The sequence below is a fragment of the Nonomuraea sp. NPDC050680 genome (genome assembly GCF_040654555.1).
Classification (GTDB): Bacteria; Actinomycetota; Actinomycetes; order Streptosporangiales; family Streptosporangiaceae; genus Nonomuraea.
The window spans coordinates 365,952-476,848 of sequence record NZ_JBFAIF010000001.1 but is presented as its reverse complement, the minus strand read 5'-3'; the positions used below and the strand labels follow the sequence as shown (position 1 = coordinate 476,848).

The 110,897-nt window shown below is 69.5% G+C and carries 110 protein-coding genes, 2 pseudogenes and 2 riboswitches (2 of these 114 cut by a window edge); of the genes and pseudogenes, 62 read left to right on the top strand and 50 right to left on the bottom strand.

The window, feature by feature from the left end:
* The 3 genes from AB0H88_RS02315 to AB0H88_RS02305 form a co-directional block, all read left to right on the top strand.
* On the top strand, window positions 1-2,364 hold the 3' portion of the coding sequence (locus AB0H88_RS02315) for a bifunctional [glutamine synthetase] adenylyltransferase/[glutamine synthetase]-adenylyl-L-tyrosine phosphorylase (RefSeq protein WP_357640166.1). 576 nt of this gene lie to the left of the window's left edge; only the last 2,364 of its 2,940 coding nucleotides appear in the window; the start codon falls outside the window, past its left edge; it ends in the stop codon at window positions 2,362-2,364.
* A gap of 107 nt (window positions 2,365-2,471) precedes the next feature.
* Window positions 2,472-3,470: a hypothetical protein gene (locus AB0H88_RS02310; protein ID WP_357640163.1), complete on the top strand. Its 999-nt coding sequence runs from the start codon at window positions 2,472-2,474 to the stop codon at window positions 3,468-3,470.
* 21 nt (window positions 3,471-3,491) lie between these two features.
* Window positions 3,492-4,034 carry a GNAT family N-acetyltransferase gene (locus AB0H88_RS02305; RefSeq protein WP_357640160.1) on the top strand — a complete coding sequence of 181 codons (543 nt, stop codon included), beginning with the start codon at window positions 3,492-3,494 and terminating at the stop codon, window positions 4,032-4,034.
* 70 nt (window positions 4,035-4,104) lie between these two features.
* Here the strand turns inward: AB0H88_RS02305 and AB0H88_RS02300 are convergent, their stop codons facing one another.
* The gene (locus AB0H88_RS02300) at window positions 4,105-4,932 is read right to left on the bottom strand and encodes a LysR family transcriptional regulator (protein ID WP_357640157.1); all 828 of its coding nucleotides are present in this window, start codon (window positions 4,930-4,932) and stop codon (window positions 4,105-4,107) included.
* A gap of 84 nt (window positions 4,933-5,016) precedes the next feature.
* Between AB0H88_RS02300 and AB0H88_RS02295 the strand changes: the two genes are divergently transcribed.
* Entirely contained in the window at window positions 5,017-6,369 is a 1,353-nt protein-coding gene (locus tag AB0H88_RS02295) for an MFS transporter (protein ID WP_357640154.1), read from the top strand.
* A 125-nt stretch (window positions 6,370-6,494) separates the two neighbouring features.
* Here AB0H88_RS02295 and AB0H88_RS02290 read toward each other — a convergent pair whose 3' ends face one another.
* Both AB0H88_RS02290 and AB0H88_RS02285 read right to left on the bottom strand, forming a co-directional pair.
* Window positions 6,495-6,896: a PIN domain-containing protein gene (locus AB0H88_RS02290; RefSeq protein ID WP_357640151.1), complete on the bottom strand. Its 402-nt coding sequence runs from the start codon at window positions 6,894-6,896 to the stop codon at window positions 6,495-6,497.
* Complete coding sequence (locus AB0H88_RS02285; RefSeq protein WP_357640149.1) at window positions 6,893-7,153, bottom strand: type II toxin-antitoxin system prevent-host-death family antitoxin; 261 nt, start codon at window positions 7,151-7,153, stop codon at window positions 6,893-6,895. The genes AB0H88_RS02290 and AB0H88_RS02285 overlap by 4 nt, the downstream gene beginning before the upstream one ends.
* A gap of 106 nt (window positions 7,154-7,259) precedes the next feature.
* On the opposite strand from AB0H88_RS02285, the gene AB0H88_RS02280 reads away from it, so the two are divergent.
* Window positions 7,260-7,406: a hypothetical protein gene (locus AB0H88_RS02280; protein ID WP_357640147.1), complete on the top strand. Its 147-nt coding sequence runs from the start codon at window positions 7,260-7,262 to the stop codon at window positions 7,404-7,406.
* Between the two features lie 275 nt (window positions 7,407-7,681).
* Here AB0H88_RS02280 and AB0H88_RS02275 read toward each other — a convergent pair whose 3' ends face one another.
* Window positions 7,682-8,482, bottom strand: coding sequence for a DUF2306 domain-containing protein (locus tag AB0H88_RS02275; RefSeq protein WP_357641981.1), 801 nt, complete (start codon window positions 8,480-8,482; stop codon window positions 7,682-7,684).
* Window positions 8,483-8,635: 153 nt separating this feature from the next.
* Here AB0H88_RS02275 and AB0H88_RS02270 point away from each other — a divergent pair, with 153 nt between their 5' ends.
* From AB0H88_RS02270 to AB0H88_RS02255, 4 genes are all read left to right on the top strand, one after another.
* Window positions 8,636-11,365 carry an AAA family ATPase gene (locus AB0H88_RS02270; RefSeq protein ID WP_357641979.1) on the top strand — a complete coding sequence of 910 codons (2,730 nt, stop codon included), beginning with the start codon at window positions 8,636-8,638 and terminating at the stop codon, window positions 11,363-11,365.
* A 986-nt stretch (window positions 11,366-12,351) separates the two neighbouring features.
* Window positions 12,352-12,561, top strand: coding sequence for a hypothetical protein (locus tag AB0H88_RS02265; RefSeq protein WP_357640145.1), 210 nt, complete (start codon window positions 12,352-12,354; stop codon window positions 12,559-12,561).
* Between the two features lie 83 nt (window positions 12,562-12,644).
* On the top strand, window positions 12,645-13,115 hold the full coding sequence (locus tag AB0H88_RS02260) for a ribonuclease III domain-containing protein (protein ID WP_357640142.1): 471 nt from the start codon (window positions 12,645-12,647) through the stop codon (window positions 13,113-13,115).
* The gene (locus tag AB0H88_RS02255) at window positions 13,037-13,228 is read left to right on the top strand and encodes a putative dsRNA-binding protein (protein ID WP_357641977.1); all 192 of its coding nucleotides are present in this window, start codon (window positions 13,037-13,039) and stop codon (window positions 13,226-13,228) included. Before AB0H88_RS02260 ends, AB0H88_RS02255 begins: the two co-directional genes overlap by 79 nt.
* A 472-nt stretch (window positions 13,229-13,700) precedes the next feature.
* Here the strand turns inward: AB0H88_RS02255 and AB0H88_RS02250 are convergent, their stop codons facing one another.
* The 7 genes from AB0H88_RS02250 to AB0H88_RS02220 all read right to left on the bottom strand — a co-directional run bounded on the left by AB0H88_RS02250 (window position 13,701) and on the right by AB0H88_RS02220 (window position 20,265).
* Window positions 13,701-14,069 carry a hypothetical protein gene (locus AB0H88_RS02250; RefSeq protein WP_357640140.1) on the bottom strand — a complete coding sequence of 123 codons (369 nt, stop codon included), beginning with the start codon at window positions 14,067-14,069 and terminating at the stop codon, window positions 13,701-13,703.
* A 351-nt stretch (window positions 14,070-14,420) separates the two neighbouring features.
* Window positions 14,421-15,416, bottom strand: a complete 996-nt coding sequence (locus tag AB0H88_RS02245; RefSeq protein ID WP_357640138.1) for a hypothetical protein — start codon at window positions 15,414-15,416, stop codon at window positions 14,421-14,423.
* Window positions 15,417-15,447: 31 nt separating this feature from the next.
* Entirely contained in the window at window positions 15,448-15,867 is a 420-nt protein-coding gene (locus tag AB0H88_RS02240; RefSeq protein ID WP_357640135.1) for a hypothetical protein, read from the bottom strand.
* Window positions 15,864-16,631, bottom strand: coding sequence for an NAD(P)H-binding protein (locus AB0H88_RS02235; RefSeq protein ID WP_357640132.1), 768 nt, complete (start codon window positions 16,629-16,631; stop codon window positions 15,864-15,866). The genes AB0H88_RS02240 and AB0H88_RS02235 overlap by 4 nt, the downstream gene beginning before the upstream one ends.
* Before the next feature lie 70 nt (window positions 16,632-16,701).
* Window positions 16,702-17,592, bottom strand: a complete 891-nt coding sequence (sigJ, locus tag AB0H88_RS02230; RefSeq protein WP_357640129.1) for an RNA polymerase sigma factor SigJ — start codon at window positions 17,590-17,592, stop codon at window positions 16,702-16,704.
* Between the two features lie 98 nt (window positions 17,593-17,690).
* The gene (gene glnA, locus AB0H88_RS02225) at window positions 17,691-19,115 is read right to left on the bottom strand and encodes a type I glutamate--ammonia ligase (RefSeq protein ID WP_225298326.1); all 1,425 of its coding nucleotides are present in this window, start codon (window positions 19,113-19,115) and stop codon (window positions 17,691-17,693) included.
* 94 nt (window positions 19,116-19,209) lie between these two features.
* Entirely contained in the window at window positions 19,210-20,265 is a 1,056-nt protein-coding gene (locus AB0H88_RS02220) for a hypothetical protein (RefSeq protein ID WP_357640126.1), read from the bottom strand.
* A gap of 88 nt (window positions 20,266-20,353) precedes the next feature.
* Between AB0H88_RS02220 and AB0H88_RS02215 the strand changes: the two genes are divergently transcribed.
* The 4 genes and pseudogenes from AB0H88_RS02215 (at window position 20,354) to AB0H88_RS02200 (ending at window position 24,160) form a co-directional block, all read left to right on the top strand.
* Window positions 20,354-20,815, top strand: coding sequence for an RDD family protein (locus AB0H88_RS02215; protein ID WP_357640123.1), 462 nt, complete (start codon window positions 20,354-20,356; stop codon window positions 20,813-20,815).
* 63 nt (window positions 20,816-20,878) lie between these two features.
* A pseudogene (locus tag AB0H88_RS02210) lies at window positions 20,879-22,531 on the top strand (glycoside hydrolase domain-containing protein).
* 58 nt (window positions 22,532-22,589) lie between these two features.
* Window positions 22,590-23,210 (top strand): TetR/AcrR family transcriptional regulator, encoded by a 621-nt coding sequence (locus AB0H88_RS02205; protein WP_357640120.1) that lies wholly within the window; start codon window positions 22,590-22,592, stop codon window positions 23,208-23,210.
* A gap of 11 nt (window positions 23,211-23,221) precedes the next feature.
* Window positions 23,222-24,160, top strand: a complete 939-nt coding sequence (locus tag AB0H88_RS02200) for a hypothetical protein (RefSeq protein WP_357640118.1) — start codon at window positions 23,222-23,224, stop codon at window positions 24,158-24,160.
* A 213-nt stretch (window positions 24,161-24,373) separates the two neighbouring features.
* On the opposite strand, the gene AB0H88_RS02195 is transcribed toward AB0H88_RS02200, so the two are convergent.
* The 8 genes from AB0H88_RS02195 to AB0H88_RS02160 all read right to left on the bottom strand — a co-directional run bounded on the left by AB0H88_RS02195 (window position 24,374) and on the right by AB0H88_RS02160 (window position 31,577).
* Window positions 24,374-25,138 (bottom strand): class I SAM-dependent methyltransferase, encoded by a 765-nt coding sequence (locus AB0H88_RS02195; protein WP_357640115.1) that lies wholly within the window; start codon window positions 25,136-25,138, stop codon window positions 24,374-24,376.
* 26 nt (window positions 25,139-25,164) lie between these two features.
* Window positions 25,165-25,845, bottom strand: coding sequence for a DUF4191 domain-containing protein (locus tag AB0H88_RS02190; RefSeq protein ID WP_357640112.1), 681 nt, complete (start codon window positions 25,843-25,845; stop codon window positions 25,165-25,167).
* A gap of 286 nt (window positions 25,846-26,131) precedes the next feature.
* A complete protein-coding gene (lipA, locus tag AB0H88_RS02185; RefSeq protein WP_357640110.1) occupies window positions 26,132-27,061 on the bottom strand; it encodes a lipoyl synthase in 930 nt (309 codons plus the stop codon).
* A gap of 78 nt (window positions 27,062-27,139) precedes the next feature.
* Complete coding sequence (locus AB0H88_RS02180; protein ID WP_357640107.1) at window positions 27,140-28,252, bottom strand: hypothetical protein; 1,113 nt, start codon at window positions 28,250-28,252, stop codon at window positions 27,140-27,142.
* Between the two features lie 81 nt (window positions 28,253-28,333).
* The gene (lipB, locus tag AB0H88_RS02175) at window positions 28,334-29,026 is read right to left on the bottom strand and encodes a lipoyl(octanoyl) transferase LipB (RefSeq protein ID WP_357640105.1); all 693 of its coding nucleotides are present in this window, start codon (window positions 29,024-29,026) and stop codon (window positions 28,334-28,336) included.
* A gap of 38 nt (window positions 29,027-29,064) precedes the next feature.
* Window positions 29,065-29,802: a peptidase E gene (locus AB0H88_RS02170; protein WP_357640102.1), complete on the bottom strand. Its 738-nt coding sequence runs from the start codon at window positions 29,800-29,802 to the stop codon at window positions 29,065-29,067.
* Window positions 29,803-29,852: 50 nt separating this feature from the next.
* Complete coding sequence (locus AB0H88_RS02165) at window positions 29,853-30,746, bottom strand: TIGR01777 family oxidoreductase (protein ID WP_357640099.1); 894 nt, start codon at window positions 30,744-30,746, stop codon at window positions 29,853-29,855.
* 468 nt (window positions 30,747-31,214) lie between these two features.
* Entirely contained in the window at window positions 31,215-31,577 is a 363-nt protein-coding gene (locus AB0H88_RS02160; RefSeq protein ID WP_357640097.1) for a helix-turn-helix domain-containing protein, read from the bottom strand.
* Window positions 31,578-31,667: 90 nt separating this feature from the next.
* Here AB0H88_RS02160 and AB0H88_RS02155 point away from each other — a divergent pair, with 90 nt between their 5' ends.
* Together AB0H88_RS02155 and AB0H88_RS02150 are read left to right on the top strand one after the other, a co-directional pair.
* A complete protein-coding gene (locus AB0H88_RS02155) occupies window positions 31,668-32,333 on the top strand; it encodes an NAD(P)-binding domain-containing protein (RefSeq protein ID WP_357640094.1) in 666 nt (221 codons plus the stop codon).
* 146 nt (window positions 32,334-32,479) lie between these two features.
* Entirely contained in the window at window positions 32,480-33,256 is a 777-nt protein-coding gene (locus AB0H88_RS02150; protein WP_357640091.1) for a RidA family protein, read from the top strand.
* 27 nt (window positions 33,257-33,283) lie between these two features.
* On the opposite strand, the pseudogene AB0H88_RS02145 reads toward AB0H88_RS02150, so the two are convergent.
* The 4 genes and pseudogenes from AB0H88_RS02145 to AB0H88_RS02130 form a co-directional block, all read right to left on the bottom strand.
* Window positions 33,284-33,547 (bottom strand): annotated as a pseudogene (locus tag AB0H88_RS02145) (transposase); the annotation flags it as partial.
* A gap of 25 nt (window positions 33,548-33,572) precedes the next feature.
* The gene (locus AB0H88_RS02140) at window positions 33,573-34,100 is read right to left on the bottom strand and encodes an AAA family ATPase (protein WP_357640088.1); all 528 of its coding nucleotides are present in this window, start codon (window positions 34,098-34,100) and stop codon (window positions 33,573-33,575) included.
* Between the two features lie 86 nt (window positions 34,101-34,186).
* Complete coding sequence (locus tag AB0H88_RS02135; protein WP_357640085.1) at window positions 34,187-34,816, bottom strand: LysE family translocator; 630 nt, start codon at window positions 34,814-34,816, stop codon at window positions 34,187-34,189.
* A 105-nt stretch (window positions 34,817-34,921) separates the two neighbouring features.
* Window positions 34,922-35,419: a CHAP domain-containing protein gene (locus AB0H88_RS02130; protein ID WP_357640083.1), complete on the bottom strand. Its 498-nt coding sequence runs from the start codon at window positions 35,417-35,419 to the stop codon at window positions 34,922-34,924.
* Window positions 35,420-35,680: 261 nt separating this feature from the next.
* A riboswitch (cyclic di-AMP (ydaO/yuaA leader) is annotated at window positions 35,681-35,822 on the bottom strand.
* A gap of 307 nt (window positions 35,823-36,129) precedes the next feature.
* Here AB0H88_RS02130 and AB0H88_RS02125 point away from each other — a divergent pair.
* The gene (locus AB0H88_RS02125; RefSeq protein ID WP_357640080.1) at window positions 36,130-36,477 is read left to right on the top strand and encodes a YciI family protein; all 348 of its coding nucleotides are present in this window, start codon (window positions 36,130-36,132) and stop codon (window positions 36,475-36,477) included.
* Complete coding sequence (locus AB0H88_RS02120; protein WP_357640077.1) at window positions 36,474-37,793, top strand: DUF6596 domain-containing protein; 1,320 nt, start codon at window positions 36,474-36,476, stop codon at window positions 37,791-37,793. Before AB0H88_RS02125 ends, AB0H88_RS02120 begins: the two co-directional genes overlap by 4 nt.
* Before the next feature lie 53 nt (window positions 37,794-37,846).
* On the opposite strand, the gene sucB is transcribed toward AB0H88_RS02120, so the two are convergent.
* From sucB to AB0H88_RS02105, 3 genes are read right to left on the bottom strand one after another with little or no spacing between them, the layout of a single operon-like run.
* Window positions 37,847-39,319: a 2-oxoglutarate dehydrogenase, E2 component, dihydrolipoamide succinyltransferase gene (sucB, locus tag AB0H88_RS02115; protein WP_357640075.1), complete on the bottom strand. Its 1,473-nt coding sequence runs from the start codon at window positions 39,317-39,319 to the stop codon at window positions 37,847-37,849.
* A gap of 38 nt (window positions 39,320-39,357) precedes the next feature.
* Window positions 39,358-40,722, bottom strand: coding sequence for a dihydrolipoyl dehydrogenase (lpdA, locus tag AB0H88_RS02110; RefSeq protein ID WP_357640073.1), 1,365 nt, complete (start codon window positions 40,720-40,722; stop codon window positions 39,358-39,360).
* Window positions 40,723-40,773: 51 nt separating this feature from the next.
* Entirely contained in the window at window positions 40,774-42,273 is a 1,500-nt protein-coding gene (locus AB0H88_RS02105; RefSeq protein ID WP_357640071.1) for a leucyl aminopeptidase, read from the bottom strand.
* Window positions 42,274-42,378: 105 nt separating this feature from the next.
* Between AB0H88_RS02105 and AB0H88_RS02100 the strand changes: the two genes are divergently transcribed.
* Complete coding sequence (locus AB0H88_RS02100) at window positions 42,379-42,726, top strand: GntR family transcriptional regulator (protein ID WP_357640069.1); 348 nt, start codon at window positions 42,379-42,381, stop codon at window positions 42,724-42,726.
* The gene (locus AB0H88_RS02095) at window positions 42,723-42,935 is read left to right on the top strand and encodes a hypothetical protein (protein ID WP_357640067.1); all 213 of its coding nucleotides are present in this window, start codon (window positions 42,723-42,725) and stop codon (window positions 42,933-42,935) included. Before AB0H88_RS02100 ends, AB0H88_RS02095 begins: the two co-directional genes overlap by 4 nt.
* On the opposite strand, the gene AB0H88_RS02090 is transcribed toward AB0H88_RS02095, so the two are convergent.
* On the bottom strand, window positions 42,910-43,752 hold the full coding sequence (locus AB0H88_RS02090; RefSeq protein ID WP_357640064.1) for an adenosylcobinamide-GDP ribazoletransferase: 843 nt from the start codon (window positions 43,750-43,752) through the stop codon (window positions 42,910-42,912). The two genes, AB0H88_RS02095 and AB0H88_RS02090, sit on opposite strands and share 26 nt — an antisense overlap.
* A gap of 314 nt (window positions 43,753-44,066) precedes the next feature.
* Here AB0H88_RS02090 and AB0H88_RS02085 point away from each other — a divergent pair, with 314 nt between their 5' ends.
* A complete protein-coding gene (locus AB0H88_RS02085) occupies window positions 44,067-44,867 on the top strand; it encodes an ATP-binding cassette domain-containing protein (protein ID WP_357640062.1) in 801 nt (266 codons plus the stop codon).
* Window positions 44,868-44,900: 33 nt separating this feature from the next.
* On the opposite strand, the gene AB0H88_RS02080 is transcribed toward AB0H88_RS02085, so the two are convergent.
* A complete protein-coding gene (locus tag AB0H88_RS02080; protein WP_357640059.1) occupies window positions 44,901-45,962 on the bottom strand; it encodes a bifunctional adenosylcobinamide kinase/adenosylcobinamide-phosphate guanylyltransferase in 1,062 nt (353 codons plus the stop codon).
* Between the two features lie 569 nt (window positions 45,963-46,531).
* Here AB0H88_RS02080 and AB0H88_RS02075 point away from each other — a divergent pair.
* Window positions 46,532-46,738, top strand: coding sequence for a hypothetical protein (locus AB0H88_RS02075; protein ID WP_214637851.1), 207 nt, complete (start codon window positions 46,532-46,534; stop codon window positions 46,736-46,738).
* A gap of 66 nt (window positions 46,739-46,804) precedes the next feature.
* Here the strand turns inward: AB0H88_RS02075 and AB0H88_RS02070 are convergent, their stop codons facing one another.
* Complete coding sequence (locus AB0H88_RS02070; protein WP_357640056.1) at window positions 46,805-47,806, bottom strand: aldo/keto reductase family protein; 1,002 nt, start codon at window positions 47,804-47,806, stop codon at window positions 46,805-46,807.
* A gap of 57 nt (window positions 47,807-47,863) precedes the next feature.
* Here AB0H88_RS02070 and AB0H88_RS02065 point away from each other — a divergent pair, with 57 nt between their 5' ends.
* The gene (locus AB0H88_RS02065) at window positions 47,864-48,928 is read left to right on the top strand and encodes an SMI1/KNR4 family protein (protein ID WP_357640054.1); all 1,065 of its coding nucleotides are present in this window, start codon (window positions 47,864-47,866) and stop codon (window positions 48,926-48,928) included.
* A 28-nt stretch (window positions 48,929-48,956) separates the two neighbouring features.
* Here AB0H88_RS02065 and AB0H88_RS02060 read toward each other — a convergent pair whose 3' ends face one another.
* Window positions 48,957-49,568: a DUF3043 domain-containing protein gene (locus AB0H88_RS02060; protein WP_357640052.1), complete on the bottom strand. Its 612-nt coding sequence runs from the start codon at window positions 49,566-49,568 to the stop codon at window positions 48,957-48,959.
* A 126-nt stretch (window positions 49,569-49,694) separates the two neighbouring features.
* On the opposite strand from AB0H88_RS02060, the gene AB0H88_RS02055 reads away from it, so the two are divergent.
* From AB0H88_RS02055 to AB0H88_RS02025, 7 genes are all read left to right on the top strand, one after another.
* Window positions 49,695-50,507 (top strand): PspA/IM30 family protein, encoded by an 813-nt coding sequence (locus AB0H88_RS02055; RefSeq protein WP_357640049.1) that lies wholly within the window; start codon window positions 49,695-49,697, stop codon window positions 50,505-50,507.
* Window positions 50,504-50,782, top strand: coding sequence for a hypothetical protein (locus AB0H88_RS02050; RefSeq protein WP_357640046.1), 279 nt, complete (start codon window positions 50,504-50,506; stop codon window positions 50,780-50,782). The genes AB0H88_RS02055 and AB0H88_RS02050 overlap by 4 nt, the downstream gene beginning before the upstream one ends.
* A 2-nt stretch (window positions 50,783-50,784) precedes the next feature.
* The gene (htpX, locus tag AB0H88_RS02045) at window positions 50,785-51,681 is read left to right on the top strand and encodes a zinc metalloprotease HtpX (protein ID WP_357640043.1); all 897 of its coding nucleotides are present in this window, start codon (window positions 50,785-50,787) and stop codon (window positions 51,679-51,681) included.
* A gap of 4 nt (window positions 51,682-51,685) precedes the next feature.
* Window positions 51,686-52,243, top strand: coding sequence for a hypothetical protein (locus tag AB0H88_RS02040; RefSeq protein ID WP_357640042.1), 558 nt, complete (start codon window positions 51,686-51,688; stop codon window positions 52,241-52,243).
* 25 nt (window positions 52,244-52,268) lie between these two features.
* A complete protein-coding gene (locus AB0H88_RS02035; protein WP_357640040.1) occupies window positions 52,269-53,651 on the top strand; it encodes an alpha/beta fold hydrolase in 1,383 nt (460 codons plus the stop codon).
* Between the two features lie 192 nt (window positions 53,652-53,843).
* Complete coding sequence (locus tag AB0H88_RS02030) at window positions 53,844-56,102, top strand: serine/threonine-protein kinase (RefSeq protein WP_357640037.1); 2,259 nt, start codon at window positions 53,844-53,846, stop codon at window positions 56,100-56,102.
* Window positions 56,103-56,138: 36 nt separating this feature from the next.
* A complete protein-coding gene (locus AB0H88_RS02025) occupies window positions 56,139-56,756 on the top strand; it encodes an SIMPL domain-containing protein (RefSeq protein WP_357640034.1) in 618 nt (205 codons plus the stop codon).
* Between the two features lie 244 nt (window positions 56,757-57,000).
* Here AB0H88_RS02025 and nadA read toward each other — a convergent pair whose 3' ends face one another.
* Complete coding sequence (gene nadA, locus AB0H88_RS02020; RefSeq protein ID WP_357640031.1) at window positions 57,001-58,173, bottom strand: quinolinate synthase NadA; 1,173 nt, start codon at window positions 58,171-58,173, stop codon at window positions 57,001-57,003.
* A 157-nt stretch (window positions 58,174-58,330) separates the two neighbouring features.
* Here nadA and erpA point away from each other — a divergent pair, with 157 nt between their 5' ends.
* Window positions 58,331-58,684 (top strand): iron-sulfur cluster insertion protein ErpA, encoded by a 354-nt coding sequence (erpA, locus tag AB0H88_RS02015; RefSeq protein ID WP_214637841.1) that lies wholly within the window; start codon window positions 58,331-58,333, stop codon window positions 58,682-58,684.
* Window positions 58,685-58,797: 113 nt separating this feature from the next.
* On the top strand, window positions 58,798-59,784 hold the full coding sequence (locus AB0H88_RS02010) for a carbohydrate kinase family protein (protein WP_357640028.1): 987 nt from the start codon (window positions 58,798-58,800) through the stop codon (window positions 59,782-59,784).
* Between the two features lie 129 nt (window positions 59,785-59,913).
* Here AB0H88_RS02010 and AB0H88_RS02005 read toward each other — a convergent pair whose 3' ends face one another.
* The 3 genes from AB0H88_RS02005 to AB0H88_RS01995 form a co-directional block, all read right to left on the bottom strand.
* Window positions 59,914-60,345: a CBS domain-containing protein gene (locus AB0H88_RS02005; protein WP_357640026.1), complete on the bottom strand. Its 432-nt coding sequence runs from the start codon at window positions 60,343-60,345 to the stop codon at window positions 59,914-59,916.
* Window positions 60,346-60,426: 81 nt separating this feature from the next.
* Window positions 60,427-60,672, bottom strand: coding sequence for a sulfurtransferase TusA family protein (locus AB0H88_RS02000; RefSeq protein ID WP_225298426.1), 246 nt, complete (start codon window positions 60,670-60,672; stop codon window positions 60,427-60,429).
* Window positions 60,669-61,811, bottom strand: coding sequence for a cysteine desulfurase family protein (locus AB0H88_RS01995; protein WP_357640023.1), 1,143 nt, complete (start codon window positions 61,809-61,811; stop codon window positions 60,669-60,671). The genes AB0H88_RS02000 and AB0H88_RS01995 overlap by 4 nt, the downstream gene beginning before the upstream one ends.
* Window positions 61,812-61,986: 175 nt before the next feature.
* On the opposite strand from AB0H88_RS01995, the gene AB0H88_RS01990 reads away from it, so the two are divergent.
* The 4 genes from AB0H88_RS01990 to AB0H88_RS01975 all read left to right on the top strand — a co-directional run bounded on the left by AB0H88_RS01990 (window position 61,987) and on the right by AB0H88_RS01975 (window position 66,259).
* Window positions 61,987-62,781, top strand: a complete 795-nt coding sequence (locus AB0H88_RS01990) for a cytochrome c oxidase subunit II (protein WP_357640021.1) — start codon at window positions 61,987-61,989, stop codon at window positions 62,779-62,781.
* On the top strand, window positions 62,778-64,439 hold the full coding sequence (ctaD, locus tag AB0H88_RS01985) for a cytochrome c oxidase subunit I (RefSeq protein ID WP_357640018.1): 1,662 nt from the start codon (window positions 62,778-62,780) through the stop codon (window positions 64,437-64,439). The genes AB0H88_RS01990 and ctaD overlap by 4 nt, the downstream gene beginning before the upstream one ends.
* The gene (locus AB0H88_RS01980; RefSeq protein WP_357640015.1) at window positions 64,439-64,852 is read left to right on the top strand and encodes a cytochrome c oxidase subunit 4; all 414 of its coding nucleotides are present in this window, start codon (window positions 64,439-64,441) and stop codon (window positions 64,850-64,852) included. The genes ctaD and AB0H88_RS01980 overlap by 1 nt, the downstream gene beginning before the upstream one ends.
* A gap of 141 nt (window positions 64,853-64,993) precedes the next feature.
* A complete protein-coding gene (locus AB0H88_RS01975; protein WP_357640013.1) occupies window positions 64,994-66,259 on the top strand; it encodes an Ig-like domain-containing protein in 1,266 nt (421 codons plus the stop codon).
* Between the two features lie 144 nt (window positions 66,260-66,403).
* Here the strand turns inward: AB0H88_RS01975 and trpD are convergent, their stop codons facing one another.
* The gene (trpD, locus tag AB0H88_RS01970; RefSeq protein ID WP_357640010.1) at window positions 66,404-67,450 is read right to left on the bottom strand and encodes an anthranilate phosphoribosyltransferase; all 1,047 of its coding nucleotides are present in this window, start codon (window positions 67,448-67,450) and stop codon (window positions 66,404-66,406) included.
* Window positions 67,451-67,459: 9 nt separating this feature from the next.
* The gene (locus AB0H88_RS01965) at window positions 67,460-67,858 is read right to left on the bottom strand and encodes a hypothetical protein (RefSeq protein WP_357641975.1); all 399 of its coding nucleotides are present in this window, start codon (window positions 67,856-67,858) and stop codon (window positions 67,460-67,462) included.
* Window positions 67,859-68,055: 197 nt separating this feature from the next.
* Here AB0H88_RS01965 and AB0H88_RS01960 point away from each other — a divergent pair, with 197 nt between their 5' ends.
* Genes AB0H88_RS01960 through AB0H88_RS01945 form a run of 4 tightly spaced genes read left to right on the top strand, consistent with a single transcriptional unit; the run spans window position 68,056 to window position 72,300 of the window.
* On the top strand, window positions 68,056-68,706 hold the full coding sequence (locus AB0H88_RS01960) for a heme-copper oxidase subunit III (protein WP_225298440.1): 651 nt from the start codon (window positions 68,056-68,058) through the stop codon (window positions 68,704-68,706).
* A gap of 14 nt (window positions 68,707-68,720) precedes the next feature.
* Window positions 68,721-69,533 (top strand): c-type cytochrome, encoded by an 813-nt coding sequence (locus AB0H88_RS01955; protein WP_357640007.1) that lies wholly within the window; start codon window positions 68,721-68,723, stop codon window positions 69,531-69,533.
* Window positions 69,530-70,642 (top strand): Rieske 2Fe-2S domain-containing protein, encoded by a 1,113-nt coding sequence (locus tag AB0H88_RS01950; RefSeq protein WP_357640004.1) that lies wholly within the window; start codon window positions 69,530-69,532, stop codon window positions 70,640-70,642. Before AB0H88_RS01955 ends, AB0H88_RS01950 begins: the two co-directional genes overlap by 4 nt.
* Complete coding sequence (locus AB0H88_RS01945; protein WP_357640002.1) at window positions 70,639-72,300, top strand: ubiquinol-cytochrome c reductase cytochrome b subunit; 1,662 nt, start codon at window positions 70,639-70,641, stop codon at window positions 72,298-72,300. Before AB0H88_RS01950 ends, AB0H88_RS01945 begins: the two co-directional genes overlap by 4 nt.
* 224 nt (window positions 72,301-72,524) lie before the next feature.
* On the opposite strand, the gene AB0H88_RS01940 is transcribed toward AB0H88_RS01945, so the two are convergent.
* The gene (locus tag AB0H88_RS01940) at window positions 72,525-72,812 is read right to left on the bottom strand and encodes an Lrp/AsnC ligand binding domain-containing protein (protein ID WP_225298448.1); all 288 of its coding nucleotides are present in this window, start codon (window positions 72,810-72,812) and stop codon (window positions 72,525-72,527) included.
* A gap of 9 nt (window positions 72,813-72,821) precedes the next feature.
* Window positions 72,822-74,522: a DEDD exonuclease domain-containing protein gene (locus AB0H88_RS01935; RefSeq protein ID WP_357639999.1), complete on the bottom strand. Its 1,701-nt coding sequence runs from the start codon at window positions 74,520-74,522 to the stop codon at window positions 72,822-72,824.
* 86 nt (window positions 74,523-74,608) lie between these two features.
* Between AB0H88_RS01935 and AB0H88_RS01930 the strand changes: the two genes are divergently transcribed.
* The 3 genes from AB0H88_RS01930 (at window position 74,609) to AB0H88_RS01920 (ending at window position 79,196) form a co-directional block, all read left to right on the top strand.
* A complete protein-coding gene (locus AB0H88_RS01930; protein WP_357639997.1) occupies window positions 74,609-76,105 on the top strand; it encodes a serine/threonine-protein kinase in 1,497 nt (498 codons plus the stop codon).
* Window positions 76,095-77,573, top strand: a complete 1,479-nt coding sequence (locus AB0H88_RS01925) for a serine/threonine-protein kinase (protein ID WP_357639994.1) — start codon at window positions 76,095-76,097, stop codon at window positions 77,571-77,573. The genes AB0H88_RS01930 and AB0H88_RS01925 overlap by 11 nt, the downstream gene beginning before the upstream one ends.
* 75 nt (window positions 77,574-77,648) lie before the next feature.
* On the top strand, window positions 77,649-79,196 hold the full coding sequence (locus AB0H88_RS01920) for a hypothetical protein (RefSeq protein WP_357639991.1): 1,548 nt from the start codon (window positions 77,649-77,651) through the stop codon (window positions 79,194-79,196).
* A gap of 377 nt (window positions 79,197-79,573) precedes the next feature.
* On the opposite strand, the gene AB0H88_RS01915 is transcribed toward AB0H88_RS01920, so the two are convergent.
* The 3 genes from AB0H88_RS01915 to AB0H88_RS01905 are packed head-to-tail and all read right to left on the bottom strand — an operon-like array spanning window position 79,574 to window position 81,962.
* Window positions 79,574-81,169, bottom strand: a complete 1,596-nt coding sequence (locus AB0H88_RS01915) for a PH domain-containing protein (RefSeq protein WP_357639989.1) — start codon at window positions 81,167-81,169, stop codon at window positions 79,574-79,576.
* Window positions 81,166-81,738, bottom strand: coding sequence for a PH domain-containing protein (locus AB0H88_RS01910; protein WP_357639986.1), 573 nt, complete (start codon window positions 81,736-81,738; stop codon window positions 81,166-81,168). Before AB0H88_RS01910 ends, AB0H88_RS01915 begins: the two co-directional genes overlap by 4 nt.
* The gene (locus tag AB0H88_RS01905) at window positions 81,735-81,962 is read right to left on the bottom strand and encodes a hypothetical protein (protein ID WP_357639984.1); all 228 of its coding nucleotides are present in this window, start codon (window positions 81,960-81,962) and stop codon (window positions 81,735-81,737) included. Before AB0H88_RS01905 ends, AB0H88_RS01910 begins: the two co-directional genes overlap by 4 nt.
* A 110-nt stretch (window positions 81,963-82,072) precedes the next feature.
* Here AB0H88_RS01905 and AB0H88_RS01900 point away from each other — a divergent pair, with 110 nt between their 5' ends.
* Entirely contained in the window at window positions 82,073-83,269 is a 1,197-nt protein-coding gene (locus AB0H88_RS01900; RefSeq protein WP_357639981.1) for a histidine kinase, read from the top strand.
* Window positions 83,266-83,928 (top strand): response regulator transcription factor, encoded by a 663-nt coding sequence (locus AB0H88_RS01895; RefSeq protein ID WP_357639978.1) that lies wholly within the window; start codon window positions 83,266-83,268, stop codon window positions 83,926-83,928. The genes AB0H88_RS01900 and AB0H88_RS01895 overlap by 4 nt, the downstream gene beginning before the upstream one ends.
* Here AB0H88_RS01895 and AB0H88_RS01890 read toward each other — a convergent pair.
* Window positions 83,903-84,979, bottom strand: coding sequence for a phosphotransferase family protein (locus tag AB0H88_RS01890; RefSeq protein WP_357639976.1), 1,077 nt, complete (start codon window positions 84,977-84,979; stop codon window positions 83,903-83,905). The genes AB0H88_RS01895 and AB0H88_RS01890 overlap by 26 nt on opposite strands.
* Window positions 84,980-85,132: 153 nt before the next feature.
* Here AB0H88_RS01890 and AB0H88_RS01885 point away from each other — a divergent pair, with 153 nt between their 5' ends.
* From AB0H88_RS01885 to AB0H88_RS01860, 6 genes are all read left to right on the top strand, one after another.
* Window positions 85,133-86,455, top strand: coding sequence for an NYN domain-containing protein (locus AB0H88_RS01885; RefSeq protein WP_357639973.1), 1,323 nt, complete (start codon window positions 85,133-85,135; stop codon window positions 86,453-86,455).
* A gap of 84 nt (window positions 86,456-86,539) precedes the next feature.
* Window positions 86,540-87,514, top strand: a complete 975-nt coding sequence (locus AB0H88_RS01880) for an NlpC/P60 family protein (protein ID WP_357639972.1) — start codon at window positions 86,540-86,542, stop codon at window positions 87,512-87,514.
* Window positions 87,515-88,397: 883 nt separating this feature from the next.
* Window positions 88,398-88,556, top strand: a riboswitch (cyclic di-AMP (ydaO/yuaA leader).
* Window positions 88,557-88,743: 187 nt separating this feature from the next.
* Complete coding sequence (locus AB0H88_RS01875; protein WP_357639970.1) at window positions 88,744-89,145, top strand: C40 family peptidase; 402 nt, start codon at window positions 88,744-88,746, stop codon at window positions 89,143-89,145.
* A gap of 257 nt (window positions 89,146-89,402) precedes the next feature.
* A complete protein-coding gene (locus tag AB0H88_RS01870; RefSeq protein WP_357639968.1) occupies window positions 89,403-90,398 on the top strand; it encodes a hypothetical protein in 996 nt (331 codons plus the stop codon).
* Window positions 90,399-90,409: 11 nt separating this feature from the next.
* Window positions 90,410-91,999 (top strand): M48 family metallopeptidase, encoded by a 1,590-nt coding sequence (locus tag AB0H88_RS01865; protein WP_357639965.1) that lies wholly within the window; start codon window positions 90,410-90,412, stop codon window positions 91,997-91,999.
* Window positions 91,996-93,081 (top strand): glycosyltransferase family 4 protein, encoded by a 1,086-nt coding sequence (locus AB0H88_RS01860; protein WP_357639962.1) that lies wholly within the window; start codon window positions 91,996-91,998, stop codon window positions 93,079-93,081. The genes AB0H88_RS01865 and AB0H88_RS01860 overlap by 4 nt, the downstream gene beginning before the upstream one ends.
* Here AB0H88_RS01860 and AB0H88_RS01855 read toward each other — a convergent pair.
* Genes AB0H88_RS01855 through AB0H88_RS01845 form a run of 3 tightly spaced genes read right to left on the bottom strand, consistent with a single transcriptional unit; the run spans window position 93,078 to window position 96,153 of the window.
* Window positions 93,078-93,995: a carbohydrate ABC transporter permease gene (locus AB0H88_RS01855; RefSeq protein WP_357639960.1), complete on the bottom strand. Its 918-nt coding sequence runs from the start codon at window positions 93,993-93,995 to the stop codon at window positions 93,078-93,080. The two genes, AB0H88_RS01860 and AB0H88_RS01855, sit on opposite strands and share 4 nt — an antisense overlap.
* Window positions 93,992-94,864 (bottom strand): sugar ABC transporter permease, encoded by an 873-nt coding sequence (locus AB0H88_RS01850; RefSeq protein WP_357639957.1) that lies wholly within the window; start codon window positions 94,862-94,864, stop codon window positions 93,992-93,994. The genes AB0H88_RS01855 and AB0H88_RS01850 overlap by 4 nt, the downstream gene beginning before the upstream one ends.
* Window positions 94,864-96,153, bottom strand: coding sequence for an ABC transporter substrate-binding protein (locus tag AB0H88_RS01845; protein ID WP_357639954.1), 1,290 nt, complete (start codon window positions 96,151-96,153; stop codon window positions 94,864-94,866). The genes AB0H88_RS01850 and AB0H88_RS01845 overlap by 1 nt, the downstream gene beginning before the upstream one ends.
* A gap of 265 nt (window positions 96,154-96,418) precedes the next feature.
* Here AB0H88_RS01845 and AB0H88_RS01840 point away from each other — a divergent pair, with 265 nt between their 5' ends.
* From AB0H88_RS01840 to AB0H88_RS01825, 4 genes are all read left to right on the top strand, one after another.
* Window positions 96,419-97,186, top strand: a complete 768-nt coding sequence (locus tag AB0H88_RS01840) for a DeoR/GlpR family DNA-binding transcription regulator (protein WP_357639952.1) — start codon at window positions 96,419-96,421, stop codon at window positions 97,184-97,186.
* Between the two features lie 202 nt (window positions 97,187-97,388).
* Window positions 97,389-98,681 carry an extracellular solute-binding protein gene (locus tag AB0H88_RS01835; protein ID WP_357639949.1) on the top strand — a complete coding sequence of 431 codons (1,293 nt, stop codon included), beginning with the start codon at window positions 97,389-97,391 and terminating at the stop codon, window positions 98,679-98,681.
* Window positions 98,682-98,758: 77 nt separating this feature from the next.
* Window positions 98,759-99,709, top strand: coding sequence for a sugar ABC transporter permease (locus AB0H88_RS01830; RefSeq protein WP_357639946.1), 951 nt, complete (start codon window positions 98,759-98,761; stop codon window positions 99,707-99,709).
* Window positions 99,709-100,536 carry a carbohydrate ABC transporter permease gene (locus tag AB0H88_RS01825; RefSeq protein ID WP_357639944.1) on the top strand — a complete coding sequence of 276 codons (828 nt, stop codon included), beginning with the start codon at window positions 99,709-99,711 and terminating at the stop codon, window positions 100,534-100,536. The genes AB0H88_RS01830 and AB0H88_RS01825 overlap by 1 nt, the downstream gene beginning before the upstream one ends.
* Window positions 100,537-100,592: 56 nt before the next feature.
* On the opposite strand, the gene AB0H88_RS01820 is transcribed toward AB0H88_RS01825, so the two are convergent.
* Entirely contained in the window at window positions 100,593-100,922 is a 330-nt protein-coding gene (locus AB0H88_RS01820) for a hypothetical protein (protein ID WP_357639941.1), read from the bottom strand.
* 142 nt (window positions 100,923-101,064) lie between these two features.
* Window positions 101,065-102,831 carry an AMP-dependent synthetase/ligase gene (locus AB0H88_RS01815; RefSeq protein WP_357639940.1) on the bottom strand — a complete coding sequence of 589 codons (1,767 nt, stop codon included), beginning with the start codon at window positions 102,829-102,831 and terminating at the stop codon, window positions 101,065-101,067.
* 103 nt (window positions 102,832-102,934) lie between these two features.
* On the opposite strand from AB0H88_RS01815, the gene AB0H88_RS01810 reads away from it, so the two are divergent.
* The 7 genes from AB0H88_RS01810 to AB0H88_RS01780 are packed head-to-tail and all read left to right on the top strand — an operon-like array spanning window position 102,935 to window position 108,535.
* Window positions 102,935-103,702, top strand: a complete 768-nt coding sequence (locus AB0H88_RS01810) for a metallophosphoesterase (protein ID WP_357639937.1) — start codon at window positions 102,935-102,937, stop codon at window positions 103,700-103,702.
* Between the two features lie 21 nt (window positions 103,703-103,723).
* Entirely contained in the window at window positions 103,724-104,161 is a 438-nt protein-coding gene (locus tag AB0H88_RS01805; RefSeq protein WP_357639935.1) for an SRPBCC family protein, read from the top strand.
* A 1-nt stretch (window position 104,162) separates the two neighbouring features.
* The gene (locus AB0H88_RS01800) at window positions 104,163-105,320 is read left to right on the top strand and encodes an ArsA family ATPase (protein ID WP_357639932.1); all 1,158 of its coding nucleotides are present in this window, start codon (window positions 104,163-104,165) and stop codon (window positions 105,318-105,320) included.
* The gene (locus AB0H88_RS01795; RefSeq protein WP_357639929.1) at window positions 105,313-105,714 is read left to right on the top strand and encodes a DUF5304 family protein; all 402 of its coding nucleotides are present in this window, start codon (window positions 105,313-105,315) and stop codon (window positions 105,712-105,714) included. Before AB0H88_RS01800 ends, AB0H88_RS01795 begins: the two co-directional genes overlap by 8 nt.
* A 30-nt stretch (window positions 105,715-105,744) precedes the next feature.
* A complete protein-coding gene (locus tag AB0H88_RS01790; protein ID WP_357639926.1) occupies window positions 105,745-106,677 on the top strand; it encodes an ROK family glucokinase in 933 nt (310 codons plus the stop codon).
* A gap of 15 nt (window positions 106,678-106,692) precedes the next feature.
* The gene (locus tag AB0H88_RS01785; protein WP_357639924.1) at window positions 106,693-107,385 is read left to right on the top strand and encodes an endonuclease/exonuclease/phosphatase family protein; all 693 of its coding nucleotides are present in this window, start codon (window positions 106,693-106,695) and stop codon (window positions 107,383-107,385) included.
* Between the two features lie 37 nt (window positions 107,386-107,422).
* Entirely contained in the window at window positions 107,423-108,535 is a 1,113-nt protein-coding gene (locus AB0H88_RS01780; RefSeq protein ID WP_357639922.1) for a hypothetical protein, read from the top strand.
* A gap of 27 nt (window positions 108,536-108,562) precedes the next feature.
* Here AB0H88_RS01780 and AB0H88_RS01775 read toward each other — a convergent pair whose 3' ends face one another.
* Complete coding sequence (locus AB0H88_RS01775; RefSeq protein ID WP_357639921.1) at window positions 108,563-109,021, bottom strand: hypothetical protein; 459 nt, start codon at window positions 109,019-109,021, stop codon at window positions 108,563-108,565.
* Between the two features lie 46 nt (window positions 109,022-109,067).
* A complete protein-coding gene (locus AB0H88_RS01770; RefSeq protein WP_357639918.1) occupies window positions 109,068-109,826 on the bottom strand; it encodes an alpha/beta fold hydrolase in 759 nt (252 codons plus the stop codon).
* Window positions 109,827-109,973: 147 nt separating this feature from the next.
* On the opposite strand from AB0H88_RS01770, the gene AB0H88_RS01765 reads away from it, so the two are divergent.
* Window positions 109,974-110,675, top strand: coding sequence for a lysophospholipid acyltransferase family protein (locus AB0H88_RS01765; protein WP_225298509.1), 702 nt, complete (start codon window positions 109,974-109,976; stop codon window positions 110,673-110,675).
* Between the two features lie 86 nt (window positions 110,676-110,761).
* Here the strand turns inward: AB0H88_RS01765 and AB0H88_RS01760 are convergent, their stop codons facing one another.
* Window positions 110,762-110,897: the end of a MarR family transcriptional regulator gene (locus tag AB0H88_RS01760; protein ID WP_357639915.1), read on the bottom strand. It continues 320 nt past the right edge of the window; the window shows 136 of its 456 coding nt (coding positions 321-456); its start codon lies off the right edge, out of view — the gene reads right to left on this strand; its stop codon occupies window positions 110,762-110,764.

The window sequence follows — 110,897 nt, the reverse complement described above, 5'->3', positions numbered from 1 at the left end:
GCGGTGGTCGGCATGGGCAAGCAGGGCGCCAGGGAGCTCAACTACATCAGCGACGTAGACGTGATCTTCGTGGCCGAGCCGCGCGAGGGCGCCGACGAGACGGCGGCCCTGCGCGGCGCCACCCGCCTGGCCCAGGCCATGATGCGGGCCTGCACCGCGACCACCCCGGAGGGCGCGCTGTGGGAGGTCGACGCCGGGCTGCGGCCCGAGGGCCGCGCGGGGCCGCTGGTCCGCACGCTGGCCAGCCATCTGGCCTACTACCGGCGCTGGGCCAAGACCTGGGAGTTCCAGGCGCTGCTCAAGGCGCGGCCGGTGGCGGGCGACCTGGCGCTGGGCTCGGCCTATGTCGAGGCGGTCAACGAGTTCGTCTGGTCCGCCGCGACCCGGGAGCACTTCGTCGAGGACGTGCAGGCCATGCGCCGCCGCGTCGAGTCCCACGTACGGGCCGAGGGCGAGCGGCAGATCAAGCTGGGCCCCGGCGGGCTGCGGGACATCGAGTTCGCGGTGCAGCTGCTGCAGCTGGTGCACGGGCGGCAGGATCCGCTGCTGCGGCGCAAGGCCACCCTGCCGGCCCTGGCCGCGCTCTCCCGCGGCGGCTACGTGGGCCGCGACGACTCGCGCGGGCTGGCCGAGGCGTACACCTTCCTGCGCCAGGTGGAGCACTTGCTGCAGCTGCACCGGCTGCGCCGTACGCACGTCCTGCCGTCGGACCCCGACGACCTGCGGCGGCTGGGCCGCGCGCTCGGCATGCACGCCGACCCGGTGGGGGAGTTCACCGCCAGGTGGCGGCGCCACGCGAGGGAGGCGCGGCGGCTGCACGAGAAGCTGTTCTACCGGCCGCTGCTGCAGGCCGTGGCCCGGCTGCCCGAGTCGGAGGCCCGGCTGTCCACCGCCGCGGCGGCCGCCCGGCTGGCGGCGCTCGGCTACGTCGATCCCAACGGCGCCCTGCGCCACATCGCCGCCCTGACCACGGGCGTCTCCCGCCGGGCGGCGATCCAGCGGACGCTGCTGCCGGTCATGCTCGGCTGGTTCGCCGACACGCCCGACCCGGACGCGGGGCTGCTCGGCTTCCGCCAGGTGAGCGACAAGCTCGGCACCACGCCGTGGTACCTGCGGCTGCTGCGTGACGAGACGGCCGTGGCGGCGCGGATGGCGCGGGTGCTCGGCAGCAGCCGCTACGCGACCGGGCTGCTCCTGAACGCGCCGGACGCCGTCGGGCTGCTGGGCACCGACGAGGACCTGGCCGCGCGCTCGCCGGAGGCGCTGCTGAAGGAGGCGTCGGCGGCCGTGTCGAGGCACGGGTCCGACATGGAGTCGGCGGTGGCTGCGGTACGTGCGCTGCGGCGCAGGGAGCTGTTCCGTACGGCCGTGGCCGACATTTCCGGACTTATGAGCATTGAGCGGGTCGGGGTGGCGCTGTCGTCGCTGAACGACGTGACCATCCAGGCCGCGCTGGACGTGGCGATCGGCAAGGTCGAGGTGGAACGGCGGGGAGCGCTGCCGACCAGGTTCGCGGTGATCGCCATGGGACGGCTCGGCGGCATGGAGTCCTCCTACGCCAGCGACGCCGACGTGATGTTCGTCCACTCGCCCGTGCCCGGCGCCTCAGAACGCGACGCCACCGACGCCGCGTACGCGGTCGCCAACGAGCTGCGCCGCCTGCTCGCCCTCCCCGCTCCCGACCCGCCGCTGCTCATCGACCCCGACCTTCGCCCCGAGGGCAGGCAGGGCCCGCTGGTCCGTACGCTGGCCTCCTACCAGGCCTATTACGCGCGCTGGTCGTCCCCCTGGGAGGCGCAGGCGCTGCTGCGGGCCCGCTTCTCGGCCGGTGACGCCGCGCTGGGCGCCGAGTTCGTCGCCGTGATCGACGACCTGCGTTACCCGCCCGACGGCCTGCCCGACGACGTCGTACGCGAGATCAGGCGGCTCAAGGCCCGCATGGAGGCGGAGCGGCTGCCACGCGGCGCCGATCCCGCCCTGCACACCAAGCTGGGCCCCGGCGGCCTGTCGGACGTCGAGTGGGTGGCGCAGCTGCTGCAGTTGCGCTTCGCGGCCGGGCACCCCGCGCTGCGGACCACCCGTACCTTGGAGGCGCTGCTCGCGGCGGAGGGGGAGGGCCTGCTCGCGGCTCCCGACGCGGCCGTGCTGGCGGCGGCCTGGCGCTTCGCCTCGCGCGTCAGGGACGCGCTCATGCTGGTCAAGGGCCGTCCCGGTGACAGCGTGCCGGCCGATGTCAGGGAGCGCAGGCTCATCGCGCGCATCCTCGGTTACCCGCCCGAGGGCTCGGAGGACTTCCTCGACGACTACCGCCGGGTGACCCGGCGGGCCCGCCAGGTGGTCGATCGGGTCTTCTACGGTTCCTGACCCGTAACAGGTTGGTTGCGGGCCGTGCGGGCCGGCCCTGGCGGGTGTATCAAGGCGCGGGGTGATCCATTTTGCTTTCCATTTACGTTGATCTCGCGTTAGGTCTCGTGCTGGCGTTCCTCCTGCTGTCGCTGCTGGTGAGCGGGCTGAACGAGGCTTTTGTACGGCTGCTGGGCATTCGCAGCAAGTTCCTGTGGGCTTATCTCCGCGACACCATGGACGGCAGCGACGCGCAGGGGAAGTCGTGGTTGCCGGCCAAGGTGGCCGACGTGTTCGCGCGGCTGCCGTTCATCCGCGATCCACGGCCCGTCCACAGCGACCAGCCGGCCCCGGTCGAGGCGGCCCAGGCGCCCGAGCAGGAGACCAAGGCCGACGACGCCGTGACGAAGCTGCTCTACCAGCGGGTCCAGGAGATCGACCACCCGAAGAGGGGCCGCACCAGCATCGCCAACATCCCGCCCGAACGCTTCGCGGTGGCCCTGATGGAGATGGCCGCCGGCGAGAAGGACGGCGTCGAGGGGCTGCTGGCCAAGCTCAAGACGATGGGCAGCCCGATCTACGGCCATCTCAAGGGCGTGTGGGACACCGCGCAGCGTGACATGGACCGCTTCCGGCAGGGCGTGGAGACGTGGTTCGACGGCGAGATGCAGCGGCTGTCGATGCTCTACAAGCGCTACGTCAAGTGGGTGGTCGCCCTGCTCGGCGTGGTGGTGGTGCTGCTGTTCACGATGGACGGGTTCGAGTACGGCAAGACCCTGCTGCGCGACAACGCCTTCCGCGCCTCGGTGACGGCGGTGGCCGAGGCGGGGCCCGACGCCTACAGCGAGCTCAAGGAGCGGTGCGCGCAGTCCAACCCGATGCCGTGCATCACTGAGACGCTGAGCCAGCCCGCGCTGGTCATGGTGTTCGACCACGCGATCGTCAACATCGCGATCCCGGCCGAGGGCGACCCGAGCATCCACTGGAACGGCGCCGCCTGGTGGGACCGCCTCACCACGCTCAGCCACTGGCCCGGTTATGTGCTGACGTTCGTGGCGCTGCTGTTCGGGGCGTCGTTCTGGTGGGACCTGCTCCGCCGCCTCACCGGCCTCCGCGGCCGTAGTTAGATCTGGGCTAGTGTTGAGCCGATGGAGACAGAACGGCTCATCATGCGCAGATGGCGCGACGACGACAGAGAACCGTTCGCGGCGATGAACGCCGACGCCGAGGTGATGGAGCACTTCCCGGCCCCGCTGACCAGATCGCAGAGCGACGGCTTCGTCGACAAGATCGAGGCGGGCTTCGAGGCCCACGGTTACGGGCTCTGGGCGCTGGAGGTGCGCGAGAGCGGCGAGTTCATCGGGTTCACCGGGCTGGTCCTGCAGACGTTCGAGGCGCCGTTCACCCCGGCGGTCGAGGTGGGCTGGCGGCTGGCCAAGGTGGCGTGGGGGCACGGGTACGCGATCGAGGCGGCCCGGGAGGCCGTACGGTATGGGTTCGACGTGGCGGGGCTGGACGAGATCGTCTCCATGACGACCGTGGGGAACACCCGCTCGCGCAAGGTCATGGAACGGCTGGGCATGACCCGTGACATAGCTGACGATTTCTATCACCCGCGGGTCCCGGCGGACAGCTCGCAACGGCCGCACGTCCTGTACCGGCTCAGGCGCGGTCAGGCGCTCATGGCGTAGTACGTACCGGCTTGAGGGTGGTCCGGCCAGGCGCTCATGGCGTAGTACGTACCGCTTGAGGGTGGTCAGGTCAGGCGCTCATCGCGTAGAGCACGTCGCGCAGGGCGGCCTCGCGGCTGTGCAGCCAGACCAGCCGCAGGGCCAGCGTCGGCGCGTCGGAGTCGAGCGGGACCAGCGCGCCGGAGGCCAGGTCGGCTTCCAGTACGAAGTCGGGAAGAAGCGCCCGCCCGAAGCCCTGTCTGGTCCATTCGCGAGCCGTAGCGATGCTGGTCAGCTCCCTGCGCGGCACCCGGGCGCCGAACATCTGGTCGGCCGCCAGCCGGATCGAGCAGCCCGGCGGGCTCACCAGCAGCGGCTCCCGGTCGCCGTCGGGCGCGGCGACCAGGTACAGCCTGACCTCACCCACGTCCAGGAAGTCCATGTCGGGCGGCGGGGTGAACCCCAGGCCGCCGATCCGCGTACCGGAGTCGAGCAGCAGCGCCGCGTCCAGCTCGCCGCCGGCCACCTCTGACAGCAGCTCCTGCCTGGTGAGCGAGCGTACGTCCACCTCCAGATCGGGACGGCGCTCCGCCAGGCGGCGGACCACAGCGGCCAACTTGGCCGCGGCCAGCATCTCCAGCGCCCCGATCCGGATCTGGCGGCGCCCGCCGGTCACCGCCCGCCGTACCTCGTCCGCATGGTCGAGCAGGCCCTGAGCGCGCGCGAGGAGGGTGGCGCCCGGGCCGGTCAGGCGCATGCCCTGGGGAGTGCGCTCGAAGAGCGCGACGCCGAGGCTGTCCTCCAGCCGGCGCACCTGTTCGGACACCGAGGCCGGGGCGAGACCGAGGGTGTTCGCGGCGCCAGTGACGGTGCCCGCCCCCGCCACCGCGACGAATCCCCGCAACTGACGCAGCTCCATGCGGCCAAGCATACGGTTTTCCCGAATGCCCCCTGCGGTCGCGCCTGTTGAGGGGATATGCCATGAATTAGCAGGCTTCGGGGCATGAAGATGTTCGGTTTCTCCCTGGCCTACTTCTTGGTGATCCTCGACACGACCGTGCTCACGATCGCCCTGCCCGACCTGCGTGCCTCCCTCGGTGGCTCACTGGCCGGACAACAGTGGGCGGTGAACGCCTACACCGTCGCCTTCGCCGCGTCACTGCTCACCGGGGGAGCGGTCGCCGACCGGTATGGCGCCGCCCGGATGTTCAAGATCGGTGTGGCGGCCTTCGGCGTGATCTCGCTGCTGAGCGCCGCGGCACCGAACCTCGGCGCGCTGGTCGCGCTGCGGGCCCTGCTCGGCGTGGCGGCCGCGCTCTGCACGGGCGGCTCGCTCGGCCTGCTGCCCGAACTCTTCCCCGACCCCGCAACGCGCGCCCGCGCCACCGGTCTATGGGCCGCCATCACCGGCACCGCCCTGGCCGCGGGTCCGCTGCTTGGCGGGCTCCTGGTCGATCTGTACGGCTGGCGGGCCGTCTTCCTGCTCAACCCGCCCATCGCCCTGATCAGCCTGCTGGCCATGCGAAGGGTGCGCTCGCCCCGGGGGCACCGGCTCATCGACTGGTGGGTGCAGGCGCTGGCCTGCGTACTCCTTGGCCTGCTTGCCGAAGCCCTGATCGACTCGTCGCCTGTCGCCGGGGTGTCGGCACTGGTCGCCCTCGTCGTGCTGGTGTTCGTGGAGCGACGAAAGGTGCTCGCGGCTCGCCGCCCGGCATTCGTGGGGCGCCGCAGTCCAGCCACCGTTCTGCCCGGCGGCTTGCCCCCCGTTCTGCCCGGCGGCTTGCTCGCTGTGACCTGGCCGGAACTGCTCGCGGGCATGGTGGCGAACTTCGCCTTCTCCGGCGCCCTGTTCGTCCTGACCCTCCTCCTGCAGGACACTCGCCACCTGACCCCGCTGGCCACGGGCCTGGCCTTCCTGCCGCTCACGCTCCCGATGACGGTGAACCCGCTGCTCACCGGCCGCCTGGTGGCCCGCTACGGCCCCCGCCCCCCGATCCTCGGCGGCCTCGTCCTACTCGCGACCGGCCTGGCCGGGGTCTCGCTCACCGATTACCTGGCCCCATGGCTGGTGGTGATGGGCTTCGGGCTGTCGTTCGTGCTGCCCGCGCTGATGGCCGGCATCCTCACCAGCGCACCGACGGGTACGGCGGGCACGGCGGGCGGCGTCCTCAACGCCTCGCGCCAGGTCGGAGCCACGCTCGGCGTGGCCGTACTCGGCGGCCTGGCCCACCCCCTGCCGGTGGCCGCCATCCTGACCGCACTGACCTGCGCCTGCTACGGCGTCGCGACCCGCGCCCGGCGGACGATGCCCACCGTTGGCTCGCCAGGGACGGCTGGACTTCCAGCCGGGAAGTAATCGCGGCACCGTCTCTGGCAAATCTGTTTGAGCTGGTGCGCTTCCGTCGTGTTTCCCGGCGTGGGCCGCATGCCCTATCTGCAGCAACCCGAGATGTTCTGCACCGAGATCATCCGTATGCTGGATCAACGCATTGGACGACGTGCTTTGAGGCCGCTGATTACGGAGAATCCTTCGTCGGCTGTCACGAGGGTTCTCCCGGTGGCGATCGCTGTTGCTGCGATCATGAGGTCCGGGCGTGAGCTGGTAAGTCCCTTCCCGGACATCGTGGCTGCGATCTTCGCGTGAACCAGCGCGACCTGCAGGGTGTAGTCGATCGACGGCAGATGTTGCATCATTCGCTGCACGAAGGCACTGCGCTGTCGTCGGTGCGCGTCGTCAGACCGTTCCACGCCAAGCTGGAGTTCTCCGATGGTCACGACCGAAACGGCGACGTCGTCGTCCGGATCGATCACCTTCGCCAGCGACAATCCCTTTTCCAGGGAGATGAGGACATTCGTGTCCAAAAGGACCTTTGCGGCCTTCATCGGCCACCCCACATGAGTTCCCGGCTCTCCTCGATCAACTCGGCCCATTGGGGGTCTGGCCCATATTCTTCGAACAATGCTATGAGAGCGGCTCCATTGGGCTTGAAATGAGGAGCGATCACAGCTACGGGCGAGCCGTCGCGGGTAATGATGATCTCTTCTCCCGCTTCGGCTCGCCGAATCAGGGCTGCGACATTGCGGGCCAGTTCGGACACGGTGACCGAGGTTTCCTCGGACTCCAGGCGATCAGCTATCATGTACGTACAATAACATGCACATATGTATGTCTGCCGAGGACATGTTCGCCCACCTTGACTCGGGCGACGACGAACCGGGCAACGACGAACCGGGCGACGACGCCTGATGCCCACCTTCGAAACGGCCAGCCGCTTCGAGCGCGACTGGCGAAAGCTGACTGCCGAGCAACAGGCTCGATTCCGTAAGGTGATCACCGAGGCGTTCACCCCGACATCATCGCTGACGGGCCTTTCCGCGGGGGGCTCCGCGTGAAGGGAGTGACGGCATATCCGGGCGTGTTCGAGAAGACGTGGGCCCCGGACGGTCGAGCCACCTTCGGTTACGGTGACGAGCGAATCCCCGGTGAAGTCCACATCGTCTGGCGCAGGATAGGCACTCACGACATTTTCCCTCCGCCACCCGGCCCGTAGAGGCGGAACCTACCCTCAGCGTGGCCGTGCTCGGCGGTGCGAGAATCGGTTCCAGCCTGATCGAATCAGCGCGCCAGCGTGGTGTATCCCCACAGGTGGAGGCAGCGGTCATCCGGCTCAGCCCGCGGAACGTCCTGCCTCGGACACGGGTACGGATGCGGACGCGATGCCTCCCCGCGGGCGCCTGCGGGACTTGGGCTTGCCGGCATGGTTCGTGTATTCCAGCCACCATTCCGCGATCACCAGGTTGACGACCCAGCTCAGCCAGACACCGGCGGCTCCGATCGCCTCGATCATCGCCTGTTCGTCGCCGCCGTAGGCGGTGTCGAGGCGCGGAAGCTGGATGAGGAGCAATACCCCGGCCCACAGACGACTCGCGACGATGGATGTGGTCAGCGCGAAGCTGCGGATCATCCACCTGCGGTGCTCGGGGAACCGCCGCTGCCGCGCCATCCGCCATCCGGCGATACTGGTGATCAGCCACACCACGCCCAGCATGGTGTTCCCAGTGTTCCCCCCGAACCCCGTGTGGCCGAACGGAGCGACCCCGAGCACGGTGATGCCGGCCGGGAAGACTCCGAGGAAGAAGTACGCTCGCCCCATCCACCGGTGCACCCGGGGGAATGAGTTACGGAACCACGGCCATACCTGGAAGCACCCCGTCAGCAGCGCCACTGTGCCGAACATGATGTGCGCCACGAGCAGGGGATAGAAGAATGGCGGGGAATCGGACACCTTCACTCGCGATTGCGCCGGATCGAAGGTGAGGTACGGCGGCAGGGAGTACACCACGAAAGCGAGCATCGCGATGAACAGCGGAATGATCCAGCGAAGCTGGTGCCGTCGCGGTGGTCGCGCCGCCGGCCGCGGGGGTGGCGCCCCGTGCTCGTCGGGCACCGAGCCCGGTCCTCCCAGCATGGTGGCCACGAAAGGTCTCCTCATCGTCGTCGGGGCAGGCGGGCGTACCCCGTCCATTGGCGCTAGCCTCGCGGGGACGCGGATCCGGTGCCAGAGTCGAACCGACTGCAGTCACCCGGGAGATCGCCGGCGGAGACCTGGGGCTCACCCGTGATGCACGGTCGGCGCGGGGAACAAGAAGCCGTCGCCCGGCTGCTCGCCGACGCGCGGAGCGGACGCGGCGGGGTGCTGGTCCTGCGGGGCGAAGCGGGGATAGGCAAGAGTTCGCTGCTCCGCCACGCCGCCGAGACCGCAGCTGTCCCCGAGACCGCAGCCGGTCCCGAGCCCATGCGGGTGCTCGCGTGCGCCGGGGTGGAATCCGAGGTCGAGCACGCGTTCAGCGGGCTGTTCGGGCTGTTGCGGCCGGTGCTCGATCACCTCGACGCGCTGCCGGGCGTCCAGGCCGAGTCGCTGCGCGGCGCGCTCGGCATGACCGACAGTCCGACCTCGGACTTCCTGGTCTCGGCGGCGGTGCTCACCTTGCTCGCGGCGGTGGCGGCGGACCGCCCGCTGCTGGTCACGGTCGACGACGTGCAGTGGCTGGACCGTGCCTCGGCCGCCGCCCTGCTGTTCGCCGCCCGCCGGCTGGCCGACGAGCCCGTCGCGATGCTGCTCGCCGTACGCGAACCCGAACCGCTGCCGGTCAATACGGCGGGGCTGACCGAACTGATGCTGCACGGACTGCCTCCCGAGGACGCCGCGCGACTGCTCGACGCGTACGGCTGGACGCTGCCCGCCCGTCAACGAGATGTCCTCGTCGCGGCGACCGGTGGTAACCCGCTGGCGCTGATCGAGTTGGCCCGGCTCGACGAGCCTGAGCGGGCCCTGCCCGATCTCGCCATGACCGGAACCCTGCCGGTGAGCGCCCGCGTCCGCGCGGCGTTTCTGCGCCAGGTCGAAGTCCTGTCCGCGGACGGCCGCGCGGCGCTGCTGGTGGCGGCCGCGGAGGAGAGCGGGAACGTCGGCACCGTCCTCGGAGCCCTCGCCCGGCTGGGCCTGCCTGCCGACGCTCTGGCCCCGGCCGAGCGGTCGGGGCTGGTGCAGCTCACCGGGGTCGAGATCCGGTTCCGGCACCCGCTGATCCGCTCCGCCGTCTACGCCGACGCCTCTTTCGACCGGCGCCGCGCCGCGCATCAGGCCATCGCCGCGTACCTGAGCGCCGCCGGAGAGGACGAGCAGGCGACCTGGCATCTCGCGGTGGCCACGACCGAACCGGATGAGAAGATCGCCGCCGCGCTGGAGCGAGGCGCCGACGCCGTCCGACGGCGCGGTGGCGCGGCCGCGGCGATCTCCGTCCTGCAGCAGGCCGCGCGGCTCAGCGAGTCGCCCGCCGACCGTTGCCGCCGGACGGTGACCGCCGCCTTCGTGGCGCTGGACGCGGGCCGGCCCGGCCTGGCCCGTACGCTGGCCGACCAGGTCCTGGCCGAGCCCGTGCCGCCCGCGATACTCGCCCAGCTCAACGGGACCATCGAGCTGTACAGCGGGGACCCCGCGATCGCCTACTCACACCTGATGCGGTGCGCCGAGCTCATGGCGTTCGCCGAGCCCGAGGAGGCGGCCTGGATCCTCACCCTTGCGGCGGGATCGGCGTTGCACGCCGGAGACATGGCGGCGACGATACAGGCGACCAGGCGCATCACCGACCTGGACTGCTCCCCGGCGACCCTTCGCGCCGCCGAAGGCCTCCTCAAGGGCTATGAGGGTGTCATCACCGGGACAGAGCTGTGGGAACTGCCGGGCGCCATGGCCCGGGCCGGGGGCGGGGGAGGTGAGCGGGAGTGGATGTGGGCGACCGTGATCGGCTGGATGGGGCCCGACGACCACCAGGCCCGCCGGCTCGCCGAAGCCACCGGCCGCCGGGTCCGCGCCGCAGGCTCTCCCGCGCTCCTGACCGAGGTGCTGTACTACCACGCTGACATCGAGTTCCGGCTCGGGCACTGGACCGAGGGGGCCACGCATGCCGAGGAGGGCCTGCGGTTGAGCTACGAGACCGGCCAGCGGGGATGGACAGCCAACTTCCTCGCCCAGTCGGCCCGCTTCGCCGCTGTGCGCGGCGAGGCCGCGGAATGCCGCACGCTCGCCCGGCAGGCGCTGGAGATCGCGCTTCCGCTGCGCGAGCGCATCGCCGCGGCGGCCGCGACCGGCGCCCTGGGGCTGCTGGCGCTGGGGGAGGACGCGTCGAAGGAGGCGTTCACGGAGTTGACGCGCCTGGTCGAGCGAGGTTCACCTCGATCCAACGACTTCGTCGCCTTCGTGATGCTCCCGGACTTCGTCGAGGCCGCCGTACGCGCTGGACATCCGGAGCCGGCCCGGCGGGTAGCCGCGGCCATGGAACCTCAGACCGGCGGCATCGGCGGGCCCGCCGCCCTTGCCCGCAAGCACCGCTACCTCGCGATCCTGGCAGACGACGCGCACGCCGAATCGCACTACCGGAGCGCGCTCGCGGGCGGCGGCCTCGACCAGCACCCCTTCGACCGGGCGCGGACCCAGCTTCTCTATGGGGAATGGCTGCGCCGCAACCACCGCAGGACCGAGGCCCAGCCGATCCTGCGGGAATCCGGCGAGACGTTCGAGGCGCTGGGCGCGGCACCATGGGCACGGCGCGCGGCCGTTCAGGTCCGCGCGGCAGGCGGCGCCGTACCTCACCAGAGCCGAGCGGTCGCGGCCCTGCTCAGCCCGCAGGAACTGGAGGTGTCCAGGCTCGCGTCCAAGGGGCTGAGCAACCGCGAGATCGGCGACCGGATGCACCTGAGCCCGCGGACGGTGGGCTCGCATCTGTATCGGGCGTTTCCCAAGCTCGGGATTTCCGCCCGCGCCGAACTCCGCGACCTCGACTTCGGCTGACCTTTCACCACGTCCCACACCGAGCCGGAGAGACCCGGGTCAGAAGGCGATGGGCGGCGGTGCCGGTGCGCATGCTGGGCAGGGGCTTTCTGTGAGGCGGCTGGTCTCCTTGTTGACGTGGGCGACCAGGCCGGAGCCGACACAGTAGCCGCACAACCCGGTTCCCTCCAGCGCCGGATGCAGCCACGCGGGGAGTGGTGTGGTCAGCGCGGCTCGAGGGTTCGCTGCTGGATCGTCAGGATCGCCTACGACGCCTCTCCCGTAGCAGCACATGCATTTGAGAACATACTTGGGAATGCTCCGATCTTCGCCGGTGCCTTGGCATTCGGGGCAGGTGAGAGGGTTGGTCATTGCCAACTACTCCCCCCGAAAGCGCGGCATTTGGTCCGCTTGAACCCTTTGTCGCTTTTCCCGTTCAGCTCTTCCCACTTACCGCCCTCGCCGAAACAGGCGCCGCAGCGCCTGTGTTCTTTCTGCTCGTCATCGTCGTCCGTCGTGCCCATGTCTTGACAGTACGGTGTGCGAGGGAAACGGCGCCGGGAAAGTCAGGCGGACGGGACCATAAGTCCCGTTTCCAGCGGTTTTACGAGGTGCGTTGGAGGTGAAACAATCACTGCGGTTGGCCGCGCCCGTCCGCCGCGAGGGTCACGACCGTGCTGTCGGCGACAAGTTGGAGGAGTTCTTGCCGGGTTCTGCGAGGCCATAGTGACCAGGATCACTGACGCGAACCCCCAGCTAAAACAGCAGGCCCGTAAAGTCGGGCATTTGTGAGAGCTTCCCGTTGGTTCGCTGTCGCGTTCCTCTCCACTGTCGGCGCGCTCATCGGGCGATCATCGCGCGGCACGGACAGGAACTCGACCGGCTGAAGGCCCTGCTCGGAACCCGGGTGCCGGCCAGGATCGAACGCATGCGAAAGGCCATCGACCGTGCCCTGTACGGGGCAGTCGATGGCCTTTCCCGGGATGTGAGTGTGGTCAGGACCAGAGGTGCGCAGATTGGCCACCTTCGCCGCCCTCGCTCTCACCGCCGGCCTTCTCACCGTGGCCAGCCCCGCCAGCGACGACGCCGTCACGCCCAAGGCCACGATGCAGGTGCTGAACCCGATAATCGCCCTGTTTCAGGACCTGCCCATGAAGGACCGGAGAGCGCTCGTTGAGCTGATCAACCAGTGCGCCCACGAGAAAATCGACCCCTGAGCGGCACCTGACAGCCTGCGAGACCCCCGAAACCCTGGACCTCTTGGCCTGAGGGCTCCCTGCCAAGTTGGTAGCTTTGCCGCATGGCCTTACCTATCGCTGATCTTGCCAGCAAACTCGGCGTTTCGGTATCGCCAGATCGGCTCATCGAGGCGCTCACTCACGGCTCCTACGCCTACGAGCGAGGCGGGCGCAGCAACCGCCGCTTGGCGTTCCTGGGCAAAGGTTTCATCGAGCTGGTCGTCACGGAAGAGCTCGGCCGTCGGCATCCCAGGGCGGCTGCGAACGACCGGCAACGGATGAAGAGCTTTGTCGTCAATGAACGGGCAGTTGCCAGCGTCGCCCGCTCACTTGGGCTCGACGCCTACTTGCGGTTGGGACGCGGCGAGGACCGCATGGGAGGGCGCCGCAAACCGTTGATCCTCGCCAACGCGCTGGAGGCGGTAGTCGGCGCGGTGCATGCGGATGCACTGCCCTGCAGGAACTCGCAGCTCGGCAAGGGCTCGGCGCGCCGGAGTATGAGGTTTCCGCTCGTGAGCCGGAAGGGTTCCTAGCCTGGGTGGCCTTGGGCGGAAAGATCCACGGCCGCGGGCTGGGCCTCAGCAAGAAAGAGGCCCAGCAGCACGCGGCGAAGGCAGCCTTTGCTCAGCTTTCAGGCGAAGGCTGACCCGCGTCCTCGCTGGGCGGTTGCGTTTCGCCGGGTTCGAGAGCGGTTGCCGTTGCGCCGTTTCCCTTTTCCAGGAGCCGCAGCATGGCCATGGCTCGCGTTCCTCGTTGCCTGTCCCGGGAGAACAGGGCAACCAACCCACCTAGCAGAAGCAGTATTGCCCGGGGTCCAACCCGCAGGCCGATGAGAACGAATACAACGAAAACCGGGATGTCTGCAAGCGCAGCCACGTCACGTTTCTCCTGCATGAGAAATCGAACGCGGCTGCACAGGAGAGAGATCATCGTTCTCTGACCTGCTGGAAGGGTCCTCCAACCCTAGATAACGACCGGTCTGGGCATCGACGTGGAGGTGGGGCGGCGAGCCCCGCATACCCTCGGGTTAGCGCCGCTGCCCAAGCGGTGGATGGCCGAGCAGGTCTACGGCACGCTTGTGCTGGCGTGGCCGTACAGCTTGGCGATCTCGTCGATGGTCAGGTGTCCAGCAAGTAGGAGTAGGTCGCCGAGGCAATGTATGGCAGCGCGGCAGGGCACTGCCTCGTGGACGTCTCTCCGGAATCCTTCCACGGGCCGTTGATCTTTGTCGACGTCGTTGCACTCCCCTTGGTCTTGCAACGGATCACGACCCGGAAGGTGTGCACGTTCTTGCACGCTGCTCTGCCGATGTCGATCTTTGGGGTCCGGTCGGCACTTGCACTGCATGTCACTGAATAGGTGGGCTTGGCCGCCGCAACGCTGCCCGCTGATGCGGAGCTGGGTGTGGAGCTGATCAGGGCGATTGAGCCCATCGTTGCAAGGCCGAGCGTGGTGGCCAAAGCAAGTGTCGGTGCCAGCTTTCGCATGCGATCTCCGTTCGTAGAATCTTGGACTCGATCCACACGGTGAGCAAAGCAGAAGCCGGTATAAGCGCGGTATGTTCCTGCTGCTCGGCCTGGATCCACGGCGGTGAAACTCGAGGCGAGAGCCGCGAAAAGAAGTGAGGTGCCCTCCGAGCTGGGAGGACATAGATGCAATAGGGAGTCGTTCATCTGGTTCGTGAGGTCGGCGAGGAGTGCGGGGATGAGGCGTTCGTCCATGACCGCGCGGCCGGCGGCGCCCATCGCGTCCCCTGCTGCGGATCTCTACCGCCTCATTAGGCGTGGGACGGCCCGGAACCGCCGTGGCGCGTTCGAGGGGTCGTCGCAACGCGGCGATCACTTACCGGCGGCGGCCCCGGCGGGCTCGGCGCCGGTCATCTGGGATTTCCCGCGCCGGGTCAGCAGCGGGAAGGCGGCGAGTTGGACGAGGGCGGCGGCGAGGAGGATGCCGGTGGTGACCTCCTCCCGCCAGCCGGGGAGGTGCTCGGAGAAGCCTGACTGCTCGTCCACGTACATCAGCAGATTGCCCCAAGCCACGAGTGGCAGCGTCAACAGGTAGACGACCGTGAAGACGCCGACGATCAGCAGGGAGCGCGGGCGAACGCCGTGCCTGCGCAGGAGGATCCCGTGCAGGGCCAGACCGGCGGCGGGCACGACGGCGAAGGCCCACATCTGCAACATGAGGCTTAGCGCGAAGTCGGCCTCCCAGAAGGACCCGGGAGGAGCTGTGGCGCGGGCGATCCGGTCGGACACGAGGTTGGCCGCGGCGAAGACCAGGAGGAACGCCAACGGGAGCAGGAGGAGCCACGCGCTCCAGGGGGAAGAAGGTGGAAGGACAGTGTCGCGGCGCACGACGCCGCGCACCGCCAGGAGTTGGGCGATCGCGGCGGTGGTGAGGATCAAGCCGAGCAGCGGCAGGTACCACGGCGGCGACAGCGCGTCCATGTCGAAGGGCATCGTGGCGTATCCGCCCGGCGGGTCGAGAAACTCCTTGTCGTAACCGGTGACCGGGTTGAGGACGTAGACGACTGGCATGGCGGCCATGTAGGCGGCGCTCAGGAAGCCCGTCCCGAGCATGAGGCCTGCGGGCCGACGGCTTAATCCGAACTCGACGAGACCGAACAGTAGGGTGGCGGCGATGAAGAAGGCCCCGAGCAGGGCGATCCGCCCCTGGGCGAAGGGGATGAAGGCGTCGACCGCTTGGGGCACCAGGTGCTCGTTCGCCTCGACGGGCCCGGCGGGAAGGCGCCCCTTCACATCGCGGACGGCGAAGAAGTTGACGACGACCACGACGAGCCCGAACGGCAGTGGAAACCATGTCAGTTTGCCCATGAGTGTTCGATGATCGCATTTGGTGATCGGTTCAAGTCGAGCGCGGCGCTGCGCTCACCGGTTGGAGCTTGTTGGTGAGCGGCCACAGGACCAGCGGGATCGCGGCCGCCGCCGAAAGCGCGAGCAGCAACGGCACGCGCTCTCCGGGCGTCAGATGGTGCAGCAGTCGCACGTGGATCACCAGGTGCGGCACGGCGAACACCACGTACACGGCAAGCGCCGTGCGGACCATGTCGCGCCGTACGACGAAGAAGCTCACCCCCAGCGCCACCGCCGTCGCCAGGCTCATCGCGCCGTAATCCATCATCAGATGCGCGTTGTACGGCATGCGCATCCCCACGAACGGGATGTCGAAGAACGAGCGGGGGAAGAACAGCGCCCAGCAACCCACGGCGAACTGTGTCGCGGTCAGGAACGCCAAGCCCGCGCGGAGCCGGCTACGCGCGCTCATGCGGTGAGGAACTGCTCGAAGGTGATCTGCCCGACGGCATGGTCAGGAGCCAGGTGGCTTCCTTCCCGAAAGCCGCGCATTCCCCCGATTCCCGGCAGTGGCACCGACACCACCGGCCGGCGGTTGGACCGCGCGCGAGCATAGGCGCGGGCCAGATCGGCCGCGGCACGCACCTCAGGCCCACCCATGTCCGGCGCCCGGCCCGCCGGTGATGCCTTGGCCAGGTCGGCCAAGCGGGCAGCCACTTCGCCGGCGTCGACGGGCTGAAAGCTGACCCCGGCGGGCATCATGATCACCGGTAGCCGTCGCTGGATCGTGCACATCCAGACGATGAGCTCGTGGAACTGGGTGGTGCGCTGGATCGTCAACGGCAGCCCGGAGCCCTCTAGGAGCCGCTCACACGCCAGCTTCGCCCGATAGTAGGAGATATCAACGCGATCGACGCCGACGATGGACACGTAGATCAGGTGCGGGCGACCGGTTCGGCTGGCCGCCCGGACGAGAGCGCGGGCGGCGTCCTGGTCCGCGTGGCCGTTGCCGGTCGCGCAGTGGATGATCGTGCCGGTGTCGGCGACCGCCGCCTCCAGCCCCTCGCCGGTGATCAGGTCACCGCGGCACATCATCAGGTCACGGTGGTACATCCTCTCGTCGCGCGGCGGCTTGCGGCTCAGCACGCGTACGGCGTGACCTGCGGCCACAAGCCGTGGAACCAACCTACGGCCGAGCCGGCCGGTACCGCCCGTCACCAGGATCGGATCTGTCATGGGTGGCAACTCCCGTGAAGAGCGCGAGGCCGAAGGCGCTCCGGCCGCGCGCGGCTGTCAGGTGCACCCGTTAAGAACCGGACAGAGCTCCCCAATGTGACAACCGAAGTTTGGCGGGATCGGCGATGATGCGAATCTCGCTGATCAGGCCGCCCGCCATCTCCGGCACCAGCACGCCGATCAGCTCCTCACCGGCCAGAGCCAGCAGGCCAGGAGCGCCGTTCAGCTCCGCGATCGACAGCCGGATCCGCTGTCCGGTGGTGCGCGATGCGCCGATCAGATAGCGCGCCACCCGGTTGGCGCCGGAGACAGGTCGCCTGGCAGTGCCGATCCTGCCGCCGCCGTCCACCCACACGGTCACATCGTGGGCCAGCAGCTTTTCCAGCCCTGGAAGATCCCCTTCTTCCGCGGCCGCCAGGAAACCTTTCACCAGGTCACGGTGGTGAGACCGGTCCACCAGGTGCTCGGCCCTCCCAGGAGCGTCGGTGAGTCGCAGGCGAGCACGCCGGTACAGCTGCCGGGAGTTCGCCTCGGAGGAATCGATGACCTCGGCCACCTGGCGATGGCTGTAGTCGAAGGCTTCACGGAGCACGAACACCGCGCGCTCCACGGGGTTGAGCCGTTCCAGCAACGTCAGGAAGGCCAGCGAGACGAAGTCTCGCTGTTCGGCGCTGTCCAGCGGTCCCAACGCGCCGTCCGCGGTCAGCACCGGCTCAGGCAGCCACGGGCCGACATGGCTCTCCCGGCGAGCACGCGCCGACGTCAACCGGTTCACGCACAGGTTGGTCGCCACCTTGGCCAGCCACGCCCACGGCGATTCGACAGCCGACCGGTGGTGCCAGCGAAGGAAGGTGTCCTGCACCACATCCTCGGCCTCCTCGGCCGAACCCAGCATCCGATAGGCCAGCCCGAACAGCCTCGAGCGGTGCCGCTCGAACTCCTCAACCGCGTCACCTGTCACGCCCGTCAGCCTTCCAGGCCACCGATCCGGGCCGATATCCGACCTCTGTACGCGCAACAGCCCGGAACCGTGGTCGGTTCCGGGCTGTTCCGGTCGGACTAGATGTCGTAATAGAGCTCGAACTCGTGCGGGTGCGGACGCAGCCGGATCGGGTCGACCTCGTTCTCGCGCTTGTACGCCACCCACGTCTCGATCAGGTCAGGCGTGAAGACGCCGCCCTCGAGCAGGTAGTCGTGGTCGGCCTCCAGGGCGGCGAGGACCTCGGGGAGCGAGCCGGGCACCTGCGGCACCTGGCGGGCCTCCTCCGGAGGCAGTTCGTAGAGGTCCTTGTCGACGGGCTCCGGCGGCTCGATCTTGTTGCGGATGCCGTCGAGGCCGGCCATCAGCATGGCCGAGAAGGCGAAGTACGGGTTGCACGATGGGTCCGGCACGCGGAACTCGATGCGCTTGGCCTTCGGGTTGGACCCCGTGATCGGGATGCGGACGCAGGCCGAGCGGTTGCGCTGTGAGTAGACCAGGTTGACCGGGGCCTCGTAGCCGGGCACCAGACGGTGGTAGGAGTTGACCGTCGGGTTGGTGAACGCCAGCAGCGACGGCGCGTGCCTGAGCAGGCCGCCGATGTAGTAGCGGGCCGTGTCGGACAGGCCCGCGTAACCGACCTCGTCGTAGAAGAGCGGCGAGCCGTCCTTCCACAGCGACTGGTGGCAGTGCATGCCGGAGCCGTTGTCGCCGAAGATCGGCTTGGGCATGAACGTGACCGTGTGGCCGTATTCGAGGGCGGTGCTCTTGATGACGTACTTGTAGAGCATCAGGTTGTCGGCCGTCTTGAGCAGCGTGCCGAACCTGAAGTCGATCTCCGCCTGACCGGCCGTGCCGACCTCGTGATGCTGCATCTCGACGTCGATGCCGGCCTCGATGAGGTTGCGCACCATCTCCGAGCGCAGGTCCGTGAAGTGGTCCATCGGCGGGACCGGGAAGTATCCGCCCTTGTAGCGGGGCTTGTAGCCGAGGTTGCCGCCTTCGGTGGCCTTGCCGGTGTTCCAGGCGCCCTCGATGGAGTCGATGTAGTAATAGCCGGCGTTCTGCCGCGTCTCGAAGCGGACGTCGTCGAAGATGTAGAACTCCGCCTCGGGCCCGAAGTAGACGGTGTCGGCGATGCCCGTGCCCTTGAGGTATTCCTCCGCCTTGCGGGCGACGTTGCGCGGGTCGCGGCTGTAGGCCTCGCCGGTCAGCGGGTCGTGCACGAAGAAGTTTATGTTGAGCGTCTTGTGCTGACGGAACGGGTCGAGCACGGCGCTGGAGGGGTCGGGCAGCAGCAGCATGTCCGACTCGTGGATGGCCTGGAAGCCGCGGATCGACGAGCCGTCGAACATGAGCCCATCGGTGAAGACGCTGGCGCCGAAGTTCTCTACCGGGAAGGTGAAGTGGTGCGTCGTCCCCGGCAGGTCGGTGAACCTGACATCGACGAACTGCACCCCTTCGTCACTGATGAACTTCAGGACGTCGTCGGCGGAGTTGAACACTCTCGAACCTCCCTGGGGACATGACTATCAGGCCGAGGTTAGGTCGCGGCCGTTTCCGATCGGTGTCCCGATTGTTTCGCACATGTTAAGCGGCTCAGGTCCGTCTCGACCGGTGACATTTCTTGTCTCGCGGAAGATCGCGGTCGAGATCGTAGGGATCGGTGGGCGGGTCGGTGGCTCGCGCCGACGTTTTGTCCGGCGCCGAGTCCCGGTAGGCCGGGTGGAGGAAGGCATCCTTCACGTCGCATCGCCCGGGCGTCCCGGTCCGCCTGCCCCAGTTCCTGACCCACGTGACCAGCCGCCCCGACTCGCGGTAGACCAGCACCTGGCCCTCGACGCGGGAGACGAAGCGCAAGACCGTTGCGGGCTGGCCTGGCCGCTGCACGGCGTAGACGACGAGGTACTTGACCTTTACCTCGGCGCCTTCGCGACCGTACTTCGCCAGCTTCTTGACGGTGCTCTCGCCGCGCACTTTGATGACGCCGGTGGCCAGCTCGGCCGTCTTCGGGGCGAAGCTGTTGACCCAGTAGCGGCCGTCGAAGCGCGGCTTCTTCGTCTGTTTGATGTCGAGCTGGTCCCGGTACCAGTCGCGCTGACGCGCGTCGAGGCGCTCGATGAACGCCTTCGGCTTGCCGCCCACGAGCGTCTTATGGTCGAGATAGGCTGCGGCCAGGAGATCGCGAGTACGGTCCAGTGCCTTCGCGACCTCCTTCTTCGACAGCCCGCCCAGCGCCTTCGCCTTCGGCATCACGAAGCCCGCCGTTCCCTCGGCGTACTTCTCGGCAGGGGAGCCCTCGAACGGGTCCGCCGCGGTCTTCTCTCCCAGGGCCGCCGCCTCCGTGCCGGTCGGCTCCGGCGCCGGGGCCGCCATGACCGGTTGGGTCTCCTCCGGGACCGGTCCCGGGCTCCCCGCCTGTGGCGTCAGCAGGTCGGGCCGGGCGGCGACGATCACGGTCGCCCCGCCGATCACCGCGGCCACCAGACCGGCCGCGAGCAGGCCCCGCCCCGCTCGCCGTGGCCGGGTGGCCTTGTCCGAGCGCGGCGCCCTGGCTCCCCTGGTGGCCGCCGTACGCATCCTGCGCCGCTCGTCCTCATCGATCTGCGCGACGAGCTCGTTGAAGCGCGCGTCTAAGTCATCCCCGTTCGGCATGGCGTACATGATGAGGGACAAAGGTGATCTTTGTGGCGCAGTTGGGTCACGATCCCGACCGAGCCCCCCGCCGGATACCGTTGGGCGTATGAGCGGGAACGAGCCTCGGTGGACGCAGACCTGGCTGGGCGGTGTGAGGGCGGCGGGGGTCGATCTCGGCTACCCGGGTGAGCGCCTGGGGCTGCCGGAGCAGGGGAGCGGCGCCATCGCCGGGTGGGGGCGGCGCATCGCCGGGCTGGTCATCGACTGGATGATCTGCACCTGGGTCGTGGTCCAGCTCGTGTTGCGGATGAACCCGGCGGAGTCGCCGTGGGCGCCCGTGGTGGTGTTCGCGATCCAGTACGTCCTGCTCGTCGGATTCATGGGGCAGACGTTCGGGCATCGGCTCGCGGGGATCAGGGTGGCCGCGATGGACGGTGGCAACCCCCGGCTGCTGCCCGTGCTGGTGCGCACGGTGCTGCTCTGCCTGGCCGTGCCCGCGCTCATCTGGGATCGCGACCACAGGGGGCTGCACGACCGCGGCTCCAACACGGTCGTCGTGCGTATGTGAAACGTCCATTGACAACGTTGTCTGCGCGGAGTCTGCTGTTGACAACGTTGTCGGGAGGGCGACATGCGGAGAGCACGTCTTGCGGCCGCGGCCTTCGCCGACGCCTACAGCAAGGGCGCGCTCCGACGGCAGCGGCAAATGTTCCCTAACAGGGCCCTGAACTACGTCAACATGTTCGATCCGGAGGTGGGCTTCTTCCAGGGCCGCGACTCCACGGGCAAGTGGCGCCGTACCAAGGCCGACTACGACCCCCGCGTATGGGGCTACGACTACACCGAGACCGACGGCTGGAACATGGCCTTCCACGCGCCCCAGGACGGCACCGGACTCGCCGCCCTCTACGGCGGGCGCGCGGGCCTGGCCAAGAAGCTCGACGCGTTCTTCGCCGACCAGGAGACGGCCACGTTCCCCGGTTCGTACAACGGCGTGATCCACGAGATGCGCGAGGCCAGGGACGTCCGCATGGGCCAGTACGGCCACAGCAACCAGCCCTCGCACCACATCATTTACATGTACGACCACGCCGGGCAGCCGTGGTAGGCGCAGGCCAAGGTCAGAGAGGCGCTGTCACAGCTCTACCTGGGCAGCGAGATCGGCCAGGGCTATCCGGGCGACGAGGACAACGGCGAGATGTCCGCCTGGTACGTCTTCAGTGCCCTCGGCTTCTACCCGCTCCAGGCCGGCAGCCAGGACTACGCGATCGGCTCGCCGCTGTTCACCAAGGCCACCGTGCACCTGCCGAGCGGCAAGGACCTGGTGATCAAGGCCCCGGCCAACAGCGCCGAGAACGTCTACGTCCAGGGGCTCAAGGTGAACGGCAAGGCGTGGACGTCCACCGCGCTGCCGCACGACGTGCTGGCCGGTGGGGCCGTACTGGACTTCGCGATGGGGTCCCAGCCGTCCACGTGGGGCGAGCCGCCGGAGTCGATCACGCCTGACGGTGAGACGCCGCGCCCGAAGCGCGACATCCCGGTCACCGGGGGCCCGGCGGCGCTGTCGGACGACACCTCGACGACAGCAGCCACCGTTTCCGGAAATATCACTCTCCAGGCTGGAACGCGGGACCTGGTGAGCTTCTACACCCTCACCTCGGCGGCCACCGGTCCCACGTCATGGAAGCTCGAGGGCTCCTACGACGGTACGGCCTGGACGGTCATCGACCAGCGGGACGGCCAGAGGTTCGACCAGGCGCGGCAGACCCGGCCGTTCAAGGTCGCCCGCCCCGGACGGTACGCCCAGTACCGCCTCACCGTCTCCGGCACGCTGGCCGAGCTGGAGCTGCTGGCAGTACCGGATCCGGCCTGCACGCGAACCGTCAGCGGTACCCACAGCGGCCCGCTCACGGTCGGCTCCGGCGTGACCTGCCTGGCGGCGGGCGCGAATGTGACCGGCCCCGTCGTCGTCCGGCAGGGCGCCTCGCTGATCACGCGGGCCGCCACGGTCGGCGGACCGGTCAGCGCGGTGGGCGCCGGGCGGCTGGTCCTGGTGGACACCTCCGTGGGCGGGCCGCTCACGGCGACCTCGGTGAAGGAGCTGTCCGTGGAGAAAACGGTGGTGGGCGGACCGGTCAAGCTGGCCGGAGACAGCGGTCCGCTGATCGCCGCCAGCACGGTCAAGGGGCCGCTGACCTGCACGGGCAACTCCCCGGCGCCGACAGCGAACGGCCTGTCCAACACGGTCTTGGGGCCGTCGGCAGGCCCGTGCAAGGGTCTCTAGCAACGATAAAAACCTTACCGGGTTCGATATTGAACCCGGTAAGGTTTATGCTGTCCCCATGATGATGGCCGGACTCAGGGAGAAGAAGAAGGAGCAGACCCGGCGGCGGATCGCCGAGGTGGCGCTGCGGATGTTCGCCAAGCGAGGCTACGAGGCCGTGACGGTCAACGAGGTCGCCGAGGCGGCCGGGGTCGCGAAGGTCACGCTGTTCACCTACTTCCCGACCAAGGAGAGCCTTGTCCTCGACGTGGTCAAGGAGGACACGGCGAAGATCGTCAACGAGCGGCGGCCGGGACAGGCGCCGCTCGAGGCGCTGCGTGAGCACTACCGGGCGTTCGCCGCCGAGGACACGGAGGGGGTCGACGTCGAGGGTCTGCTCACCAGGGCCTGGGTGATCTCGGCCAGCCCGGCGCTGATGGCGGGGCTGCACCAGACCCAGGCGGGGCAGCGGTACGAGCTGGCCGCCGCTCTGGCCAGTGCGCGGGGGGTGCCGGACGGGTCGTGCGAGCTGCGGGACCAGCTCATGGCCGCGCAGATCACCGCCGTGCTCACCACGCTGCAGGAGGGGTTCTTCCAGCGGCTCGTCGAGGGGACGCCCATCGCTGAGGCGGGCGGCCGGCTGGCGGACGACGTCGAGCTCGCCTTCGACCTGCTGGCACACGGCTTTACCGAAAACTAAGGGGATATTTCGTGAAAAAAGGCATCAACTATGACACCGGGTTTCTGCCGGGCGAGAGCCTGTCCCGGAAGGCGTTCGACGCCGAGACGGTCGGGCGTGAGATGCGGGTGATCGCCGACGAGCTGCACTGCGCGGCCGTACGCGTGTCCGGCGGCGACCCGGAACGGCTGAGCGTGGCGGCCGAGCAGGCCGCCGCGGCCGGGCTGGAGGTCTGGTTCGCGCCGTTCCCCGTCGACCTCACGCCGGAACAGGTGATCCCCCTCTACGCCGACTGCGCCGAACGAGCCGAGGCCATCCGGCGCGGCGGTGCCGAGGTGGTGCTGGTCGCCGGCTGCGAGACCAGCGCCTTCTGCGACGGGTTCATGCCCGGTGCCGACTACATGGAGCGCATGCGGGCGATGATGTCGGCCGACATGGAATGGTGGCAGTCGCTGGGCGCGATCATGGGCCGTTTCAACGGCTTTCTCGGGGAGGCGGCCGAGACGGTGCGGCCGCTGTTCGGGGGCCGGATCACCTACGCCTCGGGGCCGTGGGAGTTCGTCGACTGGACGCCGTTCGACCTGGTCGGCGTGGACGCCTACCGGGCCGCGTACAACGCCGACAGCTTCGTGGAGGAGCTGCGCGGCCACTTCAAGCACGGCAAGCCCGTCGTGGTGACCGAGTTCGGCACCTGCGCCTACACGGGGGCGGGGGAGCGCGGGGGCATGGCCTGGGACGTGCCCGACGGCTCCGAACGTGACGAGGGCGAGCAGGTCCGCTACCTGAACGAGCTGCTCGACGTCTTCGAGCAGGAGGGCGTCGACACGGCCCTGTGGTTCACCTTCGCCTCCTACAACCGGACCGGCGACGCCGACCTGGGCGCGTACGGGGTGGTCCGGATGCTCGACGAGACCCGCTGGGAGCCCAAGGCGGCCTTCCACGCGATGGCCGCTCGGTACGGGCGCGCCTGAGCCCCGCGCGGCCGGCCGGTCGCGCGAAGCCCGTGCGCCTGGCCGGGCGGTCAGGGAGTCGCGTGAAGTCCGCGCGCCTGGCTGGTCGGTCAGGGAGTCGCGTGAAGTCCGTGCGCCTGGCTGGTCGGTCAGGGAGTCGCGTGAAGTCCGTGCGCCTGGCTGGTCGGTCAGGGAGTCGCGTGAAGTCCGTGTGCCCGGCCGGGGTGCGGTGGGTCAGTGGCGTGTGCAGGTGAAGATGGCGGTGCCCGGTATGTGTTTGCCGCGCAGCGGGCTCCAGCCGCCCCACACCCGGTCGTGGCCTTCCGGCCATTCGGGCTCCTGCAGGCCCGTCACGCTCAGCCCCGAGGCGACGATCAGGCCGATCCAGTCGCCCGTCGTCCGATGGTGCTCGACGTAGGTGGGCGTGCCGTGCTCGTCCGTCTCGACATAGGGCGAACGGTCGAAGTAGGACCGGTCGGACGTCAGCCCGCGCGGCCCTGGATCGTCGGGGAACGCCCACCGGATCGGATGGCTGACCGAGAACACGAACCGCCCGCCCGGCCTGAGCACCCTGCCCACCTCGCGGAACACCGCCAGCGGATCGGCCACGAACGGCAGCGCCCCGAACGCCGAGCACGCCAGATCGAACGACCCACCGGCGAACGGGAGCACCTCGGCGTCGGCCTGCACCACAGGGACGTGCAGGCCGGTGTCGAGGTCGATCCGCTGCGAGTGGCGCAACTGCCGGTGCGACAGGTCGAACGCGGCGACCTCGGCCCCCTGCCCGACCAGCCACCGTGCGCACTGAGCCGCGCCACAACCCATCTCCAGCACCCGCCGGCCGCCTACGTCGCCCAGCAGGTGCGCCTCGGCCTCGTCGACGCCCTCCGGGCACCAGACGAAGCCGGTGTCGCGCAGGAACTCGCCGTGTTCGACCTGGTAGTCGTCGGCGTTGCCGTCCCACCAGCCGCGGTTGGCCCGCGAGGAGCCCGACATCATCGGCGCGCTCCCCGACTGCGATAGCACTAGCGCATCTTGGGGCCGCGCGGAACGCGAGCGCCCTTGGGCATCGGGCCCTTGGGCATCGGCATGTTCTTGGGGAGCGAGCGCAGGCGGTCCTTGACCTCGTTGACCGCGGGCTTCTTGAGGTTGCGCGGCAGCTTCATGATGTGGCGCTGGAGCTTGCCCAGCGGCACCTGCCCCTCGCCGTCACCGCACTGGATGTCGTAGATCTCGACGCCCAGCACCACCCGGGCGACCCGCTTCTTCTCGGCCGCGAGCATCTTGGCCACCCGGTTGCCGGGCCCCTCGGACACCAGCACGACCCCCGGGAAGCCGATCACGAGGTGGATCAGGTCCTGGTCACGGTTGACCGCGATGGCCGGGGTGACCTGCCAGTTGCCCCGCATGCCCTGCAGCACCGCGGCGGCGGCGCCGGTCTGGCCGTGCAGGATCGAATACTGGGCGCGCTGGGCCAGTTGCCCGAACACCACGAGGCCGACGGTGAGCGCGGCGAGCACGCCGAGGAACACCGAATACCACAGATAGTCCGTGACCAGCCCGATCACGACGATCACAGCCAGCGTGCCGACCGCCGAAAGGAAGACGATCGGCAACCCCTTGGGGTTGGCCTGCTTGATGATCTGCGCGATCATGCGGAACTGCTTGATGCGTCCCGGCTTCTCTGGGTCCTCGGACTTTGCCATGCTCCGAAGAATACAAACCAACCGAGCGGGATACGAAAACGCCTCTGGTCGTTCTGGGGTTTTTCTTTTACGGCAGAGCACGGTGAGCCCCACCCGCCGTACAGGGCCGGGCCCTGTCCAGGGGCACGCTCCTCCGGTGATGCGGGGCCGGGCGCCGTGACGTGACGGTGAGACCCCGGCCTACGTGCGTTACCAAACCGGTATTACCCGTCCATTCGACCCCACTGACGTCGCGCGGCCAGGACGAAGACAGGCCGCCTCCATGGCGGAGGCGGCCCAGGAGACGTCAGGCGCTCTGGCGAGCCTCGATGGCCTGCTTGTAGAGCTTGCCGGCGCGGTAGGAGGAGCGGACGAGCGGGCCCGACAGGACGCCCGCGAAGCCGATCGCCTCGGCCTCCGCCTGGAGCTCGACGAACTCCTCCGGCTTGACCCAGCGCTCGACCGGGTGGTGGCGGGGCGTCGGGCGCAGGTATTGGGTGATCGTCAGCAGGTCGGTGCCGGCGGCGTGCAGGTCGCGCATCGCCTCCACGACCTCCTCGCGCGTCTCGCCCATGCCCAGGATCAGGTTGGACTTGGTGACCAGCCCGGCCTCACGGGCCGTCGTGATCACGCCGAGCGAGCGGTCATAGCGGAACGCGGGCCGGATGCGCTTGAAGATCCGCGGCACGGTCTCGACATTGTGTGCGAACACCTCGGGCTTGGCCGAGAACACCTCTTCCAGCTGCTCACGGTCGCCGTTGAAGTCGGGCACCAGCAGCTCGACCCCGCAGCCGGGCAGCAGTGCGTGGATTTGCCGCGCGGTCTCGGCGTAGAGCCAGGCACCGCCGTCGGGCAGGTCGTCGCGGGCCACGCCGGTCACCGTGGCGTAGCGCAGGCCCATCTGCTCGACCGACTCGGCCACGCGACGCGGCTCGTCCCGGTCGTACTCCTTGGGCTTGCCGGTGTCGATCTGGCAGAAGTCGCAGCGGCGCGTGCACTGGTCGCCGCCGATGAGGAACGTCGCCTCGCGGTCTTCCCAGCACTCGTAGATATTGGGGCAGCCCGCCTCTTCGCAGACCGTGTGCAGGCCCTCCCGGCGCACGAGCGATTTGAGCTCGGTGTATTCGGGGCCCGTCTTCAGCTTGGTCTTGATCCACGGGGGCTTGCGCTCGATAGGGGTTTCGGCGTTGCGCACCTCCAGGCGGAGGAGCTTTCGGCCTTCAGGAGCAACGGTCACCGACCCAGCTTACGTCTCGCCCCAACCTCCCTCACGCCAGGGCCGTCATTCTCCGGGTCATCGGATGATTCGGCCGGCTCAGATGACCAGGCCGAAGCTGCGGATGGCGCGGGTGTAGTGGCGGAGCAGTTCGTCGTCGATCCGGTCCGACTCGGCCGAGCCGAGCAGCTCCGAGCTGGACGGCACGGAGTTGGACGGCTCCGAGTTGGACGGCTCCGAGCTGGACGGCACGGAGTTGGACGGCACGGAGTTGGACAGCACGGAGTTGGACGGCACGGAGCGGGGCAGTGCGGAGCCGGGCGCGGTGGCGCGGACGCCGTAGGGGGCCAGCAGCGCGGTCTGCCTGATCGACGCCACGCTCTCGCCGCGCAGGGCCGCCGCCTGCATGGGGGCGACGTACTTGCCGCTGGCCAGCAGCTCGTCGATTTCGGTCAGTTCCTCGGCCGTCAGGACGCGCAGGGCCCTCGCCTGCCGCCGTTCTTGCCTGCGGGCGTCGTCGGAGTGGGCCAGCCGTTTCAGGCAGTACTCGGTGAGCAGCAGCGGGCCGCCGAGCACCCGCCCGACGATCCGGCCCAGGAAGCTGACCGCCTCGTAGCCGGTGCTGTTGGTGTTCAGTACGCCGAGCGAGGTGGCCATCTGCGTGTGGGCGGCCTCGCGCGCACGCAGTGGTGCCGCTCCGATGAGCGCCTCCCGCCATGCGCCCAGCGTCGACAGCGCGCCGTCCACGATGAGCTCGCCGCCGGTCGGCAGCTCCGCGTACGCCCTGGCCAGCAGCGCGACCCGCTGCCGCGGCGACAGAGCCAGCCACGAGGGCAGCCCGATGACCAGCACGGGCACCCTGAGCGGGCCGGTGCGCGTGTACGTGGAGCTCAGGACCAGATCCCTGACCGCCACCTTCTGGGGACGCTTGACGCCGATCCGGTCGGCCACCCGCTCCGCCAAGCCGTACACCTGCCGGGCGGCGGAAGGGTCGAGGACCTCGGCGTCGGCGGGCAGGCGACCGAGGCGCGGCCGCAGCATCCACCCGATGGCGATCAGCAGGGCGCCGAGCGCCCACGCCGGGACGAGCTGGGCGTTGACCACGATCGTCCATCCGCCCAGCACGACGAAGGCCAGCGTCAGGGTGTGCACGACGAGAGCGAGGACCAGAGCCGCGAGCCAGGTCGCAGAGTGCTTCACAGACCGCTTCACAGGCTGATCGTAAACAGGCGAATGCCAGATTTCACCGCGTTTCGGCGACCGGCCGTGGGCCCGTCATGGGTCAGCTGTAAGTCAGCGGCGCATGAGGTCTTCCTCGTGCAGGTCGTACGGCTCCAAGCCCAGCGCTTCGGCCAGCCGTTTCTCGGCGATCGGCATGACCTCCTCGACCACGATCCGCCTGCCCGTCTCGGCGGACAGTGAGGAGACGCCCACATTCGGGATGCCGCACGGGACGATCCGGCTGAACCACCGGGGATCATTGGCGCAGTTGAGCGCGAACCCGTGCATCGTGACGCCGCGTGAGACGCGGATGGCCACGGCGCCGAGCTGGCGGTCGGGCAGGCCGAGGCTGGTGTCGCCCGCGGCCCAGACCCCGGCCCAGCCCGGCACCCGCCTGGCCGTGACGCCGAAGTCCGCACAGATCTGGATCATCGTGTCTTCGAGCCGGCAGATGTAGCGGGTCACGTCGTCGATCTCGACGATCGGGTAGGCGACGAGCTGGCCGGGACCGTGCCAGGTGATGCGGCCCCCGCGGTCGACGTCGATCACGGGGGTGCCGTCGGAGGGGCGTTCGTGCGGGGCGGTGCGCTTGCCCGCCGTGTAGACGGGCGCGTGCTCCAGCAGCAGAACCGTGTCGGTCAGCTCCCGGGCCACCCGTTTGCCGTGCACCCAGCGTTGCAGCTGCCAAGCCTGCTCGTAGGGGACGTCGACACCGAGACGGACGATGGCCAATGCGTGGGGGTCGACCCCGTGCTTGGGGCGCATGGGTCCATTGTGCCGTTCCCTCACCCATCCAGGGTAATTCAGGAAGCCAGGAGCCGAGGCTCGATCCGGAACTCCTTTGCCCCCTCGGCCCCGTCATGCTCGACTTTGTAGGCGTATCCGGCCGGATCGGTGGTTACGGCCTGAATGAAATCGGTGCCCACGTAGTGCAGCGCCACGCCCTCGTCGGCGGCGTAGCCCTCGGGCAGCTCGCCGCTGGCCACCGACTGGTGCAGCAGCTGCCGGCGTTGCGGATCGGAGTTGTAGTGGACTCCACACGAGTAGGGCAGGAAGGCCAGACCGTCGGCCCACACGTTGAGCTCGGGGCCGAAGGAGTCGGTGTTGCCGCCGACGTGCCAGCACAGCGCGCCCGCGCTCTGCCCGGACAGCACCACGCCCGACCGCCAGGCCTCTTCGAACGCCTCGTCGTAGCCGTGCAGCCGCCACAGGGCCGCCAGGTTGGCCACGCTGCCACCGCTGACATAGATCATGTCCTGCTCGAGCATCCACGCCCGCGGATCCTTGACATTGGGCATCGGAAACACCGTCAGATGGCTCAGCTCGACGTCCCATCCGGCGAAGGCGCCGTACATCTTCAGCAGCCAGTCGGCGTCGTCGCCCATGGCGGTGGCGACCAGCCCCAGCTTCGGCCGATCCTGGCCGGTCAGGTCGAGGCCGTAGCGCAGCAGCGGGCTCGCCTCCAGAAAACCGTGACGCGCCGTCGGGCGGAACGACCCACCGCCGATGGCAAGAATGTGCGACTGGCCCGACCTGGTCATGTTGGTATCTCCCGCGTGGTAAAGGATGAACAGCACCTAAGAATAGGGCGCTAGATTATGTCGCTCAAGGCCTCGTCGAGATGGTTATGGGTGAATCCGTAGCCGCTGCCGGACAGTTTCCCAGGCAGAATCCGGTGACTGGGCAAGAGCCCTTCCCGCGCGAACTCTCCCAGGCCGATGCTCAGCGCGAAGGCCGGGACGGGCATCGGCACGGTGCCCTTACGCAGGGCTTTCCCGAGCGTGGTGGTGAACTCCGCATTGCTGACAGGATTGGGCGAAGTCAGATTAACCGGCCCCACCAATTCCCGATTTTTCAGGATATGTAGTACTGCCTGAACCCAGTCGTCCTCGGATATCCAGGACCAGTACTGCTTCCCACTCCCGAGCGGCGCGCCGAGCCCCATCTTGAAAATGGGCAGCATCCGCCCAAGCGCCCCACCCCGCCCACTCAACACGAGCCCGGTACGCAATTGCGCGGTCCGGACACCGATCTCCTCGGCGGCCCTGGCCGTACCTTCCCAGAGCTCGCACAGATCAGCCAGAAACCCGGTGCCTTTCCCCTGGGACTCATCGATGACCCGATCTCCGGTATCACCGTAGAAGTCCACCCCAGAGGCCGACACGAGCACCTCAGGAGGCTGGGACAGCTGCCGCAACGCGTTGACGAGCACCCGAGTCCCGTCGACCCGGCTCCGCACCAGCTCGCGCTTGTACGCCTCGCTCCAGCGCTTGTCGGCGATGGGCGCTCCGGCCAGATGTACGACTCCTTCGGCCCCTTCGAGCACCGAAAGATCGATCACATCGTCCCGAGGCTCCCAGTAGGCCTCCTCATCGCTCTCCGGAGGCCGCCGCACCATCCTGACAACCCGCTGCCCCTGCCCCTGAAGCGCGTCCACCAACGGCCCCCCGAGCAGCCCGGACGCCCCCGTAACGATGATCGCCATACCTCCACACTACGCCGAGGGCCTGCCGCCACCCGCCCGTTACCCGCCTGGAGTGTCGGCCGTCTGATGCCCGCCCGCCACAACGGGCTTCGCAGGTCGGCGCTTCGCGCTTTCGGGGCTCAGGCGTTTGCTTCCAGTCGGGCCATGGGCCCGACCCCTGTAGGACCTCGCTTCGCTCGGGCGTCTTCCCGAGACGCGGCTCCGCCGCGCGCTTCGCCCACGGCTTCGATTGTTGTCCAGATGGGGCAGGTGATGCCTAGGCCGAGCCCAAGGCAACGGGCGGCCGTACGGGGCCCCCACCGCGATGCGGTCCGCCGCGCCTACCGGGAGAGAAGCTGATCGACACGGCGGCGGTCCTGGGCGCAGCCCCGGCATCGCCGTTCGGCGGATGGTCGTGAACGCACCAACCGTACGGTCTTGCGTTTAACGACTTCACGCGGTCGACCCTGACGGACTCGCTGGTGGTCATTATGTTGCTGACCGGCCGACGAGATCGTCTTGATTTTCGGCGGCCCACTGCGCGAGTTGCGCCAGGGGGCCGTTTGTGAACGATTCCCCCAGCTTGGAGAGCCGGTAGACCGCGCCTGTGTGCGTTGACGCTTGATCGGCGCTGTTGTCTCTCACGACGAGCCCGCGTGCCTGGAGACGTTGTAGCGCCTGAGTCAGCACCTTGTCGCTGACTCCCGCGATCGTCGTGAGCAGTTCCTTGCGTCGCGTTGGCCCCAGGCGCAGGGCCGAGAGCACGACAGGATCCCAAGCGTGGCTGATGAGTTCGGCCGCCGCGCGCACCTGGCAATCGGAGACGAATGTCTGACAGGACCCCTCGAGCACGAAACCCAGTATCGCATCGGTCTCCTACCAAACGGTAGGAGCTCCGTTCGTAGCGTCCCAGGAACACAGCTCGAAACAGAGGAGATCACTGTGAACGTAGGAATCTTGGGCACCGGAAACCTCGCCGTCGCGCTCGGCCGAGCCTGGGCTCCGGCAGGTCACTCACTATTCGTGGCAGGGCGCGACCCCCTGCGCTCCAAGGAGGCCGCCGACCAGATCGGCCCTATGGCGAAGGCTGTCGACCCCACAGAACTCGCAACTCAGATCGACGTGCTCGTGGTGGCGGTCGCTTGGGAAGGGCTGGAGGCGGCGCTGTCTCTCGTCGGCGCCCCCGAGGGGTCACTGGCCGGCAAGGCCGTGATCGACTGCACCAACCCGGTCGACTACACAACCTGTGAGCTGAAGCCGACATCCGGCTCGGCGGCGGCACTCGTGGCGCACACGGCTCCGGGTGCACACGTGGTGAAGGCGCTCCACCTGTTCGCAGGAGCCTCGTGGCCGTACGTGGGTCCGCAGGAGTCAGCGCCGGTCGTGGCGATCTGCGGCGACGAGCCAAGCGCTCTCGATCGCGCTGCGGCGCTTATCCAAGATCTTGGTGCCCGGCCCGCGGTGGTCGGTGGGCTCGGCAGCGCCCGGCAACTGGAGGAGGCCGCCGGCTTCGTCATGAGAGTCGTCGCGGCGGGTTACAACCCGAGGCTCGCCGTTCCCGATGTGGATCCGGCACTCCTTCGAGCAGCACAGACGACGACCGACTAAGCCAGCAGCCCACCGGAGAGGGTCGTGACTCCGGCCTTCACGGCCCTCTGGTTCACCCCTGATACCCCCGCCATGACTCACCCGCTGCCGGAGATCGCTAACTACTGATAGAGACGCTTTCTCATGATCGGCAGCTGTCGGAGGGCGTGGTCACGGCCGAGAAGGTCCGGGACCTGCTGGTGGCTCATCGCCTGGCCGACCGGGCGTTGACGTTCGCGATCGACGCGAGTACGCATCCGCGCCCGTATGCCGAGACCAGCCCGGGACGTCAGTGGCATCACCTGTCCGGACCGGGCGGGGTGGACGGCGGGGTGCCGGGCTGGGCCTGGCAGCCCCTGGTCCAGCTCAACCTCGACCATGACTCGTGGGTCGCGCCGCTGGATGTGATCTGCGTCGAGGTCGGCGGCCCGGCCCAGAGCCTTGCCGCGGTCAGCCAGGTCGACGCACTAGAGGGTCTGTCCGGGCGATCAAGAGGACGGGCTAATGCGTCGCGGTCGTCAGTGCGGGTTATCTCGGTTGCTGCGGATTTGCTGTGCTGTCAAGATCTGCACATGATTACCCCTGGCCCAATAGTCCCTGGTGGTGGCGGCTACCGTCACTCGTACGAGATCAGCGCCCCTGCACGCCTGGTCCAAGTCTCCGGACAGATTCCGGTGGCGCCGGACGGCAGCCTCCCAGACGGATTTGCCGCGCAGTGCCGCCAGGTCTGGGCCAACCTGGCGGCTGCGCTGGCTCATCACGGGATGGGTCTGTCCGACCTGGTCAAGGTGACCACGTTCCTGTCAGACAGGGCGTATCGGGAGGAGAACTCCGCCATCCGGCAGGAGGTACTCGGCGACCACGCTCCGGCTCTGACGGTCATCATCACGGGTATCTACGACGAAGCGTGGCTATTGGAAGTCGAGGCTGTCGCGGCGCGGTAAATGCCGTCCGCCGGTCATGAAGGCCGGTCATGAGCGGAGCCACAGGACGGTGGCTGCGACAGCGACGGTGCCGAGGAAGACGTAGCCGCGCTTGTCATACCGTGTGGCCATGGCCCGTGACTGTTTGAGCTTGTTGATGGCCCTCTCGACGGTGTTGCGCTTTTTGTAGCGGTCCCTATCGAAGGCGGGTGGCCGTCCGCCGCGTGATCCTTTGCGCAGGCGGGCGGCCTGGCTGTCGCTCTTCTCGGGGATGGTGTGGCGGATGCCGCGTCGGCGCAGGTATTGGTCGTGGCCTGGATGGCGTCGGGCTTTGTCGTCACACAGGACGGTGACGCGCCCACAAGAGGATCCGCGCAGCCAGGTCGGCTACGTCTTCACCCTCTTCGGCAAACACCATCGGGATCAGCGCGCGTGCCTGCGCGGCGTCCGCCATCGCGTCCTCGATCCACTCTCGCGCGTAGCCGCGCGCCCGCAGGCGGTCCAGTCGCACCTCGTCGGGGCAGTCCAGTACGGCCCAATGGGCCGGATCGTCCCACCGTCCCGCCGGTGCGAGTTCCGGGGGATCGGGGACAGGGCACAGCAACAGCACCGGATGCCCGGCCCGCCGCACCATGGTGACGATCCGCGCCCACAGCCGGTCGTACGCGGGCCACACGAGAGCGGCCCGCGGGTCGGCGATGGTCACCCCGAGCAGCGCGCCGTCTTCGAGCAGCTCATCCATGTCCATCACGACCAGCCCGTCCGCCGCCCGCAGCAGGTACGGCAACAGGGTCGTCTTTCCCGCGGCGGGAGCGCCCGCGAGCAGGTACAGAGGCGCGAGCCCACCGGCCGGTTGATCTACCACCGGCTTGATCATAGAGAGCCGGCCGACAGGGCGGGGCCACGTGGATGGCGGAGGCCGAGTTCCTTCGCCGACCGGGCCGCAGCCGGTCAGCGTTCGGCCGCGAGGGTGACGCCCAAACCGATGAACACGCTCCCGGTCGCCGCGTCGATCCGGCGGCGCACCGCCTGACGGCCGCGCAGCCAGCCGCCGATCCGCCCGGCCAGCACGCCGACCGTCGCGTCGGCCAGGAACTCCAGGACGATCAGGATGGCGCCGAGGATGGCGAACTGCAGCCAGACCGGCCCCGCCGCGGGATCGATGAACTGGGGAAGGAAGGCGATCATGAACGTGAACGTCTGCGGATTGGCCATGGAGGAGACCACACCGTTGAGGAAGGCACGCCGGCCGGACATTCCGCGGCTGGCCGGATCCTCGGCCTGGCTGTTCTTGCGGTTGCGGATCATCTGGACCCCGAGGTAGATCAGGTACGCGGCGCCGGCGAGCCGTAGCACCGTGAACACGACCGGGAACGTCGTCAGCAGTACGGCGAGCCCGGCGGCGGCCGCGGCGATGTACAACGCGTCACCTGTGATCACGCCGACCGTCGCCAGTAGCCCGGCGCGGGGGCCACCCCGCAGACCGCATCCCAGCACGAACAGCATGTCGGGTCCGGGGGTGATCAGAGCGACGATGGTGGTCGCCGTGAAAACGGCGAGCAGGTGCGGATCGATCGGCATGTGATGATCTTTCCACCTCCGGTGTCGGCGCGCGGCTCCGGGGCCGGCGCGACCAACACCGTTCGGGGCACGCCGGCGCAACTCACGTTCACTGATCAGGAACGGTCAGGCGGCGTAGCGCGGGTAGCCGTAGCCGACGACCTGGGAGGTGGGACGGACGCGCTGTTCGACCTTGCCGTTGCCGGTGTTGCCCTCGATCGTGGAGATCGTGCCGTCGCCGTTGTCCTTGATCACGAAGCCGACATGGCTGATGGAGCTCAAGTCCTTGCTGCCGCTCCAGGAGTAGAAGACCACGGCGCCGGGCTTGGCCACGGTGCCCCAGCGGTGGTTGCCGGCGAACCACTTGGCGTGGGCCACGGTGTAGGCGTCCCAGCCGACCTGGGAGCGGGCGCCGCTCTCCTCGCCGACCCAGGAGACGAACATCGAGCACCAGGCGGCGTTCAGGTAGTCCTGCCTGGTGCCGCCGTCACGCTGGACGGTCTCGGCGGCGCGGGGTGAGTTCACGTACCACTGCTGGAACTTGGTGCCGCCGCCGTTGGCGTCCTCGGACGTGCCGACCTGGGCCTTGGCCAGGTTCAGGACCTGCTGGGCGGTGACGTTCACCTTGGCCTCGCCGTTCCTGCCGCCCTGCGCGGAGGCGGGGGCGGCCTGAGCGGCCTGGGCGGTGGCGGGGGCGGCCTGAGCGGCCTGGGCGGTGGCGGGGGCGGCCTGAGCGGCCTGGGCGGTGGCGGCGTGCCGTGTGGGGGCCGTGGCCGCCGTGTCGGCGTTCGCCGCGGTGTGGGTGCCGAGGGCGGCGGCGGTGATGGTCGCGCCGAGCGCGATCTTGGCGTAGTTGATCTTGGGGGTGCGGATGATGATGATTACTCCTTGCTTCCATTCCGCTTACCGGGTTAGCTGACGGGCTCGGGCGTGGAAGCTGCCCTACGGCACATTGATGTGCCGATTAGCCCCGATCGAGACATGGGTCCCCGGTCCCGCGCACAGGCGGGTTCAGCGGTCACAGGTGATTTCCTGTGATGCATGTGATGGGTATGACGTCCGTACTCGGACATTGGCGGCGCGGCCGGGAGGGATGCTCACTGTCTAGGCCAGGCGCACAGATGGGTACAACGCACCCCTGACCTGGGTAATTCCATCGCAATGAAATCGCCACGCCAGGCCCGCCCAGCTCGTCGATCCGTCAAGTGGCGGGGGCACCTTGTTGATGTCGTGCCAGGGCGCATCCGGAGAAAGTTCGCCTACGGTCTGTCGAAATCGCGTCGCCCGTCCGACGTAGAGGCGTACCGACCAGTCATACAGCCAGGGAGACCCTCATGGCCCAGTACGCGATCCTCATCTTCGACAACGCCGAAGCCGGCGACTACACCCCTGAGCAGCAGGCGGCGAGCCAGCGGCACGCCGACGATCTCGTCGACTCCGGCGCCATGATCGCAGCGTACGCGCTGCGGTCCGCCGACACCGCCACCTCGTTGCGCGGCGACGTGGTCACTGACGGCCCCTTCATCGACTCCAAGGAAGTCATCGCCGGCGTCTGCGTCATCGAGGCCCCCGACCTGGACGCCGCCCTGGACCTGGCGCGTCGTAACCCCGCCGTCCAGTGGGGCCGTGGCGGTGTCGAGGTGCGTCCTGTCGCAGGCGGCATCGCGCCCATCGCCCGATGACGGCCGCGGCGGACGCGGGACAGGCAGAGGCGGACGCGGGGCAGGCGGTCGCCGACGCGCATCGGCGCGAGTGGGCTTTCGTGCTCGCCGCGACCGTGCGCGTCGCGCGGGATCTGGACCTGGCTGAGGAGTGCGTTCAGGAGGCGTATGCCGTGGCGCTCTCGGCCTGGGAACGCCATGGAATCCCCGCCAACCCCGCCGCGTGGCTCACCACCACGGCCAAGCGCAGGGCGATGGACGCGATCCGCCGCGAGCGGACCTTCCGGTCGAAGCTGCCGCTGCTGGTGGAGCCCGACGAGCTCGCTCCGCACAGGCTGACGGAAGGAGATGAGGGAGACCAAAAAGAGGGGGATCGAGAAGAGGGGGACGCGGTGGAACTGGAAGGTGCCGTACCCGATGAACGGCTGCGACTCATCTTCACCTGCTGCCATCCCGCGCTCGCGCAGGAGGCGCAGCTCGCGCTCACGCTGCGGCTGGTGTGCGGGCTGCCGACACCGGACGTCGCCCGGGCACTGCTGGTGTCGGAGCAGACCATGGCCGCCCGGATCACCCAAGCGAAGAAGAAGATCTCCGTCGCCCGCATCCCCTACCGGGTGCCGCGCCCGGCGGAGCTGCCGGACCGGCTGGCAGCCGTACTCGGCGTCCTGCACCTGCTGTTCACCGCCGGGCACACGGCGCCCTCCGGCCCGGCGCTCATGCGCACCGACCTGGCCGACCGCGCGCTGCACCTGGCCCGCGCGCTGCGAGAGCTCATGCCCGACGAGCCCGAGGTCGGCGGGCTGCTGGCACTGCTCGTGGTCACCGACGCCCGGCGCGCGACCCGGACCGGCGCTGACGGCCGGCTGCTGCGGCTTGAGGAGCAGGATCGCTCGCTGTGGGACCGCAGTGCGCTGGCCGAGGCGCACGAGCTGATCGTGGCCGGGCTGCGCGGCGGCCGCGCGGGGCGCTACCTGCTGCAGGCGGCGATCGCCTCGCTGTACGCCGAAGCGCCCTCGTACGAGCAGACGGACTGGCCACAGATCGTGGCACTGTACGACAGGCTGCTGGCGCTCTGGCCCTCACCGGTCGTCGCGCTGAACCGGACCGTTCCGGTGTCGATGCTCCATGGACCGGCGGTCGCACTGACGCTGGTGGAGGCGCTGGAGCAGGATGGCCGGCTCTCCCGGTACCAGTACCTACCGGCGATCAAGGCAGACCTGCTTCGCCGACTCGGCCGTACGGACGAGTCGGCGGCCGCTTACCGGCAGGCGCTGGAGCTGACCGACAACGAGGTTGAGCGGGCCTTCCTCACCGGGCGTCTAACCGGCCAAGCGTGACAAGGCTCAGCCAGGGCCGAGGAAGGTGATCCCCGGCCCTGGCGCGCCGTGAACTACGCCAGGCCCAGCTGCGCCTCGAAACGACCCTCTTCGAGGCGCCGCTTCACGGTGGTCAGGAAGCGGGCCGCGTCAGCGCCGTCCACGAGGCGGTGGTCGTACGTCAGCGCCAGGTACACCATCGACCGAACGGCGATGACCTCGCCCTCAGCGGTGTCGATCACGACGGGACGCTTCACGACGGCGCCGGTGCCGAGCATGCCGACCTGCGGCTGGTTCAGGATCGGCGTGTCGAACAGGGCGCCGCGGCTGCCCGTGTTGGTCAGCGTGAACGTGCCGCCGGTGATCTCGTCGGGCGTCACCTTGTTGGCGCGGGTGCGCTCGGCCAGGTCGGCGGTCTTGCGGGCGAGGCCGGCCAGGTTGAGGTCGCCGGCGTTCTTGATGACCGCCGCGATCAGGCCGCGCTCGGTGTCGACCGCGAGGCCCAGGTGCTCGACGTCGAAGTAGGTGACCTCCATGGTCTCGTTGTTGATCGTGGCGTTGAGCTTCGGGTGCTGCTTGAGCGCCTCGATGGCCGCCATCTCGAAGAACGGCATGAACGACAGCTTGACGCCCTCGCGGCGCAGGAAGTCGGCCTTCGCCTGGTCACGCAGCCGGGCGATCTTGGTGACGTCGACCTCGACGACCGTGGTGAGCTGGGCCGCGGTCTGCAGCGACTCGACCAGGCGCTTGGACATGGTCTGCCGCAGTCGCGACATCTTCTCCGTACGGCCGCGCAGCGTGGTGTCGACCTCGACGGGCTCGGGAGCGGCGGCGACCGGAGCCGGCGCGGCCTGAGCGGATGCGGCGGCGGGAGCCGGAGCGGCCTGTGCGGCGGCGGGAGCCGGCGCTGCGACCTGCTCGCGCTGCGACTTGGCGGCCTCCAGGACGTCCTGCTTGCGGATGCGACCGCCCACGCCGGTGCCGGTGATCGCCTCGAGGTCGACACCGTGCTCGTTGGCGAGCTTGCGCACCAGCGGCGTCACGTAGGGGCTGTCGCCCGAGGACGGCAGCGGGGTCGGCTCGGTGGCGGCCGGGGCCTGCTGAGCGGGCGCCGGAGCGGCCGGAGCCTGCTGCACCGGAGCGGGAGCCTGAGCGGGCGCAGGGGCGGGGGCGGGGGCCTGGGCAGGAGCGGGCTGCGGGATCGAGGAGACCGGCGCGGGAGCCGGGGCCGGCTCGGGCTCCGGCTGCGGCTCGGGCTGCGCGGCGGGCGCCGGCGCGGCCTCCTGCGTGGCGGCGCCGCCGGCCTGGCCGTTCTCGTCGATGACGGCGAGCTCGGCGCCGACCTCGACGGTCTCGTCCTCAGCAACGACAATCTTGGTGAGCACGCCGGCGGACGGCGACGGGATCTCGGTGTCGACCTTGTCGGTCGACACTTCGAGGAGCGGCTCGTCGGCCTCGACGCGCTCGCCCTCCTTCTTCAGCCAACGGGTCACCGTGCCCTCGGTGACGCTCTCGCCGAGCTGGGGCATCTGTACAGAGACCGGCATCGTTATCTTCTCTCGCGTTCTGATTTCGAGGGCTTGAATTAGTTGTGTACGTGCAACGGCTTGCCGGCCAGGGCCAGCATCGCCTCACCGACGGCCTCGGACTGGGTCGGGTGGGCGTGGATGAGCTGGGCGACCTCCGCGGGCAGCGCCTCCCAGTTGTAGATCAGCTGACCCTCGGTCACGAGCTCGCCGATGCGGCGGCCCACCATGTGGACGCCCACCACGGGGCCGTCCTTCTGGGCGATGACCTTGACGGCACCCGCGGTGCCGAGGATCTGGCTCTTGGGGTTGCCCGCGAGGTCGTAGACCTGTTCGACGATCTCGATGCCGCGCTCGGCGGCCTGCGCGGACGTGATGCCCACCGAGGCGACCTCGGGGTCGGAGTAGGTGATCCGCGGCACGCCCGCGTAGTCGATGGCGGGCGGGTTGAGCCCGGCGATGTGCTCGGCCACCATGATGCCCTCGGCGAACCCGGCGTGGGCCAGCTGGAGGGTGGGGATCAGGTCGCCGATGGCGTAGACGCCGGGGATCGAGGTCTGGCAGTGCTCGTCGACCACGACCGCGCCGCGCTCGACCCTGATGCCCTGCTCCTCGAAGCCCATCCCGGCCGAGACGGCGCCGCGGCCGACCGCGACCAGCAGCAGCTCGGCGTCGAGGGTCTTGCCGTTGGCGAGCGTGACGACCACGCCGGTGTCGGTGGTCTTGACGCCCTCGAAGAAGACGCCGAGCTCGTACTTGATGCCGCGGCGGCGGAAGGCGCGCTCCAGCAGCTTGGAGCTCGACTCCTCCTCGGTCGGCAGCAGGTGGGGCAGCGCCTCGACGATCGTGACCTCGGCGCCGAACGAGCGGTAGACGCTGGCCAGCTCGACGCCGATGACGCCGCCGCCCAGCACGATCACCGAGGTGGGCACACGGTCCATCCTCAGCGTGTGCTCGCTGGTGATGACGCGCTCGCCGTCGATGTCCAGGCCGGGCAGCGACTTGGGCGCGGAGCCGGTGGCCAGGACGATGTCGCGGCCCTCGTAGACCTCGGAGCCCACCTGGATCCGGTGCGATCCGACCAGGCGGCCCTCGCCTTCGACGATCGTCACGCCGGCGCCCTTGAGCAGGCCCTGCACGCCCTTCCAGGCGCGGGTGACGATCTTGTCCTTGAACGCGTGGACGGCCGGCACGTCGATGCCGTCGAAGCGGGCCTTGACGCCGAACGTCTCGCTCTCGCGGGTCTCGTCGGCGACCTCGGCCGAGTGCAGCAGGGCCTTGGTGGGGATGCATCCCCTGTGCAGGCAGGTGCCGCCGATCTTGTCCTTCTCGATCAGGGCGACCGTCTTGCCCAGCTCAGCCGCCCGTAGCGCGCAGGCGTATCCGCCGCTGCCGCCTCCCAGGACGACGATGTCGTAGGCCACAGTCAGGCTCCTTGTCGGGGTGTTCGTGATGCCGTCATCTTTTCATTTGTTTCAGATGCTCGCGTGCCGCTCGGCCAGTCCGATGAGCGTGCGGGTGATGGCCCCGGTGCCGCCCTTCGGCGTGTAGCCGTGCGGCTCGCCCTTGTTGAACGCGGGTCCGGCCATGTCGATGTGCGCCCAGCGCACCCCGTCGGGCACGAACTCCTTCAGGAAGATGCCCGCGGCCAGCATGCTGCCCCAGCGTTCTGGCTGGAGGTTGGCGATGTCGGCGATCGGGGAGTCGAGGCCCTTGCGCAGTTCCTCCGGCAGCGGCATGCCCCAGGCGCCCTCGCCCGCGGCGCCGGCCACCTCGACGACCAGCTCGCGTACGGCGTCGTCGTTGGCCATGACGCCGGCCGTGCGCCAGCCGAGTGCGACGATCTGCGCGCCGGTGAGGGTGGCCACGTCGACGATCAGGTCGGGGGAGTCCTCGGCGGCGCGGGCGATGCCGTCCATCAGGACCAGGCGGCCTTCGGCGTCGGTGTCGAGCACCTCGACGGTCTTGCCGCTGTAGCTGTGGATGACGTCGGAGGGACGCTGCGCGGTGCCGCTGGGCAGGTTCTCGGCCAGGCAGAGGTAGCCGACGACGTTGACCTTCGGGGCGAGGCGGGCGACGCCGATCAGGGCGCCCAGGACCGCGCCCGCGCCGCCCATGTCGGATTTCATCCAGTCCATGGAGGCGGACGGCTTGAGCGACAGGCCGCCGGAGTCGAACGTGATGCCCTTGCCCACGTACGCCAGCGTCTTGGTGGCCTCGGGGTGGGTGTAGGAGAGGCGGACCAGGCGCGGCGGGTTGACCGAGCCCTGGCCGACGCCGATGAGGCCGCCGTAGCCGCCGTCCTTGAGCTGCTTCTCGTCGAGCACCTCGACGCTCAGCCCGGCCGCGCCGCCGCGCTGCTCGGCGATCTCGGCGAACTTGGCCGGCCACAGGTCGGAGGGCGGCGTGTTGACCAGGTCGCGGACGAGCGTGACCGACTCGGCGAGCACGGAGGCGCGACCGGCGATCCCGTCGGATCCATCCGCTCCATTCGCTGACAGTACGGTGAGGTCGCCCACAGGCTCCTTCACCTCGCCGTTGGTGCGGTAGCGGGAGAATCCGTAGGCGCCCAGCAGCGCACCCAGCGCCACGGCCTCGGCCTGGTCGGCCGATTCGGCGGGCAGGAGGAGCGCGGCGCGGGCGGTGCCGGCGAGGGACCGTACGGCGGCGCCCGCGGCGCGGCGCAGGGTCTCGGCGTCGGCCGTGGTGTCGGCTTTGGCGGAGCCACCGAGGCCGACCGCGACCAGCAGCGGAGCGGCGATGGCGCCGAACACGGGCACCTTGGCGAGCTCTCCGGGCTTGCCGGAGAAGCCGACGGCGGTGAGCGTGGCGGCGAGCCTGCCGCCGAAGGCCGCGTCGAGGGACTCGGCGCCGGTGGCGGGGTGAGGGCCTTCGGGGCCGGACCGGAACCCGACGATCAGCGCGTCGGTGTCGAAAGAGACTGGATCTGCTGAGTTCAGCCGCACAGTGGTCACGTAAACCGATGCTATCCAGGGTTTAGAGGTACTCACAAACAGGGGTTCATCCTACCATTCGGCGACGCGCGATCAAGACGACTTGGTGTTAGTGTCATTAGCACCATGCTGCTGACCCTGGATCTCAACGACGCGCGTCCCCTCCACGAGCAGGTGGCCGGCGCGATCCGCCGTGCCCTCGGCGAGGGCACGTACGCGCCGGGAGACCGGCTGCCACCCGCCCGTGACCTGGCCGAGGCGCTCGGCATCAACCCCAACACGGTGCTGCGCGCCCTGCGCGATTTGCGAGACGAGGGGCTGCTGGAGTTCAGGCGGGGGCGCGGCGTCAGCGTCGCGGGCCGGGCCGACGGGCGGGCGCTGCTCCTGCAGCGGGCCCGCGAGTTGCTGGAGGAGGCCACAAGACTCGGCTACCGCCGCGAAGACCTCATCACGATGCTGGAGGAGCTGCCATGATCTCGCGACTCGCCGCCGCCGCATGGGGACTGGTCGTGGCCGCCGCGCTGGTCGCGGCTCCGCTCGCGCTGCGCGACCGGCTGCCCGACCCGCTGGCCGCGCACTGGAGATCGGGTCTCGTGCCCGACGGCGAGCGGTCCTTCACTGCCTTGCCGTCAGCAGTGGTACGGCAGGCCGCGTCCGTCATCCGAGTACGGCGCAGATCGTGAGCGTGGTGGCCGTGGCGGTCTCGACGAGCGCCCCCAGCACGTCACCGGTGACCCCGCCCAGGCGCCGCCTGGCATGGCGGAGCAGGAGCGACGCCGCCACGAGCCCGGCCACCACGCCGAGCGGGAGGACGTAGACCATCCTTTGTCCCGCCACCAGGCCGAGGCCCGCTGCCGCCGCCAGGGCCAGGGCGGTGGCCGCCCAGGCGGCGCCCGGCCGTACCGTGCCCGCGACCAGCGCGCCGAGCCCGTCGGGGCGGGCGGCGGGAACGGTCGACCGGCAGGCCCAGGTGAGCGCCAACCGGCCGGTGACGCAGGCGGTCACCAGGGCGGCCGGCCCGATCCCGGAAAGGGCGGTCATCAGGGCGGGCGGCCCGAGCCAGGACAGCGCGGTCGTCAGGGATGTCGACCCGAGCCCGGAAAGGGCGATCGCCTGGGTTGTCGGCGCGAGCCCGGAAAGGGCGGTCGCCTGGATGAGCAGCGTCAGCACCAGGGTGATCACGCCGAACGGCCCGATATCCGACTTTTTCATGATGTCGAGCGCCTGAGGGGCGGGCTTTCCGCTGCCCAGCCCGTCCGCGAGATCCGCCAGGCCGTCCAGGTGCAGCCCTCGCGTCAGCACGGCCAGCAGCCCGAGCGCGAGCGCCGCACCCAGCAACGGCGGCCCCGGGAGCAGCAACGGCAGACAGGCCACGCCGCCCAGCACCAGCCCAACGGCCGGGGCCAGCACCATCGCCCGCCCCACCACCTGGCGATCGACACGTGTCACCCGGACCGGGAACACACTCAGCGTCCCGATCGCGAACCGCACCCCGTCCATCACGCCCTCCCTACGATTGCCGACGCGTCCCCGGGCCGGGCCAACAAGCCGCGCACGCTCCTCCTACGGTGTCGGCGTGTCCACGGACCAGGTCAAGAAAGCGCGCACGCTCCCTACGGTGTCGGCGCGTCCACGGACCGGGGCCAAGAAGACGCACGTCACGGCGCCCAGCCCGGTGAACCGGAGGAGCGTGCCCCTGGACAGACCTCAGCCGCATATGGCGGGTGGGGCTCACCGGGCCGGCCGTAAAAATAGCAATAACACCCACCCATCGGACGCTGAGGGAGTCCGGGGGCGGCCACTAGGGTGGCCGGATGCACGTTGTTGAACTCGAAGGCGTAGGAGTCCGGGTCGCCGGCAAGTCGCTGCTGAGTGCGGTCGACTGGCGAGTGGAGTACGGCGAGCACTGGGCCGTGCTCGGGCCCAACGGTGCCGGCAAGACGACGCTGCTCTCGCTGGCCGCCGCCGTACGACACCCGACGGAGGGCACGGTCAGCGTCCTCGGCCACCGGCTCGGCCGGTCCGACGTACGCTCCCTGCGGCGCCACATCGGCCTGGTGGCCTCCAGCCAGCGGCTGATCGACGAGGAACTCCTGGAAGAGGAAGGCGCCACCGCCCTCACCGTGGTGCTCACCGGCCACACGGGCACGAGCGCCCCGCTCTGGGACAAGTACGGCGACGCCGAGCGGGACCGCGCACTGCGCCTGCTGGGGGACGTGGGCTGCAAGGACCTGTCCGAGCGCTTGTTCCGGGTGTGCTCCCAGGGCGAGCGGGCCAGGATCAGGGTGGCCAGGTCGCTCATGGCGGACCCGGCGGTGCTGCTGCTCGACGAGCCGTTCGCCGGCCTCGACCTGCCGGCCCGCGAGGATCTCATCGAGGCGGTGGAGGACCTGGCGACGACCAGGCCGGTGCTCACCACGGTGACGGTGACCCACCGCCTGGAGGAGGTACCCGCCACGACCACCCACGCCATGCTCATGCGCGACGCGCGCGTCCTGGCGTCGGGGCCGGTCACGGACGTCCTCACGCCGGCCAACCTGTCCGACTGCTTCGGCCGCCCCCTGCACGTCGACCGCATGGAGGGTCGCTGGTACGCCAGAGCGATCCGCCACTAGGCCGGCCGCACGCCGGCATCGCGTATCCCGGTGTCACAGGCGCACTGGGCGACCGGCGATCACGAGGGCGACATGTTCGGACTCGTCGGCGAGGCGCTCATTGAGCCGCCCCAACTCGTCCCTGAACGCCCGGCCGCTGGCCGTCGCGGGCACCACGCCCATGCCCACCTCGTCCGACACGGCCACGATCCGCTGGGTCGTACCCCGCCACGACGCCACCAGCTCATCGCAGCGCGCGGCGACCGGCGCCCGATCGCCGTCCCAGGCGCCGCACTCGTCGAACACCGCCGCCAGCCACGTACCCAGCCCGTCGACCAGCAGCGGTGTCGTCGCCGCGCGGATCGCCCCCGCCAGGTCGGTGGTCTCCACCGTCGCCCAGTGCGCGGGCCTGCGCTCCCGGTGGGCTCGCACCCGCGCCGCCCACTCACCGTCGCCTTCGCCGCGCGAGCCGGTGGCGACATAGGTGACATAAGGGTCGGCGGCCAGTCGTAGCTCGGCCTCCGCCGACTTGCCCGAACGGGAACCGCCCAGCAGCAGGGCCCTTCTTGGCTGTGCCGGAGCCGGTGGAGCGGTGAGTGCGGTGTCGAGCGTCGTCCCGTCCGGCACTGCTCGTACGTTCCACAGGGCGAGCCGCCGCGACAGCTCCTCTTCGGATCTGACCCGGTGGTCCAGCCCGACGGCCACCACCTGGGTGCCGCCGGCCACCAGGCCCGCCTGCCGCAGAAGCCCGATCCGCTCGGGCCGGTCGAGCGGATCGACCAGCACGATGTCGTACGGGCCAGCCGGGGCCTTTGTTGCCTCCGGGGCCGCCTCCGGGACCGTCGTGGCGGCTGAGGGCCCCGCTGCATCCTGGGCTGCCGTCGCGGTTGGGGGCGCGTACAGCAGGCGGGTGCCGTCGTGGCCCTCCAGGCCGTGACCGCCGGCCAGGGTCCGGTAACCGGGCGGCACGTCGTAGAACGGGAAGCGCGCCACACCGTCGACGACGAGCTCGAACGGTCGTCGATGGCCGGCGGGAAGCCCGGCACACGAGGCGCACGGGCAACCCGGCTCCGGCCAGCCCGTGCGGCCCGCGGTACCGGCGAGAAGGAGTTTCACCGGGCCGAGCGTACATAGCCCTCGGCATCCCGCCCGCAGCGGAACTGCCGGTTTCGCCGGGCGAGGCGGAGGCGTCGAGGTCGGTTTCACCGGGCGGGGTGGAGGCGTCGAGGTCGGTGCCGGCGCCGGCCCTGGCCGGGTGGGCGTTGATCGCCACCACGTCCCCCTGAGCGTTCACACGGGCCTTGGCGGCCGAGGCCAGTGGTTGGGCCATGGAGGCGTTCTCCGCGCCCGTCACGCACTTCGTCAGCCCCTCCACGGGCGGTTGGGGCCGGCGGAGGATGCGGCGATGGCGCGATCGACGGAGGGCGCGGCGACGGCAGGTAAGACGGTGGGTGCGGCGAGGGCGGGGGAAGGGGGTGGCGAGGAAGGCGGCCGCCCCGGAGGGGGACTCTCCTCGCCGCGCAAGCCACCCGAGGGGGACTCTCGTCGCCGCGCGAGCCGCTCCGAAGGCGACTTTCGCCGCCACACGATACGCGCGCAGCATCGATTGACCTCCAAGCTCGGGAGTAAGGTTCCAGTGCCGTCGGAGGGTGCGTCGGCGAACCCGCGGAAAAGGAGCGTATGGCATGACATGGCGGTGGCGTTATGAAAATGCAAATGGTGGTGAGGTGACGGATCGCCCTTTGCCGCGAGAAGTTTTTCCGAGCCAGGCGGACGCGGAGTCCTGGCTTGGCGAGAACTGGGGTGAGCTGCTGGAATCCGGGGTCGAGCAGGTGGCGCTGCTCGACGAGGACCGGGTCGAATACACGGGATTGTCATTGCGTCCGGAGTGAAACAAGGAGAAATGAAAAACCCCTTGAGCGTCATTGTCGCTCAAGGGGTTTTTGCTGCCGGGGATGTTATGGGCGCTTCGGCGGGCTGGCCGTCTTGGCGGGATCGCGCTCGACCACCGGGCCGAGCACGGAGTCGATCCGCTCCAGCACGTCGGAGTCGAGCTTGACCCCGACCGCCTTGACGTTGTCGCGCACCTGCTCCGGGCGGGAGGCGCCGACGATGGCGCTGGCGACGTTCGGGTTCTGCAGGACCCAGGCGACCGCGAGCTGCGCCATGGTGAGGCCCAGGTCGGCGGCGATCGGCTTGAGCTCCTGGACGCGGGTGAGGACGTCGTCGTTCATGAAGCGGGCGATCATGTCGGCGCCGCCGGCCGAGTCGGTCGCCCTGGAGCCTTCCGGCGGGGCCTGGCCGGGCAGGTACTTCCCGGTCAGGACGCCCTGCGCGATGGGCGACCAGACGATCTGGCCGATCCCCTCACGCTCGCTGAGCGGTACGACCTCCGGCTCGATGACGCGCCAGAGCATCGAGTACTGGGGCTGGCTGGACACGATCCGGTCGAAGCCCATGTCGTCGGCGATCTTCAGCGCCTGGGCGATCTGGTCGGCCGTCCACTCGCTGACGCCGATGTAGAGGACCTTGCCCTGCCGTACGAGATCGTCGAAGGTCTTGAGCGTCTCCTCCAGCGGCGTCTCGAAGTCGAAGCGATGCGCCTGGTACAGGTCGACGTAGTCGGTCTGCAGACGCCGCAGCGACCCGTGGATGGACTCGGTGATGTGCTTGCGGGACAGGCCGCGGTCGTTCGGGCCGGGGCCGGTCGGCCAGTAGACCTTGGTGAAGATCTCCAGCGATTCCCTGCGTACGCCCTTCAGGGCCCGGCCGAGGACCGACTCGGCCTTGGTGCCGGCATAGACATCGGCGGTGTCGAACGTCGTGATGCCCTCGTCGAGCGCCGCCTGCACGCACTGCTTGGCGGCGTCCTCCTCGACCTGGGAGCCATGGGTGAGCCAGTTGCCGTAGCTGATCTCGCTGACCTTGAGACCGCTGCGACCGAGGGTACGGAATTCCATAGATCCGACCTTAGGCCCGTCTCATGAAGTGATCTAAATCGGGATAGGGTGCGCGACGTGCTGAAGCTCGTACGGCTGGCGCTGACCGCGGCCATCCTGACCGCGATAGCGGTACGGCTGCGCCGCCGGGCCCGCAGCCTGAAGCAAGGGACGGAGCAAGGGCCGGAGCCGACCGGCCCCGAGCTGATCCTGGGCCGCCCCGGCAGGGCTGATCTGGCGCGTTATCGGGTGCGTGGCAAGGCGCGGCCGGTGGTGGCGCTGCTCGGTGTGGGCGCGCTGACCGCGGTGGTCTTCGGGGTGTTCGTGCTCATGGGAATGCCGATCCACGACCGGGAGGAAGACCCTGTCGGCGAGATGTTCCGCGACGCCGCGAGGCGCTCAGCCATGGCCGCCACCGCCGAAGCCGCTCCTGACGAGCTCGCCACCGCTGAGCCCACGTCCGCCCGGCCCACTCCTGACGAGCTCGCTCCCGACCCAGCGTCCTCGACGCCTTCGCCCGTCGTACCCGATCCGTTCTGCCACCCCGAGCCGCGGCCGGTCACCGTCCGGCCGCTGGACCCGAAGGTGAAACGCGCGGTCGACCGCCAGTGGCGGCGCGTCGAACGGTGGCTGAAGGCCAACGCGCCCAAGACGTACGCGACGCTGGGCCGTCCGGGGCGCGCCAAGACGATCGCCGTCGCCGAGTCGCAGATGGGCGTGGACTTCCCCGACAGCCTGCGCGCCTCGCTGCTGCGCCACAACGGCTCCAGAGGAACCGGCGCCTTCGGCTTCGGCGCCTGGTTCGACGGCGCCGTCAACCTCGGCATCCGCGACATCAGGGACACCTGGCGGGCTCTCTGTGCGAACCACGGCACCGACCCGGCGATCGGGTGGTGGCGCGGCCGGACGATCCCCTTCCTCACCTTCGGTCAGCGTGAGAGAGGGGACCTCGAGTACGCCGTGGTCGACTCCATCGGCGGCAAGGTCGGCTGGGACGACACGGTCTCCGGCATGAGCCCGCGCCTGCCCTCCTACTACGCGCTGATGGCGACCGTCGCCGACAGCCTGGAGAACCGTACGGAGTTCGACGGCTGGCGGCCCACGGTCACGCGAGGGGTGCTGCGCTGGGAGAAAGCGGAGTGAGAACGGCGAGAAGCCGGAGCGAACCGCGTTACTTCTTGGCCGGAACCGGCTTGCCGCCCGGCAGGACCGCGGGCGGCGGGAAGCGCAGCTTGCGGATCTGCAGAGCCCGCATCGCGGCGTAGAAGCCGACGCCGCGCAGGCTCTCCTTGGGATGCTTCTCCGCCACCAGCTTCTTGACCCGCCAGGCCACGAAGATCGAGGTGAAGAGCACGCCGATCATCATGATCGGCCAGCCGATCGTGATCACGTAGCCGAGCACCAGCGGACGGATGTCGGTGGGCCACGGGATCCACGTCGCCAGCAGGATCACCAGCGAGAACGGCAGGAAGTACTGGCTCGGCAGCCGCCGCGAGTCGACCCAGTCGCGCGCGAACTTGCGCGCCGGGCCCTTGTCACGGGCTGGGAAATAGCGTTCATCGCCCGCGAGCATGCCCTTACGGGCCCGCTCGCGCTCGACAGTCTGCTTGGCGCGGGCCTGTCGATAGGCCTCTTTGCGGTCCTTGGGCGCGGTGACCGGCTGGCGCCGTCTGCCTTCCGCGTCCCGGCGCTTGGGTGTGGGACGACCCTTGCCCTGGGGCTTAGGATCGTCAATGGGGACGGGGGTGTCGTCCACGGAGGTTTGGGAACGGCGTCGCAACACGACCTCAACCCTACCTGGATGGCAACTTAGTGACGCCCCCGTGCGTTATGCGTAGGGTAATCCCAAGGCGGCTGCGCTGCACTGGGTGAACACCAGCACGACCTAAGAAGGGGACGGCCGACGCGCATGAGCGTGATGAAGAGACTTTCGATGATCTTCAAGTCCAAGGCCAACAAGGCCCTGGACAAAATGGAGGATCCGCGCGAGACCCTCGACTATTCCTACCAGCGGCAACTGGAGCTGCTGCAGAAGGTACGCCGGGGCGTGGCGGACGTCGCCACCTCGCGCAAGCGGGTGGAATTGCAGGTCAACGGCCTCGAACAGCAGGCCAGGCGCTATGAGGAGCAGGGCCGCAAGGCGCTGTCCGTCGGGCGTGAGGACCTGGCCCGTGAGGCCCTCCAGCGCCGGTCCAATCTGCAGGGACAGATGGCCGACCTGAAGATCCAGCACGAGAATCTGCAGGCCGAGGAGGAGAAGCTGACCACGGCTTCCCAGCGGCTGCAGGCGAAGGTCGACTCCTTCCGTACGAAGAAGGAGACGATCAAGGCCACCTACACCGCGGCCGAGGCGCAGACGCGCATCAACGAGGCTTTCTCCGGCATCTCCGAGGAGATGGGCGACGTCGGTCTCGCGATCCAGCGCGCCGAGGACAAGACCGCGCAGATGCAGGCCCGCGCCGGCGCCATCGACGAGCTGCTCGCCAGCGGCGCGCTCGATGACTACAGCGGCACCCGCGGCGACGACATCCAGGCCGAGCTCGACCGCATGGGCGGCGGCATGGACGTGGAGCTGGAGCTGGCCAGGATGAAGGCCGAGCTCGGCCAGGGTCCCGCGCCCAAGAGCGCCATCGAGCCGGGCCAGGGCGGCCAGCAGGGCGCGCCCCAGCAGGCTCAGCCTCAGAACACGCAGCAGCTGCGCCAGCCTGGGGAGGGCGCATGATCGTCAGAATCATGGGCGAGGGGCAGGTCGAGATCTCGGCCGAGGACATCTCTGTGCTCAACCAGCTCGACAGCGAGCTCGAGTCGGCCATCGAGTCCGACGACGAGGCGAGCTTCCGGGTCAAGTTGCACGCCCTGCTCGACAAGGTGCGCCACGTGGGCAAGTCGCTTCCCGACGACAGCCTTGAGCCGTCAGAGCTGATCCTTCCCCCCGCGGACGCCTCGATCGAGGAGGTCCGGGAGATGCTGGGCGACCAGGGCCTCATCCCGGGCTAGCCATGAACACGCGGTTCGCGCCCGATCGCGGCCTGACCACCCGCATGGTCGTGACGATGTTCCTGCTGGGGCTGCTCTACGTGGCCTTCATGGGGGTCCTGATCGCCGTGGGCGTTCAAGGACTGGTCGTGCTGGTGCTCGCCGGGGGCCTGCTGCTCGCGCAGTACTTCCTGTCCGATCGCATCGCGCTGTTCGCGATGCACGGCCGGGAGGTCTCGCCGCAAGAGGCTCCCGAGCTCCACGGCATGGTCGACCGCCTGTGCGCGATGGCCGACATGCCCAAGCCGCGGGTGGCGATAGCGGATTCCGACGTCCCCAACGCCTTCGCCACCGGCCGCAACCAGAACAATTCCGTCCTCTGCGTGACGACCGGCATCCTGCGCCGCCTGGAGCCCCAGGAGCTGGAAGGCGTGCTGGCACACGAGCTGTCGCACGTCGCCCACCGTGACGTCGCGGTCATGACGATCGCCTCGTTCCTCGGCATCGTGGCCGGTCTGATGACCAGGTTCGCCCTCTACACCGGGCTGGGCCGCAGCCGCGACAACAACGGCGGCCTGCCGATCGGGCTGATCATCATGCTGGTCTCGATCGTCGTGTACGCGATCAGCTTCCTGCTCACCCGGGCCCTGTCGCGCTATCGCGAACTGGCCGCGGACCGGGCGGGCGCGTTGCTCACCCAGCGGCCCTCGGCCCTGGCCAGCGCGCTGACCAAGGTCACCGGCGACATGGCCAGGATCCCGAACCAAGACCTGCGTGAGGCGGCGCCGTTCAACGCCTTCTACTTCGCCCCCGCGCTGGCCAAGGGCGCCTCCATCGCCACCCTGTTCTCCACTCACCCACCGCTGGAGCGCCGCCTGGAGCAGCTGGCCAGGATCTCCGCCCAACTCGGAAGGGGCTGACCGCATGGGCTGGCTCGACACCCTGCTAGGCCGGTCGAAGCCTGCACCGCCCAACCTCGACGCACTGTTCGCGCTGCCGTCCGCGGCGGTGACACTGCAGGCCGCCACCGGTCTCGTTCCCACCGGTCTCGGCTCGGTGTCCTTCCGCGCGGCGGAGGGTGGCGCGTTCGCCACCCTCGAAAGCGACGTACAGGCGCTGCTCGGCGACCGCGTCGACAAGTCGTCCGACGGTTACGGCTACACCTGGCTCCTGGTGCGGCGATCGCCCGACGACGTCAGCGACCTGGTCACCGAGCTGCACGCGGTCAACGCCTCGCTGGAGGGCGCCGGATTCGGTCCCTCGCTGCTCTGCTCGCTGGTGTCGTTCACTGATCCCAACGGCCGGCGGCTTGCGGTCGTCTACCTGTACAAACGCGGCACGTTCTACCCGTTCGCGCCGCTGTCCGGCCAGCACCGCGACAACGCGCTCGAACTCCAGGCCAGAGGCGCGCTGGAAGGCGAGCTGCCGCTGGAACAGGATCTCGGCCGCTGGTTCCCGGTATGGGGCGCCCCCGGGCTCTGATCGCACCGGGTGATCTAATGATCACGTGGAGCGAAGACTGCTGGTGCTCGCGGCCACCGCCTTCGTCGTGGCGGCCGTCCTGTACAGCGCCTGGATGCCAGGTCAGTTCACCAGCCCGCTGGCCGACCGGACCGCTGGCCTGGTCGGCGAGCTGGCGGCGCGCGACCAGCCCGCGACGCGCCTGTTCAGGGCCGCCGACGTGCTGGCGGGCCTGGCGATCGTGCTGGGGGTGGCGCTGACACCCAGGGTGCGGCGGGAGCGGTTCGCCTGGCTCGGGGTGGCGGCCTTCGGCGTTCTCGTGCTCGCCGGAGGGCTGTTCCCGCTCGACTGCGCCGCGCTGGGCGATCCCGTCTGCGAGCTCGGCCCGCTGTCGCTCGCGCACCACGTCCACGCCGTGACCGGTGTGCTGGCCACGGCCGCCGTGCTGGCCGCGATGGGCTTGCTGAGCCGATACTGGGACACCTGCGTCGCCTGGCTCATCACCGGCACGGCTCTGGGCGTCACCGCACTGACGCTGGCGGCCATCGCGGGTGGATACCCGGCGGGGCTGGCGCAGCGCGGGCAGGCGACGCTGGTGGCGGTTTGGCTGGTGTACGTCGCGCTGCGGCTGCTGGAGGCCGACGACCCTCCCATGTTGCCCGGCGAGGGGCCGCATGTGGTCGTGCAGGGTGCGGGGCCGGTCGTGCTCATCAGCGCGGGACTGGGCGGTGTGTCGTCTCACTGGGACGGGGTGGCCGCCGAACTGGCCCGGAGCCACCGGGTGATCCGCTTCGACCGGCCCGGTCTCGGCCGCAGCCCCGCCTCACCGGCTCCACCCACTCTGTACGGGGAGGCGGCCCGCCTGGCCGCCCTGGCCCCCGCCCATCCCGAACAGGTCACCGTGGTGGCCCACTCGGTGGCCGCCTGGCACGCGGAGGCGTTCGTCAGGCTGCATCCGATGTGCGTGTCCCGGCTGGTGCTGGTCGACCCGAGCCGGGCCGACCGGCACCGGGGCGCCTCGTCGCTCGGCAGGTCCGTCGGCCGATGGCTGCCCGCGCTGGGTGGTGCCTGGGGTGCCGCCGCGCTCGCCTTCCTGACGGGGCCGGTCGTCCATCGGCTGGTCAGCGGCTTGCCGGACCCGGGGCGCGGGTACCGTACCGGCCGGGTGCTCGCCGCGGCGGCGGGGGAGTTTCTGGCCCGGCGGGACATGGCGGCAGACCTGCGCCGCGTCCGGGCGCGGCATGCCTTCCCGGACGTACCGGTGACCGTGATCAGCCCGGTGAACGTGATCGGCACGGGCGGGCGGGCGCGACGCCAGGAGCGGCTGGCCGGCGACCTGAACGCTGACCTCGTCCGCCTGACCTCCTCAACCCGCCGCCTCCACCTCGCCGCCTCCGGCGCGATCATCGACGCCGTCCGCGGCCTGTGACGCGACGGCGCACCCCGGCCTGTGACGCGACGCCGTCCGCGGCCTGTGACGCGACGGCGCACCCCGGCCTCAGCGGCGGAGCGCGGAGCGACCCGGCGAGAGTGTTGCGGCTGGTGTGTGCGTCGATGGGCTGACGCGGAGCCGCGTAACCCACCAGAATGGCGGAAAAGACGCCATATATGGGGGTTGTACATGCCGGACCTCGTGGCCCTCAGGCCAGGGGATCCCGCGTCGGTGGGGGCGTACACCCTGTCGGGGCGGCTGGGGGAGGGCGGGCAGGGGACCGTCTACCTCGCGACCGCCGCCAACGGCGCGCAGGTCGCGGTGAAGCTGCTCCGCGCGGACCTGGCCGGGGACCACGAGGCGTCGGAACGGTTCGTCCGCGAGGTGGCGATGGCTCGGCGGGTCGCCCCTTTCTGTACCGCTCAGGTCATCGAGACGGGATTGTCCGGCGGACTGCCGTACATCGTCAGCGAGTACATCGACGGCCCGACGCTCGATGACGTGGTGCGTACGGACGGTCCGCGCTCGGGGACGTCCCTGCACCGCCTGGCGATCGGTACGGTGACCGCGCTCGTCGCCATCCACCAGGCGGGCATCGTGCACCGCGACTTCAAGCCGTCGAACGTCGTGCTGGCCTCCGACGGGCCCCGGGTGATCGACTTCGGCATCGCCAGGGCGCTCGACCTGACCTCGTCGCTGACGGCCAGCGCCATCGGCACACCGTCGTTCATGGCGCCCGAGCAGCTCACGGAGGCGGCTCCCGGGCCTCAGGCGGACATGTTCGCGTGGGCGTGCACGCTGCTGTTCGCCGCATCCGGGCAGCCGCCGTTCGGGCAGGACAGTCTGCCGGCGGTGGTCAACCGTATCATCCATACCGACGCCGACGTCACGCCGGTTCAGGATCCGGCGCTGCGCTCGCTGGTGACGGACTGCCTGGCCAAGGATCCAGGGCGACGGCCGACGGCGAGTGAGGCGCTGATGCGGCTGCTCGGCCACGGGCCCGGCGGCACCGCACCCCGCCTCCTGGACCAGCCTGGCGGCGCCGCACCCAGCCTCCTGCATCAGGGCACCGCCGTGGCCGCCTCGGGCCCGGTTCCGCCGGTGAACTCGGGCCCCATGCCGGCGATGGGCTCCACGCCTGCGCAGGTATCCGGGCCGCCGGGCGGCTCGGGGCCGGTGCCGTCGACGCACCAGCCGTACCAGCAGCCTCCGCCGCCCCCGTACGCGCGGCCGCTGTACCAGGGGCAACTCCCGCTGACCCAGCCGCCCGCCCGGACCGGCGGCAGGCGGGGCATCGGGTGGATCGTCGCCATAGCCGTCGCGTGCGCGCTGGCGCTGGCCACGGTCGGCGGCATCGTCGCCGTACGGCTCGCGGCCCTGCCCGGCCCGATCGGCACCTCCTCGCCGACACCGGACGACACCGACAGCACGGATGCCTCGTACACCCCGACCCCGACCCCGACCCCGACCCCGACCCCGACCCCGACCCCGACGCCGAGTTCGAGCCCCACGCCGAGCCCAACCCCGACCCCCACGCCGAGCCTGGGCCAGAGCACCCGGACCATCGCGTTGCCCGGCACCTCTGTGGAGATCCGGGAGAACGGCTCCGACCCGATCAAGCTGGCCTCCTACAGCCTGAACGGCGACAAGGGCGTCTACGTCCGGCGGGCCGCGTCCGACGACTTCACGCTCGACAACCACTACTTCGAGTACGCCCTGGACGCCGACGGCACCCGCGCGCTCGCCACCGACGTCGACTACAGCGGCGACGGCTACTCCCTCGTGTCGATCATCGACCACCGGACCGGCGCAAAGCGCACGGTGAAACTCAGCACCAAGCCGGTGTTCCCGACGACACCGCGCTGGTCGCCGGACGGCAAGCTCGGCCTGGTCACGCTCTTCAAGGACACGAGCTTCGAGGGAAAGGGCGGGGACAGCGTCGAGTACGGCTACGGCGTCATCGACGTCGCGCGGGGCACCGGCAAGGTCTACCAGGTCAAGGAGAAGGGCGCGGGCGAGTGGCGCTTCTTCTGGGACGCCGGCGGGCAGGCCGTCGGCACATGGGTGGGCGGCCGGATGAAGTTCTACGACCTGGCCGGCAACGCGCTGCGCACGCTGTCCAGCGCGGGCGCGCCCGTCTGGGTGGAGGGCGACGACGTCTCCCCGTCGGGCGGGCTGTTCCTGTCCCACTGCACCGCGGCGGGCGGCACGCTCTGCGCCAGGTCCACGACGGGCGGCGGGAGCACGCCCGTCACCATCCCGTTCGCCACCAACCGGCTCATCGGCTGGTGGGATGACCAGCACCTGGCCGTGTGGCGGGTCAAGGGCGCGGGATACGAGGCGGTTGTGATCGATTTGAAGGGGCAGGTCATCAGAGTGCTGGCCACCGCGGCCAAGCGGGCCGAGTTCGACAAGATGGGCATGCGCTTCAGCCGCGGTACGCCCTGACGAACCCGCTGATCCTACGGACCCTAGGGGGTGCGCGTGGAAACGGAGCACGAGCAGATCGCCGTCGCCGGCGAGGGGGCGGTCTCGGCCGCGCCTGACGTCATGCGGCTGAACGCGGGCGTGGAGGTGCGCAGGACCTCGGCGGCCGAAGCCTTCGCCGCCGTCAGGGCCGCCGCCGTCCGGCTCACGCAGGCGCTGACGGGGGCCGGCCTCGCCCCCGAGGACCTGCGCACCAGCGAGTTGTCCCTTGGCCCCGAGTACGAGGTCTATCCCAAGGTGGCCGCCTACAGAGCCGCGCAGGGCGTCGAGGCGCTGGTCCGCGACCTGCCGCGGGCCGACCGGGTGATCGACACCGTGGCGGCGGTGGGGGAGGAGGCGCGGCTGAACGGCGTGTCGTTCGAGCTGTCCGACCCCACCGCAGCCCTGGCGGAGGCGAGGGAACGGGCGTTCCGCGACGCCGCCGCCAAGGCGGCCCAGTACGCCGAACTCGCCGGGCGCCCGCTGGGCGGGGTCATTTCGGTGACCGAGGAGCTGACGGGCGGCCCACAGCCGATGGTGTTCGCCGCGCTCGCGGCGGACGAGAAGGCGTCGATCAGCCCCGGACGCCAGACCTTGTCGATCGGCGTCCGGGTCGTCTACGCCTTCGGCGACTAACGCGGTTCGTCACGCGACCGTCTCGATCCCTGTGACGGCCCGTCGTGGCTAAGGTCCTTCGGGAGGGATCCCCCTTCGGGGGAGTGGATGGGGACGGTCCGTTGTGTCGGGGTCCTTCGGAGGGATCCCCCTTCGGGGAAGGGGGACGGTCCGTTGTGTTGGGGTCCTTCGGAGGGGTCCCCCCTTCGGGGGAGTGGATGGGGACGGTCCGCCCTTTGGAGGGATGACCGGCGGCCGTGAGGTGTCAGGGGAGGGCCAGCATTCGGTCCAGGGCGACCTTGGCCCAGTGGGTGGTGTCGGCGTCGACCGTGATCTGGTTGACGACCTCCCCGAGCGCCAGGGACTCCAGCGCCCACACCAGGTGCGGCAGGTCGATCCGGTTCATCGTCGAGCAGTAGCAGACCGTCTTGTCCAGGAACGAGACGTTCTTGTCGGGGAACTGCGCGGCGAGCCGCTTGACCAGGTTCAGCTCCGTGCCGATCGCCCAGCTCGAACCCGCCGGCGCTGCCTCCAGCGTCTTGATGATGTGCTCGGTCGAGCCGACGTGATCGGCCTTGAGCACCACCTCGTGCTTGCACTCCGGGTGCACGAGCACGTTGACGCCCGGGATGCGCCGCCGTACGTCATCGACCGACTCGGCCGTGAAACGGCCGTGCACCGAGCAGTGGCCCTTCCACAGGATCATCTTGGCGCGGTCGAGCTGCTCGCGGGTGAGGCCGCCGTTCGGGCGGTGGGGGTTCCAGACGACGCAGTCGTCCAGCGACATGCCCATCTCCAGCACCGCGGTGTTGCGGCCCAGGTGCTGGTCGGGCAGGAACAGCACCTTCTTCATCCCTGCACGGTCTCCCTGCTCGAACGCCCAGTCGAGAGCCCTCTTGGCGTTGGAGGAGGTGCAGACCGCGCCGCCGTTGCGGCCGCAGAAGGCCTTGATGTCGGCGCTGGAGTTCATGTACGTGACGGGAATCACCTGATCGGCGAGACCGGCGTCCTCCAGCGACTCCCAGCACTCCTCGACCTGGTCGAAGGTGGCCATGTCCGCCATCGAGCAGCCCGCTCCCAGGTCGGGCAGGATCACCTTCTGCGCCGGGCCGGTCAGGATGTCGGCGGACTCGGCCATGAAGTGCACGCCGCAGAAGACGATGAACTCCGCCTCCGGCCTGGCCGCGGCCTGCTGCGCGAGTTTGAAGGAGTCACCTGTGACGTCGGCGAACTGGATGACCTCGTCACGCTGATAGTGGTGGCCCAGCACGAAAAGCCGGTCACCGAGCGTCTCCTTGGCCTTGCGCGCCCGCTCCACCAGGTCCGGATCGGAGGCGGGCGGCAGCTCACCAGGACAGTCGACCCCCTTCTCACTGTGCGGATCGGCGTCCCGGCCGAGTACGAAGAGCGGCAGCCCAGTCTGGGTGGCCATGGCCATACCCCCTTATCGTCGAACTGACGATACTCATCATGACATATCGCCCGTAGCGTTTATTCCCGGGGTCCGGAGGGCTGGGAATGTGTAGCACAGGGGATGTGTTGGTAGCGTCTAAGTAGGACGTCGTAAACAGACAGCCGGGTTAGGGAGTCAGCAGATGACGGTTGAGAGCAGCGAGACCACGACGCAGGGCCTGATCCTGACTGACGCGGCCGCCGCCAAGGTCAAGGCCCTGCTTGAGCAGCAGGGCGAAGAGGGCCTGCAGCTGCGCGTGGCCGTGCAGCCGGGTGGCTGCTCAGGTCTGCGCTACCAGCTCTTCTTCGACGACCGCTCGATGGACGGCGACGTCGTGACCGACTTCGGCGGCGTGAGCGTGGTCACCGACAGGATGAGCGCCCCTTACCTGCTGGGCGCCTCCATCGACTTCGTCGACACGATCGAGAAGCAGGGCTTCACCATCGACAACCCCAACGCCACCGGCTCCTGTGCCTGTGGCGACTCGTTCAACTAGTCGATGCCGCCAAGGTCCCGCTCGCATCCCTGCGACGCGGGACCTTCGCGTATCCTTCCTCGCGTATCCTCGTTTGGTTCATTGGCTTGTTGACAACGAGGAAGAAGAATCCCGTGCGCATCGCCGTCACCGGCTCCATCGCGACCGACCACCTGATGACCTTCCCAGGAAGCTTCGGCGAGCAGCTGATCGCCGAGCAGCTCGATCGGGTGTCGCTCTCCTTCTTGGTCGACGACCTGCAGATCCGTCGCGGTGGGTGCGCGGCGAACATCGCCTTCGGCATGGGCTGCCTGGGGCTCAAGCCGATTCTCGTGGGCGCGGTCGGCTCGGACTTCGCCGACTACCGGTCCTGGCTGGAGCGCCACGGCGTGGACTGCGACTCCGTGCACGTCTCCGAGAACCATCACACGGCCCGCTTCCTCTGCACCACGGACGAGCACCACAACCAGATCGCCTCGTTCTACACCGGCGCGATGGCCGAGGCGCGGCTCATCGAGCTGCGGCCCGTCTCCGACCGCGTGGGCGGTCTCGACCTGGTGCTCATCAGCCCGAACGACCCCGACGCCATGCTGCGCCACACCGACGAGTGCCGCCAGCGTGGCATCCCGTTCGCCGCCGACCCCTCGCAGCAGCTCGCGCGCATGGCCGACGAGCAGATCCGCGACCTCGTCGACGGCGCCGCCTACCTGTTCTCCAATGACTACGAGAAGGGGCTCATCGAGCAGAAGACCGGCTGGTCCGACGCCGAGGTCCTGGACCGGGTGGGCGTCCGCATCACCACGCTCGGTCCCAAGGGTGCCGTCATCGACCGCGCGGGCGAGCCGTCCATCCAGGTCGCTCCCGCGCCGGAGCAGGGCAAGGCCGACCCGACCGGCGTCGGCGACGCCTTCCGTGCTGGCTTCCTGTCCGGTCTGGCCTGGGGCCTGCCGCTGGAGCGCTGCGGCCAGATCGGCAACCTGACCGCCACGCACGTGCTGGAGCGGGTCGGCGGCCAGGAGTACGAGCTCGGCCAGAAGGCCTTCCTGGAGCGGTTCGCCGCCGCCTACGGGGCCGGCGCCGCCGAGGAGATCGCGGGCCTCATCCGCTGCCACCACGCCTGACCGCCGCCGCCACCGCTCGCGGAGCGCCCCGCCGCACGCTCAGTGCGGCGGGTGGTGTGTTCCCCCGCGAAGAAGCGGCCTGTACCGCACGGACGCGACCACAGCGGTGGCCCGCGACCCAGCCGGCGGTCAGGGGCCCGCGTACACCCGGTGGACGAATTCGACCAGCTGGTCGTCGGGCAGGTGCCTGGCCAGGTCGGCCTCGGTGATCATGCCGACGATCCGCATGTCCGCCATCACCGGCAGCCGCTTGATCTGATTCTCCTCCATGAGCTGGAGGGCCTCCTCGACCGTGGCGTCGACCGGTACCGAGACCAGCCCGACCACCAGGTCGCCCGCCCGCATGGCCGACGGGGCACGGCCCTCGGCCACGCATTTGATCACGATGTCGCGATCGGTGATGATCCCGGTCACCCGGTCGTCCACGCAGACCGGCAGTGCTCCGACGTGGCTGTCACGCATCATCTGCGCGGCCCGGTCGAGCGTCTCGTGGGCGGGGATGCACTCCGCGCCCTGGCTCATCAGGTCGCGCACGGTCTGGTGTGAGTGTCCATGCGTCATGTCTTCCCCCCGGAAGTCGATGGTCTGACTCGAGGGGCTTCCTACCCACTTTGGGATGCTCTGCGCCGTACGTATGAAATGTCAGTAATTGCGGCGTACGTGGATGGACCAGCCACCCTGCGGCAGCTCGTAGGAGCCCACGTGGCGGTGGGACTTCAGGCGGCACCACGCGGGGACGTCCGTGAACGCGGCCGGATCGTCGGCCAGGACGGCTATCACGGCGTTGAGCGGTACATAGTTGATCTGCTCGGCGAGCATGATGATCGGGATCGGGCACTTCTTCCCGAGCGCGTCGATCGTCAACGCCGGCTGAATAACCTCGGTCATGCGACTCCTGCGTCCTGCCGGATTCGGTGCACCACATCGGGCAGCACGGCGAGGAACCTGTCGACCTCGGCCGCGGAAGCGCCCCTGGGCAGTGACACCCGGACATTCCCATGCGTGAGCACGCCCATGGCTTCCAGAACGTGCGATGGACGAAGCGTACTAGCGGTGCACGAACTCCCGGACGATACCGCGAATCCGGCCTTGTCCAGCTCGGTGAGCAGGACCTCTCCGTCGACGTAGAGGCAGGAGAACGTCACGATGTGGGGCGCCCGCTCGACCGGATCGCCGATCACCTCCACGTCGGGCACGATCTCCGGTACGGTCCGCCTGATCTTGTCGACGAGCGCGGAGAGCCGGTCACGTTCGCGCGCCGCCTCGACGGTCATCGCGCGCAGTGCGGCCGCGGCGGCGACGATGCTCGGTACGTTCTCGAACCCGGGGACCCGGCGCCGCTCGCGCTCGTCCTCCGGCAGGTACGACCTGAACCGGGTGCCCTTGCGCACCACCAGCACGCCCACCCCGGCCGGACCGCCCCACTTGTGGGCGCTGGCCGTCAGCACTGACCAGCCCTCCGGAATCGGCAGCCGACCGGCCGTCTGCGCGGCGTCGACCAGCAGCGGGACGCCGTGCTCCCGGCAGGCCGCGGCCGCCTCCGCCACCGGCTGGAGCGTGCCGACCTCGTGGTTGGCCGTCTGCAGGCAGGCCAGGCCCGTGTCGGGTCTGGAGACGGCGGCCTCGAAGGCGGCCGGGTCGACGCGTCCGCGCAGATCCACCCCCACGATCTCCACCGTACCGCCGCCGCGTTCGTGCAGGCTGGCGGCGTGCAGCACGCTGGAGTGCTCGACCGCGCCCGTCACCAGATGCCGCCCCGCCCTCCGCCTGCCGTGTAGGGTGCCGAGCACGCCGAGATGCACGGCCTGTGTGCCCGAAGAGGTGAACGACACCTCGTCCGGGCGCGCGCCGAGCGCCTCGGCCACTTCCGTACGGGCCTGCTCCAGCAGTAGGTGCGCACGGCGGGCCTGGCCGTACAACCTCGCGGGGTCGGCCCAGCCGACATCGATCGCCGCCAGGAGCGCCTCGCGGGCCTGGGGGTGGAGCGGCTCGGTCGAGGCCGCGTCAAAGTACGCCACGAGACCCATCGTCCCACTTGCCGTACGCCTTCGAGGGGGCGCGCGGGAGGGCGGGGCCCTTGCACGCTAATGTGTCTGCAATCAGCTGTGCTTTTAGACATTACGAGCGCCCAGGAAGACTCCTGGGCTTCATCTGTGGGGTAGGCGATCCGTGAGTCCGACTCGCCGTTCGACACGGCGTTCGTTGGCCCGGCGCAGAGTGCCGCGAGCCGCCGCTTTGGCGTTGCTGCTGGCCTCCGCTACGGCATGTGCTAATGACATTCCCGAGGCCAACTGGTCTGAGGGTCTGCTTCCTGAGCACATCACCAGCCAGGGCGACATCGTCCAGAATCTTTGGAACGGGGCCTGGGTCGCCGCACTCGCCACGGGCGCCGTGGTCATCGTCCTGATCATCTGGGCGTGTGTGTTCCATGTGAAGCGCAAGGCCAAGGCCGAGCTTCCGCCGCAGGTCCGTTACAACCTGCCGATCGAGATGCTCTACACCTTGATCCCGCTGGTGATGGTGTCGGTGTTCTTCTTCTTCACCGCGCGCGACAGCCGGGATCTGCAGGTGCTCTCCGGCCACCCTGACGTCAAGGTCAAGGTGGAGGCGTTCCAGTGGAGCTGGCGGTTCACCACGACGATCAACGGCAAGACGTTGAAGCCGGTCGTGGGCCAGCCCGTGAGCGACTACAAGTCGGGCCCGCAGCTCGTGCTGCCCGTGGGCAAGAAGGTGGAGTTCGAGCTGGAGTCGCCCGACGTCATCCACTCCTTCTGGGTGCCGGCGTTCCTGTTCAAGCGTGACGTCATCCCGGGGCTGCCCAAGGACAACAAGGGCCGCTTCTTCGAGATCACCACGCTTGACAAGCCCGGCGTCTACGCGGGTCGCTGCGCCGAGCTGTGCGGCGTCGACCACAGCCGCATGCTCTTCTCGGTGAAGCTCGTCAAGCAGGCTGAGTACGACCAGTACATCGCCACTCAGGCTGGGAGCGCTCAGTGACCGCCATCCAAGAGCCAATCTCGACGACCCCGAGGCGCGCCAGCAAGGGCGCGGTGGTCGTGAAGTGGCTGTCCAGCACCGACCACAAGATCATCGGTCACCTCTATCTGATCACGTCGTTCGTCTTCTTCCTGATCGGCGGCATCATGGCGCTGATCATGCGGGCCGAGCTGGCGCAGCCGGGGCTGCAGTTCACCAGCAACGAGCAGTTCAACCAGCTGTTCACCATGCACGGCACGATCATGCTGCTGATGTTCGCGACGCCGCTGTTCGCCGGATTCGCCAACGAGCTGATGCCGCTGCAGATCGGCGCGCCCGACGTGGCCTTCCCCCGGCTGAACATGGTGAGCTACTGGCTCTACCTGTTCGGCAGCATCATCGCGGTGTCGGGCTTCTTCACGCCCAACGGCGCCGCCTCCTTCGGGTGGTTCGCCTACACGCCGCTGTCGACCGCGATCAGCTCGCCGGGCATGGGCGGTGACCTGTGGATCATGGGTCTGGCGCTGTCGGGCCTGGGTACGATCCTCGGCTCGGTCAACTTCATCACCACGATCATCTGCATGCGCGCGCCGGGCATGACCATGTTCCGCATGCCGATCTTCACCTGGAACATCCTGCTGACCAGCATGCTCGTGCTGATGGCCTTCCCGGTGCTGGCCGCCGCGCTGCTGGCCCTGGAGGCCGACCGCAAGCTCGGCACCCATATCTTCACTCCGGAGAACGGAGGGGCGCTGCTGTGGCAGCACCTGTTCTGGTTCTTCGGCCATCCGGAGGTCTACATCATCGCGCTGCCGTTCTTCGGCATCGTGAGTGAGATCTTCCCGGTGTTCAGCCGCAAGCCGATCTTCGGCTACATCAGCCTCGTGGCCGCGACGATCTCGATCGCCGGCCTGTCGATCACGGTCTGGGCGCACCACATGTTCCCGACCGGGCAGGTGTTGCTGCCGTTCTTCTCGTTCATGACGTTCCTCATCGCGGTGCCGACGGGCGTGAAGTTCTTCAACTGGATCGGCACGATGTGGCGTGGGCATCTCACGTTCGAGTCGCCGATGCTGTTCTCGATCGGCTTCCTGATCACCTTCCTGCTGGGCGGCCTGACCGGCGTCATCCTGGCCTCGCCGCCGCTCGACTTCCAGATCAGCGACACCTACTTCGTCGTGGCCCACTTCCACTACGTGGTGTTCGGCACGGTGGTGTTCGCGATGTTCGCCGGCTTCTACTTCTGGTGGCCCAAGTTCACCGGCAAGATGCTCGACGACAAGCTCGGCAAGGTGCAGTTCTGGCTGCTGTTCATCGGCTTCCACGCGACGTTCCTGATCCAGCACTGGCTCGGCGTCGTCGGCTTCCCGCGCCGCTACGCCGACTACAGCCCCGCCGACGGCTTCACCGACCTGAACCTGATCTCGTCGGTCGGCGCGTTCGTGCTCGGCCTGTCGGTACTGCCGTTCTTCTACAACGTCTGGAAGACCGCGCGCAGCGCGCCGAAGGTCACGGTCGACGACCCGTGGGGCTACGGCAACTCGCTCGAATGGGCGACCTCCTGCCCGCCGCCGCGGCACAACTTCAGCATGCTGCCGCGGATCCGGTCCGAGCGTCCCGCGTTCGACCTGCACTACCCGCACGTGTCCGCCAAGACGCCCCAGGAGGTCGAGGCCTGATGAAGGTACAGGGTTGGCTGTTCCTGCTGTGCGGCCTGTTCTTCGCCGGCGTGGACGTCGCTTACTGGTTCTGGACGAAGGCGGAGACCGGTCACGGGGAGCCTGTCGGCACCACGGCCATGGCCATCTCGGTCGGCTTCGCGTTCATGATCGGCTACTACCTGATGTTCACGGCGCGGCGCATCGGTGACCAGCCCGAGGACAACAAGCAGGCCGAGATCAGCGACGGCGCCGGCGAGATCGGGTTCTTCAGCCCGAGCAGCTGGTGGCCGCTGTTCCTCTGCCTGGCGGCGGCGTTCGCGTTCGCCGGGTTCGTGATCGGGTTCTGGATGTTCCTGATCGGCGTGTTCCTGATCATCATGGCCATGATCGGATTCGTGTTCCAGTACTACAGGGGTAACTTCTCGCACTGATCGCGAGACTTTCGGCGGGTGTCCTCTTCTGGGAGAGGACGCCCGCTTTTTGTTGTTCTTTACCGGTGCACGGATGTGACGAATCGAGCACTCAGGGTAACAACTGAGGGGAATGGATCGATCTCGGACGGGGGAGTGCACGTGGGGCGCTTGGCTCATGGATCCGCCGGGCTGCTGGCCCTGGCCCTGCTGGCGTCGTGCTCGGGGTCCCAGACCGACCCTTCAGGAAGCGCCGGGGCGAGCGGTGCCGCCGGTGGTGCCGCGGCCGGTCAGACCGCCGCGGTCGGTGAGGGGGTCACGAAGCCGGCGGTGGCGGCCGCCGTGGTGGTGAATCCACGCGACAAAGCCGGAAATATCCCGACTGACCAGACCGTGGTGGTCGCCGCCCAGTCCGGCACCCTCAAGAGCGTCCGGATCCAGGGCGACGGCAAGGCGGGCGCACTGCCGGGCCTGCTCAGCGCCGACGGCACCGCCTGGCGCAGTACCCGTACCGCCAGGCCGGGCACCACGTACACGATCACCACGCTCGCCGCCGGAGCCGACGGCAAGCCGATCGAGACCACCAGCACGTTCTCGACGGTCAAGGCGACCAAGACCTTCGACATCGAGACGGTGACGCCGAACCGGTACGACACCGGCCTGACGGTCGGCGTCGGCATGCCGGTAATGATCACGTTCGACCAGCCGATCACCGACCGGGTGGCGGTCGAGCGCAATCTCCTCATCCACAGCTCGAAGCCGGTCGAGGGCGCCTGGCACTGGTTCGACGACCGGCACGTGGACTTCCGGCCACTGCACTACTGGCCGGCGCACACCAACGTCCGTCTGGAGGCCCACCTGGCCGGCGTACGCGGGGCGGAGGGCGTGTACGGCAAGCGCGACTTCGCCTTCGACTTCAAGATCGGCCGTGAGCAGATCACCAAGGGCAGCACCGACGTCCACGTGCTGACGGTCCGGCGCGACGGCAAGAAGATCCGCACCATGCCGATGAGCGCCGGCCAGGGCGGGGACTGGAAGTACTACACCACCTCCGGCATCCACCTGGCCATGTCCAGGGAGCCGGTGACCGTCATGACCTCACCCGGCATCGGGCCAGGCTCGGCGGGCTACTACCAGATGACCGTCTACAACACCGTGCGCATCTCCAACAGCGGCGAGTACGTGCACAGCGCGCCGTGGTCGGTCGGCTCACAGGGCTACGCCAACGTGAGCCACGGGTGCGTGAACGTCAGCCCGGAGAACGCGGCCTGGTTCATCAAGAACACGCTGATCGGGGACCCGATCATCATCACGGGCTCGCCCCGGGTGCTGGAGCCGACCAACGGGTGGGGGCACTGGCAGGAGAGCTGGCGGGAGTGGCTCAAGTGGAGCTCGCTCAAGGCCGCACCCACCATGCTCTATCGCTGAGTGCTCTCATCGCTGAGTGCTCTCATCGCTGAGTGCTCTCACCGCTGACGGCTCCGGGTTCCTTCCCTGAGGCCCTCTGTCCGTCCCTGTAGCCCTCGTGGCGGCCCTGTTGAGGGTCCCGCCGTCGGTCAGGTCCCGCTGTCGTCAGGCCGGGCGGAGGGAGCGGCTGGTCTCTATCCAGCGGTCCAGGGTGGCGGCGGCGCGGCCCGAGTCGACGGCCTGGACGGCGCGCGCGTAGCCGTCGATCATGGCCGCGTCGAGGTCGTCGCCGGGCCCGTCCAGCGCCACCAGGGCCGCCGCCGCGTTGAGCAGCACGGCGTCGCGCACCGGGCCCGTCTTGCCGCGCAGGAGGTCGTGAACCGCCTGGGCGTTGAAGTCGACGTCGCCGCCCTTGAGGGCGCCCGCGTCGGCCCGGGGGATGCCGAGGACCGAGGGGTCGAAGACCGTCTGGGTGGCGACGCCGTCCTTGACGACCCAGACCGTGGAGGTCGTGGCGATCGTGAGCTCGTCGAGGCCGTCGTCGCCGCGGAAGACCAGGGCGGAGACGCCGCGCTCGGCGAAGACGCCCGCGAGGACCGGCAGCATGTTCTTGTCGAAGACGCCGATGGCCTGGGCCGCGGGGCGGGCCGGGTTGGTGAGCGGGCCGAGGAAGTTGAAGACCGTCGGGACACCGATCTCCTTACGCGGCGGCCCGGCGAAGCGCAGCGCGGGGTGGTAGACCGGGGCGAAGCAGAAGGCGATGCCCGCCTCGCGGGCGACCAGGGCCGTCTGCTCGGGCGTCAGGTCGAGACGGATGCCCAGGTGCTCCAGCACGTCGGCGGCGCCGCACGAGGAGGAGGCGGCGCGGTTGCCGTGCTTGACCACGCGGGCGCCCGCGCCGGCGGCCACGATGGCGGCCATCGTGGAGACGTTGACCGTGTGGGCGCGGTCGCCGCCGGTGCCGACCACGTCGACGACCGGGCCCTCGACGTCGAGGGGTGTGGCCAGCTCCAGCATGGTGCGGGCCAGGCCCACGACCTCGGCCACCGTCTCGCCCTTGGCCCGCAGCGCGATCGCGAACCCGGCGATCTGGGCCGACGTCGCGGAGCCGGACATGATCTCCCGCATCGCCCAGGACGTCTCATCAGCGGTCAGATGTTCACCCGACAGGAGAGCCGAGAGCAGGGCGGGCCAGGTCGTCCGGGCATCCACGGCGGGCACCTACTTCGCGTTGAGTCGGGTCGAGGCGCGGCGGCGCATGAGGTCGGCGACGGTGTCGGCCAGCACCATGGGCTCCAGCGGCTGCGGGACCACGGCGTCGGCCTTGGACCAGTCGGCCAGCCAGCGGTCGTCGCGCCGGGCGATGATCAGGCAGACGGGCGGGCAGTCGTAGACCTCGTCCTTGGCCTGGCGCGAGACGCCCATGCCGCCGGCGGGCTGGGTCTCGCCGTCGAGGATGGCCACGTCGATCTCGCCGGAGCCCAGCCACTGGTGAACCTTGGGCTCGGTGGCGCACTCCACGATCTCCACGAGGGGGACATCGGCGGCGGGTCGCCGGCCGATCGCCAGCCGAACCTCTTCACGGGTGGCGGCGTCGTCGCTGTAGACGAGGACCCTCATCGTGTCGTCGGTGCTCACGGTCGCGCTCGCTATCGGTCGTAGCTGTATGGTCACCTGGGATCGTACCGGTGCCCCGGCCCGCAATCCCAGGCCGCCGTCTCTGGCGGGCGTTTTGTCCTCATTTTTTGAGGTTACGGGCATGTTTGTTCCTGCTTACGGGGGGGTCGTGCGCGGGACCGCCCACAGAAGCCGCAATAATGCTGCCCGTGGCGACAGCATCCGCAATAACTTCGACGACGACAGCACAGCCGTACCGCAGACCCAATCTGGTCAGCGTCGGTACGATCGTCTGGCTGTCCTCTGAGCTCATGTTCTTCGCGGCGCTGTTCGCGATGTACTTCACCATCCGGTCGGTGAGCGAGGGCAACGGCCTCGAGTGGGGCCCCGCGCTCCTGCAGAAGGGCGTGGAAGCCGAAGGCGCTCACCTGAACATCCCGTTCGCGACGGTCAACACGATCATCCTGGTCCTGTCGAGTGTGACGTGCCAGCTGGGCGTATGGGCCGCGGAGAAGGGGCAGGTCGGCAAGCTCCGCTTCTGGTACCTCGTGAGCTTCCTGATGGGCGCGGTCTTCGTCGCCGGTCAGCTGTATGAGTACGGCGAGCTGGCGAAGGAGGGCGCGACCCTTTCCGCGAACGCCTTCACCTCGGTGTTCTACCTGACGACGGGCTTCCACGGCCTGCACGTCACGGGTGGCCTGATCGCGTTCCTCTTCATGCTGGGACGCACGTACGCCGCGAAGCGCTTCACGCATGAGCAGGCCACCAGCGCCATCGTCGTGTCCTACTACTGGCACTTCGTCGACGTCGTCTGGATCGGTCTTTTCGCGACCATCTACATTATTCGTTAAGGAACGGGATCTCTGTGACTAGGATCACCGCTTGGCGGCGGCATCCCCTCGCGAGATACGCCGTCCTGATTTTCGCGTTGGCGCTGGTCGGGATGGCATACACCGCCTTTGTTCAGGTGGGTAAGCCTGCTGACGCGGCCCTCGCGTCAGGCAGGGTCGACGACGTGGCCGAGGGCAAGGCCCTGTTCGAGCTGCATTGCTCCAGCTGCCACGGGCTCAACGCGCAGGGCATCAGCGGGAAGGCTCCCACGCTCATCGGCGTCGGGGCCGCGGCCGTCGACTTCCAGGTGAGCACGGGCCGCATGCCCGCGGCCGACTCCGGCGCCCAGGCGCCGCGCAAGCCGGAGCACAGCTGGGTCAACCCGGACTCGATCCGCAAGCTCGGCGCCTACGTGCAGTCGCTCGGCGGCGGTCCGCAGGTGCCCGGCAAGGAGCAGGTCGACGCCAAGCTCGGCGACGCGGGCAAGGGCGGTGAGCTGTTCCGCGCCAACTGCATCCAGTGCCACAACTGGGCCGGCGCGGGCGGCGCGCTGACGCTGGGCAAGTACGCCCCCAACCTGAACCAGGCGTCTCCCACGCAGATCTACGAGGCCATGATCACTGGCCCCCAGGCGATGCCGGTCTTCAACGACTCGACGATCACGCCTGAAGAGAAGCGCAGCATGATCGCCTACATCACCAGTGTTCGCGAGCAGAAGGACCCGGGAGGTTTTGGCCTCGGGCGTATTGGCCCGGTCACCGAAGGTCTCGTAGCTTGGATAGTGGGCCTCAGCGCCCTCGCCCTCGCCGCCATCTGGATCACCGCGAAGAAGCGACAGAAGTCATGACAGACAACGAGCACGAGATCGAGCAGCCGGATGAGCGCGTCCCCCGGCGCGTCATCGGCACCCCAGCACCGGGCACCTCGATGCTCGGCGCCCCCGAACGCGAGGACGCCGAGGTAGAGGTCCCGGGCGTCACGCTGCAGGACGAGCAGAAGGCGCGCAAGGCCGAGAAGATCGTGGCGCTCTGCTTCACGGTCACGTTCCTCGCGGCCATCGCCTTCATCATCTCGTATGTCTACTTCCAGGTGGGCAGCCCGGAGAGCACCGGCGTGTCCAACCTGGCGCTCGGCAGCACGCTGACGCTGGCGCTGCTGGGGTTGGCCTCCGGCATCGTGATCTGGGTCCGCATGATCATGCCCAAGTACTCCCTGGTCCAGGAGCGCCACCCGATGGTCTCCGGTGACGAGGAGCGGGGGGTCGTCGCCGAGACCTTCATTCAGGGCGCCAACGAGAGCGGGTTCGTCAAGCGCAAGCTGCTGCGCCGCACGCTGCTGCTCGCGGCCGCGCCGCTGGGCCTGCTCCCGGTGGTGCTGCTGCGCGACCTCGACAACTCCAAGATGCCCGGCGCCGACTTCAACAAGTTGCTGCGGCACACGGTCTGGGGTGAGAAGACCAAGGACGGCAAGCCGCGCAGGCTCGTCGTCGAGGGCACCGGCCAGCCGATCCGCGCGGCCGACTTCAACTCGCCGGGCGGCATCCTGTCGGTGGTGCCCGATGGCTACCAGCACGACCTGAACGCCCTGGCCAAGGCGACGCTGATCCTGATCAAGTTCCGCCCGGAAGAGATCAAGTCCGGGACCAACCAGAACTGGACGCACGACGGCATCGTCGCCTACTCCAAGATCTGCACGCACGTGGGCTGCCCCGCGGCCCTCTACGAGCAGACCACCCACCACATCCTCTGCCCCTGCCACCAGTCGACCTTCGACGCCGCCGACGGTGCGAAGGTCATCTTCGGCCCGGCCGCCCGGCCGCTGCCGCAGCTGCCGATCACGGTCGACGGCGAGGGCTTCCTCGTCGCCAAGGGGGACTTCAACGTGCCGCCCGGTCCCAGCTACTGGGAGCGCGGCGACGCCGAAGCCGAGGCCAGGTCCAAGGGAGGCCAGGCATGAGCGAGCTGACCACTGTTCCCAAGGCCGTCGGCGGCCCGTCGAACTTCCTCGACGAGCGCCTCGGCGCGGGCAACTTCCTCAAGCGCAATCTTCGCAAGGTCTTCCCCGACCACTGGTCGTTCCTGCTGGGTGAGATCGCGCTCTACTCCTTCGTCATCCTGCTGCTGACCGGTACGTTCCTGACGTTCTGGTTCAAGCCGAGCATGGCGGAGATCGCCTACGACGGGTCGTACGCCCCGCTCAAGGGCGTCATGATGTCCCAGGCCTACGCGTCGTCGCTGGAGCTCAGCTTCGACGTCCGGGGTGGTCTGCTCATGCGGCAGATGCACCACTGGGCGGCCCTGATGTTCGTGGCCGGCATGATGGTGCACGCGCTGCGGGTGTTCTTCACCGGCGCCTACCGCAAGCCGCGCGAGCTCAACTGGCTGATCGGCGTCGGATTGCTGACGCTGGCGCTCCTAGAAGGGCTGACCGGCTACTCACTGCCCGACGACCTGCTGTCCGGCGCCGGTCTGCGGATCACCGAGGGTGTGGCGATCTCGCTGCCGCTGGTCGGTACGTACGTCACGTTCTTCCTGTTCGGCGGGGAATATCCGGGTGAGGATGTCATCTCCCGGTTCTACTCACTGCACATCCTGCTCATCCCGGGCATCATCCTGGCGCTCGTCTCCGCCCACATGGTGCTCATGTGGACGCAGAAGCACACCCAGATGCCCGGCAAGAACCGCAACAACCACAACGTGGTGGGGGCGCCCTTCTACCCGGCCTTCATGGCCAAGGCGGGCGCGTACTTCATGTTCACGTTCGCGGTGGTGGCGGGGTTGGCGACCTTCGCCCAGATCAACCCGATCTGGCTGTTCGGTCCCTACACGCCCGCCGACATTTCGGCCGGTTCGCAGCCCGACTTCTACATGGGCTTCCTCGAAGGCGCGCTGCGCATCATGGTGCCGTGGGAGATCAACCTGTTCGGCACGTCCCATGCCGGGACACTGCCGCTCAGCGTCATCATCCCGGCGCTGGTGCCCATGGGCATCATCATGACGGGCCTGGCGCTCTATCCGTTCCTGGAACGCTGGGTCACGGGCGACAAGCGTGAGCACCACATCGCCGAGCGCCCGCGCAACAACCCGCACCGCACCGCGATCGGCATGACGGCCATCACGTTCTACGGTGTGCTCTGGCTGCTCGGCGCCAACGACGAGATCTCGGCCAACTTCCACATCAGCCTGAACATGACCACGTACGTGGGGCGGGTGCTGATCTTCGTACTGCCCGCGCTGGCGTACGTGATCACGTATCGCATCTGCCTCGGCCTGCAGCGCTACGACGCGGGCGTCGTCTCGCACGGCGTCGAGTCCGGCGTGATCAAGCGGCTGCCGCACGGCGAGTACATCGAGCTGCACACGCCGCCGCACGAGGACATCGAGGCGCACGTCCAGGGCAAGGAGCCGGTGCTGATGCTGCCGGCCGCGCCCGACGGCGCGGGCATCCCGCCGAAGGGGATGCGCGGCCCGCTCGGCAAGCTGCGCGCCCGGATGTCCAAGGCGTACGGAGGGGAGAAGATTCCTCTCGGCGATGGGCACGCGCACGGTGAAGGGCATGAGGAAGAGGAGCACGCGGCGATCAGCGCCGGCGACGACCACACGCTGACGCGGTAGTTTCTCTTCGGTTCGGGCCTGGGCGGGTCATCCGTCCGGGCCCGTTCTTTTGCGGTGAGCTGTACGCGGCGGGTGCGGTGAGCGGTCGTCGGAAGCCACGGTCTCACCGTCTCGTCATGGCGGCCGGCCCCGCACACCTCAGGACCGTATCCCTGGACAGGGCCCAGCCCCGCACGCGCATGGGGGCTCACCGTGCCGGCCGTAAAAAAGCCTGATCTTCCCGGCTAGTCGCTTTCGCCGAAGCCGATCGAGAACGCCGCGTCGAGATCGTGCTTGGAGTAGGTGCGGAAGGCGATGTGGGTCTCGGTGTGGAGCACGCCGGCCACCTTGTTGAGGCGCCCCGGGATCACCTCGGCGATCTGCTCGTAGGCGGCCACCCGGACCATCGCCAGCAGGTCGTATTCGCCGGTGATGGAGTAGACCTCGCTGACCCCCTCGATCTCGGCGATCGTCTGGGCGACCTCCGGGATCCGGTCTACCTCGGCGTTGATGTGGACGATAGCCGTGACCATGGACCAACTCTAGCGGCCCTGATCGAGGCCGCGGTAGGCGAGGTCGATGCGGGCCTTGTGGCGGGCGGCGCCGTGGGCGGGCAGGCTCCACTCGCCGTCGACCTCCACCAGGCGGACCCCCGGTGACTCCAGCCAGCGCAGGATGCACTCGGTCTCTTCGGCGCTGGCCGCGTGGACGGGCCCGGGGCCGGGGATGACGCTCTCGGCCATGGCCACGAGGGACTCGACGTAGGGGACGGGGTGGGCGCCGCGTGGCATGACGCCGGCCGCGCTGAGCCGGCCGTAGCGGATGACGTGGATGTCCCAGCCGCCGTCGAAGGCCGGGCTGGCGGCGACCAGCTGGGGGATGCGGGTGATGCCCGTGAGGCGCTGCATGCGGGCCGCGGCGCGGACGAAGGCCGCGAGACGGTCACGGTCGACGGACGCCTCCTCGTAGCGCTGCTCGACCGAGAGGCGCTCCATGCGGGCCGACACCGCGGAGAAGACCGACGAGGCGTCGAGGGTCATGGCCCGGCGGGCGGCCTGGGCGTGCAGCGCGTAGTCGGCCTGGCTCTCCCTGCCCTCGCACGGCGCTCCGCAGCGGCCCATCTCGTACAGGACGCAGGCCGCGCGGTGGGTGCGCAGGCTGATCGGCTGGGTGCACTGGCGCAGCGGCACCGCCTCGTGCAGGGCGATGCGGGCGTCGTCGGCCGAGCGGCTGCTGGAGAAGGGACCGAGGTAGGCGGCGCCGTCGTCCTTGAGCTCGCGCACGATCGACAGCCGGGGGAACGGCTCGTCGGTGAGCTTGAGCCAGACGACCTTCTCCGGGAAGCGCGACCTGCGGTTGTAGCGGGGTTTGGCGCCGCCGATCAGGCGCAGCTCGCGTACTTCGGCTTCGAGGGCGGTGGTGCAGACGATGTGGCGGACCCGCTCGGCGATGCCGATCATCTCGCGGATGCGCGGGCGGGTCTCGCCGGCGGTGAAGTAGGAGCGGACGCGGTTGCGCAGATTGGTGCTCTTGCCGATGTAGAGGACCTCGCCGCGTTCGTCCTCGAAGAGGTAGACGCCGGGGGAGTGCGGCACCGACTCGGCCAGGTGGCGCTTGGCCTGCTGCTCGGGGGTGGGGGCGCGGACGAAGGACTTGAGCTCTTCGAGCGTGTGGACCTGGAAGGAGCCGGCCCGCTCGATCAGGCCGTGAAGCACGTGGACGGTGGCCCGGGCGTCCTGCAGGGCGCGGTGGCAGGGATCGGTCGGGCTGCGGAAGAACCTGGCCAGCGTGGCGAGCTTGGCGTTGGGCGTCTCGTCGCGGGTCAGCACGCGGCGGGCCAGGTCGACGGTGTCGACGACCGGGTTGGCCGGTGGGGGATAGCCGTGGGCCGCGCAGGCCGCCTTGACGAAACGGGTGTCGAAGCTCGCGTTGTGGGCGACCAGGGTCGTGCCGCGGATGAACTCGAGGAAGGCCGGCAGCACCGACTCGATGCGCGGCGCGGCCACCACCATGGCATCGGTGATGCCGGTCAGCACGGAGATGAACGGCGGGATCGGCCCGCCGGGATCGACCAGCGTGGAGAACTCGCCGAGCACCTCGCCCGCCCGCACCTTGACCGCGCCGATCTCGGTGATCATGTGATCGGCCGGGGAACCCCCGGTCGTCTCGAGGTCGAACACGACGAACGTGACGTCGCTCAGCGGAGTGCCGAGCTCGTCGAGAGTGCCTTGAACCGGATCCACGAACCAAGACCATAGAGAGGTAGACCGACAGTTATCAGTTTCGAACGAATAACTGTCCGGCTTGATCCTTAGTTACCCTTCCGTTTATGTCCGGGGGAAGACTCGCCAGCCGCTACTCACTGCTGCGGCCGCTCGGCAGCGGCGGCATGGGCAGGGTGTGGCTGGCCAGGGACGAGATGCTTGACCGCGAGGTGGCGGTCAAGGAGCTCACGCTGCCCGAGGGTCTGTCCGCCAAGGAGCGCGGCGACCTCGTGACCCGGGCCGTACGCGAGGCCCAGGCGACCGCCCGGCTGCGGCATCCGGGCATCGTGGCACTGCACGACGTCATCGTCGAGCACGAGCGGCCGTGGCTGGTCATGGAGCTGCTGCGGGGCCGCACTCTCGCGGACGCGGTCCGGGAGCGCGGGGCGATGCCGCAGGAGCAGGTCGCCGACATCGGGGCGCGCGTCCTGGACGCGCTGTCCGCCGCGCACGCGCAGGGGTTGCAGCATCGCGATGTCAAGCCGGGCAACGTGTTCCTCACCGACGCCGGCCGGGTGGTGCTCACCGACTTCGGCATCGCCCGGCAGGAGGGGCAGGCGACGCTGACGGAGCAGGGGCTGATGATCGGCTCGCCCGGGTTCATCGCGCCCGAGCGGCTGGAGGGTGAGCCGGGCGGCTCGGCCAGCGACATCTGGTCGCTGGGCGCCACGTTGTTCACGGCCGCCGCGGGCGGGCCGGCCTACGGCGGCACGCAGGCCGAGCGGATCAGGGCGACGCTGACGCTGCCGCCGCCGGTCGTGCCCGGCCCGATCGGGCCGGTCCTCGGCGCCATGATGGCGCGCCATCCCGCCGCCCGCCTCGACGCGCGGGCCGCCGTTCACGCGCTCGGGGAGGTCGCGGCGGGGCGGACGGCCCGGCTCGCGACGCAGCACGACCTCACCGCGCCCGGCCGGGTGAAGCGCCGCGGTAAGGCGATCGTCTGGATCGCCGCCGCCGCGGCGGTGCTGGTGATCGCCGCCGGCGTCACCTACCTTGTAACGAAAAATCAGGACAAGGTGCCGGAAGCCTTCAGCGTCCCCATGAACGTGTGCTCGCTCCTCACCCAGGCCGAGATCGGCGAACTGCTGAACACCCGGCAGCCGCCCAAGCCACAGCCCGGCTCCGACGAGGTGGGCCCCAAGTGCGGCTGGCCGGTCCAGGGCACCGGCGTGGGGCTGCAGCTCCAGAAGGACTCCGACACCGCCGACCCCTGGTCGATGACTCCGGTGACGGCCCACACGCTGTTCGGCAACCAGCAGCGCTACTGGGCCAAGTACGACCAGGTCGACTGGACCTGGCCGGAGATCGGGGTGAAGAACTCGCTCAAGGCCAAGCGCACTGCGGTCCACACCCTCACCGGCGTCGGGGAGGAGGCCTTCGCCTTCGAGCTCACCGGGCCGTCGGGGCGGGTGCACTCCGCCCACGTCTACTACCGGCTGGCCAACCTGGTGGTGAGCGTCGAGTACACCACGCTCACCACCAAGCCCACCGACGAGGACATCAGGCAGTCGGCGCTGAAGGCGGCGCGGGCCAGCGAGCGGGCGTTGCGCAGTGCAGGCTGACTTCTACCTCCTGGCCGGCCGTTACCGCCTGGTGGAGCGGCTCGGCGAAGGCGGCGCGGGCACCGTGTGGCGGGCGCTCGACCAGACGCTCGACCGGCAGGTCGCGGTCAAGCAGATGCGGGTGCCGGCCGGGCTGACGCCGCGCCAGCGGGCCGAGTTCGCCGATCGGGCCATCCACGAGGCCAGGTCCGCGGGACGGCTGCGCGATCCCGCCATCGTGCTCGTCCACGACGTGGTGCTCGACGGCGACCAGCCGTGGATCGTCATGGACCTGGTCGCCGGGCGCTCGCTGGACAAGGTCATCGAGGAGCGCGGCCCGCTGCCGCCGCAGGCCGTGGCCCGCATCGGGGCGCAGGTGCTGTCGGCGCTGCGGGTGGCGCACGCGCACGGCATCCTGCACCAGGACGTCAAGCCGGGCAACATCATGCTCGACGCCGACGGCTCGGCCATGCTCACCGACTTCGGCATCGCGACCCCGATGAGCGGCCGGGGCGATCGGCGGGGCACCGCGGGCTCGCCCGGCTACATGGCCCCTGAGCGGCTGAACGAGCAGCCCGCCGGTCCCGCCTCCGACCTGTGGTCGCTCGGCGCGAGCCTCTACACCGCCGTGGAGGGCCGGCCGCCGTTCGAGCGTGCCCTGCCGGCGGCGGTGGCCGCGGCCGTCCTGCTGCACGACCCGCCGTTCCCGGCCAGGGCGGGGCGCGAACTCGGCGGGCTGCTGATGGCCATGCTGGCCAAGGACCCCGCCACCCGGCCGTCGGCCGAGCAGATCGGCGAGCGGCTGAGCGGCGTGCCCGCGCCCGGCGCTCGCCGGGGGTTCGTGTCCGCTTCCGGCGCTCGTCGGCGCCGATGGTGGCTCGTGCCCGCAGTGCTGGCCGTCGTCGCCGTGGTGGGGGTGGGCGGCTGGTACGGCGTGAGCGTACTGAACGAGCCGAAAGAGACGGGTAGCTACGCGGCGGCGCCCGACCCGTGCGGGCTGATCGGTGACGCACGGGCCGGGCAGCTGCTGAAGGATCCTTCGTTGACGGGCGCGGTGCAGCGGCAGCGCACCAGGGCGGGCGAGTGTGTGTGGCAGGTGCGTGACGGCTCCCGGATCGTCCGCTCGATCACCGTGCGGACCACGGCCGAGCGGCCCGACGCTGACTACAGCGGTCCCGCCGTGGCCCGGCTGCGGTTCGACAGCGAGCGTGGCAGCCGCGCGGCGGCGAAGGGCACGGTCTTCCGCAAGACCGTCGGCCCTCTGGCCGACGTGCCGGGTGTGGGCGAGGCGGCGTTCGTCCAGGACTCCTACGAGCTCTACCTGAACAGCACCAAATCCGGCCGATCGGACAGCAGGCTGCTCTTCCGTACGAGCAACCTCGTGGGCGAGGTCATCCTGCGCCGCGAGGACGTTTCGCCGAGCTCCCCGGCCGACAGGAAGACGGCGATCGAGTCCGCCCGCGTGGTCTCCGCGGCGCTGCGCAACTGAGCCCTTCGCAAGCATCTTGCAAGTGGTGTGACTAGCATGTTTCCCCGCAAGTCAGGGCAACCTCAGGAGTCCCTCGTGAATCCCGGTAGCGCGTTCGAGCCGCCGACAAACCCTTATCCGATCCAGGGCAGGCAGTTCGAGCAGCCGACCATGCCACCTGGACCACCCGGGTCGCCCTGGTGGCCGCCGCCGCCCCCACCCCCGGCCCCGCCTCCGCCCCCGCCGCGCGGGCGGTCATGGATCCTGCCCGTGGTGGCCGTCGCCGTGGTCGTACTGATCGCGGGCGGCGCGGGCGCGTACATCGTGTACGGGAACGTCGCCCGCTCCACGCCCTCGACCGGGGCCAAGCCGGTCAAGTCGCCCATCTCGGCGGCGGCCCCGGCGCTCGACGTGTGCTCGATGCTGCCCAAGAGCGAGGTCGAACGCCTCGTGCCTCAGGCGACGGTGTCCAAGACCTCCCAGGACTCTGACTACACGCTCAGCTTCACCTGCAACTGGGTCAACCGCCGCATCTCGTTCGGCGAATACTGGCGCAGCCGGGAGATCGACGTCCGCGTCGAGCAGCACCGCGGCGACGGCGCCAAGACCGGCCGGACCATGGCCCAGAACTCCTACGACATCGACTACGGCAGCGGCAAGTACGCCGAGACGGCCAAGCCCACGCCGGAGAAGGGGGAGAAGGAGTACGTCTCCCCGGTCAAGGATGTGCCCGGCATCGGTGACGCCGCGTTCGCCCAGTACACCTGGCGCCGTTCCGGCAAGCTGCTGTGGTACTCCTACGGCGAGGCCCACGCCCGCGTCGACGACATGACGATCAAGGTCAAGTACCAAGCCGACCAGCAGCGCAAGGACACGCAGATCCTCAGCAACGCGACCACCCAGTCGGTCACCGAGGTCAACGGGATCCGCGAGGCCAGCACCGTACTCGGGCACATCGCCAAGGGCCTCGCGGCCTGGAAGGCGCAGCACCCCAACATGCTGGCCCAGCCGGACAAGTCCGTCACCAGCACGCCCAAGCCCGAGGCGACGCCCTCGCCCACCAATCTCGCCGTCTTCCCGGCCGCCTGCCAGGCCATGACCGGACCGGTCACCCGGCTGATCCCCTCGCCCACGCCGCGGGCCCGCGGCACCGAGGCGGGCGGCGACGCGCAGACCGAGTGCCGGTGGCTGAACCTGGACATCCCCGTGGGCACCGACGTCAAGCGGATCCGCAGCGCGCTGATCACCACGCACCGCTTCACCAACCGCGCCGGCGTCGAGGACGCGCCGGCCGCGCGGGCCTACTACACGGGGCAGCGCGGCAGCCGCGGCACCAACGCGGGCTCCACCATCGGCGGCATCTCGTGGAGCGGGCTGTCCGAGGTCAAGGGCCTGGGGGAGGCGGCCTTCAGCCAGTACGTGCGGATCATGCACGGCGAGACGTTCGCCGCCTCGGGCACGGTGGTGCTGCGGCAGGGGGCGACGGTGATCGTGGTGGACTACTCGGGCGCCGAGCGGCCCAAGGACCAGCCCGTCAACTCGCCCAAGGTCAAGCTGATGCCCGACAAGGAAGCGCGCGACGGAGCGCTGTCCCTGGCCAAGACGTATCTGGCCGAGCTGGCCAAGAAGCCGATCGGCAGCTGACGGGGCGGCGGCGTCCGGCCTGACCAGGTGGGGGCGTCCCGGCCGGACTGGACGGCGGCGTCCAGCCTGACCCGGTGGGGGCGTCCGGCCGGACTGGACGGCGGCCCGTCCTGACCGAGTGGCGGGCGTCCGGCTTGACCGGGCGCTTCAGGCCGTCCAGCGGCCACTGTCGCGCACCGCGAGCCCGGTCACGGTCACAGGCATGACCGGCGTCGCGCCGGACGTCTGGGGGCCGCTCAGCTCCCCGCAGAGGCACACCCGGCACGCGTCGCGGATGGTTCACCCGGCGGGAGGTTGACGGCGACGGTTACAGCTCTGCAAGTGCGTTGCAAGCGCGGTAAATAGCCTGGGCCCGCAAAGCAAATGAGCCGCGTGATCTAGCTTGTCCAGTACAGGGGCATGGGCAAGCCGGGGGAGATCCGCGGCTCCCTGCTTTTCCCGGCGAGGAAGGGCTCCAGCAGGCCGGGTACGGCCCGTGCCGCCAGGTCGAGCCCCTCGCCCGTGCCGACGTCGACCACCTCGTAGTGCCCGTCTCCCGCCGCCGTCGTCGCCGAGAGGGTGAGCAGGCCGGCGCGGCGCTGGAAGAACGACTGCTCGACCGTCCAGCCGACGATGCCGCTCCTGTCGAGCGCGACCGTACGCCGTGCGGCCGAGCCCCTCCTGGTGACCAGGTGGCGCGGGCCGAGCGCGTGGCCGAGTCCCCGGTAGGCGTCGGCGGCCAGCCACAGGCCGGTCGGGAGCCCGATGACCAGCACGGCCACAGGCCAGATCCAGCCGCCCTGCCACGTCCAGAGGAATGAGGGCACCCCGGCCAACGCGGCCAGCGCCACGACGCCGACGATCGCGCGGACGACGCGCCTGCGCCTGGCCGCCGCCGGATGCGCCACCAGCCCGGCCCGCAACAGGCTTACGGCGGGCGACGTCGCGCCCTGCCCAGGCTCCGCCAGGGGGGCCACCGCTCCGGGCCGCCCCAGGCCCATGACGCCTTCGGCGATCTGTTCGGCCAGGGCGCGGGGGAGCGGTGGGGTGAGCGCGGCCACGTCCTCCGTCTCGTTCTCGGCCGCCTTGCGCAGCCCGGTGGCGACGGCCTTGACCCGCGCTCCGCCGCCCAGCCGCAGCAGCAGCGGCTCGCTGATCTCCACGCCGCGCAGCCGCCGCTCCTCCAGCGTCAGCGACCGGCTGGTCAGCAGCCCACGCCGCAGCCGCAGCCGCCCCGGCTCGCGCTCCAGCCGGTAGCGCCCCCACGACTCGGCGAACAACAGCAGCGCACCCGCCACACCGATCACCACATTGGCCGCCACGAGCAGCGGCACCGCCAGCCACGGCCGCCCCGTGACCCAGCCCCAGGCGCCCGCCGCCGTCCCGGTGGTGAACAGGTTCACGCCGAACGCGTCGAGCAGCTTGTAGAGCGCCCCCAGCACCAGCGCGCCGCCCGCGAACGACCACACTGACAGCGGCGCGTACCTGATCCAGGCCCACCGCAGCTCCGCCACCGCGCCGCCGTCCCGGAGCGGGACCTCGCCGGTCCGCAGCAGGGTACGGCGCAGCGCCTCGGCCTCCCGCCTGGGCAGCGGGTCCAGGGTGAGCTCGGTCCCCTCACCCGGGTGCTCTCCGGTGCCGATCTTGACGACGGTCAGCCCGAACACCCGGCGTACCGGATCCGCGGTGAGGTCGACGCTGCGCACGCGGTCGCGCGGGATCGAGCGGTGCTGGCGTACGGCGATGCCCGAGCGCAGCTCCAGGCGCTCGGTGGTGAGCCGCCACCGGGTCGAGCGGAGCCGCGCCCCGTCGTAGGCAAGGACCCCGGCCACGATCAGCACCGCCGCGCCCGCGCTCGCCGCGACCGTCGCGCCGAGCGGCCAGTCGAGGCCGATGAGCGCGCGCACCAGGACGGTCACCGCGGGCGCCACGATCGCCAGCGACAGCACCGACGACGCGCCCAGGCTCCGCGGGGAGAGCTTCCGCCAGCTCACGTCGCATCCCCCGGCGTCGCCTGGGTGATCGCGGTGAGCCGCCGCGCCAGCTCGGCGGCCAGCTCGTGATCCAGCGCCTCGATCTTGATCGCGCCCGCCGCCGAGCCCGTGGTCACCGTGACGTCGGCCAGCCCGAACAGCCGCTGCACCGGCCCCCGCGCGGTGTCGACCGTCTGGATGCGCGACATCGGCGCGACCCGCCAGGTGTGGGTCAGCCAGCCCTTGCGCGTGTAGACGGCCTCGCCGGTGACCTCCCAGCGCTCCACCCGGTAGTACGCGCGTGGCGCGGTCACCGCCAGCAGCAGGCAGCCCGCCGCGAAGACGGCCGTCACGACCCCCAGCCAGAGGGACCGGTCGGTGAACAGCCAGTAGGCCGCCACCGCGGCGGCGGCCACCGGCACGGCCAGGATCATCGCCTGGACCGTCCACCAGGAGATCGCCCGCCTGTCGGCCTGGTTACGCGGCGGACGCAGCGTCGTCGTACTCACGTCCGGCTCGCCTGATCGCACGGCGTAGTCGTGCTCACGGCTGCCTGGTTGCGCGGCCGGCGCGGCGTTGTCGCGGCTCATGTCTGGCTCTCCGTCTTGCCCATTGACGCCGAGGCCGCGAGCAGCACCAGCCCGAGCACGCCGATCACGATGGCGGCGAAGATCTCGCGGCCTTGGAGGAACGGCAGGACGTTGACCAGCAGCAGGTCGTGGGCCCACCGCCACCAGCCGAGCAGGGTGTTGACCACGCCGCCGACGCCCTGCACCACCAGCAGCCAGCCGACCAGGTCGAGTATCACCTTCATGTCATCCAGCGTTCCGCGTCCGCGATCCCCGCCGCGTCGTCCGTTGGTCTCGGCGGCCATCGACTTTGGTCGCTGTCGTTGGGCCCGCGCAGGCTCTAACCTCGTGGAACGTGACGGAATACCGGTGGCTGCTGCCCTCGGTCCTGCTGGGGGACGGCGACGAGCGGCGTCCGGTGCGGCGCTCGACCCGCGACTGGATCGTCGACGTCCTGATGTTCCTGGCCGCCTGCGGAGTGGCCCTGCTGACCATGCCGGACCTGGAGGGGCAGCCGACGCCCCTGGTGGCGATCGAGCAGGTGGTCGGCGCGCTGGCGTGCGCGGCGGTGTGGCTGCGCCGCAGGTGGCCGGTCGCGCTGGCGCTGGTGACCACGGTGCTGTCGGTCTATCTGGCGCTGGTGGGCGGCCCCGGGGTCGTCGCCCTGTTCACCGTGGCGGTGCACCGGCCGTTCAAGATCTCCGGGCCGCTCGCGCTGCTCGGCGTCCTGACCCTGATCCCGTTCTCCATGCTCAGGCCCGACACGGAGCTGGGCGTGCTGGGGCAGAACGTCTTCGGGGCGACCATCGTGCTGACCGTGTTCGCCTGGGGCATCGTGGTCCGGGCCAGGCGGCAGCTCGTCTGGTCGCTCAGGCAGCGCGCCGACAGCGCGGCGGAGGAGGCCAAGCGGCTGGAGCGCGAGCGGATCGCCAGGGAGATGCACGACGTGCTCGCGCACCGCATCTCCATGCTCAGCCTGCACGCGGGCGCGCTGGAGTTCCGGCCGGACGCGCCCGCCGAGGAGATCGCCAGGGCCGCCGGGGCGATCAGGAGCAGCGCCCACCACGCGCTGCAGGACCTGCGCGAGGTGATCGGCGTGCTGCGCCACTCGGCGCCCGCGGCCGGCGACCCCGTGCCCGACCGCCCGCAGCCCACGCTGGCCGACCTGTCCCCGCTGATCGAGGAGTGCCATGAGGCGGGCATGGAGGTGGACTTCGCGCTCGACGCCGGTGACGCGCCGGAGGGGCTGGGCCGCAACGTCTACCGCATCGTCCAGGAGGCGCTCACGAACGCGCGCAAGCACGCGAGCGGCGCTCCCGTGACGGTCACCGTCGTCGGCGGTCCGGGGGCGGGCCTGACGGCCGAGGTCCGCAACCCGCTGCGGCTACGCCAGAGCACGCGCATCCCCGGAGCCGGCGCCGGGCTCATCGGCCTGACCGAGCGGGCCCAGCTCGCGGGCGGGCGACTCGAACACGGCGCGACCCGCGAAGGCGACTTCCTGGTGCGCGCCTGGTTACCTTGGCCGGTGGAGACTTCCCAGGAGGACGCATGACCGTGCCGATCCGCGTGCTGATCGTCGACGACGACGCCCTGGTGCGAGCCGGACTGTCGATGATCCTGGGCGGGACGGGCGACATCGAGATCGTGGCCGAGGCGGGCGACGGCTCGGAGGTGCCACCCCTGGTGGCCGCGCACCGGCCCGACGTGGTGCTGATGGACATCCGGATGCCCGACGTCGACGGGCTCACCGCGACGGAGGCGCTGCGCGCCGCCCAGTCGCCGCCCGAGGTGGTGGTGCTGACCACCTTCCATGCCGACGCCCAGGTGGTGCGGGCGCTGCGCGCGGGGGCGGCGGGGTTCCTGCTGAAGGACATCCCGCCGCGCGAGCTGGTCGAGGCGATCCGGAAGGTGGCGGCGGGCGAGCCGATCCTGTCGCCCGCCGTGACCCGTCAGCTCATCGCGCACGTCTCCGAGGACGGCGGCGGCGCGGGCCGGCGTACGGACAGGGCCCGCGGGCTGCTGGCCAAGCTCAGCGAGCGCGAGCGTGACGTGGCGCTGGCCGTCGGCCAGGGAAAGTCGAACGCCGCCATCGGCGGCGAGCTCTACATGAGCGTGGCCACGGTCAAGGCGCACGTCTCGCGGATCCTCACCAAGCTGGACCTCAACAACCGGGTGCAGATCGCGCTCATGGTGTATGACGCCAGCCTTTGAGCATCCGCTCGATCGTGGCCCGGTGTAACACCAGGTCATCGGGGTCGTCCGGCATGGGCTGCTCGCCGAAGTGGATCCGGCGCTGCCACACCCTGGCCATGATGGCCCCGTGTCGCAGCGCCGCGTACATCTCGTAGAACTCCATGTCCCGCACCCGATAACCCGTCAGCTCCCGATATTTCCCGCAAACGTCGTCGCGTCGCATGAAGTCGGGAATTCCGGGCATGCCCAGGGCCTCCGTCAGGTCCTGGAAGAATCGGTGCAGGAAGATCATCCACGCCAGATCGAGCTCGCGCGGCCCCACCGCGGCCATCTCCCAGTCGAACACCGCCACCGGCCTGAAGTCGCGATACATCACGTTCCCGATGCGGGCGTCGCCCCAGCAGAGCACGTCGGGTCCCGGGTCGCGCGGCCAGTGCGCCTCCAGCCAGTCGAAGCCCCGCTCCAGCAGCGGGATCCGCATCCCGCCGTGCGCCCACTCGTAATAGGCGCGCTGCTCGTCCACGTGACGGCGCAGCCCGCCCTCCGGGAGTACGGCCAGGTCCCGTTCGGTGAAGGGCGCGTCGTGCAGCGCGGCCACGATCGCCACCGTCGCGTCCTGTAGCCGGCGCCGATCGTGCGGGGCCGCGTCGAGCATCCAGCCCTCGAACGTGTACGGCAGGACATCGGGCGGTACGTCACCATCCTCCCGTTCCATGATGAAAAAGGGCGTGCCCAGCGGGCCGGGGTCAGGCTCGAACCAGAGGGCCCTGGGCGCTGGAATCCCAGCTTTCTCCCTGGCCGAGCGCATGATCTCGAACTGGGCCCGCAGATCGTAGGAAGGGAAGACGGGCACCGCCTCCTGGGCGGGCGCCATCCTGGCTACGCATCGGATGCGCTGTCCGGGCCAGGACGCGGTGAAGAAGAGCGTTTCGCTGGACATGCCGTTTTCCATGGGCCTCGACAGCTCGGACACCGTCACCTGCCGGTCAACTCGCCCGCTGAGCCAGATTCCCAGCCGATCGCGCAGTTCCTCCAGGTCACGGGTGGAGGTGCGCATCTCGTCCGTCACGGTCGGCCTCCTGGATGAACACCGGGTGAACGCGGGTCCCGGCCCAGTCGTATACCCCTAGCAAGCGCTTGTCCATATGCGACCTGCCGTTACGGACAGGTACACGACAGCCGTACCCTTGTCTGAAAGGGCATGTCACGAAGGGACCGTGGGATGAGTTCAGCGGGTGAAGGTCTGTCTCGCCCGCTTCCCGAGCAGGTGAGACTCAACGTCGTCGATCTGGCGGCGCAGGTCCTCGGGTCCATGCCCGCTGCCACGATTCCACCGCCGCTGCGCGGCATCGCCAAGTTCGATCCGCGCAAGCGCGCCAAGCTGGGCAGCGCGCCCATCGCCGCCCAGTTGGAGAACGACAAAGAGTTCCGCGAGGTGGTCGCCGAGTCGGTGGCCGCCGGATGGCCCGAGCTCGTCGCCTCGCTGATCGAGGGCAACGTGCCCCCCGCCGCCGACCCCGTGCTGGTGGCCGCCGCGGCCTATCTGACGCGACCGGTCGGCTGGGCGGAGATGGTCGAGGCCGCCCGGGCCGATCTTGAGCAGTCGGCGGTCGCGGCCGAGGGGACCGAGCGCGAGGAGGTGGTGAGCCGGCTGCGTGAGCAGCTCGCCGCCCAGAAGAGCGCCGCCAAGGACGAGTCCGACCGGCTGCGCGAGCAGCTCAGGGCGGCCCGCGCCGAGAACTCCGACCTGCGCCGCAAACTCCACGAGGCCCGCGAGCGGAGCAAGGCGGCCGTGCGCCGCGCCGAGGAGATGGAGCACGCGGCGGACGACGCCAAGTCCGCCGCCACGGCCGCGGGCAGCGCGGGCGAGTCCGAGCTGCGCCGGCTCCGCGAGCGGCTGGCCGATGTGGAGAAGCAGCTCGAAGCCTCGCGCCGGGCCGCGCGTGAGGGCAGGAGCATCGAGGACGCCCGCGTCAGGGTGCTGCTCGACGCGCTCCAGGACGCCTCCGCCGGGCTGCGCAGGGAGCTGGCCCTGCCCACCATGATCAGCAGGCCCGCCGACTCGGTGGCCGCGCTCACGGGCGAGCGCCCCGGCGTCAGGGGCGTGCCCGCCCGCGCCCTGGCCGACGACGACCCGCAGCTCCTCGACCAGCTGCTCGCGCTGCCGCAGGTGCACCTGATCATCGACGGCTACAACGTGACCAAGACCGGCTACGGCACGCTGACCCTGGCCGACCAGCGCAACCGGCTGATGACCGGCCTCGGCGGGCTGGTCGCGCAGACCAGGGTCGAGGTGACCGTGGTCTTCGACGGCGCCGAGCTCAACGCGCCCGTCCAGGTGGTGGCGCCGCGCGGCGTGCGGGTGCTCTTCAGCGCGCCCGGCGAGATCGCCGACGACCTGATCCGCCAGCTCGTCCGCGCCGAGCCGCCCGGCCGGGCCATGGCGGTGGTCTCCTCCGACCGCGAGGTGGCCGAGTCCGTCCGGCGCATGGGAGCCAGACCGGTTCCGTCGGCTCTGCTGCTGCGCAGGCTGGGCCGCGCCTAGATTACGAATCGGTTGTTGAGGTGAAAGCTCACCCGCCACTTCTGTACCATTTCGCCCCAGATACATTCCCCTGGAGGCGACACTGTGAGGTTTGGCCGGGTGCCACTGGCCGCGGGTCTCGCGATCGGGCTGCTGCTTTTCCCCACAAGCGAGGCACTGGCCGCGCCGAAGCCCACGATCAAACAGGCGAAAGCCAAGCTCAAGAAGCTGAACGACCAGGCCGACAAGGTCGTCGACCGCTACAACACGGCGACCGAGAAGTACAAGGCGGCCCAAGGCGAGTACGGCAAGCTGAACGCCAGCTACAAACGCAAGCTGGAGACGGTCGCCGCGCTGCGCGCCCAGGTCGTCGAGATGGCCGTCGACACCTACAAGCGCGGCCCCGACGCCACCTCCTGGCCCACGATGATCGGCCAGCCGGACCCCACGGGCCTGCTGGGCAGCATGGCGCTCGCGGGGCAGCTGTCGGAGGAGAAGGTGGCGCGGCTGGCGGCCTTCGACCGGGAGAACCGCGGGCTCAAGGGCGAGCGCGACAAGGCCGAGACGGCGCTGCAGGCGGCCGACAAGGAGCGCGACGGGGTCGAGAAGGAGCGCTCGGAGGTCCGCAAGCTGATCGCGAAGCAGAAGAAGCTGCTCGAGAAGCTCGGCGCCTACAAGACCGGTGACCCCAACAGCACCGGCATCAAGTACACGGGCTCGGCCTCCGGCAACGCCGCCGCGGTGCTCAGGTTCGCCTACGCGCAGGTGGGCAAACCGTACGTGTTCGGCGGCACGGGACCGCGCGGCTGGGACTGCTCGGGCCTCACGCAGGCGTCGTGGCGCGCCGGGGGCGTCTCACTGCCCCGCACCACGTGGCAGCAGTGGGCCTGGGGCTCGGCCCGCAAGGTGGATCTGAAGGACCTGCAGCCCGGCGACCTGATCTTCAGCTCGGGGCTTGGTCACGTCAGCATTTATGCGGGCAACGGGCAGATCGTGCACGCCCCCCAGACCGGCGACGTAGTCAAGGTCGTCACCCTCTCCTCCTATGGCGGCACGCTGGTGGGAGCCATCCGTCCGTAGCTCTGCACAGCTTTGTACTAAAACCACCGATTTTTCGGTACGGCAAGCACGGTGAGCCCCACCCGCCGTCCGTGCCTGGGCTCTGTCCAGGGGCACGCTCCTCCGGTGGGGCCCGCTGGGCGCCGTGACGTGCGCCCTCTTGACCCCGGTCCGTGGCTTCAGGCGGCCGTGGGCCGGATGGTCCGCCGATGGACGCTGGCCGATCCATGCGGACACCACCGGCTTGCCGGTCGACGGACCCGGTCTGCTGGTCGACGGACCCGGTCTGCTGGTCAACGGATCCGGTCTGCTGGTCAACGGATCCGGCCGTGGACGGACTCGGCCTGGGTTTAGGGCCTCTGACCGGCTGTTCAGTCGGCTGCGGCCGCTTGTTCGGCGGAACCAGACCGGCTGTTCAATTGACCCCGATCTGCTGTGCAGCGGACCTCCCACGCACGCAGGCCGATGCCGCTGGGCGGATTGGCTGCACGCTGCTCGAATGCCTTCAGCGGGTGACGACGATCACTGATCTCGGTCCGTCGGCGACCCTCGCGTCGCCCACTTCCGCGCATTCGCCGGCACCATTCACTGGTGCCCTGTCGTGTTACTAGCGGGACCAGTGTGACAAGAGTGACAAAAGGGACCTGACAGATCACTGTGTCGTCAAGTGTGAGAAGGGTCACATTTGAGTAACATAACCCGGCACTCCAGCTGCGGTTCGGGACTTTACTGACACCTCTGAGTGATCCTGACAACCCCATGACGGCTTTGCCAGCGCGTTACTCAAGGGCGTAACTTCTGGCGTCGCGGCGAACAAGCCATGGCGTCGCGACTCTCCATCGGGTCCCCGATGTGGACAGATAAGAAATCCGTTAGGTCATCGCCTCTCCACATGTCTTTACGTGGTGGTGGCCTGCCGAGTCCGTGCAGCCAGGAGGCACGGAGCCGGGGACCCAGCGATCCCGCCCTCGGGATCAGGGGTGAATCGGCGCGTATCGCGCCGTAGGGCGACTTCCAGGCCCGAATCCGTCAGCTAACCCGGTAGGCGTTCGTGGAAGCTCCAAGGAGAAATCCTGTCTACCTCCCCCAGTAACCCCCGTCTGTCCCGCATTGCCCTGAGTGGCGCAGCGCTCACGATGACCGTGACGGCCGGAGGTTTGGTCCTCCCTGCCCCGACGGCGCAGGCGGCGACAACGCGTGATGCGGCCGAAGTTTCCCGGACCACCACAGCGGCGAAGGCCGTCACGTCCGTGAAGAAGGCCGCGCAGCAGACAGCGGTCGCTCGGCAACTGGCGAAGGCCCGTACGGCCGTCGCCGTGGCCAAGGACCAGATCGGTGACCCGTACAGCTACGGGGCCACAGGACCTGGTTCCTTCGACTGCTCCGGTCTCGTCCAGTACGCCTGGAAGAAGGCCGGCGTCAAGATCCCGCGCGTGACGAACAGCCAGTTCGCGCGCATCAAGAAGAAGGTCTCCTGGAAGAATCTGAAGCCAGGTGACCTGCTGTTCTTCCATGGGCTCGGCCATGTGGGCATGTATGTCGGCAACGGCAAGATGGTCCACTCGCCGAGGACGGGTTCGACGGTGCGCGTCGAGAAGCTCAACGGATGGCGCAAGGCGTCGTTCGTGGGCGCGGTGCGTCCCGGCCTGTAAGTCCGGCCTGCAAGACCGTCACGAAGGTCCCGTCCCAGCTGGGACGGGACCTTCGCGTGTTCCGGGCTTTCCGTGACGACCGGTCCGGGCCTTTCCGTGACGGCCGGTCCGGACTTTTCCGCGAACGCTGGTCCGGCCTTTCCGCGACGACCGGTCCGGGCTTTTCCGCGAAGGCTGGTCCGGCCTTTCTGCGACGACCGGTCCGGGCTTTTCCGTGACGGCCGGTCTGCGGCGCGGGGCGACTACGATCGGGGAACGTGTCCGTGCAGGTGAGCCGCCGAGTCTTGGTGGTGGGGGTGCTGCTCCTGGCCCTCGCCTCGGCCAGCGCCGCCCCGCACCCGTCTCCAGGGGCGAACGACCTCTCAGCAGCGGTTCGTGACCTATCGTCCGGTAGCCCCGAGCAGTCCGCGACGATCAGTGACGTGCCGCCCGGCGGCCCCGGTCAGCCCGTGACGGATCACGGTCTCCCCTCTGGCGGTCCCGATCGGTCCGCGACCGGCCACAACCCGGCGGCCGATGATCGTGAGCTTCCGGCGGAGGCTCAGGGCCTCTTGGGGGATGGCGCCGAGGTCGTACGAGGTGTGCGTTCCGTCGTCGTCGGTCAGCACGCGGCGCCCGAGTCGCTTCGCGACCTGGCGCGCAGGGCCGATGCCGCCGGGTCGCGGGTCTCCGCCGTGCTCGGCCAGCCGGTGCGGCCCGTGGTGCTCGTGCCCGGCTCGGCGGCCGAGGCTGCCCGGGTGGCCGGGGTGGGGAGTGTCGACGGGCTGGCGGCGGTGGCCGATGGCGGGAGAGTGGTCGTGGTGCCCGAGAACTTCGCCCGGCTGACCCCGACCGGCCGGGACATCGTGCTCACGCATGAGCTCACCCACGTCGCCGCCGGGACGAGGCGGTTGCCGGTGTGGCTCTATGAGGGGTTCGCCGACTACGTGGGCTACCGGGACGCGGGGTTGCCGGTCCGGGTGGCCGCCGCCGAGTTGGCCGCCGACGTGCGGGCCGGGCGCTTGCCGGGCGAATTGCCAGGGCCTGCGGCATTCGCACCGTCCACTCGGGAGCCTGTACGCCTGGCACGGGCGTACCAGGAGGCGTGGCTGGCGTGTCGCTTCATCGCCGAGCGGTTCGGTGAGGGGACTCTGGTGAGGCTCTACCGTGATGCCCAGACAGGTGGCCTCGACCGGGGGCTCACCGAGCTCGGGCTCTCGGCGGGGACGCTGACGGCACGGTGGCGCGACTACGTGCGGGACCAGCTTGCGTAAGGGGAACGCGGATGGAAGATCTGCAGGGCACCGACGACATGCCGCCTGACGACGACGCGGGCCCCGATCAGCACCCGGCACAACCGCCCGGCGACTCCGCCACGTCAAGCGACTCCGCCACGTCAAGCGACTCCGCCACGTCAAGCGACTCCGCCACGTCAAGCGACTCCGCCACGTCAAGCGAGGGCGCCACGCCGGACGACCGTGCCGCGTCAAGCGACCGAGCCACGCCGGACGACCGTGCCGCGCCAGGCGACCGAGCCACGTCAGGCGAGGGCGCCGCGCCGGACGACCGTGCCGCGCCAAGCGATCGCGCCGTGTCCGGTGGCTGGGTCGCGGACGGCGGGGACGTCGCGGTCGGCCGGGCCGGTGCCGGTTGGGCGCTGGTCGTTCTCGGCGTGGTGATTGTGGCCGTGGTGGCGTTCACGACGCCCTGGCGGGTGATGCCCTCGGGCGCTCCCACGGTGGCGCCGGACCCGGCGCGCGACTTCAGCGCCGCCGAGATCGCCAGGGCCGCCGCCTTCGACGCGGCCACGAGCCTGCCCGGCTACCTGTCACTCGGGCTGACCGTGCTGTTCGCGGGGCTGCTCGTGCTCACGCCGTTCGGGGCCAAGGTGTTGGGCAGGTTGCCGGGGCCGTGGTGGGTGCGGGTGGTGCTCGGGGTGGTGGTGCTGACCGCGATCGTCGAGGCGATCAGGTGGCCCCTGGGCATCTGGTACGAGGTGCGGCTGCGCGACTACGGCCTGTCCACGCAGGACTGGGCCGGCTGGACCGGCGACCGGCTCAAGAGCCTGGCCGTGAACGTGGTGCTGCAATCCATCATGGTGCTGGTCGTGGTGGCGCTGGCCAGGTGGCTGCGGCGCTGGTGGATCCCGGCCGCCGCGGGCGCGTTCGCGTTCACCTTGGCGGCGTCGTTCGTGTATCCGGTCGTGTTCGAGCCGCTGTTCAACGACTTCCGCCCGATGCCAGGGGGCGCGCTCAGGGCGAACCTGATGATGCTGGCCGAGCGCGCCCATGTCCCGGTCGAGGACGTGCTGATCGCCGACGCCTCCCGCCGGACGAACGCGCTCAACGCCTACGTCTCCGGCTTCGGCGCCACGCGCCGGATCGTCGTGTACGACACGCTGCTCAAGGCTCCGCAGTCCGAGGTCGAGCTGGTCGTGGCGCACGAGCTGGGCCACGCCAAGTACGGGGACGTGCTGGTCGGCACGCTGGTGGGCGGGCTGGGCGCCGCGTTCGGCACGATTCTGCTGTTCCTGCTCCTGGGCCTGCTACGGCGGCGCACGGGCATCGCCTCGGCGGCCGACCCACGGGCGGTGGGAGTGATCATGGGCTTGATGAGCCTGGCCACGGTCGTCTCGGGGCCGGCCCAGAACGTGGTCAGCCGCCACATCGAGGCCCGCGCCGACCTCCACGCCCTGAACCTCACGAAGGACCCGGCCACGTTTATCTCGATGCAGAAACGCCTGGCAATCACCAATATTTCCGACTTGTCGCCGGATCCGGTGGAATATGCCCTCTATGCATCACACCCCGCCGGCCCCGAACGCATCGCCATGGCCCGGGAGTGGGCCGCGCTGAACGGCCGGCAGCAGCCGTGACCGGTGTGCTCATCGTCACGAACGACTTCCCGCCCCGGCCGGGCGGCATCCAGTCGTTCGTGCACGGGCTGGCCCTGCGCACCCCCGGCGTGGCCGTCTACGCTCCGGCCTGGCAGGGGTGCGCGGAGTTCGACCGCCGCCAGCCGTACCGGATCGTCCGTCATCCCACCTCGCTCATGCTGCCGACCCCGGCGGTCGCCCGCCGGGCCGCCCGCCTGCTGGCCGAGCAGCGGGCGGACACCGTGGTGTTCGGCTCGGCGGCCCCGCTGGGCCTGCTCGCGCCGGGGTTACGGGCGGCCGGCGCGCGGCGCGTGGTGATGCTCACCCACGGCCACGAGGCGTCGTGGGCGAGCGCGCCCCTGTTCCGCGGGGCGCTGCGCAGGATCGGCGCGCACGCCGACGTGGTGACCTACCTCGGCGAGTACACGCGCGCCCGGCTGGCCGCCGCGATCTCGCCGGCCAAGCTGGTACGGCTGGCGCCGGGCGTGGACACCGGCCAGTTCCACCCGGACGCGGCCAAGGCCGAGCTCGGGCTGGCCGGGCGGCCCGTGGTGATCTGCGTGTCGAGACTGGTGCCGCGCAAGGGCCAGGATCAGCTCATCAGGGCCTGGCCCCGGGTGCTGCGGGCGGTGCCGGAGTCGGTGCTGCTGCTCGTGGGCGGCGGGCCGTACCGCAAGAGGCTGGAGAAGCTGGCGCGGGGGCAGGAGTCCGTCCGCTTCACCGGCACGGTCCCGGCGGCGAGCCTGGCCGGCTACTACGCCGCCGCCGACGTGTTCGCGATGCCGTGCCGTACGCGGCTGGGCGGCGTCGACGTCGAGGGGCTGGGGATCGTGTTCCTGGAGGCGTCGGCGACCGGCCTGCCGGTCGTCGCGGGCGCGTCCGGCGGCGCCCCGGACGCGGTACGGCACGGCGAGACCGGTCTCGTCGTCGACGGCACCGACGTGGAAGAGGTCGCCGCGGCCCTGATCGAGCTGCTCGGCGACCCCGAACGGGCCCGGAAGATGGGCGCCCGGGGCCGTGACTGGATCGCCGGCGAGTGGACCTGGGACCAGGTCGCCGCCCGCTTCCACGCGCTCCTTTAGCCCTTGGTGGCCCCCAGCGTGAGCCCGGCGACGAACTGCTTGTGCAGCATCTGGAAGATGATCAGCGTCGGCAGCGCGACCAGAATCGACCCGGCCGCCAGCAGGTTGTAGTCGGTGAAGAACTGGCCGCGCAGGTTGTTCAGGGCCGAGGTGACGGGCAGCTTGTCGCCCGACGACATCAGCACCAGCGCCCACAGGAAGTCGTTGTACATGAAGGTGAACTCCAGCGTGGCCAGCGCCGCCAGCACCGGGCGGCACAGCGGCAGCGTGAGCTGCCAGTAGCGGCGCCACACGCCGGCCCCGTCGACGAGTGCCGCCTCGGTGATCTCCTCCGGGATCGTGCGCATGAAGTTCGACATGACGAACACGCAGAAGCCGAACTGGAACGCCACGTGCACCAGGATCAGCCCGAGATAGGAGTCGTACAGCGACTGCGAGTCCGACAGCCACGAGGGCAGCGGCACGAGTGTGTAGAGGGTGTAGAGCGGGGTGATCAGCACCTGCGGCGGCAGCAGGTTGCCCGCCGTGAACGTGATCAGCAGCGCCTTGCGCCCCGGAATGCGCAGCCGCGCGATCGCGAACGCGGTGAACGACGCCATGAACAGCGTGATCAGCACGCCCGGGATCACGATGATCAACGTGTTGAGGTAGTAGCGGGGCAGGTCGGCCTGGCTCCACGCCTGCCCGTAGTAGTCGAGCGTCAGGTGCTCGGGCAGCGAGAAGTAACCCAGCCGCGAGGTCTCGTCGTACGGGCGCAGCGAGGCGTAGAGCGCCAGCGCGAGCGGCAGGACCCAGCCCAGCGCCACCAGAGCGAGGAAGAGGTGCAGCAGGACGCGCAGCGGACGCGCCCGGCGGCGCACCGGCTCCCGCCGGTCCTGGACCGGGGGCGTGGTGATGGGCGCGGTGAGCGTCATCGTTCCTCCCTGAACAGTTGCGACAGGTAAGTGACGATGAACCCGAGCGTGATCGCCAGCAGGATCACCGCGATGGCCGAGCCGAACCCGATGCGGCTCGCCTCGCCCACGATGTTCTCGGTGACCAGCACCGACAGCAGCTCCAGCCCGTTCCTGCCCTTGTTGATGGCGTAGACGATGTCGAACGCGCGCAGCGCCTCGATCACCGTGATCACCAGCACGATCACGTTGACCGGCCGCAGCGTCGGGAACACCACCCGGAAGAACGCCTGCGCCTCGTTGGCCCCGTCGATCGCGGCCGCCTCCTTGAGCGCGGGATCGACCGCCTTCAGCCCGGCCAGATAGATGATCATCACGTACCCGACGTGCCGCCAGCCGGCCGCCACCATGACCACCCAGATGTTGATCGACCGGTCGCCCAGCCAGTCCACGGTCAGCCCGGTCACCGCGTTCAGCACGCCGTAGTCGGAGGAGTAGACGAGCTGTGCGATGAACCCCACGACGGCCAGCGACAGCACGACCGGGGTGTACAGCGCGCTCTGGTACACGCGCGACAGCCGCAGCCGCCGGTCCAGCAGCACCGCGCAGAACAGCCCGAACGGCGTCGCGACCAGGCCGAGAAAGCCCAGCCAGAGCACGTTGTTACGGATGGCCGACCAGAACGGCGGATAGTCGTTGACCAGGTCGGTGTAGTTGCGGCCGCCCACCCACTCCATCGGCTTGATGCCGTTCCAGTCGGTGCCCGACAGCCCGATGGAGGCCAGCGTGGGCCCCCAGATGAGGCCCACGTTGACGATGACGGCCACCCCCAGCCCGATGACCAGGATGGTCACGTCGCGGGCGGAGTAGCGACGGGTCTTGGCGGCCATCAGCGGAAGATGTTGGTCTTCTGCTTCTCGATGCCGGCCAGCAAGGAGTCGATCTCGTTCGGCTTGCCGACGAACGACTGCAGCGACGGGATCATCACGGTCGAGGCGAAGTCGGGCCGGGTGTCACGGTCGAGGAACTGGGCCAGATGCGTCGCCTTGGACACCAGCTCGGCGCCGCGCTTCTGCAGCGCGCTGTAACCGCTGGTGTCGGCCTTGGAGCTGGCGGCCAGGGTGCCCGGGTCCAGCTTGGTGGCGACGTTCTGCGAGGTGCCCAGGGCCAGGTGCTTGAGCACCGCCTTGGCCCCGTCGACGTTCTTGGCCTTGCCCGAGATCATGTAGCCGTCGATGGGCGCGTCGATGGAGTCGGTGCCGTATGCCGGATTGATCTCGGGGAAGGTGAAGAAGTCGATGTCGTCGCGCTCGTTCTCCGGGAACTGCTGGGCGACGAACATGCCGAGCAGGTACATGCCCGTCTTCTTCTGCTGCAGCGCCTGCCCGGCCTCCTGCCAGGTACGGCCCAGCGCGGCGGGCTGGTGATACTCCAGCAGCCCGCGCCAGGTGTCGAAGACCTGTTTGACCCTGGGGTCGGTCCACGACTCCTTGCCGCCCATGAGCGAGATGTGGAAGTCGTAGCCGTTCGTCCGCATGTTGATGATGTCGAACGTGCCCATCGCGGGCCAGCCGTCCTTGTCGGCGAACCCGATCGGGATCAGCCCGTCGGCCTTCATCTTCTTGGCCAGCGCGGTGAACTCGTCCAGCGTCTTGGGCGGCTCGTAGCCCTTCTCCTGCCACACGCTCTTGCGATAGAAGACCGCCCACGGATAGTACGTGAACGGCACGAAGTACTGCTTGCCGTCGGTGCCCGTCGAGGCGGCCTTGAAGGCGGGCGTGTAGTCGCTTCCGATCTCCTGCCACACATCCGAGATGTCCGTCGCGAGCCCCTGCTCGGCGAAGAACTGCATGCGATATCCGGCGAACCAGGTGAAGACATCGTCCGGCGTGCCTTTGAGGTAGCGGTTGATGTTCTCCTGGAAGGTGTTGTGGTCCACAGTGTTGATCTTCACTTGGGCCTGGGTGAAGCCCTTGAGCACGGTTTCGAGGGACTTCTTGGGAATTTCGTCCGAGGCGTTGGAACCGAACGTGACCGTGCCGAGGTTTCCGGACGACTTACCACCCGGTGGCGCGGCGGGCTGGCTGGAGCCGCAGCCGGCCAGGACGGCCGGGACACCGAAGGTGGCGGCCGCGCCGAGCAGCAGGTTGCGACGGGAGATCGGCAGACGTTGGACCATGGTGGTTCCTCCTTGCCAGGATCCTCAAATTCCCCCGAATTCGCTCGATTTCCTTCAGAGAAGAGCACACCCAACCGGCTGTCAACGCACGATTTGATGTCGAACAGGCCGTCCGGAACCGTCACCACCGAGCGCGGGCCTTGAACTCCGCAGGTGGCGTGTCATGATGCGTCCGAATGGCATGTCGAGAAACCGTCGGAAATGTCGGAAATGTCAGGTAAATGTCGGGGGAGTGTCGAGAAACTGTTGGGAACTGGGTGATGCGATGCTCGCCGTCCAGCGACAGCAGACGATTCTGGAGCTCGTACGGCTGAACGGCGCCGTCAAGGTGGTCGACCTGGTGCGCGAGTTCGGCGTCTCGGACATCACGATCCGCCGCGACCTCGAACTGCTGGCCGAGCGGGGGCTGCTGGCCAAGGTGCACGGCGGCGCGACCGTCATCGGCGCCGGCTCGACCGACGAGCCCGGCTTCGCCGCCAAGTCGGTCCAGCAGGAGGAGGAGAAGCTGGTCATCGCCCGCCGCGCCGCCGGGATGGTGTTTCCGGGCACCGCCGTGGCGCTCTCGGCCGGGACCACGACCTGGACGCTTGCCCACCAACTGGTGAACACGCCCGGCCTGACCGTGGTGACCAACTCGGTGCGCATCGCCGACGTCTTCCAGCACGGAGGGCGGCCGGACCAGACGGTGGTGCTGACGGGCGGCGTGCGTACGCCCTCGGACGCGCTCGTCGGCCCGGTGGCGGTGGCCGCGATCCGGCTGCTCAACGTGGACGTGCTGTTCCTGGGCGTGCACGGGATGACCACGCGGGCCGGGTTCACCACACCGAACATGATGGAGGCCGAGACCGACCGCGCCCTGGTCGAGGCCGCGAGCAGACTGGTCGTGCTGGCCGATCACACCAAGTGGGGGACCGTGGGTATCAGCACGATCGCCCGGCTCAGCGAGGCCGACGTGGTGATCTCCGACGGCGGGCTGCCCGAGACGGCCAGGACCGCGCTGTCCGAGCAGGCGGGCGAGCTGGTCATCGTTTGATCTTGGCGGTGCGGGTACGGGCGCCCTCCGCATACCAATCCGATCACATGGCATGTGCTGGGCCGGAGTGATCCTACCTTTCTGTACGATCAAGCCTTATCTTTGCAATGCTTAGCTGTTACCCCTAGTAGTGGTCCTACCTATTCACACGCATCATTTTGCGCACCCATCGAATGATCGGATGAGTGAGAAGGGTGGCACAGTGAATAAGCTGTTCGCGGCTGGGCCGATGGCCCTCGCCGTGGCTCTCGCGCTTAGTGCCTGCTCAAGCAGTTCGCCCAGTGGAGGCCAGTCTTCGGCGCCGGCTTCCGGCGGCAAGCAGAAGGTCTCCTTCCTGGTGTTCCCCTCGCCGAACCTGCCGGAGTCGTACTGGAAGGCCCAGGTCGATCTGGTCACCAAGGCCAACCCCGACCTGGAGGTCGAGCTGGTCGCCGCGCCTTCGGAGTCCGAGCGCAACGACTACGCCAAGCAACTGGCCGCTTCTGGGCAGTTGCCCGACGTACAGATCGGCATGCAGGACCTGATCGCCCTGGAGCCGAGCCTGGCCACGTGGACGCCGGAGGAGCTCAAGGACTTCCTCTGCCCGACCTGTGGCGCGGTCAACGGGAAGATCCTCCAGCTGCCGACCAACACGCAGACGATCCCGAATGTCTACTACAGCAAGAAGCTGTTCCAGAAGGCCGGCATCGCCGAGCCGCCGAAGACCTACGCCGACCTGCTGGCCGATGCCGAGAAGCTGAAGGCCAAGGGCATCACCCCGTTCGTGTCCGGCGGCGTGTTCGTCACCTCCCAGCCATGGACCGCCATCCTGGCCACGGACCTGTACGCCAAGACGCCCGACTGGATGACCAAGCGGCGCAACGGCGAGGTGAAGTTCGCCACCGACCCGGCCATGAAGGCCGCCACGCAGAAGTTCACCGACCTGGCCACCAAGGGCTACCTCGACAAGCGGCAGATCGGGCAGGACTATCCCAAGACGCAGGAGGCCTTCCTCGGCGGCAAGGGCGCGATGTACCCGATGGGCAGCTGGTTCGCCGCCGCGGCCGACGCCTCGCCCGTGAAGGACGATATCGGGGTCTTCGCCTGGCCCAGCGACGACGGCACCCTGCACATGCCGACCTTCACCGGCGGCGGGCTGTCCGTCAGCGCGACGGCCAAGAACATGGCCGCGGCCAAGAAGTTCGCGCTGGCCTTCCAGCTCACCAAGGAGAACCTGGACGCCTCGGTCAAGGCCGACGCGCTCTTCCCCGCGATCAAGGGCTACACGCCTCCGTCGGACACGGGCCCGGTGTTCAAGGCCGTCTACGACCTGTGGCAGAAGGCGCTGAACGAGAAGGCGACCGTCCCCGCGTTCAGCTGGGAGGCCGGCGACACGGCGATGCTGCCGGGTATGCAGGGCAAGTTCTGGTCCTCGGCGCAGGACCTGGTCAGCGGCAAGAAGACGGTCGACCAGGCACTGGCCTTCCTCGACACCGAGTGGGAGAAATCCGGCTGATCAGGCGGGGCGGGCCGCCGAGCGCCCGCCCCTCGATCTGACCGGAATCCGATTCCGACCAGGAGGGGTCTGGCCTGATGGCCGCTGGCACCACCATTCACCATCACAAGCCCAGTCACGCGCAGGCCCAGGCGCGCCGGCGACGGCCGGGCGGCAAAGGGGCCGGGCTGTGGCATTTCCTGTCGTTCGCCGCGCCCGGCACGCTCATCTACTTCTGCCTCGTCGTGCTGCCGATCACGCTCAGCTTCGGCTACAGCCTGACCGACCAGGCGCTGCTGCGGCCCAAGACGCACTTCGTCGGGCTGCGCAACTACCAGTTGCTCCTGCAGGACGAGACGTTCCTGCAATCACTGCGGGTGACCACGATCCTCACGCTGATCGTCGTCATCGTGCCGAACGTCCTGGGCGTCGCCATCGCGGTGCTCCTCGACCGCCGCGGCTGGCTGTACAACGCGCTGCGCAGCGTCTTCTTCACCCCGATGGTGATCAGCTCCGTGGTCATCAGCGTCATCTGGACGCGCGTCCTCGCCGACGACGGGCCGATCAACCAGGCGCTGAGGGCGCTGGGCGTCAGTGAGCCGCCGGGCTGGCTGTCCGACCCGGACATCGCGCTCTACTCGCTGGCGTCGATCGTCTGCTGGCAGATGCTCGGATTCTGCGTGGTCGTCTATCTCGCCGGGCTCCAGGGCGTACCCCAGGAGCTGGCCGAGGCGGCGGCGATCGACGGCGCGGGTCCGGTACGCAGGTTCTGGAGCGTCACCTGGCCGCTACTGGCGCCCGCGCTCACCATCAACACGGTCGTCCTGCTGATCTCCGCGTTCAAGATCTTCGACCACGTGAAGGTGATCACCAACGGCGGTCCCGGGACGGGGACCACCGCGAGCGTGGCGCTCGTCATCCTGAATGAGGGTTTCGTGGAGAACCGCACCGGCTACGCCTCGGCGGAGGCCGTCGTCATGCTGATCGTCATCGCGCTGCTGTCGGTGATCACGCTGCGCGTGCTGCAGCGCAGGGAGGTGCAGCTCTGATGCGCTCCTCCGTGCCGTGGCTGCGCCCGCTGGTCGCGCTGGTCGTCGGCGGGGTGTTCTTCATCCCCCTGTACATCGCGCTGATCAACGTCTTCAAGGAGAGCCGGCAGGTCGCCGGCGGCGCCATGTCGCTGCCGATCCCGCCCACCTTCGACAACCTGATCCGGGTCCTGACCAGCCCGGACAGCCTCTTCTGGTCGTCGCTGCGGACCAGCGTGCTGGTCACCTCGCTGTCGATCATCATCCTGACGGTGCTGTCGGCCATGCTCGGCCACTACCTGGCCAGGCAGAACACCTGGTGGTCACGGGTGATCATGGTCCTGCTGCTGTGCGGGCTGATGATCCCGCCGCAGGTGATCCTGATCCCGATCACGCAGGTGCTCAAGGCGCTCGGGCTGATGTCGACGCTGCCGGGCCTCGTGCTCTTCAACGTCGGCTACTACGTGCCGTTCGGGGTCTTCGTCTTCTCCGGCTTCATGAAGGGCGTGCCACGGGACCTGGAGGAGGCCGCGGCCATCGACGGGGCCACGCGGTGGCAGACGTTCTGGAAGATCGTCTTCCCGCTGCTGCGCCCGGCGACGGCCAGCGTGCTGATCTTCCTCGGGGTGTGGATCTGGAACGACTTCCTCAACCCGCTGATCATCTATGGGCCGCGCGAGGGTACGACGATCATGACGGGCATCTACAAGTCGCTCGGGCAGTACGCGGCGGACTTCGGCGGGATGTTCGCGCTCATGTTCCTGGCCACGCTGCCGATCCTGGTGTTCTACCTGTTGCTGCAGAAGCAGTTCGTCAAGGGGCTCACGGGCGGCGCGACGAAGGGCTGACGTCGCACGCGAACGGCCCCCGGCCTGCGCTGCCGGGGGCCGTTCGCGGGGGCTGCTTAGTTGAGGTCGAGCTTGCGCTGGATGGCGACGAGGATGTGCATCATCTCCGTCTGGGTCTGCTGCATCGTTGCCTGTCCGGCCTGGAGCCCGTCTATCGACGTCTGCATCGTTGCCTGTCGGGCCTGGAGCTCGTCTATTGACGCCTGCATGGAGGTGACCTTGCCGTCCAGGAGGGTGACCTTGCCGTCGAGTGTCTTGACCCGGTCCGCGACGCCGTTGATGCGTTCGGTGAGCTGCTGGCCCATCTCCATCTGGTCGGCCCCTATCCGGACGAATTCCTTCTCGATGCTGCCGATGAACTGCATACCCGCTTCCTTGATGCTCACCGTTATCTCCCCTACCTTTGAAGGTAGGGACCGGGGATGTAACAGATCTCCGGTCCCGATTGCTGTCTCAGGCTAGCGGGGTGGCGTCAAGAGCGTCCAGAGAATCCGGGACAACGGGTAGTGGTTTCTATACCCAGCGTAGTCATTTGTAGAGTGCGTCCACATCCTTGGCGAAGTCCCGCATCACCACGTTGCGCTTGATCTTCAGGGTCGGCGTCAGGTGCCCGCTGTCCTCGGTGATGTCCACGTCCAGGATGACGAACTTCTTGATCTGCTCCGCCTTCGACACCGTCAGATTGGCCGTGTCCACGGCCTTCTGCATCTCCGCCAGCACGCGCGGATCCGTGCACAGCTCACTGAGCGTAGCCGTCGGCACGCCGTTGACCGACTTCCAGTGCTCCAGCGCCTCCGGGTCCAGGGTGATCAGCGTCGCCACAAAGGGCCGCCCGTCGCCGACGACCATGGCCTGGGAGATCAGCGGGTGCGCGCGGAGCGCGTCCTCCAGCGGGGCGGGGGCGACGTTCTTGCCCGCCGCCGTCACCAGGATCTCCTTCTTGCGTCCCGTGATGCGCAGGTAGCCGTCGGCGTCGAGCTCGCCCACGTCGCCCGTGTGGTACCAGCCGTCGGCGTCGATCGCGTCGTCCGTCGCCTGGTCGTTGTGCCAGTAGCCGTGGAAGACGTGGCGGCCCTTGGCCAGGATCTCGCCGTCGTCCGCGATGCGGATCGACACGCCGGGCAGCGGCTTGCCGACCGTGCCGATCTTGTTGGCGCCCGGCATGTTGACCGAGCAGGGCGCCGAGGTCTCGGTCAGGCCGTAGCCCTCGAACACCTCGATGCCGACGCCCCTGAAGAAGTGGCCGAGCCGCTCGCCGAGGGCCGAGCCGCCGCACACCGCCGCGGTCAGCCGCCCGCCGGTGGCCGTGCGGAGCTTGCCGTACACCAGCCGGTCGAACAGGGCGTGCCGCAGGCGCAGGCCCAGGCCCGCGCCGCCGGAGCTCTCGGCCTTGCTCCACGCGACGGCGGTGTCGGCGGCGCGGGCGAAGATCGCGCCCTTCCCGCCGGCGATGGCCCGCTGCTCGGCGCCGTTGTAGACCTTCTCGAACACGCGGGGCACGCCGAGCAGGAAGGTCGGCTGGAACTCGGCCAGGTCCGGGGCCACGTTCTTCATGTTCGGGGTGTGGGCCAGGATCGCGCCCGCCTCGATGATGGCGACCTGGATCATGCGGGCGAAGATGTGCGCGAGCGGGAGGAACAGCAGCGCCGCCGGCGACTTGCCGGCGAAGAGCGACTCCAGGGGGCCCGCCACCACGTTGCGGGCGGTGAACAGCAGGTTGTCGTGCGTGATCCGGCAGCCCTTGGGCCGGCCGGTGGTGCCGGAGGTGTAGACGACCGTGGCCAGGTCGGCCGAGCCGACCCGGGTACGCCGCTCTTCGAAGGCGGCGTCGGTCACCTCGGAGCCGTCGAGGCTCTCGTCCACGCGCCAGACGGGCTTCAGGTCGGGCGCGGCCTCGCGTACGGTCTCCTCGTGCGCGTCGAGCTCGACGAACACCGCCTTGACCTCGCTGTCGGACAGGATCCACTTGACCTGCTCGACCGCCGACGTCTCGTAGATCGGCACGGTGACCGCGCCGATCGACCAGATCGCGTAGTCGATCAGCGTCCACTCGTAGCGGGTACGCGACATGAGCGCGACCCGGTCACCGTGCTCGATGCCCGCCGCGATCAGCGCCTTGGCCAGCTCGACGACCTGGTCGCGGAACTCGGAGGCGGTGACGGCGGGCCAGCCGACGTCTGACTTGCGCCGCATGACGACCGCGCCGGGCTCCTGCTCGGCCCGTCTGAAGACCGTGTCGGGCAGGCTCGCGGAGGCAGGTACGTCGACCAGCACCGGGACGCTGTACTCGCGCACGAATCAACTCCTGTTCGGGGGACCGCCTGGACGCTATCGCGTTGAATTACCCACGGGTAGGGGTCATTCTCACGCTAGCAGCCGCTCTCATAGGATTTCCCGCATGAGGGTCCATGTCATCAGCGACGTACACGGCAGGGCGGACGCGCTGGCCGGCGCGGCGGCGGGGGCCGACGCGCTGATCTGCCTGGGTGACCTGATCCTCTTCATCGACTACGACGACCACGCGCAGGGCATCTTCCCGGACCTGTTCGGCGCCGAGCGGGCCGCGGAGTTCATCGCGCTCCGCACGGCCAAGCGCTTCGACGAGGCCAGAGCCCTGTCGGCGCGGCTGTGGTCCACCCTCGACGGCGACCCGCGCGAGCACATCGAGCGCAACGTACGAGCCCAGTACGAAGAGCTCTTCGCGGCCATGCCCGCCCCCGCCTACCTCACCTACGGCAACGTCGACATCCCGCGCCTGTGGTCCGACTACCTCCAGGACGGCCACCAGGTGCTCGACGGCCAGAGCGTGGAGATCGGCGGCTGGCGGTTCGGCTTCGTCGGCGGCGGGCTCAAGACCACCTACCGCACGCCGTACGAGATCAGTGACGAGGAGTTCGCCGCCAAGGTCGAGGCGGTCGGCGAGGTGGACGTGCTGTGCTGTCACATCCCGCCCGCGGTGCCCGAGCTGCTGTACGACGTGGTGGCCAGGCGCTTCGAGCGCGGCAGCGAGGCGACGCTGGCGGCGATCAGGCGGACGCAGCCGCGCTACGCCCTGTTCGGGCATGTGCACCAGCCACTTCACCGGCGCACCCGTATCGGACGCACCGAGTGCGTGAACGTGGGTCATTTCCGGGGAAAGGGGGTTCCGTTCATCCTCGAATGGTGACCCGACCGGTACGGTGGTCGCATGGCTGATCGCACCACTTCGAGCATCACCGTCGGCGCCGATCGGGCCGCCGTGATGGCCGTCATCGCCGACTTCGCGGCCTACCCCGACTGGGCGGGCCAGGTGAAGGAGGCGGAGGTCCTCAGCACCGGGGCCGACGGCAGGCCGGAGACGGTGCGCTTCGTCCTGGACGCCGGAGTGATCAGTGATGCCTACACTCTGGGCTACACCTGGCAGGACGACGAGAGCGTCCGCTGGCAGGTCGTCGAGCCGGGCAAGATGCTCGCCGAGCTCGCGGGGAGTTACCAGCTGGCCGACACGGGCACGGGCACCGAGGTGACGTACGAGCTCTCGGCCGACCTCAAGGTCCCCATGATCGGCATGATCAAGCGCAAGGCGGAGAAGGTCATCGTGGACACCGCGCTCAAGGGCCTCAAGAAGCGCGTCGAAGGGCACTGAGGTGAGCCCGCGAGTTCTGCTCTTCACCGGCAAGGGCGGTGTGGGCAAGACCACCGCCGCCGCGGCGACCGCCACGCTCGCCGCCAAGCGCGGCCTGAAGACGCTGATCGTCTCCACCGACACCGCCCACTCGCTGGCCGACGCGCTCGGCGTCGAGCCTGGTGAGGTCGCGCCCGGGCTGCACCTGCACCAGGTCGACACCCAGAAGACGCTGGAGCGCCACTGGGGCGAGCTGCAGGACTACGCCCGAGGGCTGCTCGCCGAGCTGGGCCTGGACGAGATCACCTCGGAGGAGATCACCATCCTGCCCGGCGCCGAGGAGATCATCGCCCTCCTGGAGCTGCGCGAGCACGCCCGCGAAGGACGCTGGGACGTCATCGTCGTCGACTGCGCCCCCACCGCCGAGACCCTGCGCCTGCTGGCCCTGCCCGAGGCGCTCGACTGGCACATGACCAGGCTGATGCCGGTCGGCCGCAAGATCATGAAGATCGTCTCGCCGTTCGTGCGCAGCGTCGCCCGCGTCAGCGCGCCCGGCGAGGAGGTCCTGAGCGCGGGGGAGCGCTTCCACCGCGGCCTGCTGGAGGTGCGCGAGCTGCTCACCGGCGAGAACGCCTCCGTGCGCCTGGTGCTCACGCCGGAGGCCGTGGTGCTCGCCGAGGCCAGACGCACCCTCACCTCGCTCAACCTGTACGGCTACCGCGTCGACGCGGTGATCGCCAACCGGGTCTTCCCCGCCGAGGGCGCCGACGAGTGGCGCGCCCAGTGGGTGGCGGCCCAGTCCAGGCTCCTGGCCGAGGCCGAGGAGTCGTTCGCGCCGCTACCCATCCACGTCGTGCCCTACCTCCCGGCCGAGCCGGTCGGCAAGGACGCGCTGGCCCAGGTGGGCGGGGCGATCTACGGCGAGGTGGACCCGTTCGCCGCCCCGGACGTGGAGCCGCCGCTCCGGCTGTCCGCCGACGAGCTGACCCTGGCCCTGCCGGGCGCCGACCGGGCCGATGTGGACCTGGCCCGCAAGGGCGACGAGCTGATCATCACCGCCGGCCCCTACCGGAGGATCCTGGCACTGCCGGCGGCGCTGGCCCGCAGACGGATCAGCGGCGCGGCGCTCCATGACGGCGTGCTCCGGGTACGGTTCACACCAGGAGGGCCAGATGACTGAGAGCAACAGAGACCCGATCGGCACCGTCACGGACGAGGCGCGCAAGCTCTTCGACACCATCCAGGGACGGGCCACCCGTCAGGTCGGCAGGACCGTGCTCAACTCCTTCACCGGGGGCGGCGGCGGGCAGAGGGACAGGGACGTGTGGAGCGAGGCGGTGTCCGAGCCCCATGACGAGTACATCTGCCGCGCCTGCCCGGTCTGCCGGGCCATCGCGGCACAGCGGGAGTCCGGCAGCGACGTGACCGGGCACCTGGTGGCGGCCGGCGGCGAGCTGTTCGCCGCGTTCCGCCAGACGATCGACGCGTTGAGCAGGCCGGCCCCTCGCAGGCCACGCGACGATCAGAGCGGCGAGCATGGCCGTGACAACGTGGAACATATTGATCTGGGTTAGACCAGATTGGGATAGAGGAGATACAGGGGCATGCTCACGATCGGTGTGGACATCGGTGGCACCAAGGTCGCCGCGGGCGTGGTCAACGACGACGGCGAAGTGATCGCCCACGCGCTCAAGCCCACCCCGGCCGACCAGCCCGAGCAGGTCGCCGCGACGGTGGCCGAGGTCGTGCGCGAGCTCGCCCAAGGCAGGGAGATCGAGGCCGTCGGCGTCGGCGCGGCCGGGTTCGTCGACGAGACCCGGTCGGTCGTCCGGTTCGCACCCAACCTGGCCTGGCGCGAGGAGCCCCTGCAGAAGAAGATCAGCGGGCTGATCGGGCTACCGGTCGTCATCGAGAACGACGCCAACGCCATGGCCTGGGGCGAGACCAAGTTCGGCGCGGGGCGCGGTCAGTCGCACGTCGTCTGCATCACGGTCGGCACCGGCATCGGCGGCGGCCTGGTCTTCGACGGCAAGCTGTTCAGGGGCCACTGGGGCATGGGGGCCGAGCTCGGCCACATGCAGGTGGTGCCCGAGGGCCGGCTGTGCGGGTGCGGCCAGCTCGGCTGCTGGGAGCAGTACGCCAGCGGCAACGCCCTGGTCATCGAGGCCAGGCAGATCTCCACCGCCCAGCCGGAGCGGGCCCAGATCCTGCTCGGCCTGGCCGGTGGCAAGATCGAGGGCGAGGAGGTCACCGAGGCGGCCAAGCTGGGCGACGAGGCCTCACTCGCCGCCTTCGCCAGCCTCGCCGACTGGCTCGGCCAGGGCATGGCCGACCTGGCCGCGATCCTCGACCCGGGCTGCTTCATCGTGGGCGGCGGCGTCTCCCGCGCGGCCGATCTCTTCCTCGACCGGGCCCGGGAGACCTTCGCCCGCCAGCTCACCGGCAGGGGCCACCGGCCGCTCGCCGAGATCCGGCTGGCCGAGCTGGGCGCCGCCGCCGGAGTCGTCGGCGCGGCCGACCTCGCCAGGATGCGCTGACCGGGTTCCCCAGCGATGCCGCGGGTGGCCACGTACAACGTCCGGGGGCTGCGTGACAGCGTGCCCGCGCTGGTCCGGGTGATCGGGTCGATGCGGGCCGACATCCTGTGCCTCCAGGAGGTCCCGCGCTTCCTCAACTGGCGTGGCCGGCGGCGGCAGCTGGCCGAGGCGTGCGGCCTGCGGGTGGTGGCCGGGGGCAGGCTCGGCGGCGTCGCGGTGTTCGCCCGCCCCGGGATCGAGGTGCTGGCGGCCGAGCACCACCGGCTGAAGGTGTTCGCCGGGCTGGAGGTCCGCGGGCTGGCCGTCGCGGTCCTGCGGGTCGAGGGGGTGCCGCTGGCCGTCGGCTCGATCCATCTCGATCTGCACGGGGCGGCCAGGCTGCGGCACGCGTACGAGGCCATGACGCTGATGGAGCGTACGGCGGCCGCGCACGGCGCCGCCATCCTGATCGGCGGCGACCTCAACGAGCAGGAGACCGAGCCCACCTGGCGCTATCTGGCCGGGCGGCTCACCGACTGCCGGCCGGCCGCGCCCCGGGGCGAGGGACTGACCTTCCCCGCCCGGCGGCCGCGCGAGCGCATCGACGCGGTGTTCGCGGCGCGCGAGCTGACGGTCCTCTCCTGCGGTGGCGCGGACGCCGCCGAGGCCGACCTGGCGGCCGCGACCGACCACCTGCCGGTACTCGCCGAGCTGCTAGTCGGGGCCTAACGGGGCGGGAAGGTCCGCGAACCCGTAGCATTTGCTCATGACCCGTCGCTATCAGCGGCGTGCGCTCACCCTGATCTTGGCGACGTCCGTGGCCTTGTCGCAGGTCACGCCCGCCGCGCATGCCGATCCCCACCCCGCCACCATTGAGGCGTGGCAGCAGTCGACGAGCGTCCGCCTGGACGCCGACGGCTCGCTGTCCGACGTTACCGCGCTCTCGTCAGGCGATGTCTGGGCCGTCGGCCAGCAGGAGATCTGGGACGTCTGGAAGAATCGCGGCACGGTCCGCCACTGGAACGGCTCCAGCTGGTCGGAGGTGACCCTGCGCGACGCCACCGGTGCCGGCAACCTGCGCGGCGTGGCCGCCACCTCACCGTCGGACGTGTGGGCCGTGGGCGACGGCCATGACGGCCTGCCCTACCTCGCCCACGGAGACACCGGCGGCTTCGACCGGGTCAGGGCCCAGGGGATGCGCGCGGGCGACTGGCTCGGCGGCATCGACGCCCGTCCGGGGCGCGTCGTGGCCGTTGGCAGCCGCGACGACTACGGGCTCATCCTCACCGGTCAGGCCGGCGCCTGGAGCGCCCAGCAGACCAAGGAGAAGGGCGCGCTCTACGCGGTGTCCGGCAACTTCGCCGTCGGCGACACCGGCAGCGCGCCGTTGATCATGCACTACTCCGGCGACAGCTGGAAGGCCATGCCGGTGCCCGAGGTCCCGGGTGGCTACCTGCGTGACATCCAGGTCGACAGCGCCAAGCGGGCGCTGGCCGTCGGCGGCGTCTACCGCGGGGCCGACCAGGTCGATCCGTTGGTGCTGTCGTGGAACGGCAAGCGCTGGCAGCGCGAGCGGCTGCCCGAGACAGAGTCGCGTCTCTACGGGGTCACAGGCGACGGCAAGGGCCGCTTCTGGATCTCCGGCTTCGACCCGTCAAGGGCCGCCGAGCCGTTCATGATGCGCTGCGAGAAGAGCGACTGCGAGATCATCCGGGGCGGCGCCGCGAAGGGCAAGGACAGCGTGCGGTTGCAGGCGGTCACCTACCTCGCGGGCAAGGGCGACGTCTGGGCGGTCGGTCACGCCGTGGACGCCCGCGAGCGCTACACGGACGTGGTGGAGCTGTTCGGGCCCGGAGAGCCTTCGCTGAAGGACTCCTAGCCGGTCTCAGAGCACGGCTGACCGGTCTCAGAGCACGGCGCCGTCGTCCCAGCCGTCGGTGGGCGGGCCGTCGCCCATCCGCACCACCAGCGCCACGAAACCGCCGATGAACGCGGCCACGGCGGTGAAGAGCGCCCAGCCCTCCATCTGCCAGTTGGCCATCGCGGCGATCAGCAGGTAGGCGGGGCCGCCGAACAGCGCCACCCAGGCGAGCTTGGTCGGCAGGTCGAGCTTGGGCAACGGCGGCGGGGGCGGCGGCACGAAGCGCTCCTCGCCGTCCTCATCCTCGCCGAGGTCCTCGTCGCCGTGCTCCGACTCCGCGTCGGCGTCCTCGTCGGCCGCGGGTTTGACCACGCGGGCGACGGGCTCGACCGGGACGTTCTCGCTGTCCGGCCATGGCTGGTCGGCCGAGTCGCGCTCGGCTGTGTCGTTGAAGGACGCGACGATCTGCCGCCAGACCTCGTCCTCGTCACTCTGGGGCGTCACCTAGATCGGCCTCTCCGCAGCGATCGCGACTTCCCCCTGGGTGCGATCAGTCCCTCTGCAAGGGTACCGAGGCATGTGTCCGGATGAAGTCGAGGCTACCGGCAAAGATCTTGTCGGCATCGTTGTCCAGCGTCGCAACATGGTAGCTATCGGTAAGCTCCTCGATCGTGGCCTGCGGTACGTTCTGGCGAATGATCTCCACGCTCCTCGGCTTCACCACATGGTCCTCGGTGCTGTGGAAGACCAGCAGCGGCTGCGTCACCTTCACCAGGTCGGCCTGGACCAGCGACCACAGGCCGGGCAGCGAGGCGGCCGCCTTCACCGGCGTGCGCGCGTAGGCCAGCTCGGTCACGCCCGGCTTCTTGACGTCGTTGGCCACCCCCGGCACCGACGGCAGGAACCACTTGAGCACCGGGGCCAGCATCAGCAGCGGCACGTCGCGCACGATCGACGGGTTGACCACGATGACGCCGCTGATCGCGTCCCCGTGCACCTCGGCCAGCCGCAGCGCCAGGCAGCCACCCAGCGACAGCCCCGCCACGAACACGTTCGCGCAGCGGCCCTGGAGGTCCTCGAACGCCTTCTCGACCTCGGCGTACCAATCGTCCCAGCGGGTGCGGTTCATCTCCTGCCAGGTGGTGCCATGTCCGGGCTGGCGGGGGAGGGAGACGCTCACCCCCTGCCCGGCGAGATACTCGCCCCAAGGCCGTAGCGACTGCGGGGTGCCGGTGAAGCCATGGCACAGCAGTACGCCGACCTGGCCTGCTTCATGGTGATAGGGCTCCGCGCCTGGCATGAGCGGCATAACAGCTCCTCGATGGGATTTCATCCCGGAATTGCCCGATCGTCGCACGATCGAGGTGGATTGTGCGAGAGGTGAGGTAGGAGCATCGGTCCTGAGATGCGAAGATGACTTTGCTTGCAGACCGCGCTGTGGAGAAGAGGTGGCCGAGTGTTCTACTGGGTGGTCAAGGCCATCTTGGGGCCGATCCTCCGCGTCGTCTTCCGGCCGTGGGCGGAGGGTGTGGAGAACGTGCCCAGGCAGGGGCCGGTCATTCTGGCCGGGAACCATCTGTCGTTCGCCGACCACTTCTTCGGGCCGCTGCATCTGCGCCGCAAGGTCATCTCGCTCGGCAAGTCCGACTACTTCACCGGGCGCGGCGTCAAGGGCTTCTTCACCCGGCTGTTCTTCAGCGGCGTCGGCACCGTGCCGATCGACCGCTCGGGCGGCAAGGCCAGCGAGGCCGCGCTGCGCACCGGCATGCGGGTGCTGCGCGAGGGCAACGTCCTCGGCATCTACCCCGAGGGCACCCGCTCACCCGACGGCCGCCTGTACAAGGGCAAGACCGGCGTCGCCCGCCTGGCCCTCATGTCGCGGGTGCCGGTGATCCCGTGGGCCATGGTCCACACCTTCGAGATGATGCCCCCCGGCCACCCGCTGCCCAAGCTCGGGATCCGGCCCGGAGTGCGGTTCGGCAAGCCGCTCGACTTCTCCCGCTATTACGGGATGGAGGAGGACCGGCTGGTGCTGCGCGCGGTCACCGACGAGATCATGTACGCGCTCATGGAGCTGTCGGAGCAGGAGTACGTCGACAAGTACGCCGCCAGCGCCAAGGTCGAGATGGAGCGCGCGGCCCGCGCCGCCAAGGGCTGACCGCTCATCGCCTTGGCGCCTGCCCGGTTTCGCGCACGGCGGGGCTCACTGCCGTAGTGCCTGCCCGGTTTCGCGCATGGCGGGGCTTATTGCCGTAGTGCCTGCTCGGTCTTGCGCATGGCGGCGGTCATCGTCTCCAGTTCGCCGCGGGTCATCCGGTCGATGAGGTAGGCCCGGACGACCTCCACGTGGCCGGGGGCGACGAGCTGCAGGCAGCGGACT

Bases quoted from the DNA above. Each gene is read 5' to 3' on its own strand.
- AB0H88_RS01885 (WP_357639973.1), top strand. From the start codon at position 85,133: ATGAGTTCAGCGGGTGAAGGTCTGTCTCGCCCGCTTCCCGAGCAGGTG.
- erpA (WP_214637841.1), top strand. From the start codon at position 58,331: ATGACGGTTGAGAGCAGCGAGACCACGACGCAGGGCCTGATCCTGACT.
- htpX (WP_357640043.1), top strand. From the start codon at position 50,785: ATGAACACGCGGTTCGCGCCCGATCGCGGCCTGACCACCCGCATGGTC.
- AB0H88_RS02165 (WP_357640099.1), bottom strand. From the start codon at position 30,746: ATGGCGATCATCGTTACGGGGGCGTCCGGGCTGCTCGGGGGGCCGTTG.
- AB0H88_RS01840 (WP_357639952.1), top strand. From the start codon at position 96,419: ATGCTCGCCGTCCAGCGACAGCAGACGATTCTGGAGCTCGTACGGCTG.
- AB0H88_RS01785 (WP_357639924.1), top strand. From the start codon at position 106,693: ATGCCGCGGGTGGCCACGTACAACGTCCGGGGGCTGCGTGACAGCGTG.
- nadA (WP_357640031.1), bottom strand. From the start codon at position 58,173: ATGGCCATGGCCACCCAGACTGGGCTGCCGCTCTTCGTACTCGGCCGG.
- AB0H88_RS02270 (WP_357641979.1), top strand. From the start codon at position 8,636: ATGCACGGTCGGCGCGGGGAACAAGAAGCCGTCGCCCGGCTGCTCGCC.
- AB0H88_RS02050 (WP_357640046.1), top strand. From the start codon at position 50,504: ATGATCGTCAGAATCATGGGCGAGGGGCAGGTCGAGATCTCGGCCGAG.
- AB0H88_RS01950 (WP_357640004.1), top strand. From the start codon at position 69,530: ATGACAGACAACGAGCACGAGATCGAGCAGCCGGATGAGCGCGTCCCC.
- AB0H88_RS02285 (WP_357640149.1), bottom strand. From the start codon at position 7,153: ATGATAGCTGATCGCCTGGAGTCCGAGGAAACCTCGGTCACCGTGTCC.
- AB0H88_RS02240 (WP_357640135.1), bottom strand. From the start codon at position 15,867: ATGAGCGCGCGTAGCCGGCTCCGCGCGGGCTTGGCGTTCCTGACCGCG.
- AB0H88_RS01810 (WP_357639937.1), top strand. From the start codon at position 102,935: ATGAGGGTCCATGTCATCAGCGACGTACACGGCAGGGCGGACGCGCTG.
- AB0H88_RS02275 (WP_357641981.1), bottom strand. From the start codon at position 8,482: ATGCTGGGAGGACCGGGCTCGGTGCCCGACGAGCACGGGGCGCCACCC.
- AB0H88_RS02070 (WP_357640056.1), bottom strand. From the start codon at position 47,806: ATGGAATTCCGTACCCTCGGTCGCAGCGGTCTCAAGGTCAGCGAGATC.
- AB0H88_RS02075 (WP_214637851.1), top strand. From the start codon at position 46,532: ATGACATGGCGGTGGCGTTATGAAAATGCAAATGGTGGTGAGGTGACG.
- lipB (WP_357640105.1), bottom strand. From the start codon at position 29,026: ATGCGCCCCAAGCACGGGGTCGACCCCCACGCATTGGCCATCGTCCGT.
- AB0H88_RS02250 (WP_357640140.1), bottom strand. From the start codon at position 14,069: ATGCGAAAGCTGGCACCGACACTTGCTTTGGCCACCACGCTCGGCCTT.
- AB0H88_RS01805 (WP_357639935.1), top strand. From the start codon at position 103,724: ATGGCTGATCGCACCACTTCGAGCATCACCGTCGGCGCCGATCGGGCC.
- AB0H88_RS02205 (WP_357640120.1), top strand. From the start codon at position 22,590: ATGATGATGGCCGGACTCAGGGAGAAGAAGAAGGAGCAGACCCGGCGG.
- AB0H88_RS01995 (WP_357640023.1), bottom strand. From the start codon at position 61,811: ATGGGTCTCGTGGCGTACTTTGACGCGGCCTCGACCGAGCCGCTCCAC.
- AB0H88_RS01945 (WP_357640002.1), top strand. From the start codon at position 70,639: ATGAGCGAGCTGACCACTGTTCCCAAGGCCGTCGGCGGCCCGTCGAAC.
- AB0H88_RS02040 (WP_357640042.1), top strand. From the start codon at position 51,686: ATGGGCTGGCTCGACACCCTGCTAGGCCGGTCGAAGCCTGCACCGCCC.
- AB0H88_RS01980 (WP_357640015.1), top strand. From the start codon at position 64,439: ATGAAGGTACAGGGTTGGCTGTTCCTGCTGTGCGGCCTGTTCTTCGCC.
- AB0H88_RS02055 (WP_357640049.1), top strand. From the start codon at position 49,695: ATGAGCGTGATGAAGAGACTTTCGATGATCTTCAAGTCCAAGGCCAAC.
- AB0H88_RS02195 (WP_357640115.1), bottom strand. From the start codon at position 25,138: ATGATGTCGGGCTCCTCGCGGGCCAACCGCGGCTGGTGGGACGGCAAC.
- AB0H88_RS01845 (WP_357639954.1), bottom strand. From the start codon at position 96,153: ATGGTCCAACGTCTGCCGATCTCCCGTCGCAACCTGCTGCTCGGCGCG.
- AB0H88_RS01905 (WP_357639984.1), bottom strand. From the start codon at position 81,962: ATGAAGGTGATACTCGACCTGGTCGGCTGGCTGCTGGTGGTGCAGGGC.
- AB0H88_RS01850 (WP_357639957.1), bottom strand. From the start codon at position 94,864: ATGGCCGCCAAGACCCGTCGCTACTCCGCCCGCGACGTGACCATCCTG.
- AB0H88_RS02170 (WP_357640102.1), bottom strand. From the start codon at position 29,802: ATGACCAGGTCGGGCCAGTCGCACATTCTTGCCATCGGCGGTGGGTCG.
- AB0H88_RS01770 (WP_357639918.1), bottom strand. From the start codon at position 109,826: ATGCCGCTCATGCCAGGCGCGGAGCCCTATCACCATGAAGCAGGCCAG.
- AB0H88_RS01855 (WP_357639960.1), bottom strand. From the start codon at position 93,995: ATGACGCTCACCGCGCCCATCACCACGCCCCCGGTCCAGGACCGGCGG.
- AB0H88_RS02095 (WP_357640067.1), top strand. From the start codon at position 42,723: ATGATCTCGCGACTCGCCGCCGCCGCATGGGGACTGGTCGTGGCCGCC.
- AB0H88_RS02290 (WP_357640151.1), bottom strand. From the start codon at position 6,896: ATGAAGGCCGCAAAGGTCCTTTTGGACACGAATGTCCTCATCTCCCTG.
- AB0H88_RS01865 (WP_357639965.1), top strand. From the start codon at position 90,410: ATGGAAGATCTGCAGGGCACCGACGACATGCCGCCTGACGACGACGCG.
- AB0H88_RS02280 (WP_357640147.1), top strand. From the start codon at position 7,260: ATGCCCACCTTCGAAACGGCCAGCCGCTTCGAGCGCGACTGGCGAAAG.
- AB0H88_RS02260 (WP_357640142.1), top strand. From the start codon at position 12,645: ATGGCCTTACCTATCGCTGATCTTGCCAGCAAACTCGGCGTTTCGGTA.
- AB0H88_RS01965 (WP_357641975.1), bottom strand. From the start codon at position 67,858: ATGAGGGTCCTCGTCTACAGCGACGACGCCGCCACCCGTGAAGAGGTT.
- AB0H88_RS02000 (WP_225298426.1), bottom strand. From the start codon at position 60,672: ATGACCGAGGTTATTCAGCCGGCGTTGACGATCGACGCGCTCGGGAAG.
- AB0H88_RS02215 (WP_357640123.1), top strand. From the start codon at position 20,354: ATGAGCGGGAACGAGCCTCGGTGGACGCAGACCTGGCTGGGCGGTGTG.
- AB0H88_RS02005 (WP_357640026.1), bottom strand. From the start codon at position 60,345: ATGACGCATGGACACTCACACCAGACCGTGCGCGACCTGATGAGCCAG.
- AB0H88_RS01825 (WP_357639944.1), top strand. From the start codon at position 99,709: ATGCGCTCCTCCGTGCCGTGGCTGCGCCCGCTGGTCGCGCTGGTCGTC.
- AB0H88_RS02090 (WP_357640064.1), bottom strand. From the start codon at position 43,752: ATGGACGGGGTGCGGTTCGCGATCGGGACGCTGAGTGTGTTCCCGGTC.
- AB0H88_RS01930 (WP_357639997.1), top strand. From the start codon at position 74,609: ATGTCCGGGGGAAGACTCGCCAGCCGCTACTCACTGCTGCGGCCGCTC.
- AB0H88_RS02235 (WP_357640132.1), bottom strand. From the start codon at position 16,631: ATGACAGATCCGATCCTGGTGACGGGCGGTACCGGCCGGCTCGGCCGT.
- AB0H88_RS02300 (WP_357640157.1), bottom strand. From the start codon at position 4,932: ATGGAGCTGCGTCAGTTGCGGGGATTCGTCGCGGTGGCGGGGGCGGGC.
- AB0H88_RS02120 (WP_357640077.1), top strand. From the start codon at position 36,474: ATGACGGCCGCGGCGGACGCGGGACAGGCAGAGGCGGACGCGGGGCAG.
- AB0H88_RS02190 (WP_357640112.1), bottom strand. From the start codon at position 25,845: ATGGCAAAGTCCGAGGACCCAGAGAAGCCGGGACGCATCAAGCAGTTC.
- sucB (WP_357640075.1), bottom strand. From the start codon at position 39,319: ATGCCGGTCTCTGTACAGATGCCCCAGCTCGGCGAGAGCGTCACCGAG.
- AB0H88_RS01960 (WP_225298440.1), top strand. From the start codon at position 68,056: ATGCTGCCCGTGGCGACAGCATCCGCAATAACTTCGACGACGACAGCA.
- AB0H88_RS01790 (WP_357639926.1), top strand. From the start codon at position 105,745: ATGCTCACGATCGGTGTGGACATCGGTGGCACCAAGGTCGCCGCGGGC.
- AB0H88_RS01910 (WP_357639986.1), bottom strand. From the start codon at position 81,738: ATGAGCCGCGACAACGCCGCGCCGGCCGCGCAACCAGGCAGCCGTGAG.
- AB0H88_RS02030 (WP_357640037.1), top strand. From the start codon at position 53,844: ATGCCGGACCTCGTGGCCCTCAGGCCAGGGGATCCCGCGTCGGTGGGG.
- AB0H88_RS01895 (WP_357639978.1), top strand. From the start codon at position 83,266: ATGACCGTGCCGATCCGCGTGCTGATCGTCGACGACGACGCCCTGGTG.
- AB0H88_RS02085 (WP_357640062.1), top strand. From the start codon at position 44,067: ATGCACGTTGTTGAACTCGAAGGCGTAGGAGTCCGGGTCGCCGGCAAG.
- AB0H88_RS01830 (WP_357639946.1), top strand. From the start codon at position 98,759: ATGGCCGCTGGCACCACCATTCACCATCACAAGCCCAGTCACGCGCAG.
- AB0H88_RS02220 (WP_357640126.1), bottom strand. From the start codon at position 20,265: ATGCCGAACGGGGATGACTTAGACGCGCGCTTCAACGAGCTCGTCGCG.
- AB0H88_RS01795 (WP_357639929.1), top strand. From the start codon at position 105,313: ATGACTGAGAGCAACAGAGACCCGATCGGCACCGTCACGGACGAGGCG.
- AB0H88_RS02135 (WP_357640085.1), bottom strand. From the start codon at position 34,816: ATGCCGATCGATCCGCACCTGCTCGCCGTTTTCACGGCGACCACCATC.
- AB0H88_RS01780 (WP_357639922.1), top strand. From the start codon at position 107,423: ATGACCCGTCGCTATCAGCGGCGTGCGCTCACCCTGATCTTGGCGACG.
- AB0H88_RS02100 (WP_357640069.1), top strand. From the start codon at position 42,379: ATGCTGCTGACCCTGGATCTCAACGACGCGCGTCCCCTCCACGAGCAG.
- AB0H88_RS02305 (WP_357640160.1), top strand. From the start codon at position 3,492: ATGGAGACAGAACGGCTCATCATGCGCAGATGGCGCGACGACGACAGA.
- AB0H88_RS02245 (WP_357640138.1), bottom strand. From the start codon at position 15,416: ATGGGCAAACTGACATGGTTTCCACTGCCGTTCGGGCTCGTCGTGGTC.
- AB0H88_RS02125 (WP_357640080.1), top strand. From the start codon at position 36,130: ATGGCCCAGTACGCGATCCTCATCTTCGACAACGCCGAAGCCGGCGAC.
- AB0H88_RS01940 (WP_225298448.1), bottom strand. From the start codon at position 72,812: ATGGTCACGGCTATCGTCCACATCAACGCCGAGGTAGACCGGATCCCG.
- AB0H88_RS02295 (WP_357640154.1), top strand. From the start codon at position 5,017: ATGAAGATGTTCGGTTTCTCCCTGGCCTACTTCTTGGTGATCCTCGAC.